The sequence below is a fragment of the Streptomyces sp. NPDC087440 genome (assembly GCF_044744005.1).
GTDB lineage: Bacteria > Actinomycetota > Actinomycetes > Streptomycetales > Streptomycetaceae > Streptomyces.
In genome coordinates, this window is record NZ_JBIUXN010000019.1 from 56536 (window position 1) to 171878 (window position 115343).

Annotated in this window: 89 protein-coding genes and 1 pseudogene (2 of these 90 only partly in view); 46 read left to right on the top strand and 44 right to left on the bottom strand. The window is 72.5% G+C overall.

Annotated features, from left to right (window positions below; translation table 11 throughout):
* From ACIO3O_RS31015 to ACIO3O_RS31025, 3 genes are all read left to right on the top strand, one after another.
* Positions 1-774, top strand: the 3' portion of a protein-coding gene (locus tag ACIO3O_RS31015; protein WP_401751622.1) for a glycosyltransferase. 498 nt of this gene lie to the left of the window's left edge; 774 of the gene's 1272 nt are visible here — the last part of the coding sequence; the start codon falls outside the window, past its left edge; the stop codon is at positions 772-774.
* Positions 771-1631 (top strand): hypothetical protein, encoded by an 861-nt coding sequence (locus tag ACIO3O_RS31020; RefSeq protein ID WP_401751624.1) that lies wholly within the window; start codon positions 771-773, stop codon positions 1629-1631. Before ACIO3O_RS31015 ends, ACIO3O_RS31020 begins: the two co-directional genes overlap by 4 nt.
* Positions 1632-1709: 78 nt before the next feature.
* Positions 1710-2768 carry a helix-turn-helix transcriptional regulator gene (locus ACIO3O_RS31025; RefSeq protein ID WP_401751626.1) on the top strand — a complete coding sequence of 353 codons (1059 nt, stop codon included), beginning with the start codon at positions 1710-1712 and terminating at the stop codon, positions 2766-2768.
* On the opposite strand, the pseudogene ctaD reads toward ACIO3O_RS31025, so the two are convergent.
* Positions 2671-4344, bottom strand: a pseudogene (gene ctaD, locus ACIO3O_RS31030) (cytochrome c oxidase subunit I); the annotation flags it as partial. The gene ACIO3O_RS31025 and the pseudogene ctaD sit on opposite strands and share 98 nt — an antisense overlap.
* A gap of 372 nt (positions 4345-4716) precedes the next feature.
* On the opposite strand from ctaD, the gene ACIO3O_RS31035 reads away from it, so the two are divergent.
* On the top strand, positions 4717-4932 hold the full coding sequence (locus ACIO3O_RS31035) for an I78 family peptidase inhibitor (protein ID WP_401751628.1): 216 nt from the start codon (positions 4717-4719) through the stop codon (positions 4930-4932).
* Between the two features lie 131 nt (positions 4933-5063).
* Here the strand turns inward: ACIO3O_RS31035 and ACIO3O_RS31040 are convergent, their stop codons facing one another.
* Complete coding sequence (locus tag ACIO3O_RS31040) at positions 5064-6086, bottom strand: phosphatase PAP2 family protein (RefSeq protein WP_401751630.1); 1023 nt, start codon at positions 6084-6086, stop codon at positions 5064-5066.
* A gap of 480 nt (positions 6087-6566) precedes the next feature.
* Here ACIO3O_RS31040 and ACIO3O_RS31045 point away from each other — a divergent pair, with 480 nt between their 5' ends.
* The gene (locus ACIO3O_RS31045) at positions 6567-8264 is read left to right on the top strand and encodes an MFS transporter (RefSeq protein ID WP_401751632.1); all 1698 of its coding nucleotides are present in this window, start codon (positions 6567-6569) and stop codon (positions 8262-8264) included.
* Between the two features lie 120 nt (positions 8265-8384).
* The gene (locus ACIO3O_RS31050; protein ID WP_401751634.1) at positions 8385-9578 is read left to right on the top strand and encodes an acyl-CoA dehydrogenase family protein; all 1194 of its coding nucleotides are present in this window, start codon (positions 8385-8387) and stop codon (positions 9576-9578) included.
* A gap of 31 nt (positions 9579-9609) precedes the next feature.
* Here ACIO3O_RS31050 and ACIO3O_RS31055 read toward each other — a convergent pair whose 3' ends face one another.
* Positions 9610-10050 (bottom strand): cell division protein SepF, encoded by a 441-nt coding sequence (locus ACIO3O_RS31055; RefSeq protein WP_401751635.1) that lies wholly within the window; start codon positions 10048-10050, stop codon positions 9610-9612.
* A gap of 312 nt (positions 10051-10362) precedes the next feature.
* Here ACIO3O_RS31055 and ACIO3O_RS31060 point away from each other — a divergent pair, with 312 nt between their 5' ends.
* From ACIO3O_RS31060 to ACIO3O_RS31110, 11 genes are all read left to right on the top strand, one after another.
* The gene (locus tag ACIO3O_RS31060) at positions 10363-11586 is read left to right on the top strand and encodes a DUF5685 family protein (RefSeq protein WP_401751637.1); all 1224 of its coding nucleotides are present in this window, start codon (positions 10363-10365) and stop codon (positions 11584-11586) included.
* A 424-nt stretch (positions 11587-12010) separates the two neighbouring features.
* Positions 12011-14014, top strand: a complete 2004-nt coding sequence (locus tag ACIO3O_RS31065; RefSeq protein ID WP_401751639.1) for an FAD/NAD(P)-binding protein — start codon at positions 12011-12013, stop codon at positions 14012-14014.
* Positions 14015-14016: 2 nt separating this feature from the next.
* Positions 14017-14904, top strand: a complete 888-nt coding sequence (locus ACIO3O_RS31070; RefSeq protein WP_401751641.1) for an FMNH2-dependent monooxygenase — start codon at positions 14017-14019, stop codon at positions 14902-14904.
* Between the two features lie 44 nt (positions 14905-14948).
* Positions 14949-15767, top strand: coding sequence for a DUF1684 domain-containing protein (locus tag ACIO3O_RS31075; RefSeq protein WP_401751643.1), 819 nt, complete (start codon positions 14949-14951; stop codon positions 15765-15767).
* A 271-nt stretch (positions 15768-16038) separates the two neighbouring features.
* On the top strand, positions 16039-16950 hold the full coding sequence (locus ACIO3O_RS31080; RefSeq protein WP_401751644.1) for a S1 family peptidase: 912 nt from the start codon (positions 16039-16041) through the stop codon (positions 16948-16950).
* Between the two features lie 150 nt (positions 16951-17100).
* Positions 17101-18105, top strand: coding sequence for a slipin family protein (locus ACIO3O_RS31085; protein WP_401751834.1), 1005 nt, complete (start codon positions 17101-17103; stop codon positions 18103-18105).
* A 229-nt stretch (positions 18106-18334) separates the two neighbouring features.
* Positions 18335-19423 (top strand): S1 family peptidase, encoded by a 1089-nt coding sequence (locus tag ACIO3O_RS31090; protein ID WP_401751646.1) that lies wholly within the window; start codon positions 18335-18337, stop codon positions 19421-19423.
* A gap of 353 nt (positions 19424-19776) precedes the next feature.
* Positions 19777-20733, top strand: a complete 957-nt coding sequence (locus ACIO3O_RS31095; protein WP_401751648.1) for an ABC transporter permease — start codon at positions 19777-19779, stop codon at positions 20731-20733.
* 41 nt (positions 20734-20774) lie between these two features.
* The gene (locus ACIO3O_RS31100) at positions 20775-22547 is read left to right on the top strand and encodes an ABC transporter substrate-binding protein (RefSeq protein WP_401751650.1); all 1773 of its coding nucleotides are present in this window, start codon (positions 20775-20777) and stop codon (positions 22545-22547) included.
* Positions 22548-22575: 28 nt separating this feature from the next.
* Positions 22576-23568: an ABC transporter permease gene (locus ACIO3O_RS31105; RefSeq protein ID WP_401751652.1), complete on the top strand. Its 993-nt coding sequence runs from the start codon at positions 22576-22578 to the stop codon at positions 23566-23568.
* Positions 23565-25208: a dipeptide ABC transporter ATP-binding protein gene (locus ACIO3O_RS31110; RefSeq protein ID WP_401751654.1), complete on the top strand. Its 1644-nt coding sequence runs from the start codon at positions 23565-23567 to the stop codon at positions 25206-25208. Before ACIO3O_RS31105 ends, ACIO3O_RS31110 begins: the two co-directional genes overlap by 4 nt.
* Before the next feature lie 319 nt (positions 25209-25527).
* Here the strand turns inward: ACIO3O_RS31110 and ACIO3O_RS31115 are convergent, their stop codons facing one another.
* A complete protein-coding gene (locus ACIO3O_RS31115; RefSeq protein WP_401751656.1) occupies positions 25528-28290 on the bottom strand; it encodes a M4 family metallopeptidase in 2763 nt (920 codons plus the stop codon).
* 343 nt (positions 28291-28633) lie between these two features.
* Between ACIO3O_RS31115 and adhE the strand changes: the two genes are divergently transcribed.
* Complete coding sequence (adhE, locus tag ACIO3O_RS31120) at positions 28634-31228, top strand: bifunctional acetaldehyde-CoA/alcohol dehydrogenase (RefSeq protein ID WP_401751658.1); 2595 nt, start codon at positions 28634-28636, stop codon at positions 31226-31228.
* A 123-nt stretch (positions 31229-31351) separates the two neighbouring features.
* Here the strand turns inward: adhE and ACIO3O_RS31125 are convergent, their stop codons facing one another.
* The 3 genes from ACIO3O_RS31125 to ACIO3O_RS31135 are packed head-to-tail and all read right to left on the bottom strand — an operon-like array spanning position 31352 to position 34297.
* A complete protein-coding gene (locus ACIO3O_RS31125) occupies positions 31352-32536 on the bottom strand; it encodes an AAA family ATPase (RefSeq protein ID WP_401751659.1) in 1185 nt (394 codons plus the stop codon).
* Between the two features lie 22 nt (positions 32537-32558).
* Positions 32559-33218 (bottom strand): acetate uptake transporter, encoded by a 660-nt coding sequence (locus ACIO3O_RS31130; RefSeq protein WP_401751661.1) that lies wholly within the window; start codon positions 33216-33218, stop codon positions 32559-32561.
* Positions 33215-34297 (bottom strand): DUF3533 domain-containing protein, encoded by a 1083-nt coding sequence (locus ACIO3O_RS31135; protein WP_401751663.1) that lies wholly within the window; start codon positions 34295-34297, stop codon positions 33215-33217. The genes ACIO3O_RS31130 and ACIO3O_RS31135 overlap by 4 nt, the downstream gene beginning before the upstream one ends.
* Before the next feature lie 193 nt (positions 34298-34490).
* On the opposite strand from ACIO3O_RS31135, the gene ACIO3O_RS31140 reads away from it, so the two are divergent.
* Entirely contained in the window at positions 34491-35540 is a 1050-nt protein-coding gene (locus ACIO3O_RS31140) for an LLM class flavin-dependent oxidoreductase (RefSeq protein WP_401751665.1), read from the top strand.
* A gap of 86 nt (positions 35541-35626) precedes the next feature.
* Here the strand turns inward: ACIO3O_RS31140 and ACIO3O_RS31145 are convergent, their stop codons facing one another.
* Both ACIO3O_RS31145 and ACIO3O_RS31150 read right to left on the bottom strand, forming a co-directional pair.
* On the bottom strand, positions 35627-36667 hold the full coding sequence (locus ACIO3O_RS31145) for a lytic polysaccharide monooxygenase (RefSeq protein ID WP_401751666.1): 1041 nt from the start codon (positions 36665-36667) through the stop codon (positions 35627-35629).
* A gap of 631 nt (positions 36668-37298) precedes the next feature.
* Positions 37299-37994 (bottom strand): response regulator, encoded by a 696-nt coding sequence (locus ACIO3O_RS31150; protein ID WP_401751668.1) that lies wholly within the window; start codon positions 37992-37994, stop codon positions 37299-37301.
* A gap of 144 nt (positions 37995-38138) precedes the next feature.
* Between ACIO3O_RS31150 and ACIO3O_RS31155 the strand changes: the two genes are divergently transcribed.
* The 6 genes from ACIO3O_RS31155 (at position 38139) to ACIO3O_RS31180 (ending at position 44557) form a co-directional block, all read left to right on the top strand.
* Positions 38139-39122: a Bug family tripartite tricarboxylate transporter substrate binding protein gene (locus ACIO3O_RS31155; protein WP_401751670.1), complete on the top strand. Its 984-nt coding sequence runs from the start codon at positions 38139-38141 to the stop codon at positions 39120-39122.
* A 44-nt stretch (positions 39123-39166) separates the two neighbouring features.
* Positions 39167-39673: a tripartite tricarboxylate transporter TctB family protein gene (locus ACIO3O_RS31160; RefSeq protein ID WP_401751835.1), complete on the top strand. Its 507-nt coding sequence runs from the start codon at positions 39167-39169 to the stop codon at positions 39671-39673.
* A gap of 5 nt (positions 39674-39678) precedes the next feature.
* A complete protein-coding gene (locus ACIO3O_RS31165; RefSeq protein WP_401751672.1) occupies positions 39679-41175 on the top strand; it encodes a tripartite tricarboxylate transporter permease in 1497 nt (498 codons plus the stop codon).
* A 566-nt stretch (positions 41176-41741) separates the two neighbouring features.
* Entirely contained in the window at positions 41742-42341 is a 600-nt protein-coding gene (locus ACIO3O_RS31170) for a TetR/AcrR family transcriptional regulator (RefSeq protein WP_401751673.1), read from the top strand.
* A gap of 96 nt (positions 42342-42437) precedes the next feature.
* Entirely contained in the window at positions 42438-43634 is a 1197-nt protein-coding gene (locus ACIO3O_RS31175) for an MFS transporter (RefSeq protein ID WP_401751675.1), read from the top strand.
* A complete protein-coding gene (locus ACIO3O_RS31180) occupies positions 43631-44557 on the top strand; it encodes an NUDIX domain-containing protein (protein ID WP_401751677.1) in 927 nt (308 codons plus the stop codon). Before ACIO3O_RS31175 ends, ACIO3O_RS31180 begins: the two co-directional genes overlap by 4 nt.
* 3 nt (positions 44558-44560) lie before the next feature.
* Here ACIO3O_RS31180 and ACIO3O_RS31185 read toward each other — a convergent pair whose 3' ends face one another.
* Together ACIO3O_RS31185 and ACIO3O_RS31190 are read right to left on the bottom strand one after the other, a co-directional pair.
* A complete protein-coding gene (locus ACIO3O_RS31185; protein ID WP_401751678.1) occupies positions 44561-45070 on the bottom strand; it encodes a DUF402 domain-containing protein in 510 nt (169 codons plus the stop codon).
* Positions 45051-45986, bottom strand: coding sequence for a GNAT family N-acetyltransferase (locus ACIO3O_RS31190; RefSeq protein WP_401751680.1), 936 nt, complete (start codon positions 45984-45986; stop codon positions 45051-45053). Before ACIO3O_RS31190 ends, ACIO3O_RS31185 begins: the two co-directional genes overlap by 20 nt.
* Before the next feature lie 45 nt (positions 45987-46031).
* Here ACIO3O_RS31190 and ACIO3O_RS31195 point away from each other — a divergent pair, with 45 nt between their 5' ends.
* Positions 46032-46406 carry a GntR family transcriptional regulator gene (locus tag ACIO3O_RS31195; protein ID WP_401751682.1) on the top strand — a complete coding sequence of 125 codons (375 nt, stop codon included), beginning with the start codon at positions 46032-46034 and terminating at the stop codon, positions 46404-46406.
* Between the two features lie 79 nt (positions 46407-46485).
* Here the strand turns inward: ACIO3O_RS31195 and ACIO3O_RS31200 are convergent, their stop codons facing one another.
* Positions 46486-47622 (bottom strand): DUF5925 domain-containing protein, encoded by a 1137-nt coding sequence (locus ACIO3O_RS31200; RefSeq protein WP_401751684.1) that lies wholly within the window; start codon positions 47620-47622, stop codon positions 46486-46488.
* A gap of 132 nt (positions 47623-47754) precedes the next feature.
* On the opposite strand from ACIO3O_RS31200, the gene ACIO3O_RS31205 reads away from it, so the two are divergent.
* A complete protein-coding gene (locus tag ACIO3O_RS31205) occupies positions 47755-49182 on the top strand; it encodes a xylan 1,4-beta-xylosidase (RefSeq protein ID WP_401751686.1) in 1428 nt (475 codons plus the stop codon).
* A gap of 28 nt (positions 49183-49210) precedes the next feature.
* Here the strand turns inward: ACIO3O_RS31205 and ACIO3O_RS31210 are convergent, their stop codons facing one another.
* The 6 genes from ACIO3O_RS31210 to ACIO3O_RS31235 form a co-directional block, all read right to left on the bottom strand.
* Positions 49211-53341, bottom strand: coding sequence for a lipopolysaccharide biosynthesis protein (locus ACIO3O_RS31210; protein ID WP_401751688.1), 4131 nt, complete (start codon positions 53339-53341; stop codon positions 49211-49213).
* Entirely contained in the window at positions 53334-54176 is an 843-nt protein-coding gene (locus ACIO3O_RS31215; protein ID WP_401751689.1) for a polysaccharide deacetylase family protein, read from the bottom strand. Before ACIO3O_RS31215 ends, ACIO3O_RS31210 begins: the two co-directional genes overlap by 8 nt.
* Entirely contained in the window at positions 54173-55228 is a 1056-nt protein-coding gene (locus ACIO3O_RS31220; RefSeq protein WP_401751691.1) for a glycosyltransferase family 2 protein, read from the bottom strand. Before ACIO3O_RS31220 ends, ACIO3O_RS31215 begins: the two co-directional genes overlap by 4 nt.
* The gene (locus tag ACIO3O_RS31225; protein ID WP_401751693.1) at positions 55225-56097 is read right to left on the bottom strand and encodes a glycosyltransferase family 2 protein; all 873 of its coding nucleotides are present in this window, start codon (positions 56095-56097) and stop codon (positions 55225-55227) included. Before ACIO3O_RS31225 ends, ACIO3O_RS31220 begins: the two co-directional genes overlap by 4 nt.
* Before the next feature lie 393 nt (positions 56098-56490).
* Positions 56491-57645, bottom strand: a complete 1155-nt coding sequence (locus tag ACIO3O_RS31230) for a GNAT family N-acetyltransferase (RefSeq protein WP_401751695.1) — start codon at positions 57643-57645, stop codon at positions 56491-56493.
* A gap of 1 nt (position 57646) precedes the next feature.
* A complete protein-coding gene (locus ACIO3O_RS31235) occupies positions 57647-58066 on the bottom strand; it encodes a hypothetical protein (protein ID WP_401751697.1) in 420 nt (139 codons plus the stop codon).
* A gap of 217 nt (positions 58067-58283) precedes the next feature.
* On the opposite strand from ACIO3O_RS31235, the gene ACIO3O_RS31240 reads away from it, so the two are divergent.
* Entirely contained in the window at positions 58284-59087 is an 804-nt protein-coding gene (locus ACIO3O_RS31240) for an SGNH/GDSL hydrolase family protein (protein WP_401751699.1), read from the top strand.
* Here the strand turns inward: ACIO3O_RS31240 and ACIO3O_RS31245 are convergent.
* Positions 59084-60829, bottom strand: coding sequence for a serine/threonine-protein kinase (locus ACIO3O_RS31245; RefSeq protein WP_401751701.1), 1746 nt, complete (start codon positions 60827-60829; stop codon positions 59084-59086). The genes ACIO3O_RS31240 and ACIO3O_RS31245 overlap by 4 nt on opposite strands.
* Positions 60830-61036: 207 nt before the next feature.
* Here ACIO3O_RS31245 and ACIO3O_RS31250 point away from each other — a divergent pair, with 207 nt between their 5' ends.
* Positions 61037-61312 (top strand): hypothetical protein, encoded by a 276-nt coding sequence (locus ACIO3O_RS31250; protein ID WP_189827253.1) that lies wholly within the window; start codon positions 61037-61039, stop codon positions 61310-61312.
* Between the two features lie 130 nt (positions 61313-61442).
* Here ACIO3O_RS31250 and ACIO3O_RS31255 read toward each other — a convergent pair whose 3' ends face one another.
* The 3 genes from ACIO3O_RS31255 to hmgA are packed head-to-tail and all read right to left on the bottom strand — an operon-like array spanning position 61443 to position 64806.
* Positions 61443-62666, bottom strand: coding sequence for a type ISP restriction/modification enzyme (locus ACIO3O_RS31255; protein WP_401751703.1), 1224 nt, complete (start codon positions 62664-62666; stop codon positions 61443-61445).
* A gap of 24 nt (positions 62667-62690) precedes the next feature.
* Complete coding sequence (locus ACIO3O_RS31260) at positions 62691-63446, bottom strand: GntR family transcriptional regulator (RefSeq protein WP_401751705.1); 756 nt, start codon at positions 63444-63446, stop codon at positions 62691-62693.
* A gap of 22 nt (positions 63447-63468) precedes the next feature.
* Positions 63469-64806 carry a homogentisate 1,2-dioxygenase gene (gene hmgA / locus ACIO3O_RS31265; RefSeq protein ID WP_401751707.1) on the bottom strand — a complete coding sequence of 446 codons (1338 nt, stop codon included), beginning with the start codon at positions 64804-64806 and terminating at the stop codon, positions 63469-63471.
* A 200-nt stretch (positions 64807-65006) separates the two neighbouring features.
* On the opposite strand from hmgA, the gene ACIO3O_RS31270 reads away from it, so the two are divergent.
* From ACIO3O_RS31270 to ACIO3O_RS31285, 4 genes are all read left to right on the top strand, one after another.
* Positions 65007-65651 (top strand): TetR family transcriptional regulator, encoded by a 645-nt coding sequence (locus tag ACIO3O_RS31270; RefSeq protein WP_401751837.1) that lies wholly within the window; start codon positions 65007-65009, stop codon positions 65649-65651.
* Positions 65652-65814: 163 nt separating this feature from the next.
* The gene (locus ACIO3O_RS31275; protein ID WP_401751709.1) at positions 65815-66687 is read left to right on the top strand and encodes an alpha/beta fold hydrolase; all 873 of its coding nucleotides are present in this window, start codon (positions 65815-65817) and stop codon (positions 66685-66687) included.
* Positions 66668-72898, top strand: coding sequence for a peptidase C14 caspase catalytic subunit p20 (locus ACIO3O_RS31280; protein ID WP_401751711.1), 6231 nt, complete (start codon positions 66668-66670; stop codon positions 72896-72898). Before ACIO3O_RS31275 ends, ACIO3O_RS31280 begins: the two co-directional genes overlap by 20 nt.
* Positions 72899-73205: 307 nt before the next feature.
* Complete coding sequence (locus tag ACIO3O_RS31285) at positions 73206-75395, top strand: molybdopterin-dependent oxidoreductase (protein ID WP_401751713.1); 2190 nt, start codon at positions 73206-73208, stop codon at positions 75393-75395.
* Here ACIO3O_RS31285 and ACIO3O_RS31290 read toward each other — a convergent pair.
* From ACIO3O_RS31290 to ACIO3O_RS31300, 3 genes are all read right to left on the bottom strand, one after another.
* Positions 75367-77400 (bottom strand): BTAD domain-containing putative transcriptional regulator, encoded by a 2034-nt coding sequence (locus ACIO3O_RS31290; protein ID WP_401751715.1) that lies wholly within the window; start codon positions 77398-77400, stop codon positions 75367-75369. The genes ACIO3O_RS31285 and ACIO3O_RS31290 overlap by 29 nt on opposite strands.
* 67 nt (positions 77401-77467) lie before the next feature.
* Positions 77468-80380 carry an FG-GAP repeat domain-containing protein gene (locus tag ACIO3O_RS31295; RefSeq protein ID WP_401751717.1) on the bottom strand — a complete coding sequence of 971 codons (2913 nt, stop codon included), beginning with the start codon at positions 80378-80380 and terminating at the stop codon, positions 77468-77470.
* Positions 80377-82977: a S8 family serine peptidase gene (locus ACIO3O_RS31300; protein ID WP_401751719.1), complete on the bottom strand. Its 2601-nt coding sequence runs from the start codon at positions 82975-82977 to the stop codon at positions 80377-80379. Before ACIO3O_RS31300 ends, ACIO3O_RS31295 begins: the two co-directional genes overlap by 4 nt.
* A gap of 226 nt (positions 82978-83203) precedes the next feature.
* Here ACIO3O_RS31300 and ACIO3O_RS31305 point away from each other — a divergent pair, with 226 nt between their 5' ends.
* Positions 83204-84598, top strand: a complete 1395-nt coding sequence (locus tag ACIO3O_RS31305; protein ID WP_401751838.1) for an aldehyde dehydrogenase family protein — start codon at positions 83204-83206, stop codon at positions 84596-84598.
* Between the two features lie 296 nt (positions 84599-84894).
* The gene (locus ACIO3O_RS31310; RefSeq protein WP_401751720.1) at positions 84895-85977 is read left to right on the top strand and encodes a Zn-dependent alcohol dehydrogenase; all 1083 of its coding nucleotides are present in this window, start codon (positions 84895-84897) and stop codon (positions 85975-85977) included.
* Here the strand turns inward: ACIO3O_RS31310 and ACIO3O_RS31315 are convergent.
* From ACIO3O_RS31315 to ACIO3O_RS31325, 3 genes are all read right to left on the bottom strand, one after another.
* Complete coding sequence (locus ACIO3O_RS31315) at positions 85974-86990, bottom strand: DMT family transporter (RefSeq protein ID WP_401751722.1); 1017 nt, start codon at positions 86988-86990, stop codon at positions 85974-85976. The genes ACIO3O_RS31310 and ACIO3O_RS31315 overlap by 4 nt on opposite strands.
* A 66-nt stretch (positions 86991-87056) precedes the next feature.
* A complete protein-coding gene (locus tag ACIO3O_RS31320) occupies positions 87057-87785 on the bottom strand; it encodes an ArsR/SmtB family transcription factor (RefSeq protein WP_401751724.1) in 729 nt (242 codons plus the stop codon).
* Positions 87786-87799: 14 nt separating this feature from the next.
* Positions 87800-88507, bottom strand: coding sequence for a TetR/AcrR family transcriptional regulator (locus ACIO3O_RS31325; protein WP_401751726.1), 708 nt, complete (start codon positions 88505-88507; stop codon positions 87800-87802).
* A gap of 72 nt (positions 88508-88579) precedes the next feature.
* Here ACIO3O_RS31325 and ACIO3O_RS31330 point away from each other — a divergent pair, with 72 nt between their 5' ends.
* From ACIO3O_RS31330 to ACIO3O_RS31340, 3 genes are all read left to right on the top strand, one after another.
* The gene (locus ACIO3O_RS31330) at positions 88580-89731 is read left to right on the top strand and encodes an acyl-CoA dehydrogenase family protein (RefSeq protein ID WP_401751728.1); all 1152 of its coding nucleotides are present in this window, start codon (positions 88580-88582) and stop codon (positions 89729-89731) included.
* Positions 89732-89811: 80 nt separating this feature from the next.
* The gene (locus tag ACIO3O_RS31335) at positions 89812-90099 is read left to right on the top strand and encodes a YiaA/YiaB family inner membrane protein (RefSeq protein WP_401751729.1); all 288 of its coding nucleotides are present in this window, start codon (positions 89812-89814) and stop codon (positions 90097-90099) included.
* A gap of 105 nt (positions 90100-90204) precedes the next feature.
* Positions 90205-90849, top strand: a complete 645-nt coding sequence (locus ACIO3O_RS31340) for a TetR/AcrR family transcriptional regulator (RefSeq protein WP_401751730.1) — start codon at positions 90205-90207, stop codon at positions 90847-90849.
* Positions 90850-90888: 39 nt separating this feature from the next.
* On the opposite strand, the gene ACIO3O_RS31345 is transcribed toward ACIO3O_RS31340, so the two are convergent.
* Positions 90889-91350: a MaoC family dehydratase gene (locus ACIO3O_RS31345; RefSeq protein ID WP_401751732.1), complete on the bottom strand. Its 462-nt coding sequence runs from the start codon at positions 91348-91350 to the stop codon at positions 90889-90891.
* A gap of 99 nt (positions 91351-91449) precedes the next feature.
* Here ACIO3O_RS31345 and soxR point away from each other — a divergent pair, with 99 nt between their 5' ends.
* Together soxR and ACIO3O_RS31355 are read left to right on the top strand one after the other, a co-directional pair.
* On the top strand, positions 91450-91911 hold the full coding sequence (soxR, locus tag ACIO3O_RS31350) for a redox-sensitive transcriptional activator SoxR (RefSeq protein WP_401751733.1): 462 nt from the start codon (positions 91450-91452) through the stop codon (positions 91909-91911).
* A gap of 130 nt (positions 91912-92041) precedes the next feature.
* Complete coding sequence (locus ACIO3O_RS31355; RefSeq protein WP_401751735.1) at positions 92042-92938, top strand: phytanoyl-CoA dioxygenase family protein; 897 nt, start codon at positions 92042-92044, stop codon at positions 92936-92938.
* A gap of 19 nt (positions 92939-92957) precedes the next feature.
* Here the strand turns inward: ACIO3O_RS31355 and ACIO3O_RS31360 are convergent, their stop codons facing one another.
* From ACIO3O_RS31360 to ACIO3O_RS31370, 3 genes are all read right to left on the bottom strand, one after another.
* A complete protein-coding gene (locus ACIO3O_RS31360) occupies positions 92958-94034 on the bottom strand; it encodes an RNA ligase (ATP) (RefSeq protein ID WP_401751737.1) in 1077 nt (358 codons plus the stop codon).
* 55 nt (positions 94035-94089) lie between these two features.
* On the bottom strand, positions 94090-94842 hold the full coding sequence (locus ACIO3O_RS31365; protein WP_401751840.1) for a 3-keto-5-aminohexanoate cleavage protein: 753 nt from the start codon (positions 94840-94842) through the stop codon (positions 94090-94092).
* Between the two features lie 261 nt (positions 94843-95103).
* On the bottom strand, positions 95104-95715 hold the full coding sequence (locus tag ACIO3O_RS31370; RefSeq protein ID WP_401751738.1) for a hypothetical protein: 612 nt from the start codon (positions 95713-95715) through the stop codon (positions 95104-95106).
* Positions 95716-96012: 297 nt separating this feature from the next.
* On the opposite strand from ACIO3O_RS31370, the gene ACIO3O_RS31375 reads away from it, so the two are divergent.
* Complete coding sequence (locus ACIO3O_RS31375; RefSeq protein ID WP_401751740.1) at positions 96013-98871, top strand: penicillin acylase family protein; 2859 nt, start codon at positions 96013-96015, stop codon at positions 98869-98871.
* 63 nt (positions 98872-98934) lie between these two features.
* On the opposite strand, the gene ACIO3O_RS31380 is transcribed toward ACIO3O_RS31375, so the two are convergent.
* Both ACIO3O_RS31380 and ACIO3O_RS31385 read right to left on the bottom strand, forming a co-directional pair.
* On the bottom strand, positions 98935-100287 hold the full coding sequence (locus ACIO3O_RS31380) for an MFS transporter (protein ID WP_401751741.1): 1353 nt from the start codon (positions 100285-100287) through the stop codon (positions 98935-98937).
* A gap of 77 nt (positions 100288-100364) precedes the next feature.
* Positions 100365-101618 (bottom strand): exo-beta-N-acetylmuramidase NamZ domain-containing protein, encoded by a 1254-nt coding sequence (locus ACIO3O_RS31385; protein WP_401751743.1) that lies wholly within the window; start codon positions 101616-101618, stop codon positions 100365-100367.
* 217 nt (positions 101619-101835) lie between these two features.
* Here ACIO3O_RS31385 and ACIO3O_RS31390 point away from each other — a divergent pair, with 217 nt between their 5' ends.
* From ACIO3O_RS31390 to ACIO3O_RS31400, 3 genes are read left to right on the top strand one after another with little or no spacing between them, the layout of a single operon-like run.
* The gene (locus tag ACIO3O_RS31390; protein ID WP_401751745.1) at positions 101836-102597 is read left to right on the top strand and encodes an SDR family oxidoreductase; all 762 of its coding nucleotides are present in this window, start codon (positions 101836-101838) and stop codon (positions 102595-102597) included.
* Positions 102594-104294 carry a class I adenylate-forming enzyme family protein gene (locus tag ACIO3O_RS31395; protein WP_401751747.1) on the top strand — a complete coding sequence of 567 codons (1701 nt, stop codon included), beginning with the start codon at positions 102594-102596 and terminating at the stop codon, positions 104292-104294. The genes ACIO3O_RS31390 and ACIO3O_RS31395 overlap by 4 nt, the downstream gene beginning before the upstream one ends.
* A gap of 42 nt (positions 104295-104336) precedes the next feature.
* Positions 104337-104930 carry a TetR/AcrR family transcriptional regulator gene (locus ACIO3O_RS31400; RefSeq protein ID WP_401751749.1) on the top strand — a complete coding sequence of 198 codons (594 nt, stop codon included), beginning with the start codon at positions 104337-104339 and terminating at the stop codon, positions 104928-104930.
* A 44-nt stretch (positions 104931-104974) separates the two neighbouring features.
* Here ACIO3O_RS31400 and ACIO3O_RS31405 read toward each other — a convergent pair whose 3' ends face one another.
* From ACIO3O_RS31405 to ACIO3O_RS31445, 9 genes are all read right to left on the bottom strand, one after another.
* Positions 104975-105571, bottom strand: coding sequence for an acetate uptake transporter (locus tag ACIO3O_RS31405; protein WP_401751750.1), 597 nt, complete (start codon positions 105569-105571; stop codon positions 104975-104977).
* Between the two features lie 179 nt (positions 105572-105750).
* Positions 105751-106965, bottom strand: coding sequence for an acyl-CoA dehydrogenase family protein (locus ACIO3O_RS31410; RefSeq protein WP_401751752.1), 1215 nt, complete (start codon positions 106963-106965; stop codon positions 105751-105753).
* Positions 106966-106971: 6 nt separating this feature from the next.
* Positions 106972-108024 (bottom strand): phosphotransferase family protein, encoded by a 1053-nt coding sequence (locus tag ACIO3O_RS31415; RefSeq protein WP_401751754.1) that lies wholly within the window; start codon positions 108022-108024, stop codon positions 106972-106974.
* Between the two features lie 311 nt (positions 108025-108335).
* On the bottom strand, positions 108336-108680 hold the full coding sequence (locus ACIO3O_RS31420; protein WP_401751756.1) for a DUF202 domain-containing protein: 345 nt from the start codon (positions 108678-108680) through the stop codon (positions 108336-108338).
* Positions 108668-109060: a YidH family protein gene (locus ACIO3O_RS31425; protein ID WP_401751757.1), complete on the bottom strand. Its 393-nt coding sequence runs from the start codon at positions 109058-109060 to the stop codon at positions 108668-108670. Before ACIO3O_RS31425 ends, ACIO3O_RS31420 begins: the two co-directional genes overlap by 13 nt.
* Entirely contained in the window at positions 109057-109584 is a 528-nt protein-coding gene (locus tag ACIO3O_RS31430; protein WP_401751759.1) for an NUDIX hydrolase, read from the bottom strand. The genes ACIO3O_RS31425 and ACIO3O_RS31430 overlap by 4 nt, the downstream gene beginning before the upstream one ends.
* Before the next feature lie 27 nt (positions 109585-109611).
* Positions 109612-110382, bottom strand: coding sequence for a glucose 1-dehydrogenase (locus tag ACIO3O_RS31435; RefSeq protein WP_401751760.1), 771 nt, complete (start codon positions 110380-110382; stop codon positions 109612-109614).
* A 29-nt stretch (positions 110383-110411) separates the two neighbouring features.
* Complete coding sequence (locus ACIO3O_RS31440; protein ID WP_401751762.1) at positions 110412-111071, bottom strand: TetR/AcrR family transcriptional regulator; 660 nt, start codon at positions 111069-111071, stop codon at positions 110412-110414.
* A 111-nt stretch (positions 111072-111182) separates the two neighbouring features.
* Positions 111183-112097 (bottom strand): DMT family transporter, encoded by a 915-nt coding sequence (locus ACIO3O_RS31445; protein ID WP_401751764.1) that lies wholly within the window; start codon positions 112095-112097, stop codon positions 111183-111185.
* A gap of 251 nt (positions 112098-112348) precedes the next feature.
* Here ACIO3O_RS31445 and ACIO3O_RS31450 point away from each other — a divergent pair, with 251 nt between their 5' ends.
* The gene (locus ACIO3O_RS31450; RefSeq protein WP_401751842.1) at positions 112349-114031 is read left to right on the top strand and encodes an FAD-binding dehydrogenase; all 1683 of its coding nucleotides are present in this window, start codon (positions 112349-112351) and stop codon (positions 114029-114031) included.
* A gap of 448 nt (positions 114032-114479) precedes the next feature.
* Here ACIO3O_RS31450 and ACIO3O_RS31455 read toward each other — a convergent pair whose 3' ends face one another.
* Positions 114480-114932 (bottom strand): ASCH domain-containing protein, encoded by a 453-nt coding sequence (locus ACIO3O_RS31455; protein ID WP_401751766.1) that lies wholly within the window; start codon positions 114930-114932, stop codon positions 114480-114482.
* A 188-nt stretch (positions 114933-115120) separates the two neighbouring features.
* On the opposite strand from ACIO3O_RS31455, the gene ACIO3O_RS31460 reads away from it, so the two are divergent.
* Positions 115121-115343 carry the start of a hypothetical protein gene (locus ACIO3O_RS31460; RefSeq protein ID WP_401751768.1) on the top strand. 722 nt of this gene lie beyond the right edge of the window, so the window shows 223 of its 945 coding nt (coding positions 1-223); it begins with the start codon at positions 115121-115123; the stop codon falls past the right edge of the window.

The window sequence follows — 115343 nt, forward strand, 5'->3', positions numbered from 1 at the left end:
CAGGCCGACGCCCGCTCCTACCGGGAACGGCTGAAGCTGCCCGGAGTGCGCATCGAGGCGCTGGGCAACAGCGTCCCGGCCGCCCGGCTGGCACCCTCCGACGGCACCGGCAAGTGGGTCGTCGCCGCCGGACGCATCACACCCGGCAAACGCTACGACCTCCTAGTGCGCGCGTTCGCCCAGGTCGTCGCCGTCCGCCCGGACTGGCGGCTGCGCATCTACGGCGGCGGCGAGGCCGTCGTGCCCCTGCGCGCCCTGGTGCACGAACTGCGCCTGCACAACCATGTGTTCCTGATGGGCATCGCCGACCCCCTGGAGGCGGAGTGGCCCAAGGGCTCCGTCGCCGCCGTCACCTCCGACCTCGAAGCGTTCGGCATGACGATCGTCGAGGCGATGCGCTCGGGGCTGCCCGTCGTCTCCACGGACTGCCCGCACGGCCCCCGCGAGATCATCCGCGACGGCGTCGACGGCCGTCTGGTCCCCGTGGGCGACGCGGACGCCGTGGCCCGCGCCCTCCTCGGCCTGATCGAGGACGACGGACTGCGCCGCCGCATGGGCCGCGCCGCCCTCGACGGCGCGGCCCGCTTCGACCCCGACCGGATCGCCGAGGGGCACGCCGCGCTCTACGCCGACCTCGTCGCCCGGGGTCCCAACTCCCGCTCCCGCGGCCCGCTGCGGGACACCGCGCACCGCCTGCCGGGCATGCTGGTCGACGAGGCCTTCGCCCTGCGCCGCACGGTCCTCTCCACGCTCCGGAAAGGGCGTACCGCATGAGCAGCTCCCCCTCCTCCCGGTCCGCCACCGCGCGGCCCACCGGGTCCGCGGCACCGGCCGGTGCCGGCTCGCCGTGCGCCGACTGCACCGCGGACTCCGCGGGCGGCCTCACCTTCGACGTGAGCGCCGCCGCGGCCCCCGACGCCGCCCTGGTGCTGCACCGCACCGGCGGGGCCGCACGCGACGACGTACGGCTTCCGCTCACCCCCGTCTCCGAGGGCCGGCTGCGCGCCGTGCTGCCCAGCACCGTCGACCTCCCCGAGGGCCGCTGGGAGACCCGGGTGCACGGCGGGGGCGCCCCGGCGACGGTGCGGCCGGGCCTGCGGGACCTGCGCGCCCTGGTGGACCGCACGCCCGACCCGCACACCGAGGCCGTCGCCGTACGCATCCCGTACGCCACCTCCGACGGCCGTCTGGCGGTGCGCAGTTGGCGGCGCGCACCTCACGCCGAGGCCGGTGACATCGTTTTCGCGGACGACGGCAGGGAGATCACCTTCATGGGCCGGCTGTACGGTGCGCAGCTCGGCCCGGGCGCGTTCGTCGAGGCACGGCTGCGCGGCGAGGAGGGCGTGCACCGCGAGCCCGTGTCGGGCCAGGGGCACGACTTCGCCTGCACGCTGCCCTGCGCGCCGCTGGCCGAGGGGCGCGACGGGGCCGCCTCCCGGGTGTGGGACCTGTGGCTGGTGGCGGCGGAGGGCACCGCGCCGATACGCGTCGCGCGGCTGCTGGACGACATCGCCGAGAAGCAGCGCGTGTTCACCTACCCGGCGCTGCCCGTCGGCGACGACCCCAAGACCGTCGCGTTCCCGTACTACACGCTCGACAACGACCTCGCGGTCAAGGTCAGCACGCCCTGACCCCCGCCCCGGCGCCGCCCCGGCCCGCCCAGGAGTCGCGGACCGTACCTGTCCGCGACTCCTGGCAGACTCCACCGCATGTTGGAGACCTCGGCCCGGCTGCTGCGTCTGCTCTCGCTGCTCCAGGCCCACCGCGAATGGACCGGACCCGACCTGGCCGACCGGCTCGGCGTCACCCCGCGCACCGTGCGGCGCGACGTCGACCGGCTGCGTGAGCTGGGCTACCCCGTCAACGCCAGCCCCGGCACCGGCGGCGGCTACCAGCTGGGCGTGGGCGCCCAGTTGCCGCCGCTGCTGCTCGACGACGACGAGGCGGTCGCCGTCGCGGTCGGCCTGCGCACGTCCGCCGGGCAGGGCGTCGAGGGCATCGGCGAGAGCTCGGTGCGTGCCCTGACCAAGCTGGAGCAGGTCCTCCCGGACCGGCTGCGCCGCCGGGTGGGCGCGCTCAACGCGTTCACCGTGCCGCTGCTGCGCGGCAGCGGCGGCGCCGCCGTCGACCCCGGCGTCCTCACCGAACTCGCCACCGCCTGCCGGGACTCCGAGCGCCTGCGCTTCGAGTACCGCGACCACTCCGGCACCGCCACCCGCCGCGTGGCCGAGCCGCACCGCCTGGTGTGCACCGAGCGCCGCTGGTACCTCGTGGCCTGGGACGTGGACCGCGCCGACTGGCGTACGTTCCGGGCCGACCGGATCACCCCCAGGCCGCCGCACGGACCCCGCTTCGAGCCCCGCGAGGCCCCGGCCGAGGACCTCGCCGCGTACGTCTCGAAGGGGATCTCCACGAGGGCGTACACGGCGACCGCCGTCGTGCGCCTGCTGGTGCCCATCGAGACGGCACGGGAGGTCGTCGGGCCGGACGACGGCGTGCTGGAGAGCGACGGTCCGGACAGCTGCCTGCTGCGCACCGGGGCGCAGTCCATGGACGTCCTGGTGATCCATGTGCTGTTGCTGGGGCTGGAGTTCCAGGTGGTGGAGCCGGTGGAGCTGACCGGCCGGATCACTGCGGCCCGTGATCTCCTCGCAAACGCTCTGGGTCGAGGGGAGCGGGCTCCGTCTGCGACTGCTGCTGGAGTTCCGCGATCTCCGGATGGTGCAGGTCGAACGCCGGGGACTCCGAGCGGATCTTCGGCAGGGTGACGAAGTTGTGCCGGGGCGGCGGGCAGGACGTCGCCCACTCCAGGGAGCGCCCGAACCCCCAGGGGTCGTCCCGGTCCACCTTCACCCCGTACTTGGCGGTCTTCCAGACGTTGTAGAAGAACGGCAGCGTGGACAGGCCCAGCAGGAAGGCCCCCATGGACGAGATGGTGTTCAGCACGGTGAAGCCGTCGGCGGCTAGGTAGTCGGCGACCCGGCGCGGCATCCCCTCCACGCCCAGCCAGTGCTGCACCAGGAACGTGGCGTGGAAGCCCACGAACAGCGTCCAGAAGTGGATCTTCCCGAGCCGTTCGTCGAGCATCTTGCCGGTGAACTTCGGCCACCAGAAGTAGAAGCCCGCGAACGTCGCGAACACCACCGTCCCGAACACCACATAGTGGAAGTGCGCCACCACGAAGTACGAGTCGGAGACGTGGAAGTCCAGCGGCGGCGACGCGAGGAGCACTCCGGTGAGCCCGCCGAACAGGAAGCTCACCAGGAAGCCGACCGACCACAGCATCGGTGTCTCGAAGGACAGCGAGCCCTTGAGCATCGTGCCCGTCCAGTTGAAGAACTTCACCCCGGTCGGCACGGCGATCAGGAACGACATGAACGAGAAGAACGGCAGCAGCACCGCGCCGGTGACGAACATGTGGTGCGCCCACACCACCAGCGACAGACCGGTGATGGCCATCGTCGCGCCGATCAGCATCACGTAACCGAAGATCGGCTTCCGGGAGAAGACCGGGATGATCTCCGTGATGATGCCGAAGAACGGCAACGCGATGATGTAGACCTCGGGATGACCGAAGAACCAGAAGAGGTGCTGCCACAGCAGCGCACCTCCCCACTCGGCCTCGAAGACCATCGACCCGAACCGCCGGTCCGCCTCCAGCACCAGCAGCGCCGCCGCGAGCACCGGGAACGCGACCAGCACCAGGATCGACGTGAACAGCACGTTCCACGTGAAGATGGGCATCCGGAACATCGTCATGCCGGGTGCGCGCATCCCGATGATGGTGGTGAGGAAGTTCACCGCGCCGAGGATCGTGCCGAAGCCCGCCAGCGCCAGCCCCATGATCCACAGGTCGGCGCCGATGCCGGGGGAGCGGGTCAGGCTGTTGAGCGGCGCGTAGGCGAACCAGCCGAAGTTCGCCGGGCCGCCGGGCACGATCAGCGAGCCCAGCACGATCAGCCCGCCGAACAGGAACAGCCAGTACGAGAACATGTTCAGCCTCGGGAACGCCACATCGGGCGAGCCGATCTGCAACGGCATGATCTCGTTGGCGAACCCCGCGAAGGTCGGCGTCGCGAACAGCAGCAGCATGATCGTGCCGTGCATCGTGAACGCCTGGTTGAACTCGTTGTTGGTCATCAGCTGAAGTCCGGGCCTGGCCAGCTCGGCCCGCATCATCAGCGCCATCAGCCCGGCGACCAGGAAGAACCCGAACGACGTGATCAGGTAGAGGTGCCCGATCTTCTTGTGGTCGGTGGTGGTCAGCCAGTCCACGACCACCCGCCCCGGCCGCCGGTCTGGTGCAGGTGGAGCGGCAGGTGCCTCCACGGTCTCCGTACCCATCGTGCCCCCTCGCGTCCGTGGACCGGGCCCCAACCCGACACATGATGCGCGCGCGGGCCCCCGCTCCGACAGGGGGCGTACGCGATCGGATCACCGGAGAGGGCGGCGAGTTGATGCGGAATCAAGAATTCCGCAGGAAGTGGGGTGCCGCGTTTATCCCCGGCCTACTCCGCGGAATAGCCCTGGCCTGTGGTTCGATTCCCTTCGGGCGGAAATCGAAGAAGGCGTCGAACGTGCCCATTCCCCGGTGAATGCACGGTATTCGCACACAAGTAATGTGCCCCATCGAGTGAAAGCACCACGGGCAAACTTTTGTCGTGATCTTGTGACACAAGCGTGACCGGGAGGGTATCGGGCCCTACGGTGGCCCCCATGGCACCTGTACCGACACCTCCCGCCCAGCCCGACGACAACACCGACACCTATGTGGGCCTCGCCCCCGAGGACGCCGAGCGCGCTGCGAGGGAACGCGGCTGGAGCACCGTCAGGACGCTTCCGCCGGGCTCCATCATCACCATGGAGTACGTCCAGGGGCGGCTCAACTTCGAGGCCAAGGACGGCCGGGTGACCCGCTGCTGGGTCGGCTGAGCCCCCTTCCGCCCGCCGCATTCCGGCGCACGGCGAAGACGGCGAAGGCCCCGTACCGCGCGCTGCGGTACGGGGCCTTCCCTGTGCGTACGAAGAGGAGTCGGGCGAAGAGGGGTCGGGCGGCGGCGCCCTCAGCGCGCCGGGTGCGGGGCGTGCGCCCCGTTGCCGCCGCGCGCCTGCGGGGGCCGCCGGCTGCCCGCCGGAGTGACCGGCGCGCGCTCCGAGCGGACCGCGTGCGGCCGGGGCGCGAGGTGCGCCGCCGGGGCGGGCAGATGCTGGGCGGGGCGGGTGCTCGCGTACCGCCCGCCGCCCGAACCCACCGGCTCGCGGGCCGGAGAGGCGTCGGAACCGGGCCGTATCGAGGGAACGACCACCGGGGCGACCGGCTCCACCGCGCCGGGCGCGGCCGGGGCGAACGGCCTGCGGGAGCGCCAGCGGTCGCGGAGTTCGAAGATGTACGCCTCGGCGCGGCCGATGGTCGGCTCCACCCAGGGCAGCGCCAGCAGGATCAGCAGGCCCGCGGCCCAGCCGAGGAGCACGTCGCTCAGCCAGTGCGTGCCCAGATACACCGTGGTCGCCCCGACACTCAGGGCGACCGTCGCCGAGATCACCGAAAGCCAGCGCCTGGCCCGTGGGGTGGTCGCCAGATACGCCAGGATGCCCCAGGTCACGACCGCGTTCGCGGTGTGCCCCGAGGGAAATATGTCGCCGCCCAGGAACAGCTCGGCGGAGCCGATCTCGGTCGCGTAGTGCGGGCCCAGACGGCCGAGGCCGACCTTCACCGCGCCGACCGTGATGTTCAGCAGCAGCAGGGACGCGGCCATCACCAGCAGCGGGCGCAGTGTGTGCTGCCGCCAGGAGCGCCAGCCCAGCCAGGCCGCGATCATCACGGCGGTGGGACCGCGCTGGCCGAGCACCACGAAGTAGTCGAGGAACTCGTGCACCTCGGGCCACTGCTCGTACGGCCGGAAGAGCATGACCTTCCAGTCGAGCAGCACGAGCCAGGAGGAGGCCAGGACCAGCCAGACGATGGCGATGTAGAACGCCACCGTCGACCCCAGGAGAACCTTGCGGGTCCGGCTCATGCCGGGCACCACAATCTCCGGGGGCTCCGGTTCCCGGTCCAGCCGGGCAAAGATTCTGTCGATACGCACCCAATCGACATTACAGCGGGTGAGTGTGGGGCCCGCCCGGTCCTGTCTCTTTGTGATGACCATGTGATGTGGGGTGTGTCTCACGACGGGGTTTATTCCCGGCGGTTCGGGAAAGACCCGGGACCTTGTGCCCTATTTCCCCGGGCCCGTTCCTGGGAGTCTCCGAGAATCCGGTGAATTCCTCCGGGTGATCATTCCGGCGGGAAATCCGCTCCCGGTGCGGGATCGGCATGCGTACGGAGGCGCTCCGGCGGGAACCAGCCACAGGACACCGAGCGTGTCCCTGCGTGGCGTGTCCGCGTGGCGCACGCCACACCGGCTGGGACGTTTCCGTGAGAGATGGGCCACGCGCCCCGGGGGTGAACTCGCGTACGCTGACGGCTCACTCGCCCGTCGATGCCGGGCCCACCAGGACGTATCACTTCAGATAGGTCCCCGGCGGCCCACCGAGCGCGAGGGATTCACTGGGAGGTTACGTACATGGCAAGGGCAACCACGGCCGGCAAAGAGCTGACTGCGGGAGGTCCTTGGCGACGGCTCCTTTCCGGTGACGGGGCCAATCGCTGGGTCGTGCTCGTCGTCCTCCTGCTGAGCCTCATCCTGGTCGCCCTCGACTCGACGATCCTGCACATCGCGGTCCCCTCGGTCACCGAGGACCTGCGTCCCGGCTCGGTCCAGCTCCTGTGGATCGTCGACTCCTATCCGCTCGTCTGCGCCTCGCTGCTGATCCTCTTCGGCACGCTGGGCGACCGCGTCGGACGACGGCGCGTCCTGATGATCGGCTACGCGCTGTTCACCGTCGCCTCCGCCATGGCGGCCCTCGCCAAGACCCCGGAGCTGCTCATCACGGCCCGCGTCCTGCTGGGCGTCGGCGGCGCGATGATCATGCCCGCGACGCTCTCCATCGTCCGCGCGGTCTTCCCCGACCGGCGCGAGCGCTCCATGGCGATCGGCATCTGGTCCGCGGTCACCGGCATCGGCGCCGCCGCCGGGCCCGTCCTCGGCGGCTTCCTGGTCGAGAACTACTGGTGGGGATCGGTCTTCCTGATCAACATCCCGCTGATGCTCGTGATCATCCCGCTCGGCCGTCTGCTGCTGCCCGAGTCCAAGGGCAGCGGCGAGGGCCCGTGGGACGTGGTCGGCGCGCTGATGGCCTCGGCCGGAGTGCTCGGCGTGATCTACGGGGTCAAGCGGGCGGGCAGCGGCGAGCCGACGCTCGACGTCCTCACGCTCGGCCCGCTGGTGGCCGGAGCGGTCCTGCTGGTGCTCTTCGTGCGCCGCCAGCGGCGCCGGACGCACCCGCTCATCGACATGAAGCTCTTCTCCCGGGCGCCCTTCACCACCTCGGTGGGCTGCATCGTGCTGGGCATGCTGGCACTGGTCGGCCTGGAGCTGATCGCGGTTCAGTACCTCCAGCTGGTGCTGCACCTCAGCCCGCTGGAGACCGGCATGCGGCTGCTGCCGCTGACCTTCGCCGCGATGGTGGCGGGCGGTCTCGGCTCCTACGTCCTCCAGCGGGTCGGCCCCCGGGCGATGGTCGCCTTCGGCTTCACGCTCACCGCGGCCGCGGTCTCGCTGCTGACGATGATGGGCCAGGAGGACCGGCCCTGGCTGCTCGCGGGCGGGTTCATCCTGCTCGGCTTCGGCCTCCAGGCCACGCTGTTCGGATCGTACGAGTCGATGCTCAGCGAGGCTCCGGTCGACGCGGCGGGCGGTGCCGCGGCCATCGGCGAGACCGCCTACCAGCTCGGCGCGGGCATGGGCATCGCCCTGCTCGGCAGTGTGATGAACGCGGCGTACGCCCCCGGCCTCAAGCACGTCGAGGGCGTCGCGGCGGGCGCCTCGAAGCACGCGTCGAACTCGCTCGGCGAGGCCTACGAGGTGGCCAAGGAGCTCGGCGGCGCCGCGGGCAAGGCCCTGTACGACGCGGCCCGCACCGCCTTCGTCCACGGCCTCCACGTCACCCTGCTGACCAGCGCGGGCCTGCTGCTCGTCGGCGCGGTCGCCGCACTGAAGCTGCCGCGCGGCATGGACCAGGCGGAGAAGGGCCAGGAGGCGGACGCCGACGACGCGGCCGAGGCTCCCGCCGGGCAGGTCACCCACTCGCTCAAGAAGCCCGAGACGCGCACGCTGCCCGCGACCCGCGAGCCCGCCGAGGTCACGGTGGGCCGGGACTGACCCGGAGCCGGGGCCACCCGTGCGGGTGGCGGCTCTGGACGGGGCGGGCCCGGGAGCCGTACCGTCTCCCGGGAGCTTTAACTAACACTGCTAGTTAAGAGAGCCGTCGGAGGGCCCCCGATGTCCGCACATCCCGCGAAGCTTCCGCCGTTCGACCCCGCCGACCCGCTCGGCATCGACGACCTGCTCGGCCCCGAGGACCTCGCGATCCGCGACACCGTCCGCAGCTGGGCCGCCGACCGGGTCCTACCGCACATCGCCGACTGGTACGAGCGCGGCGAACTGCCCGGCATCCGCGACCTCGCCCGCGAACTCGGCTCGATCGGCGCGCTCGGCATGTCCCTGACCGGCTACGGCTGCGCGGGCGCCACCGCCGTCCAGTACGGCCTGGCCTGCCTGGAGCTGGAGGCCGCCGACTCCGGCATCCGCTCCCTGGTCTCCGTGCAGGGCTCGCTGGCCATGTACGCGATCTGGCGCTTCGGCTCCGAGGAGCAGAAGCAGCGGTGGCTCCCCTCCATGGCCTCCGGCGAGACCATCGGCTGCTTCGGACTCACCGAGCCCGACCACGGCTCCGACCCGGCGGGCATGCGCACGTATGCGAAGAAGGACGGCACCGACTGGGTGCTGACGGGCCGCAAGATGTGGATCACCAACGGCTCGGTCGCCGGAGTCGCCGTCGTCTGGGCGCAGACCGACGAGGGCATCCGCGGCTTCGTGGTCCCCACCGACGCCCCCGGCTTCTCGGCGCCCGAGATCCACCACAAGTGGTCGCTGCGGGCCTCCGTCACCAGCGAACTGGTCATGGACGAGGTCCGGCTGCCCGCCGACGCGGTCCTCCCCGACGTCACCGGTCTCAAGGGCCCGCTGAGCTGCCTGAGCCACGCGCGGTACGGCATCGTCTGGGGCTCCATGGGAGCGGCGCGCGCCAGCTTCGAGGCGGCGGTCGCGTACGCGAAGACCCGCGAGCAGTTCGGCAGGCCCATCGGCGGCTTCCAGCTCACCCAGGCCAAGCTCGCCGACATGGCGGTCGAACTCCACAAGGGGATCCTGCTCGCCCACCACCTGGGCCTGCGCATGGACGCCGGGAAACTGCGCCCGGAGCAGGTCAGCTTCGGCAAGCTCAACAACGTACGGGAGGCGATCGAGATCTGCCGGACCAGCCGGACGATCCTCGGCGCCAACGGGATCTCCCTCGAATACCCCGTGATGCGGCACGCCACCAACCTGGAATCGGTGCTCACCTACGAGGGCACCGTGGAGATGCACCAGCTGGTGCTGGGCAAGGCGCTCACCGGGCTCGACGCGTTCCGGTAGGCCGGACCGGGGTGCCGGTGAGTGCCTTGGCTCAGCTCTGGTTGAAGAAGCCGCCGGTCTGACGGCCGGCGGCCTCGCCGCTCACGATGGACGTGTCGGCGGGGGTCAGCAGGAAGACCCGGGTGGCCACGCGCTCGATGGAGCCGCGCAGGCCGAAGGTCAGGCCCGCCGCGAAGTCCACGACGCGCTTGGCGTCGCCGGGCTCCATGGCGGTCAGGTTCACGATCACCGGGATGCCGTCCCGGAACAGCTCGCCGATGCCCCGGGCGTCACGGAAGCCGTCCGGGGAGACGGTCGCGATGCGGCGGCCGGTGTCCTCGGCCTTCTCGGAGACGACGCGGACCCGCGGGTCCGTGACCCAGGGCTCGGGTGTCTCGTTGTTCCCCTCGGCGTACTCGTCGTCGTAGTAGCGGTCGTCGTCGCTGTCCTCGACGAGTCCGAGCCAGGCACTCGCCTTGCGCACCGATCCCATGAACGCCTCCTTTCACCGCGGTCTGCTTGTGTTCCGCTCCCCCTATGGTCGTCCATCATGCGGATTGCGCGCCAAGTGGATAGGCGGCGCGCAGGGTTTTCGTGACGGTACTGGTGCAGAAGTTGTGGTGATTTACCGGGGTTCCGTCGTTGCGGGGGCCGCCGGGAGAGTGTAAATCCCACCATCGGGCCAGATGGGTGAGCGGGGGGACGGTCGGGTGAACATACGCCGTCGGTACGATCCCTGACGGACAGTTCAGTAGGTGTTCGGCGGCCCGACGGCGGCGGCCGGACGGCACAACGGGGGCGCGGGATGTTCGGCATCGTCAGGCCATGCACGCATCGGCTCAGCGAGGGGCTCAAGACGGAGTGGATGGCGCATCTGTGCGGCCTGTGTCTGGCGCTGCGCAGTGACCACGGCCAGTTCTCACGGATCGTCACCAACTACGACGGCCTGATCGTCTCGGTTCTGACGGAGGCTCAGTCGATACGTTCCACGGGCTGGCGGCGCACCGCCGGGCCCTGTCCGCTGCGGGCGATGCGCACCGCTCCGGTCGCGCAGGGCGAGGGTGCGCGGCTCGCCGCCGCCGTGTCGCTGGTGCTGGCGTCGGCGAAGGTACGGGACCACGTGGCCGACCGGGACGGGCTGTTGGGCCGCCGCCCGGTCGCGCTGGCCGCCCGCCGGGTGGCCCGGGGCTGGGACCGGGCGGGCGCGCGGATCGGCGGCTCGCTCGGCTTCGACACGGCGGTCCTGGTCGACGCCGTCGACCGGCAGACCGGCATCGAGGCCGTCGCCGGGATCGGCACCCCGCTGCTCTTCGTCACCGAGCCCACCGAGACCGCGACCGCCGCCGCCTTCGCGCACACGGCGGTGCTCGCCGGACGCCCGTCGAACGCGGCGCCGCTCGCCGAGGCCGGACGGCTCTTCGGTCGGCTCGCGCACCTGCTGGACGCCGTGGAGGACAAGGCGGCTGACGACGCGTCGGGTGCCTGGAACCCGCTCACCGCCACCGGCACCTCGCTCGCCGAGGCGCGACGGCTGTGCGACGACGCGGTGCACGGTGTACGGCTCGCGCTGCGCGAGGCCGAGTTCGTCGACGGCAAACTGGTGCACGTCCTGCTGGCGCACGAACTCCAGCAGGCGGTGCACCGGGCGTTCGGCACGAACGCGTGCGGGCACGCCGGACACGCCGGGCCGGATGCCGGACACGGGCCCGCGCTGCTCGACGCGCACGGCAATCCGTACGCCCCGCCGGGCGGCCCCTACGCGCCGACCCCGCCGGGGGAGCCCGGCGGGCCGACCCCGCCGCCGCCCCCGCCCCGCAACCCGCGCGGGCTGCTGGCCGGATGCATGGTGGCGATCGGGCTGTTCTGCACCTGCCAGGTGTGCTGTGCGAACGAGTACGAAGGACCGTGGTCGCGGCAGAAGCGCGACGGCTGGTGCGACGACTGCGACTGCGACTGCGGGAGCTGCTGCGACGGTTGCGACTGCTGTGGGAACTGCTGCGACTGCGGGGGCTGCGACTGCAGCTGCTGACGCCGGAGTACGAGGGGGGCGTGCAGCAGTGGTGCGGGTACGGATGCGTGTGCGCCCGGGCGCGGCGACGGCCGGTGGGCAGCGGACAGTGGCGGGTGGAGTCGGACGCTCAACAGGACGCGGACCACACGCGACCGAAGTCGATGTGGGAGCGCGTGACCAGCCACTGCTGCGGATGCATGGGTGTCATGGAACAGGTGTTTCCGTGAGGCGTCAACCGAGGTGAGACGGGCTGCCCACAGTGTGGACATGCTTGACAGGTCACGGATCGGCAGTCGTACTCTCGCCCCAGGACCGTGCCCGAGGTGCGGTCCAGGACCGTGCTGAGGGGCTCGGGCCGCCGTGTGTGCCCGCTCGCGTGCCGTAGTTGTGCCCGGTGGGGTGTGGACTCCCTTGTCCGGACCCTGCGTTCACGGAGCCCCGCATGCCTGCCTCAGCCCTTCTGTCCTCCCCGGATTCCCTTCCGCGCACCGCCGTGCCGAGCCTCGTGCTCATCGGCGCGGGACCGCGCGGCACCGGACTGCTCGAACGCATCGCCGCCAACGCGCCGTCGTTGTGGGGGAGTTCGGGACTGGACGTGCATCTCGTCGACCCGTACCCGCCCGGCGGCGGGCGGATCTGGAGGCGCGACCAGTCGCCGCTGCTGTGGATGAACTCCCGTGCGCAGGACACCACCCTCTTCACCGACGACAGCGTCCGCATGGCCGGACCGGTCCGGCCGGGGCCGACCCTCGACGAGTGGATCGCGCTGGTGCGGGAGGGCGCGCTGCCGGGGGCGGCCGATCCCGACGTGCGCGCGGAGGCGGCGGAGCTGGGGCCGCGCGACTTCGTCGGACGCCGGGTGCAGAGCGCCTACCTGGCCTGGGCGTACGCCCAGGCGGTCGCCGCGCTGCCCGAAGGGATACGGGTCCACGAGCACCGCACCCGGGCGCTGCGGGTCACCGGGCCGCGCGACGGGCGCCAGCGCGTCTGGCTGGAGGGCCGCGAGGCACCCCTGCACGCGGACGCGGTGGTCTTCGCGCTCGGCCACCTGGAGTCCGAAGAGGACGCGGTGCGCGACGCTCTGGCCGACTTCGCGCGGCGGCGCGGGCTGACGCACGTGCCGCCCGCCTTCACCGCCGACGCCGACCTCTCCGGGCTGCGGGCCGGGGAGCCCGTGCTCGTACGGGGCTTCGGGCTGGCGTTCGTGGACCTCATGGTGCTGCTCACCGAGGGGCGCGGCGGGCGCTACGAGGTCGATGGGGCGGGGGAGTTGAGGTACCTGCCGTCCGGGCGGGAGCCGGTGCTGCACGTGGGGTCGCGGCGGGGCGTTCCGTACCGCTCCAAGATCGGGTACGCCTGGCCGGGGGGCGAACAGCCCCCGCTGCCGCGCTTCTTCGGGCCCGAGCAGGTGGCCGAACTGCGGGCGCGCCCTGAGGGGATCGACTTCCGGCGGGACGTCTGGCCGCTGATCAGGAAGGAGCTTGGGCACGCCCACTACCACCGGCTCTTCACCGCCCACCCCGAGCGCACCGCGCTCTCCCGCGCCGACTTCGAGACGCGGTACGCCGTCGTGGCGTCCGGCAGTGCGGAGGAGCAGGCGCTGCTCGCCGTGGCCGTGCCCGATCCGGCGGACCGGCTCGACCTCGACGCGCTGGACCGGCCGCTGGAGGGGCGGCGCTTCGCGTCGTACGACGCGCTCCAGGACGCTCTGCGCTCCCATGTGCGCGACGATCTGACGCGACGTCACGATCCGCTGCACAGTCCCGACTTGGCTGTCTTCGGCGCGCTGCTCTCCATCTACGGACAGGTCGTCGGGCTCGGCGACACCGGGGCGGGCGGCGAGTGGTGGCACGGCATGTTCAGCTACCTGGGCTCGGGCCCGCCCGGACCGAGGCTGCGGCAACTGCTGGCGCTGTCCCGGGCCGGAGTCGTCCGGTTCCTCGGCGCGGACGTGCGGGTGGAGGCCGACGAGGAGCGCGGCGTCTTCCGGGCCGGGAGCGCGAGCGTGCCCGGGCAGTGGGTGGAGGCGCGGGCCCTGGTCGAGGCCAGGGTGCCGGGCGCCACGCGGCCGTCGAGCCCGCTGCTGAGGGGGCTGTACGAGGACGGGGCCGAGGCCGCCGCCGGGAGCGGGCTGCTCCGGGTGGACCCGCAGGACGGGCGGGTCCGGGTACGGGCCGGGGGCGGGGCGGGCGCGGGGACGCACCGGCGGAGGTTCGCCCTAGGCCCGTTCACCACCGACCGCACCGGCGGGGCGTTCAGCCGACCGCGCACGAACGCTCCGGCCTTCCGGCAGAACGACGCGGCGGCGCGCGCACTGCTGCGGCTGCTGGGCGAGGTGCGGGACGCGCGGGGCGGAGCGCGGGCGCGCGGCTCGGAGCCGGTGCCCGTGGGAGCGCCGGCCGGGCCCTTATTCGTACCGGAAACGCACCATCTGGAGGGGGAGTGACCATGGGGTCGGCAGTCAGCAGGCCGCTGCATCTGGGGGCGGAGATCGGTGGCGGGGGAGGCGTGGCCGCACGGGTGCGGCTGGCGGAGAACGGGGCGCTGGACTTCGTGACCCTCGCCGGGGCGCAGCTGCTCGCCCGCGCAGGGGCGGAGCCGCTCGACGGGCTGGTGCGGGGTGCGGCGGACACCTGCCGGGTCGGGCTGGTCCCCACCGTGACCGCCCCGGCCGCCGCACCCGCCCCGACCCGGGAGGCCCTGCGCACGCTCTTCCGGGAGGGCCGCGGACGCGTGGGCCGCGGAGTCGACGCGGCCGCACAGGACGCGGAGGCCGCACTGCTGGAGGGAGAGACGCCCGGGGCGGGCCCGGAGCGGCCCGTGGTCGTCGTGGACGTGACCGCGTGCGGGGCGGACGGGCTCGCCGTGGCCGCGTACGGGGCCGACGTCGTCCTGGTGCGGGCCTACAGCCCCGGCGAGGCCGGGGTCATGCGGGCTGATCTGCGCAGGCGGGCGGCGGCCGCCGGGCGGGACCCCGACGACGTGCGGGTGCTCGCGGCGCTCACGGTGGGCCTCGCGGGGGAGCCCCACCTCGACGGGCCGCCCGCCCTGGACCCGGAGGCCGTACGCATCGGGCAGGACGGGGCCGCCCGCTACACCGGAGGGCCCGTCGGGCTCGCCCAGGTGCTCACCCGGTGGCACGCGGCGGACGTCGTGGACGGGTTCCACGTGACGCCGCTGGAGCCCGACCGGGACCTGGAGCGGCTGGTCAACGGCACCGTCACACTGCTCCAACACCGGTGTCTGCTGCGGCACTTCTACTCCGGGGCCACCCTCCGCGAGCACCTCGGGCTGCCGGACCCCGCCCGCAGACACACCGCAGGGAGCCGGGCGTGAGCGCGCCCGGGCACGACTTCGTACCGTATGGAAAGGTTGCACGCATGAGCAGCAGTGATCGCACGCCGGAGGCTCCGGAGAACCCGCAGGCCGCCGCGCAGGACTGGCAGCGCTGGCACGAGCAGCGCGTCGAGACCGTCTCGTCCCCCTACGGCCCCCTGTCGCTGACGGGCACCCACTGGCTGGCCGACCACCCGGACGGCCGTATCGACGGGGTGCCCGGGCGGTGGAAGGACGCGGGCACGGAGGTCGTGCTGAGCGCCGGGGAGGCCGACGGGATCAGCGTCGACGGGGAGCCCTTCGTGGGCGAGGTCGCGCTCGGCCCCGACCGGGGGCCGATCCCCGCCTCCCGCGTCTTTGTGGGGGAGCGGCGGCTCGTCGTCCTCACCCGGGAGGGCCTGTGGGCGGTGCGCGACTTCGACCCCGCCTCCGCGGCGCGGCGCGCCTTCGCGGGCATCGAGGCCGGGGCGTACGACCCGGCGTGGGTGCTGGCGGGCCGGTTCGTCCCGTACGAGGAGAGCCGGACCGTACAGGTGGAGAACGCCGACGGGCGCGCCCGGGGGCTCGGGCTGGCGGGGCAGGTCTTCTTCACGCACGAGGGGGCCGAGCATGCCCTGCACGTCGCCGTCGAGGAGGACGGGTCGCTGTGGGCCGTCCTCGCCGACGCGGGCAGCGGGAAGAGCAGCTACCGGTTCCGCTTCCTGCGGCCGGCCGCACCGGAGGCCGACGGGAGCGTGACGGTCGACTTCAACCGGACGCTGCTGCCGCCGTGCGCGTTCGCCGACCACTTCATCTGCCCGTTCCCGCCGCCGGGCAACACGCTGCCGTTCACGGTGCCGGTCGGGGAGCTCAACAAGCGCTGACCGTACGGTAGTTGATTCACTCCAGCCCCGGTCGCCCCAGCGGTACCGGGGCTGGAGCACGTCGCACTCCCGTACGCCCGCGCGCGGCCGAAACGCGCCCTTGCGCGCCCCGACAGGCGCCCGAATACTCCCGAGACAGCGCTTGTCAGGGGCATTGCGGGACCTTCCGTGGCCACGGGACCCGCCGAACCGCCCCCGGCTGCGCCTCACGGGCCCCGGGAGATTCCCCACACCGCACCGGGCCCCCGATTCCCCTCGGGAGGAACGACAAGTGAGGAAAGAGCGCACCACCACACCCCGCAGCGGAATGGCGAGACGCTTCCGCTTCCTGGCCGTGGCGGCAGGACTCGCCGCCACCGCCGCCATCGCCGTACCGAACGCACAGGCCCAACCGGCCGCCGAGGCCGCCTCGTTGAGCGCCGCCCAGCTCGTCACCGCCCAGGCGGCCGTCCTGCGCGCCGACGTCGCGGGCACCGCCTGGCACGTCGACACAGCGACGAACACCCTCGTCGTCACCGCCGACAGCACCGTCTCCCGCGCCGAGCTCGCGCGGATCACGGCGGCCCTCGGCGACCAGGCCCGCGCCCTGCGCATCGAGCGCACCCCCGGCAGGTTCTCCAAGCTGCTGTCCGGCGGCGACGCCATCTACGCGCCCTCCTGGCGCTGCTCACTGGGCTTCAACGTCCGCAAGGGCAACACGTACTACGCGCTGACCGCCGGGCACTGCACCGACGGCAACCCGACCTGGTACACCAACTCCGCCCACACGACGCTGATCGGCCCGACCACCGGGTCCAGCTTCCCGGTCAACGACTACGGCATCCTGCGCTACGACAACACCGCCGTCCCGCACCCGGGCACCGTCGGCAACGTCGACATCACCGGCGCGGGCAACGCCACCGTCGGCATGAACGTCACCCGGCGCGGCTCCACCACCGGCATCCACAGCGGCCGGGTCACCGGCCTCAACGCCACGGTCAACTACGGCGGCGGCGACGTCGTCTACGGCATGATCCGCACCAACGTGTGCGCCGAGCCCGGCGACAGCGGCGGCCCGCTGTACTCCGGCACCACGGCGATCGGTCTGACCTCCGGCGGCAGCGGCAACTGCTCGTCGGGCGGCACGACCTTCTTCCAGCCCGTCACCGAGGCGCTCAGCGCGTACGGGGTCACGATCTTCTGACCCACTCCTTGTGAACTGCAGCCAGCAGCGGGCAGGCCTTCGTTCCGGACTCCTCCGGGCGGGGGCCTGTCGACTGTCGTCCCTGGGGGTTACCTTCTTCTCAGGACAAGTCAGGACACAATGGGGCTAGTGGGACTCCAGGGGGCCGTGATGGTCGAGGAGTTGGTGTTGGCGGGGGCTGCTGCCGTGGGCGCCGGGGCGGTCTATCTGATGGCGGCGGCCCGGGTGGTCAAGCAGTACGAGCGCGGGGTGGTGTTCCGGCTCGGGCGGCTCCGGGATTCCGTGCGCGGGCCGGGGTTCACGCTGGTGGTGCCGTTCCTGGACCGGCTCACCAAGGTGAACATGCAGATCGTGACGATGCCGGTGCCCGCGCAGGACGGCATCACCCGGGACAACGTGACGGTGCGGGTCGACGCCGTCATCTACTTCAAGGTGATCGACGCGGCGGACGCGCTGGTGCGGGTGGAGGACTACCGGTTCGCCGTCGCGCAGATGGCGCAGACCTCGCTGCGGTCCATCATCGGCAAGAGCGAGCTGGACGATCTGCTGTCCAACCGTGAACAGCTCAACCAGGGGCTGGAGTTGATGATCGACAGCCCGGCCGTCGGGTGGGGCGTGCAGATCGACCGGGTCGAGATCAAGGACGTGTCGCTGCCCGAGACCATGAAGCGGTCGATGGCCCGGCAGGCGGAGGCCGACCGCGAGCGCCGGGCGCGCGTGATCAACGCGGACGCCGAGCTCCAGGCCTCGAAGAAGCTGGCGGAGGCGGCGGGCGTCATGTCCGACCAGCCCGCGGCCCTCCAACTCCGGCTGCTCCAGACGGTGGTGGCGGTGGCGGCCGAGAAGAACTCGACGCTGGTGCTGCCGTTCCCGGTGGAGCTGCTGAGGTTCCTGGAGCGGGCGGCTCCGACGCCGCCCGCTCCAGGCGCGGTGCCGGGTGCGCCTCCGGCTGCGGTCGGAGAGGCCGGGCCCGTACCCGTGCGGGACGAGCCGGCGTCCGTACCGGACGAGGTGGTGCCCGTACCGGACGAGGAGGCGGCCGTGCTGGAGCGGGAGGTGCCGGTGCGGGGGTCCCGGGCGCCCTCCGAAGTGCCGGGTCCCGTGTCGGGGCAGCCGGAAACCGGCCCGCGAACGCCCGGTACCGGACAGGCGTAGACCTCACCCAGGGGCGGCCGTTGATCGCACGCGGTGTTCGCAACTGTGACCGGTGGGTCGCAAAACGGGCACCGCGACGGCATGTCAAGAGAACGGGGGCGTGACGTGGTTGTCGTGTGCGCGTCCGGAAGTCGACCTTGTGTGCTCCCTGTGAGCCTGTGAATAGTGGGGCCTCACCCGGGCCCACCCCCACATTTCCGGGCTCGGGACCCCCCACAGGAGGTCACTTGTGAAGCACCGACGCATACCCAAGCGGCGTGCGGCAGCGGTAGGCACCGCGGTCGTCGCCCTGGTCGCCACGGGCATCACCTTCCAGACCGCGAACGCCAGCGAAGGCGCGGCCCCCACGCCGACGCTGAAGACCCTCTCCGTGGCGAGTGCCAACCAGCTCGCGACCTCGCTCACCAAGAAGCTCGGCGCGGACGCCGCCGGGTCGTTCTACGACGCGAAGGCCCAGGCCCTCGTCGTCAACGTCACCGACAAGGCGGCGGCGGAGACCGTGAAGGCGGCGGGCGGGCAGGCCAGAATCGTCCAGCACACCCTGGCCGAGCTGAAGTCGGCGCGCACGGCACTCGCGGGCAAGGCGTCGATCCCGGGCACGTCCTGGGCGACGGACCCGGTCAGCAACACGATCGTCGTCACCGCCGACCGCACGGTGAAGGGCGCTAACCTCACCCAGCTCAACAAGGCGGTCAAGGAGCTGGGCTCCAAGGCCCGGCTCAAGCACTCCAAGGGGGAGTTCAAGCCCCTCATCGCGGGCGGCGACGCCATCTGGGGCGCCGGTGCGCGCTGCTCGCTCGGCTTCAACGTGACCAAGGGCGGCGAGCCGTACTTCCTCACGGCGGGCCACTGCACGGCCGAGATCCAGAGCTGGTCGGACACGCAGGGCGGCTCGGCCATCGGCACCACGGCCGACTCCAAGTTCCCCGGCAACGACTACGGGCTCGTCAAGTACACGGGCGACACCGCGCACCCCAGCGAGGTCAACCTGTACAACGGCAGCACGCAGGCCATCACCAAGGCCGGAGAGGCCACCGTCGGCCAGAAGGTGACCCGCTCCGGGTCCACCACCCAGGTCCACGACGGTGAGGTCACCGGCCTCGACGCCACCGTGAACTACGGCAACGGCCAGGTCGTCAACGGGCTCATCCAGACCACGGTCTGCGCCGAGCCCGGCGACAGCGGCGGCGCGCTCTTCGCGGGCGACACCGCGCTCGGCCTCACCTCGGGCGGCAGCGGCGACTGCTCCTCGGGCGGCGAGACCTTCTTCCAGCCGGTGCCTGCGGCGCTGGCGGCGACGGGTACCGAGATCGGCTGATCCCGGCGCTTGCGGAGGAGCCCCGGTCCACCTCGCGGTGGGCCGGGGCTCCTCGCTGTGCCGCGTCCGAGGTGCCGGGGCCGCTCCCCGGCGTCCGAGTGGCCGAGATCTCACCGGGACGCGCAACGCCCGCCCCGGCCGGTCGGCTTGACCGGATTCGTACCGGAAAGGCTGTCCGGAACATTGCGGGCGCATGGCCGCCCGCAGCACCCCCGCAACACTCCCTTCGCAATCCACGCACCTCGCCCATTTCCGATTTGCCGGGCCGGATTCCGCTTGTTCTGATGGCTGCCGACCCACGGCGGAGACCCCGACCGGTGGGCCCCTCCCCGCACTTCAGGAGTACGGCAGCCATGCCCGAAGCCCGTATGCCACCACCCCGTGGCCCCTTCGCCACCGCCGTCCGCGCCTTCCGGCGCGACCGCACCGGCATGGTCGCCCTCGGCGTGGTCGGCGTCTGTGTGCTGCTGGCCGTGCTCGCGCCGCTGCTCACCGCCTGGTACGGCAAGAACCCCACCGAGCACTACGGGCAGAACACCCCCGGACTGCTCAGCGCGGAGGGCCTGCCGATGCAGCCCAACGGGGGCATCTCCGGAGAGTTCTGGTTCGGCCTCGAACCCGGGCTCGGGCGTGACGTCCTGGCCCAACTCCTGTACGGCATGCGGACCTCGCTCCTGGTCGCCGGGGCCTCCACCCTCGTCATCGCCGTCCTCGGCATCGTGCTGGGGGTGAGCGTCGGGTACCTCGGCGGGCTCGCCGACCGCGCCTTCACCTTCCTGTGCGACGTCCTCCTCGCCTTCCCGACGCTGCTCCTGCTCCTTGCGCTCGGCCCGGTGATCCAGACCCGGTTCGTGGACCCCGGCGAGAACGAGCCGGTGTGGATGCAGTTCACCGTCCTGATCCTGGTGTTCGCCGCGTTCGGCTGGGTGCCGCTGGCGATGGTGCTCCGTACGACCGTGAAGTCCCTGCGGGAGCGGGAGTTCGTGGAGGCCGCCCGTGCGCTCGGCGTCAGCCGCCGCCACATCGTGCTGCGCGAACTGCTGCCCAACGTCTGGGCCCCCGTCCTCGTGCACATCAGCCTCGCGCTGCCCGCCGTCGTCACCGCCGAGGCCGCCCTGTCCTTCCTGGGCGTCGGCATCAGCGAACCCGTCCCCGACTGGGGGCGGATGATCTCGCGCGGCGCCGAGGTCTTCTACGACGACCCGACCTACATGGTCTTCCCCGGCGTGGCGATCCTCGTCTTCGTCCTCGCCTTCAACCTCTTCGGCGACGCGGTACGGGACGCACTCGACCCGCGCACCGCTCGCTGAGCCCCCCACCCCGACCCTTCTCGTACGTACCGGAGTTCGCCATGCCCAGAATCAGCGCCCGCACCGCAGCCGCGCCCGTCGCCGCCACCGTCGCCGCCCTGCTGCTCTGCTCCTGCTCGGCCGGAGCGGGCGCGGGCCAGCAGGCGAAGACCGACGGCACGGCGAAGACCGAGTCCAAGCTCGCCGCCATCATCGGCACGGCCAAGGAGAGCGCGGGCCCCGCCCCCGAGGTCCCCGGCGCCCGCAAGGGCGGCACCCTCAAGGTCCTCAACGCCAACGACTACGCCCACCTCGACCCGCAGAAGATCTACAGCGGCGAGACCTACAACACCTCGCTCCTCTGGGGCCGCCAGCTCACCCAGTACCAGGTGGTCGACGGCAAGCCCAAGCTGGTCGGCGACCTCGCCACCGACCTCGGCCGCCCCTCCGACGGCGGCAGGACCTGGACCTTCACCCTGAAGGACGGCGTCGCCTGGGAGGACGGGCAGCCGATCACCTCGCAGCACGTCAAGTACGGCATCCAGCGCACCTTCGCCCCCGGCTTCGAGGCGGGCCCCTCCTACTGGCCCACCTGGCTCACCGGCACCACCAACCTCACCGAGGCCCGCAAGGTCTACGGCGGCCCGAAGGACGGCGACCTCAAAGCCATCGAGACGCCGGACGACAAGACCATCGTCTTCCGCTTCCCGCAGCCGCAGGCCGACGTGTCCTTCATGGCCACCCAGTCCTCGTCCTCGCCGGTCCGCCCCGACAAGGACACCGGCTCCGGCTACGACATCAAGCCCTTCGCCTCGGGCCCGTACAAGATCGTGGAGCACAAGAAGAACCAGTCGCTCACCCTGGAGCGCAACCCGCACTGGAAGCCGGAGACCGACCCGATCCGCCACCAGTACCTCGACGGCTACGCCTTCACCTTCGGCAAGAAGGCCGTCAACTCCGGGCAGGAGATCCTCTCCGGCAACGGCGACGGCGCCCGTACCGCCTCCACCGACCGCGACGGCACCGCCCCCGAGCTCTTCAGCGCCATCGACCGCGACCCGAAGAAGAAGGAACTGCTCGTCGAGGGCCGCCGGGGCGCGTACACCGCCTCCCTCGCCATCAAGAACAGCCGGGTCGCCGACCCCGAGGTCCGCAAGGCCATCCACTACCTCTTCCCGCGCGAGCAGGCCCGCCAGGTGATGGGCGGCCCGCGCCTCGGCGAGATCGCCACCACCCTCTCCTCGCCCGCCGTCGCCGGCTGGGAGAAGTACGACACCTACCCGGTCGCCCCGCAGGGCGACATCGCCAAGGCCAAGGAACACCTGGCCAAGGCGAAGACGAAGGTCACGACCCTCACGTACGCCTACGAGACCAGTCCGGTGGGAGACCGCGTCGCGCAGGTCCTCGTCGAGGCCTTCGGCAAGGCGGGCATCAAGCTGGTCACCAAGCCGATGAGCGACGCCGCCTTCACCGACCAGGTCTTCCGCGGCCCGGCCCCCTACGACCTGTGGCTCCAGACCAACTCGGTGAACTGGCCCACCCTCTCCACGCTCCTCCCGGAGACCTACTACGGGAAGCTCGACGCCCTGGAGAACTCCATCCGCTACCAGAACCCGGAGGTCGACAAGGAGATCGAGCGGGTCAAGGCGATCCCCGGCATCGAGGAGAAGACCAAGGCGCTCGTCGCCCTGGAGAAGACGGTCATGAAGGACGTCCCGGTCGTCCCCTTCCTCAACTCCGCCACCACCCAGGTGCACGGCAGGGACGTCGGCGGCGCGGCCATCCACCCGATCTACGGCACGGTCTCCCCGGCCTGGCTGTTCCTCAAGAAGTGACCTGCGACTCTTCCGAAGAAGCGACTCCATGACCGGCTACGTCCTGCGGCGGGCCCTCCAGGCGGCGGCGGTGCTCCTCGTGATCACCGCCGTCACCTTCGGGCTCTTCTACGCAGCCCCCTCCGACCCCGCCCTCACCGCCTGCGGACCGCAGTGCGACAGCGCCCAGGTCGCCGAACTCCGCATCTCGATGGGCCTCGACCAGCCGATCCTGGCCCAGTTCGCGGACTACCTGCGCGGTCTCGTCGCAGGACGCACCGTCCGCGACCTCGACGGCACGGTCCTGCACTGTGCCGCACCCTGCCTCGGCTACTCGTACGTCCTCCAACAGCCGGTCCTGGACGCCGTGTTGGAACACCTCCCGGCCACCCTCTCGCTGGCCGCCGGGGCGCTCGTCGTCATCGTCGTGCTCGGCATCGGCGTCGGCTTCACGGCCGCGCTGCGCCGGGGCACCGCCACCGACCGCCTGCTCTCCGCCTTCACCCTCATCGGCGCGAGTGTGCAGATCTACTTCCTCGGCTACGCGCTCCAGTACCTCCTCGTCTACACGACCGGCCTGCTCCCCGTCCCCGGCTACACCCCGCTCGGCGAGGACCCGGCCGCCTGGCTGGCCGGACTCCTGCTGCCCTGGCTGGTCCTGGGCTTCGTCAACGCGGCCGTCTTCGCCCGGCTGTCCCGCTCGCAGCTCCTGGAGACCATGCACGAGGGGTATGTCAGGACCGCGCGGGCCAAGGGGATGAGCACGGTCCGCGCCCACCTGAAGTACACGGCACGCGGCGCGGCCGGACCGCTGGTCCAGCTGCTGGGTCTGGAGGTGGGCGCGCTGTTCGGCGGTGCGTTCATCACCGAGACCGTCTTCGGGATCAGCGGGGTCGGGCGGCTCGCCGTCGACTCCGTCCTCCAGAACGACCTGCCGACCGTCGTCGGCACCGTCCTGCTCGCCGCGTTCTTCGTGGTGGTGTTCGTCGCCGTCGCCGACCTGGTGGTGGCCCGTCTCGACCCGAGGGTGAGGCTCGCATGACCGCCGTACTGGCAGCCCGGGACCTGTCCGTGACCTTCACCGGGAGGCAGGGGGAGGTGGCCGCGGTGAAGGGAGTCTCCTTCGACCTGATGCCCGGTCAAGTGCTGGGCCTGGTCGGGGAGTCGGGCTCCGGCAAGTCCACCGTCGGGCTGGCGGCGCTGGGTCTCCACGATCCCGTACGCACCCGGATCGACGGAAGTCTCCGTGTCTGCGGCACGGAGGTCGTCGGAGCCCCCGAGCCGCGGCTGCGCGCCCTGCGCGGGGATCGCATCGCGATGGTCTTCCAGGACGCCCTCGCCGCCCTGTCCCCCTTCCACACGGTGGGGGAGCAGGTGGCGGAGGCGTACCGGCTGCACCACCCGGAGGTGTCGCGGGCCGGGGCGCGGGAGCGGGCGGTCGCGATGCTGGAGCGGGTCGGCATCCCGGCCGCCCGGACGCGGGACCACCCGCACCTCTTCTCCGGGGGGATGCGGCAGCGCGTGATGATCGCGACGGCGCTGGTCAACGACCCGGCGGTGGTCGTCGCCGACGAACCCACGACGGCGCTGGACGTGCGGGTGCAGCGCCAAGTGATGGACCTGCTGGGCGAGTTGGTGGCGGGGAGCTCCACCGGGGTCCTCCTGGTCACCCACGACGTGGGCGTCGTCGCGGAACGGGCCGACCGGATGCTGGTCATGCGGGGCGGGGAACTCCTGGAGGAGGGCCCGACCGCGAAGCTCCTCGCCGACGCGGAGCACCCGTACACGAGGGCGCTGATCGGGGCGGCGCCGACGCTGGAGACGGTGCCGGGGACACGGCTGCCGACGGTGGAGGACCCGGCGCCGGTGTCGCGTCCCCGCTCGGTCGCTCCCTCTACGGGTGCCGCGCTCGCGGACATCGCGGGCCTGCGCGTCGCCTTCCCCTCCCCGCGACGCCTCTTCGGCCGTCGGCCCGAACCCCGGGTCGCCGTGCGTGACGTCACGCTGCGGATCGCGGAGGGGGAGACGCTGGGGCTGGTGGGGGAGTCCGGCTCGGGCAAGTCCACGACCGCCCGGGTGCTGGCGGGGCTGCAACGGCCCACGGCGGGCACGGTGCGGTTCGCGGGGCGGGACATCTCGGGGGCGGCGACGGACGCGGCGCTGCGGCGGGAGCTGAGCCGGGACGTACAGCTGGTGTTCCAGGACCCGTACGCGTCGCTCAACCCGAGGCGGACGGTGGAGCAGATCGTCACCACCCCGCTGCGGGTGCATACGTCCCTGGACGCGGGGGAGCGACGGGAGCGGGCGGCGGAGCTGCTGCGGCAGGTCGGGCTCGCCCCCGAGCATCTGCCTCGGTACCCGCACGAGTTCAGCGGCGGGCAGCGGCAGCGGATCGGGATCGCACGGGCGCTGGCGGTGCGGCCCCGGCTGATCGTGGCGGACGAGCCGGTGTCGGCGCTGGATGTGTCGGTGCAGGCGCAGGTGCTGAATCTGCTGATGGACTTGAGGGAGGAGTTCGGGCTGTCGCTGCTGTTCGTGTCGCACGACTTGGCGGTGGTCCGGCACTTCTGTGACCGGGTGGCGGTGATGCATCGGGGGGAGGTGGTGGAGTGCGGGACGCGGGAGGAGGTGTTCGGGGGACCGCGGGCCGCGTACACGCGGGAGTTGCTGGCGGGCCGCTAGGGGGCGGGCCGCTGGGGCGCGGGGCGGGGCGGGGTCGGGTCGGCACCCGGTGCGGGGGCTTGCGGTTCTGTGCGGGTGCGTCGTGGCTGGTCGCGCAGTTCCCCGCGCCCCTGATATGCCTGCCCTTCGGGCGGCATTCAGGGGCGCACCAGCACCTCAGCCCCGGCCAGGCACTTCAGCCCGTCCGGCGTTTGAGGACGCGCGGCGGAGCCGGGCAGGGGGCGAGGGGCGTAGCCCCATCAGGAACGGCAGCCCGGTGCCGGGGGGAGGTTGCTCGGCCCCCCGGCACCGGGATCAGTACTGCCCACCGCTCAAGGTGTCAGCAGCGGCCCGCCGGACGGTCCCGCGTCACCAGGTTCGTGTGGCCCGTCGTGCCGTCGCCCCAGACCACCCGCTTCCCGGTGTCGGCGGCGACCCCGTACTGCTCACCGCGCGAGCACGAGACGCGCTGCTGGTTCTTGCCGTCGGGGTCCGCCTGGACCAGCTTCTGCAGGCTGGTGTTGACCAGGTCCTGGCCCGGCTTGAAGTAGGTGTACGTGACGGCCGAGTCCGTGGCGTCCAGGCTCCAGATGTACGCCCGCTCGTCCGTCTCCTCGATCAGGTCGGTCATCCCGGAGCCGTCGACGTTCGCCCGCCGCAGGATCTGCCGGTTGTCGTCCATGATGTTGTCGACCAGCCAGTACAGGTGCTTGCCGGTGAGGACCGGGTTCGCGATCCCGATGTGGCCGCCCTTCGCGGGGAGCAGCACCTTCTTGCCGGTGTCCAGGTCGAGGATCTCGGTGGAGATCTCCGAGTAGCCGTCCGGCGTCGGGTAGACCTTGCCGTAGGCCAGCTTCGTACCGCTCAGCGTCGGCAGCGCCGTGGTGATCGCCGCGTCGTCGCCGTCCGCGTAGTGCACCTTCGGGTCGTTGCCCCGCACCCACGCCACGCGCGGCTTGCGGTCCGCGTCCTCCTCCTGCCAGGTGACGACGTCGCCGGAGACGTGTGCCGCGCCCGCCAGCGACGGCAGGGTGCGCACCTTCCGGATCGGGCCGCCCTTGAGGGAGCGGGACAGCACCTCGGAGCCGTTCGGGCCGACCGCGACCCAGACCACCGTCGTGCCGTCCGTGTCCGGGCTGGTGTGGTACCGGCCGTCGTTGGGGCTGATCAGCTTGGGCGCGCCGCCCTTGCCGTCGGTGCGTCCGGCCCAGACCGAGTACGCCTCCTCGCCCTCCGCGTCGGACTTCGCGACGGCCCACCAGCCGCCGCCCGCACCCGGCTCGGTGCCCCGCGTGTTGAGGTCGCCCAGCAGCGTGTCGGTGTCGACGCCGATGGCCTGCTCCCAGCCGGGCACGATGCCGTGCGCGGCGAAGGCGCGGGTGACCTTCTTCAGCTTGTCGCCCTTGACCCCGAGGTCCTTCGCGGCGGCCAGGACGGCGGCGCGGGCCTCGGTGAAGCCGTCCAACGGGGTGAGGTACTCGGTGAGCGCCTTGTAGACGATCCGGTCGGCCTGCTTGCCGCCGAGGTCCTCGCGGATGTCCCACAACGCGCCCGAGAAGATGGTCGAGTTGAGGTGCACACCGCCCCGGTCGTACCCGAAGGCGACACCGAGGAAGTCCTTGGACGTCGTCCGCCCGTCGTTGAGGTCGCGCAGCGCGCAGTCGCGCGGCGACTTCGTACGGCACAGGTCCTCGCCGATCAGACCGGCGTCCGGCGACTTCTCGTTGCCGGTCACCGTGACGTCGATGGCGTTGCCGAAGTAGTCGGCGACGGCCTCGTTGAGCGCGCCCGACTGGCCGGTGTAGACGAGGCCCGCGGTGTGCTCGACGACGCCGTGCGTCATCTCGTGGCCCACCACGTCCAGGTCGGCGGCGAGGCTCTTGAACTCCTCGTCACCGCTGCCGTAGACCATCTTGTCGCCGTCCCAGAAGGCGTTGACGTACGGGAAGCCGTACTCCGTGATGCCCACGAGGGAGTTGATGGCCATGCCGCGGCCGTCCAGGCTGTCGCGGTGGTGCTGCTTCTTGTAGTAGTCGTAGACCTGCCCGGCCGCCCAGTGGGCGTCAACCGCGCCGCTCTCGGTGACCTTCGCGTCGAACTTCTTCGACGGGGAGGCGACCTCCTTGATCCCGGCCGGCCACGTGCCGGACGCGTCACCGACGTCGACGCCCGCCGCGTCCCAGGTGGTGATGGGGTTCTTGCTGGTCTTCCAGGTGCGGGAGTTGTCGATCAGCAGGTACGAGGACCCCCGCTTCTCGACCTCCAGCGTCACCTTCCTGCCGTCCAGCTTGACGCCCTTGCCGGTCGTGCCGGGCTGCTTGGGCTTCTTCGCCCTGCTCTCGGCGGGGTCCACGGCGTTCTGGATGCCGGAGTACGACAGCACCGGGAACCCGGCGTGCGCGTCGACGTACACCTCCTGCTTGACCGGCGCCTTGGCGACCGGGTCGTAGCCGGTGACGGTGATGTGGTGGGTGAGGACGCCCGTGCCCTGCGGCAGGACGACGAGCCCGTGCGAGGCGGCGCTCAGCTGCGGGGCGCCGCCCTTGCCCTGCTTCGCGGGCAGGCGCAGTTGGCCGCCCGTGAGCTGCGTGCGTACGGAGGACAGGGCGCGCTCGCTCGCGGTCGCGGCCGGGACGGACGCCGTGGCGTCGACGTCGAGGCCGGTGAAGTACTTGCCGGAGGTGCCGGTGACGAGGCGCTCGCCGTCCTTGGCCTGCATCCGCACCAGGTACTGGCCGCCGAGGACCTTCACCCCGCGGTGCTTCTGCTGGAAGCGGACCGTCTCGTCCGCGCCGTCCCGGACGGTGTCGGCGGCGGCGAGGTCGCGCTGCGGGTTGTCGATCCGGTACCGGCTCTTCTTCGCGGCGAGGTGGTCCCGGGCCGCGTCCGCCGGGGCGGCGGAGGCGGGGGCCTGCTCGGCGATGTTGTCGACGAGGGCGGGGGTGGCCGTGCCCTCGCCGGGGACGACGTCGGCCGGGGGAGCGGCGGGGGCGGCGTGCGCGGGGAGGGCTCCGGTCAGGAGGGCCGCCGCGCCGAGCAGCGCGGCGACGCCGGCGGCCCGGGATGTCCGGCCGGGTATCGCCGTGGGTCTGGTCTTGCTCAAGGTGTTCCCAACTTCCGTGGTCGCTTGCGCTGTTCATCGTTCATGCAAGGTGTTGCAGGGATGTTGATCAAGGAATAAGTCCTGCCCACAAGTGAGGGGTGCGAGGGGCTGGACGGCGGGGCGGGGGGTGTGCAGCGAAAAACTTGTGAAAGTTTTCACAAGCTCTCAAGGGTCTTAAGTCCCGGCCCGTATGTGCAGGTCAGCGGGGGTTGAGCGCGAGAAGCCCGGAATTCGAAGGGACCTATGGCCCCCGGGTTCGGGGCATTCGTCGATCATTTCCGGCCCCCGGCAGGAGTGGAATGGAGGCATCAGCGAAGAAGGCCGCAGCGAAGGAGCACCTGTCATGCAGGCCCAGGAGATGGTCGACGGACTCGTCCAGGGAGCGCTGGAAGCGCTCACCGCGTTCGAGGAGCTCGACCAGGAGCAGGTCGACCACATCGTCAAGAAGGCGTCGCTCGCCGCGCTCGCCGCCCACGGAGACCTCGCCCAGCAGGCGGTCGAGGAGACCGGCCGGGGAGTCTTCGAGGACAAGGCGGTCAAGAACCTCTTCGCCTGTGAGCACGTCACGAACTCCATGGCTGGTCTCAAGACCGTCGGCGTCGTCAGCCGCGACGAACTCAACGGCATCATCGAGATCGCCGAACCGGTCGGTGTGGTCTGCGCGATGACCCCCGTCACCAACCCCACCTCGACCACGATCTTCAAGGCGCTCATCGCCCTGAAGACCCGCAACCCCATCGTCTTCGCCTTCCACCCGTCCGCGCAGAAGTGCTCGGCCGAGGCCGCCCGGATCGTCCGCGACGCCGCCGTCGCCGCCGGGGCGCCCGCCGACTGCGTGCAGTGGATCGACGCCCCCTCCATGGAGGCCACCGGCCTCCTGATGAACCACGAGGGCGTCTCCACCATCCTCGCCACCGGCGGCAACGCCATGGTCAAGTCGGCCTACTCCTGCGGCAAGCCCGCCCTCGGCGTCGGCGCGGGCAACGTCCCCGCGTACATCCCCAAGAGCGGCAAGCTCCAGCGCGCCGTGCACGACATCGTGCTCTCCAAGGCCTTCGACAACGGCATGATCTGCGCCTCCGAGCAGGCCGTCATCCTCGACCAGGAGGTGTACGAGGCAGGCATCGCCGAGTTCGAGCGCCTCCACGCACACGTCCTGACGGCGGCCGAGAAGACCAAGGTCGAGGAGTTCGTCTTCGGCACCACGGCCTACGCCACCACCTGCTCCGGCGCGAAGCTGAACGCGGCCGTCGTCGGCAAGTCCCCCCAGTGGATCGCCGAACAGGCCGGCTTCGAGGTCCCCGAGGACACCTCGATCCTCATCGCCGAGTGCGCCGAGGTCGGCCCCGCCGAGCCGCTCACCCGCGAGAAGCTGTCCCCGATCCTCGCCGCCCTCAAGGCGAAGGACACCGAGCACGGCCTCGAACTCTCCGCGCAGATGGTCGAGTTCGACGGCCTCGGGCACAGCGCCGCCATCCACACCGAGGACGAGGAACTGGCCGAGGAGTTCGGCAAGCGCGTCAAGGCGATCCGCGTCATCGTCAACGCGCCCTCCACCTTCGGCGGCATCGGCGACGTCTACAACGCCTTCCTGCCCTCGCTCACCCTCGGCTGCGGCAGCTACGGCCACAACTCGGTCTCCAACAACGTGACCGCGGTCAACCTCCTCAACATCAAGCGGATCGGACGGCGCAACACCAACATGCAGTGGTTCAAGGTCCCGCCGAAGATCTACTTCGAGCGCAACTCCCTGCGCTACCTCGGCGAGATGGCCGGGCTCAAGCGGGTCACGATCGTCACCGACAAGACCATGAGCACGCTGGGCTTCGTCCAGAGGGTCACCGACATCCTCAACAACCGTGCGGACCGGATCGTCCTCCAGGTCATCGACACCGTCGAGCCCAACCCCGAGCTGGAGACCGTCCGGGCCGGTGCGGCGATGATGCGGGACTTCCAGCCGGACACGATCATCGCGCTGGGCGGCGGCTCACCGATGGACGCGGCGAAGATCATGTGGCTGATGTACGAGCACCCCGAGGTCGAGTTCGCGGACACCAAGGAGAAGTTCTTCGACGTCCGCAAGCGGGCCTACAAGTTCCCGGCGCTCGGCGAGAAGGCCCAGCTGGTCGCCATCCCGACCACCTCGGGCACCGGCTCCGAGGTCACCCCCTTCGCGGTGATCTCCGACCCGAAGGCCGCCCAGAAGTACCCGCTCGCCGACTACGCCCTCACCCCGAACGTCGCGATCGTGGACCCCACCCTCCCGATGCGCCTGCCGGCCACCGTCACCGCCGACTCCGGCTTCGACGCCCTCACCCACGCCACCGAGGCGTACGTCTCGGTCTACGCCAACGACTACACCGACGGCCTCTGCCTCCAGGCCATCAAGCTCATCTTCGAGAACCTGGAGCGCTGCGTCGTCGACGGGGCCAACGACCCCGAGGCCCGCGAGAAGATGCACAACGCCTCGACCGTCGCCGGGATGGCCTTCGCCAACGCCTTCCTCGGCCTGGTCCACGCCATGGCGCACACCCTGGGCAACACTTTCCACGTCGCCCACGGCCGCACCAACGCCCTGCTCCTCCCGCACGTGATCCGGCACAACGGCCAGGTCGCCGCCAAGGCCACCCCGTGGCCGAAGGCCGAGGTCTACCGCGCCCCGGAGCGCTTCCAGGCCATCGCCCAGGCCCTCGGCCTCCCGGCCGCCACCCCCGAGGAGGGCGTCGAGTCCTACGCCCGCGCCGTCGAGGAGCTGCGCGCCAAGTGCGGCATCCCCGCCGGCTTCCGGGAGGAGGGCGTCGACGAGAAGGCCTTCCTGGCGGCCCTCCCGCAGCAGGCCCTCAACGCCTACGCCGACCAGTGCGCACCCGCCAACCCGCGGATGCCGATGATCGCCGACATGAAGCAGCTCATGCGCCGGGCGTACTACGGCAAGTAGCCCCCGGCCCGCCGCGGGAAGCAGCCCCGGGCCCGCCGCGTGAAGCGACCGCCCGTCGACAAGTCGACCGACTTGCCGACGGGCGGTCGTCGTACGTTCCCCCGACGTCCCGGAGGCGGAGCGCTAGCGCTTCGGCCAGTACCAGAGCGGCTCGTCCAGCGGACCCTCGCGGCCCGCGACCGTCGTCTCGCCGAAGTCCTTGAGGAGTTCGATGGTGGTGATGTCGATCCGGGCCCGCCGGGTGCCCTCCGCCAGCGCGTCCGCGAGGGGGCGGGCGTGGGTGACCACCACCAGTTGGACGGTGCGGCCCGCGTGCAGGATCAGGTCGGCCAGAGGGCGCAGCAGGTCCGGGTGGAGGCTGGTCTCCGGCTCGTTGAGGACCATCAGGGAGGGCGGGCGCGGGGTGAGGAGCGCCGCGACCCACAGCAGGTAGCGCAGGGTGCCGTCGGAGAGTTCGGCCGCGCCGAGCGGGCGCAGGAGGCCCTTCTGGTGGAGTTGCAGGGCGAAGCCGCCGCCGTGGGAGGTGACGGAGACCCGGCTGCCGGGGAAGGCGGCGTCGACGGCCTCGTCCATGGCGGTGTGGTCGCCGATCTCGCGGATCGTCTGGAGGGCGGCGGCCAGGTCGGAGCCGTCGGCGCTCAGTACGGGGGTGCGGGTGCCGATCTGGGCGGCGCGGGCCGGGGCGTGGGCGTCGGTGCGCACATGGTCGTAGAAGCGCCAGTTGCGGATGCGTTCGCGCAGCAGCAGCAGATCGGGGGCGAGCTGCGGGTCCGCGAGCTCGCTGAGCATGCTGTCGTACGGGCGGACCTGGCCCTGCGAGCGGTGCCAGGCGCCGGAGGCGGTCCGTACCCGCACGGCGGGGCCCGCGCGGTCGCTGAGCAGGGCGGCGGGGCGCAGGACCGGGCCCGCCCAGGTGCACTCGCGCTTGATCTCCGGGTCGCCGCCGAACATCGACTCCGGGTCGGGCGGCGGCAGGCCGAAGTCGATCGCGTACCCGAACTCGTCGCCCGCGAAGCCCAGCCGCAGCCCGACGGGCGCGGTGCGGCGGGTGCCCTGGAGCGGGGCCAGGCCCGCGCGGACGTCGCGGCTGATGGACTCCGGGCCCGCCCAGAGCGTCGAGTCGAGGCCGCCCTCGCGGGCCAGGGCCGCGACCGCCCCGTTGCGGGAGGAGTCGGCGAGCAGGCGCAGGGCGCGGTAGAGGCTGGACTTGCCGGTGCCGTTCGCGCCGGTGACCACGTTGACCTGGCCGAGTTCCACGATCAGCTTGCGCAGGGAGCGGTAGTTCTCGACCGCGAGGGTGGTGATCACACGCTGCCTTCCGACGGGCCGGTCAGGACTCCGGGTGTTCCTCCGGGGCCAGGAAGCGGCCCATCGGGAGGACCGGGCGGCCCCAGGTGCTGGCGAGGACCTGTCCCGCGAGGAGGTACGTCGCCCCGGCCGCCGCGCACAGGCCCGCCCAGCCCGCCACCCGGTTCCAGCCGACGATCCCCGTGAAGCCGAAGCAGGTCATCGCGACGAACACCACCAGGACGCAGGTGAAGGTGATCAGCAGCGCCAGGTGGATGCGGAAGCAGGCCAGCCACAGGACGAACACGACGAACACCCAGGGGAGGGTGAACAGGCCGTTGACGTCACCGCGCAGCGCCGGGTCCGTGGCGGGCAGCACCCACTGGATCAGCACCGCCTTCGCGCACCAGAACAGCCCGAACCCGCCGAAGACGGTGGCGTGCCAGGTGTCGCCGCGCTGGGCCTGGAAGAGCCCGGCCAGCAACTGCGCCAGGCCGCCGACGAAGAAGCCGACCACCGGGAGCACCGAGTGGGCCAGCTTCTCCGGGAAGACACCCGCGTCGATACCGGTGGCGATGATCGTGACGACGATGAACCCGGTCAGGCCCAGCGGACCGAGCTGGGCCTGCGCGGTGGGCTCCATCCGCTTGACGGAGACCGCCTGCGCGGCCGGACCCGACCGGTGCGGCAGCCCCAGGTTCACGCACGGCTCCCGGTGTCCAGGGTCGCCCCGCCGGTGCCGTCGGCCCGGTCGTCGGGGGCGGTGTCCAGCAGGACCTCCTCCGGGGACGGCCTGCGCAGCGACGCCGCGATCATCGTCACGGCCGCGCCCGCGACCGCCCAGGCGGAGAGGACCAGCAGCGGGCCGGTGATGTTGTTGCCCTTGAAGTACGCGATCGAGCGCGCCACCCAGGTCGCCGCACCCGGCGGCAGCGCGGGCCCGATCGTGCGCCAGAAGCCCGGCAGCATCGGGCCGGGGAACGCGCCGCCCGCACTCGGGTTGCCGCCGATCACGATGATCAGGATGGCCAGGCCGATGCCGACCACGCCGACGATGCCCTGGAGGGCGAGGGTGAGAGCACCGACCGCGAACACCGTGAGTGCGCCCAGACCCCACAGGCCCCACATACTGCCCGGCAGCGCGCCCAGGATCGGACCGGCGATCACCGCTCCGAGGAGCCCGGAGACGATCGCGTACAGCGCCATCATCCCGAGGCGGATCACGGCCCGCTTGCGGTTCGCCGGGCGGGCGCCCGCGCTGATCGCCAGGATCGCCGCGCACAGGTAGCCGCCGACGCACCAGCCGACCACCAGGTAGAAGGAGCTCAGCCCGTTGGCGTCCTGCGCCGAGGCCGGGGCGATGTCCCGGAAGGCGACCGTCCGCTGCTGCTTCGCGGCGACCTCGGTGAAGATCTGCTCCAGCACCCGGGTCTCCGAGCCGCCCTGCCCGGAGGCGACGAGGAGGGTGTCGTCCTTGCCGCCGCGCGGGTTCACCAGGAGCGTCGCGTCGATGTCGCGGTTCAGCATCTCCGCACGGGCCGCCGCCTCGGAGGCCAGCGGGCGGGCGTCCAGCGGGGAGCCGGGCAGCTTGTTCAACTGGCCGGTGAACTGCTCCGCCGCCCCGCCCGGCGCGACCACGGCCACCTTGATGTCCCGGGGCTTGGGGTGGTGCAGGGCCCCCACGTACGACGTGATGAACAGCAGTTGCAGGGCCAGGCAGCCGATGACGAGCAGTGCGGCTCGCGGGGTCACGGCGTGCTTCAACTCATCGGCGAATCTCATGTCCCCACGCTCCGGGGACAGGTCGCTTCCCGCAGGTGGGGTGGGCCGTACGGGTGAACGCGGAGGGCGGGTTCCGCTTGTGCGGAGTACGTGCCGGTGTGCAGCGCTCCGGCCCCTCCCGCAGGCCGACCCAGCACCGTAAAGCGGGACATGGACCTGTCAGCAAACCTGCCAGCTCAGGGGAAGGCCACCCATGAAGTTCAGCTATGTGATGCTGCCCGACTACCCGCTCCAGGACTCCCTCGCCTCGATCAGGCTCGCCGACGAGCTGGGCTTCCACGCCTGTTACGCGGCCGACGAGACCTGGCACAAGGACATGTGGTTACTGTTCGCGGCGGCCGCCGGGCAGACCCGGAACATCCGCTTCGGGCCGAGCCTGTCGTCGGTGGTGCTGCGCGAGCCGACCCTCATCGCGCAGGCCCTCGCCACCCTCGACGAACTGTCCGGCGGACGCGCCGAGGGCGTGCTGTCCTGCGGGAACTTCGGGCTGCTCGCCCAGTACCGCATCGACTGGGCGCGCACCAAACCGCTGTCGCGCACCAAGGAGGCGCTGCACGTCGTGCGGACCCTGCTGGACGAGGGGGCCATCTCGTACGACGGGGAGTTCTTCTCGTACGACGGACTCTTCACCTTCGCGCGCCCCGTCCAGGAGCGGCTTCCGGTGAAGCTCGGCGCGATGCGCGGCCCGAAGTCGTTCGAGGCGGCGGGGGAGCTGTCGGACGGCGTCCACCACGCGCTGAGTTACACGCGCGAGGCGTACGACTACGCGGTGAAGCACCTGAAGATCGGTGCGGAGCGGGCCGGGAAGGACTGGCGGAGCCTGGACGTCGGGGCCTGGGTGGTCTTCGCGACCGACCGCGACGGGGCGAAGGCGAAGGAGGCGGCCCGCTCGATGGTCGGCATCTACGCCTCGTCCATGCCCGAGGAGCAGCTGCGGCGCAACGGCGTCGACCCCGCCGAGCTGAAGCCGGTCATCGAGGCGATCGCGGCCGGTGATCTGGCCAGGGGCATCGAGCTGACGTCGCCGGAGGTCGCCGAGAAGCTGTCGGTGTCGGGGACGCCGGAGGAGTGCCTGGAGAAGATCCGCACCGAGATCGAGCCCGCCGGGGTCAACCACATGATCTGCGCGATCACCGACAGCGGGCTGGTGAAGGCGTTCACCGGGCGGGAGCTGGAGGGGGTCGCGGACGTGGACGCCCAACTGCGGCTGATCCACGAGGAGATCATGCCGTACTGGAAGTGAGGGCGGGCCGGGCGATCCGGACGGTCCTGGCATGGGTGTGCCGTCCGTTCCCCCGGAACGGACGGCACACCCGGCTCACGTGGCCTCTAGCGGCCGTGACGCCCACCCGTGGCGGACTTGCGGCGGACCGAGCCGAACAGCACGGCCGCACCCAGTGCCAGCACCGCCGCACCGCCGACGGCGATGTACGGGGTGGCGGAGTCGCCGCCGGTCTCGGCGAGGTTGTCACCGGCCGGGGCCGCGACCGGGGTGGCCGAACCGCCCTGCGGGGCGGGGGTGTTGGCGTCCGGGGCGGCCGGGGTAGCGGGCTTCGGGGCGGCGGTCTGCGCGCCCGCGCCCGTCTTGTGGTCGTTGTCGCCGTGGCCCTTGTGCTCGACCGTCGACTTGTCGGCACCTGCGGCTATGTCCTTGTCGGACGGGGCGGACGCGGTGGGGGCCGGGGGAGCGCCCGCGTCCGTGCCCTTGCCGCCGGTGTCCTTGCCGAAGACCACGTCGGAGCAGGTGTAGAAGGCCTCCGGGCTGTCCGAGCGCTGCCAGATGCTGTAGACGAGGTGCCGGCCGGACTTGTCGGGCAGGGTGCCGTCGAAGACGTAGTCGCCGCCCTGCATCTGCGGGTCGGTGACCTTCGCGAAGGGCTTGGCCTCCAGGTCCGACCACTTCAGCGGCTTCGTCGGGTCGTAGCCGTCCTTGGTGACGTACAGCTCGAAGGAGCCCTTGTGCGGGGCGGTGCCCTTGTAGCGGAAGGTGTGCTTGCCCGCCGAGAGCTTCGAGGACGGCCAGTCGGCGCGCGGCAGGTCCAGGCCCTTGTACTTGTCGTTGCCCGCCGAGCACAGCTTGCCGTCGGGGATGAGGGCCTTGTGGTTGCCCGCGGCGTTGGCGATGTTCACCGCGTTCCAGTCGTAGAACGCCTGGACGCCGCTGGCGGCGACGGCCGCCTTGCAGGCCGCCGAGTCCGGGCTCTCCGGGCCCTCCGCGTAACAGGCGGAGACCCGGCTGACCGGGTCCGTCATGGAGCCGTGCGCGGCGGCCGGGGAGGCGGCCAGGCCGGTCAGCGCGAGCGGCGCGAGGCCGAGGGCGGCGACGGTGGCGGCCTTGCGGCGGGCGGCGGTCCGACGAGCTGCGGTCATGGTGCGGAACTCCTTGGCAGGGGACGTGTGCGTGGCCGGGGGAGAGGGGGGAGATCTCCCCCGGCAAGGCAGCACGCTAGACCCCGGAAACGGCGAAATTCCTTGCCGGGAGCGGTAGGTGGCGATCTTTATGGCCCGCTTAAGGAAGCGCTCAGTGGCGGTTAAGAAGCTGCCTGGAATGGGCGATTCCGGCCTCGTCGGCGGCCGTGCGCCGTGCTTCGTCGGCCGCCGTGTGCCGGGCTGCCCTGCGCCGCGCCTGGTTGGTCGTCGCGTGTCGGGCTCCGTCGGCCGCCACGTGCCGCGGCTGGTTGGTCGCCGTGTGCCGGCCTCCGTCGGCCGCCCTGCGCCGCGCCTGGTTGGTCGCCGTGTGCCGGCCTCCGTCGGCTGCCCTGCGCCGCGCCTGGTTGGTCGTCGCATGCCGTGCCTCGTCGGCCACCGTGCGCCGTGCCTCGTCGGTCTCCGTGTGCCGTGCCACGCCTGCCGTCCTGTGCCGTGCCACGCCTGCTGCCGCGTGGCGTGCCTCGTCGGTCTCCGTGTGCCGTGCCACGCCTGCCGTCCTGTGCCGTGCCACGCCTGCTGCCGCGTGCCGTGCCTCGTCAGCCGCCGTGTGCCGTGCCCCGCGCGGCCGGGCTCACACCACCCACCGGTACCGCCGCTCCGGCCGCCCCGTCCCGCCGTACCGCAGCGTCACCTCGGCCCGCCCGGTCGCGGCGAAGAACTCCAGGTACCGGCGCGCGCTCACCCGCGACAGGGCCCCGGCCTCCGCGCACTCCGTCGCCGACAGGCCCTCCGGGTGCGCCCGCACCGTACGCTCCACCAACTCCGCCGTGTGCGCGGCCAGCCCCTTCGGCAGCTCCCGCGAGCCCGGCGGGCGTGTCCCGAAGAGCTGGTCCACGTCCTCCTGCCGGGCCTGCCCGTGCACGGCGAGGGCGTCGAAGCGGGTGCGCAGGGACGCCACGTGCCGCAACTGCTCGCGCAGCGCCGCCTGGTGGAACGGCTTGATCAGGTAGTGCAGCGCCCCCGCCCGCAGCGCCGCCCGTACGACACCGGCGTCCCGGGCCGCCGTGATGAACAGGGCGTCCGCCGTCGGCCGGTCCGCGTCCAGCGCCTCCGCCGCCCGCAGCTCGCGCAGCACGTCGAGGCCGTCCATGTCGGGCAGGTACACGTCCAGGAGGACCAGATCGGGGCGCAGCCGCTCGGCCGCACGCAGGGCGTCGGCACCACTGTGGGCCACCCCGACCACCGTAAAACCGTCCATCGCGGACACGCAGCGGCTGTGGACCTTCGCCACCATGAAGTCGTCGTCCACGACCAGCACATTCGTCACCCGGCCACGCTAGGGCGCGACCACAAGGACCACAACGTCCGTTGGTTCCGGAACGGCGACAGCTCCTTAACGCACCGGCAACATGAGCCCACCTCCCCCTGCATGACAGAACCCGTGTCACAGAACTGAAGAAAGGCGGCGCCCGTGCGATTGCGCACCCCCCTCGCCCTTGCCGGGGCGGCACTCCTGGTGCTCGTGGGGCCTCCGCTGCTCACCACGGGCAGCGGCTCCGACACCGGCACCCAGATCCCCGGCCTGCGCTTCATGGTCCCCAACACCCCCGGCGGCGGGTACGACATCACCGCGCGCACCGCCGCCAAGAACGCCGAGGAAGCCTCCCTCACCGGCGGCATCGAGGTGTTCAACCTGCCCGGCGCGGGCGGCACCGTGGGCCTGGCCCGGCTCGCCGCCGACCACGGCAACGGCAAGGTCGCCATGTCGATGGGCCTCGGTGTCGTGGGCGCCGTCCACACCAACAAGGCCCCCAAGACCCTCGCCGACACCACCCCCATCGCCCGGCTCACCGAGGAGCAGGACATCGTGGTGGTCGGCAAGGACTCCCCGTACAAGACGATCCAGGACCTCCTGGCCGCCTGGAAGGCGAACCCGGCGAAGGTCCCCGTCGGCGGCGGTTCCTCGCCCGGCGGGCCCGACCACCTCGCGCCGATGCTGATGGCGCGCGCCGCCGGGATCAAGCCGAAGGACGTCAACTACGTGCCCTTCGACGGCGGCGGCGAACTCCTCGCCTCCATCCTCGGCGACAAGGTCGCCTTCGGCGTCTCGGGCGTCGGCGAGTACCTGGACCAGATCAAGGCCGGTGAACTGCGCCTGCTCGCCGTCACCGGCCCGAAGCGGGTCCCGGGCCTCGACGCGCCCACCCTGCGCGAGTCCGGTCTCGACACCGAGTTCACCAACTGGCGCGGCATCGTCGCCCCGCCCGGCCTCACCGACGCCGAACGCACCAAGCTGATCACCCTCTTCGAGAAGCTGCACGCCTCGCAGCAGTGGAAGGACTCGATGAAGAAGAACGGCTGGGACGACGCCTTCCTCACCGGCGAGAAGTTCGGCGACTTCCTCGACAAGGAAGACAAGCGCGTCGACTCCGTCCTGAAGGAGCTGGGGCTGTGATGAACTCCCTGGAGAAATCGCCCAGTTCGACCGATGAGTCCGCCATGTCGGGCGGCCGCGGCGCCTGGCTGCGTGAGCACTCCGAGCTCGGCGTCAGCGTCCTGCTCTTCGTCATCGGCATCCTCGTCCTCACCGACGCCCTCACCCTGCACGTCGAGATCGCCCAGCGCGGTCCCGTCGGCCCCACCACCGTGCCGATCGTCGTCGGCGCCGCCCTGCTGCTCGTCGCCGTACTCCTGGCCGTCGACGTCCTGCGCGGCGGCCGCGGCGAGGCCGAGGGCGGCGAGGACGTCGACCTGTCCGAGCCCGCCGACTGGCGCACCGTCCTGCTCCTCGCCGGAGTCTTCCTCGGCAACGCCGTCCTGATCGGCCCGCTCGGCTTCCCGATCTCGGGGGCCCTGCTCTTCTGGGGCTCCGCGTACGCCCTCGGCAGCCGCCACTTCGGCCGCGACCCGCTGATCGCGGCGGGCCTCTCCCTCTTCACCTACGTCGTCTTCAACAACCTGCTGGGCGTCCCGCTCCCGGGCGGCCCGCTGATGGGAGTGCTGTAAAAGTCATGGACTCCCTGAATTCACTGATGGACGGTTTCGGAACCGCCCTCACCCCGATCAACCTCCTGTGGGCCGCCCTCGGCGTCCTCCTCGGCACCGCCATCGGCGTGCTCCCCGGCATCGGCCCGGCGATGGCCGTCGCGCTGCTGCTCCCCGTGACGTACGGACTCGAACCCACCGGCGCGTTCATCATGTTCGCCGGTATCTACTACGGCGCGATGTTCGGCGGCTCGACCACCTCGATCCTGCTCAACACCCCCGGCGAGAGCGCCGCCGTGGTCGCCGCCATGGAGGGCCACCCGATGGCCAAAGCGGGACGCGGCGCGCAAGCCCTCGCGGCCGCCGCCATCGGCCACTTCGCGGGCGGCATGATCGGCACGATCCTGCTGGTCGCGCTGGCTCCGGCGGTCGCGGCCCTCGCCGTGGACATCGGTGCGCCCGACTACTTCGCCATCATGGTGCTGGCCTTCATCGCGGTGACGTCCGTGCTCGGTTCCTCACGGATCCGGGGCCTCGCCTCGCTCCTCATCGGCCTGACCATCGGCCTCGTCGGCCTCGACCAGATGACCGGGCAGTCCCGCCTCACCTTCGGCTCGCTCGAACTCGCCGACGGCGTGGACGTCGTCATCGTCGCCGTCGGCCTCTTCGCCATCGGCGAGGCCCTGTGGGTCGCCGCCCACCTGCGGCGCGGCGGCGCGGACGCGATTCCGGTCGGCCGTCCCTGGCTGGGGAAGGCGGACGTGAAGCGCACCTGGAAGTCCTGGCTGCGCGGCCCGCTGATCGGCTTCCCGTTCGGCGCGATCCCGGCGGGCGGCGCCGAGATCCCCACCTTCCTGTCGTACGTCACCGAGAAGCGCCTCTCCAAACACAAGGACGAGTTCGGCAAGGGCGCCATCGAGGGCGTCGCGGGCCCGGAGTCGGCGGCCTCCGCCTCGGCGGCCGGAACCCTGGTCTCCATGCTCACCCTCGGGCTGCCGACCACCGCCGTCGCCGCCGTGATGCTGGCCGCCTTCCAGCAGTACGGAATCCAGCCCGGCCCGCTCCTCTTCGAGCGCGAACCCGAACTGGTCTGGGGCCTCATCGCGTCCCTCTTCGTCGGCATGATCCTGCTGCTCGCGCTGAACCTCCCCCTCGCCCCCCTCTGGGCGAAGCTGCTGCGCATCCCGCGCCCGTACCTCTACGCGGGCATCCTCTTCTTCGCCTCGGTCGGCGCGTACGCGGTCGGGGGCGAGGCGCTGGACCTGGTGGTGCTGCTGATCATCGGGCTGATCGGGTTCGGGATGCGGCGGTACGGGCTGCCCGTGCTGCCGGCCGTGATCGGTGTGATCCTCGGCCCGGCCGCCGAACAGCAGTTGCGGCGTGCGCTCCAGATCAGTGACGGGAGCGTGGCGGGGCTGGTCAACACGCCGTTCTCGATCGTCGTGTACGTGATCGTGGTGCTGCTCCTGACCTGGCCGCTCCTGCGCAGGCTCCCCTTCCTCCACCGCAACCCAACCTCCTGACCCGCCTCCCCCCGGAGGGCCCCTCCCAGGGCCCTCCGGCCCACCCCTCTTGGCTGCGCCCCGCGTTCCCCTTAGCTCCCTTGGGCGGCGGGCTGCCCTCCCCGTCCCTTCCTCCCCAGCCCCCTGGACGGCAAGGCCGCCCTTCCCCTCTCCCCAGCCCCCTTGGGCGGCGGGGCCGCCCCCCGGGGGCGGGACGGGCGGGCAAGGGGGCGGCCCGCCCGATTCGGGCCCGCCCGGATCCTGGCCCCCGCGCGCACTTTGGACGCCGGACGCGCTCCACGCCGGGGCCCGGGGGGCGCCTCCCGGTGCCGGGTCGCTTCAGCCCCGGCCCGCCGGGCCGAGGGAGTCCCCAGCCCCGCCCCTTCACCTAAAGCGCTCGCCGCGCGGCTGGGTGGGTGGTTGCTCGCGCCCACGCGGCGGAGCCGCACATCGAAACAGCCCCGCGCCCCTGAAGGGGCACGGCCTCAAGCGGCCCGGTACGGGAAGGGTGCGCCCGTGCGGCCACAGCCCCGCGCCCCCGGCGGTATTGGACCGGATGGTTCATAACCTGTGCTAGCGTCCTCCACATGGCGCGACCGCGGACATTCGACGAAAGCCGAGCCCTCGAAGCCGCCATGCGCGCCTTCTGGGCCAAGGGCTACGAGGCCACCTCCACCCAGGACCTCTGCGAAGCCACCGGCCTCGGCCGGAGCAGCATCTACAACACCTTCGCCAGCAAGCGCGACCTCTTCCGCCGCGCCCTGGAGCGCTACACGGAGGTCATGAACGCCCGGCAGGCCGCCCTCCTGGAGGACGGGTCCCGGTCCGGGGCCGATCGCATCCAGGCCCTGTTCGCCCTGATCATCGACGGGGAGTTCGAGGTCAGGGAGCGGGGGCGGAGCATCGGGTGTCTGACCGTCAACACCACGGTGGAGCTGGCGCGTTACGATGATCCCGAGGTCGCCGCGCTCCTGGAGCGCGACCTGGCCCGCCGCCTCGGCACGTTCCGGACCGCCGTGGAGGCCGGTCGCCGGGACGGGTCCATCACCTCCGAGCGGGGTGCGGACTCGCTCGCCCGGTACCTCAACGCCGTCATCGGCGGCATGCGGGTCTCCGCCCAGGGGGGCGCGGACCGGGCGACCCTGGAGGTGGTCGCCGCATCGGCGCTGGATGCTCTGACGCGCTGATTCTTCTTCTTTCACGCCGTGTTCTCTGCGGCGTTTTCTCTTGCCTCCATTCTGAAACGATCTGTCTAAAACTGTAATGTGAAGGGGTAACCTGCCGTGCCACTTGCCATATACGTCCTCGCCGTGGGCGTCTTCGCCATGGTGACCAGTGAGTTCGTCGTCGCCGGACTGATGCCGCAGATGGCGGAGGGGCTGGACGTCACCATTCCGCAGATCGGCTATCTGATCACCGCGTTCGCGGTGGCGATGGCCGTCGGCGGGCCCGTCCTGACCATGACCGTCGTCAAACTCCCGCAGAAGAAGGCGCTGATGCTCCTCTTCGGGATCTTCCTGCTCGGCAACGCCGCCGCGGCCACCGCCGTCGACTACACCGTGATGCTGCTCGCACGCCTGGTCACCGGCACCGCGTCCGCCGCCTTCTTCGGCGTCGCGCTGTCCCTGTGCGCGGAGCTGGTACGTCCCGAACAGCGGGGCCGGGCCGCCTCGGTGGCCCTCAACGGGCTGATGCTCGGCACGCTCCTCGGGCTGCCCATGGCCACCCTCGTCGGCGAACACCTCGGCTGGCGGGCCGCGTTCTGGGTCATCACCGGGCTGACCGTGCTCGCCGCCGCGGCCACCGCCGTCGGCGTTCCGACGCTCGGCCGGGCCGAGAGCGGCGGCGACCTGCGCCAGGAACTCGCCGTGTTCCGCAACCGCCGCTTCTGGCTCGCGGTCTCCACCAGCACCCTCATCATCGGCGCCACCTTCTCCGCCTTCTCCTACTTCAACCCGATCCTCACCGAGATCACCGGCTTCGCCACCGGCACCGTCCCGTTGCTCCTCGTCGCGTACGGAGCGGCCACCGTCGTCGGCAACATGGTCGTCGGCCGGCTCGCCGACCGGTACACCCTGCCCGTCCTGGCCACCGGCCTCGCCCTGAACCTCGTCTTCCTCACCGGCTTCGCCCTGCTCGCCGAACTCCCGCTCCCGGCCGTGGTGTTCATGCTGGGCATCGGGCTGGTCGGCGTGACGATGAACCCCGCGATGATCACCCGCGTGCAGCGCGTCGCGAACGCCCGGCCCTTCGTCAACACCGTCCACGCGTCCTTCATCACCCTCGGCGTCGTCATCGGCTCCTCGGGCGGCGGCCTGGCGATCGACGCGTGGGGGCTGCGGTCTCCGCTGTGGCTGGGCGCGGCGCTGGCGGTGCTCGGTCTGCTGACGCTCGTACCGGAACTCGCGAAGCGGCGGCGGACGGCCGACGCGCCCGCCCAGGACCGGTTGTCAGTGCCGGATGCCACCATCGGTGCATGAAGCTCGAAAAGCCGCAATCCGCGTCCCGGCACACCGAGGTGGTCGACGTCCACCTGATCCTGCGCCGGGGCGCGGACGTGCTCCTCGCCCGCCGCGCCAACACGGGATACGCGGACGGGCTGTTGCACGCCCCGTCCGGACACGTCGAGGACGGCGAGGACGTGCGGGCGGCGATGATCCGCGAGGCGGCCGAGGAGGTCGGGATCACGCTCGCCGACGACGACCTGTCCGTCGCCCTGGTCATGCAGCACCGGGGCCCCGGCGGACGGCCGCGCACCGGCTGGTTCTTCGAGGCGCGGTACGACCCCGCCGACCCGCCCGCCAACCGCGAGCCCGACAAGTGCTCCGGCCTGTCCTGGCACCCTCTCGCCGCGCTGCCGGACGGCATGGTGGCGTACTGCCGGGCCGGCCTGGACGCCTACTGCCGGGGCGAGCGGTTCGTCCTGCACTGGCACGAGGACGACGACCCGATCGCGTACGACGGCACGGCACCCGACCGCAAGGTGCCGCTCCGCACGTCCGGGACCTCCGGCTCGGTGCACCACATCGGGCTCCGGGTGCCCGATCTCGCGCAGGCGCAGGACAGTTGGGGCTGGCTGCTCGGCGAACTGGGGTACGTGCCGGACCGGCGCTGGGAGCAGGGCCGAAGCTGGCGGCTCGGGGGAGCGTACGTCGTCCTGGAGCAGTCGCCCGCCCTCCTCGGCGACCGGCACGAGCGCCGAGACCCCGGCCTCGACCACCTCGCCCTGCGCGCCCGGGACGCGGCGGCCCTGGACGCCCTCGTGGCCGCCGCCCCCGGGCACGGCTGGACCCTCCTCCTCCCCGACCGGCACCCGCACGTGGGCGGTACGGGGCACCGGGCGGCCCACCTGGAGGACCGCCACGGACACGAGGTGGAGGTGGTCGCCGACGACGAGCCGTAGCCGTCAGCGGTCGGTGAGCAGGTCCGTGAACGCGGCTGTGCGGGCTGCCTGTTCGAGTGCGTCGAGCGTGCGGGAGGCCTCGGCCGCCGCCTCGGGGTCGCGGCCGGCGAGCCCGCTCTCGGCGAACTCGTCCTCGTCCAGCCGCAGGACGTCCGTGCCGTCTGCCGAGCGCCACAGGTCGAGGTCCAGGTCCTCGACCTCCACCGTCCCGTCGGCGTGCACCACGGCGGGCCGGGCCACGTCGCAGTACCAGCCCTTCAGGACGCCGCCCGCAGACCTGACCTCCTTGACCGCATACCAGCGGTCCCGCCAGTAGTGCTCCACGAACACGTCACCGGGCTCGAACCGCACGAAGCCGAAGTCCTTGACGGTGTCCCGCGCCCAGGCGGCCCGGACCACCAGATGGGTGCCGTCGTCGGAGAGCAGCTCCGCCGGGTAGCGGATCTTCAGCTGCCCCGCTTTGGTCAGCGCAATGTGGGTGGCGCGTGCGGGGTCAGCCGAGGGGGCGGACATATTCGACCTCCGTGATGCCGTGTTCGTACCCGAACCAGGTGTTGACGGCCCGCATCGGCGCGTTCGCGTCGTCGTTGCTGGTGACGGCCAGCCGGTGGCCGGCCGCCCGCGCCTTGTGCAGGGAGTGGGACTTCACGGCCTTCGCCAGCCCCAGCCCCCGGAAGTCCCGGCGGACACCCGTCATCCCGGACCTGTAGCGGTCCCCGCCGTCCGAGTGGGCCGTGGCGAAGGCGGCGATCCGCCCGTCGGGGGCGATCACGATGCTGGAGAGGGCGCGGTCGTGCAGCGGGTCGTGCCAGTCGTGGGCCAGCCAGTCCTCGTAGTCGTCCAGGACCCACCCCACCGAGCCCGGCTCGTCCAGTACGACCTCGGCGTCCGCGTCGAACAGGGCGCGCGGGTCGTCGCCCAGGGACGCGGTGTCGCGCAGTACGAAGCCCGCCGGGAGCGGCGGCGGCTCGGGCAGCACCGCACGCGCAAGATCGAGGCCCAGCATGTGCAGCGTGTGCCCGGTGGTCGCCCACCCCCGCTGCTCGGCGAAGGCCCGCCCCGGCGCGTCCAGCGCCCAGACCCCCAGGACGTTCGCCCCGGCGGCAGCCGTCTGCTCCTCGGCCGCCCGCAGCAGCGCCGAGCCGATGCCCTGCCCCCGGTGGTCGGGGTGCACCAGCACCACGGCGAAGCCCTGCCCGGGCTCCTTGGCCTGATGGTCGATGCCGGCCCGCAGCACGCCGACGACCCGGCCGTCCGTGCTGTCCTCGGCGAGTGTGAGCCGGTAGTGGGAGTCCGGGTGGGCGTCCGTCACCCCGGTCTCGACGGACTGGGCGGTCGAGAGGTTGAAGGGGAGCAGGAGGCGCCGGAGGTGCAGGACGGCCTCGGCGTCGTCGGTGCGGGGGCGGTAGTCGCGAAGATTCACAGTCATCGGCGCTGAGGCTATGCGCGGGGCCCATGGGTCACAATTCCTTTTGTGACCTTGAAGATTGTCGTGGACTTCGAAGACGCCGTCGCTCCCTACGAGCAGGTGCGCGCCCAGATCTCGCAGCAGGCCCGTGCCGGAACCCTGCCGGTCGGCCACAAGCTGCCGACGGTACGGGGGCTGGCCGCCGACCTGGGCCTCGCCGCGAACACGGTGGCGAAGGCCTACCGGGCGCTGGAGGCGGACGGGGTGATCGAGACCCGGGGCCGCAACGGAACCTTCGTCGCGGCGGCGGGGGACGCGGCCGAACGGGAGGCCGCCCTGGCGGCGGCGGAGTTCGCGGAGCGGGCGCACCGGCTCGGACTGAGCCGGGAGGCGGCCCTCAGGGCGGTGGAGCAGGCCCTGCGGGCGGCGTACGGGAAGTAGCCGCCCGCACGGGAGGGGCCGCCCGGACCGAGCCGCCGGCGGGACGCGGCCGCGCCGTCGCCGGTCCCCGGCAGTGCCGTCAGAGGTAGAGGCCCGCCTCCGGTGAGGCGTGTGCGCCCAGGACGCCCGCCGCCGTCACCCCGCGGCGCAGCGCGTACAGCTCCGCCAGCGTGGCGCCCTCCCGGCCCACCCCCTCGTCCGTGCCGAGCCAGGACACCGACTCCGCCCGGGTCAGCGGGCCGACCTCGATGCGGGCCAGACAGCGGCCGGGGCGGACGACCGCCGGGTGGAGGCGTTCCAGGTCCTCGTTGGTGGTGACGCCCACCAGGACGTTCCGGCCCTGGCCCAGCAGCCCGTCGGTCAGGTTCAGCAGGCGGGACAGCGCCTGGCCCGCCGTGTGCTTGGCCTCCCCGCGGATCAGCTCGTCGCAGTCCTCCAGGAGGAGCAGCCGCCAGCGGGACTTGCCCGTGACCCCGTCGTCCTCACCGATGGCGATGTCCATCAGGTAGCCGACGTCGTTGAACAGCCGCTCCGGGTCCAGTACGCAGTCCACCTGGCACCAGTCCCGCCACGACCGGGCCAGCGTCCGCAGCGCCGACGTCTTGCCCGTGCCCGGCGGGCCGTGCAGCAGCAGGAGCCGTCCCGCGATGTCGTCGGGCGTCACCTTCATCAGCCGGTCCATCGCGTCGGCCACCGGCGCCGTGTAGTTGGGCCGCACCTCCTCCCACGTCCCGGCCGAGATCTGCCGGGTCGTGCGGTGCGGGCCGCGCCGGGGGGACACGTACCAGAAGCCCATCGTGACGGCCTCCGGCTGCGGTTCGGGTTCGTCCTGCGCGCCGTCGGCGGTCTCGTCGAGGACCTTGGCGGCCAGCTCGGGGGAGGTGGCCGTCACCGTGACGTCCGCGCCCCGGTTCCACCGGGACACCAGCAGCGTCCACCCGTCGCCCTCCGCGAGGGTCGCGCTGCGGTCGTCGTCGCGGGCCGCACGCAGCACCCGCGCACCGGACGGGAGGAGCGCGGCCCCGGACCGTACGCGATCGATGGACCGACTGTGCGCGTACGGCTGCTCGCCCGTCGCGAACCGCCCCAGGAACAAGGCGTCCACCACGTCCGAGGGCGAGTCCGAGTCGTCGACGTTCAGCCGGATGGGCAGCGCGGACTCCGGAGCCACCGGCACGGCGTCGCCGGACTCCTCGTGTGCACGGTTCGCAGACATGCCGCACATGATCCGGCACCCGCCCGCCCCGCGCACGGACTTTTTGCCCTTCGCGCCCCGTCTCCCGTACGACCCCGGACGTACCCGCATACGCCCCCGCAATGTCAACTCCCTGCCCTACTCTGGAAGGTGATGGGACGTCATGGGTGGAATCCGGGGGCACGGCGGTGGCGGCTCACCGCGCTGATCGGCGTCGCCATGGCCGCGCTCGCACTCGTCCTGACCATGTGCACGGCCTGGCCGGGCGACTCCGGCCGGGGCGACACGGGCGGCACGACCAGCGACGGCGCCAAGGTGCACGGCACCCCCGCACCCCGCCCCGGCGCCCCGAACCCCGAGCTGGGCTGGGGCTTCACCCACACCCAGTACAGCGCCGACGCGGGTGACGCCGGTGCCCGCGAGCGCGCCGAGAAGCTCCTGGCCACGTACCGGCTCCCGCAGATCCAGCACCTGATGGGCTGGGGGGCGAACAACCCTGAACCCACCCCCGGCCGCTACCAGTTCGGCGAGATGGACAGCCGCATCGACCTCGTCCGCAGGACCGGCGGCACACCCGTCGTCACCCTGTGCTGCGCCCCCGACTGGATGAAGGGCGGACGTCAGGGGGCGGCCAACACCGACTGGTCGCAGGCGGCCCTGGAGACCGCGCCCAGCCCCGAGCACTACGCCGACTTCGCCAAGCTGGCCGGAGTCGTCGCCCGCCGCTACCCGGACGTGAAGCACTTCATCGTCTGGAACGAGTTCAAGGGCTTCTTCGACGACAACGCCAAACGCTGGAACTACGAGGGCTACACCCAGCTCTACAACCTGGTCTACGCCGAGCTGAAGAAGGTCGACAAGGACATCCTCGTCGGCGGCCCCTACCTGGTGATGGACAGCCTTGACCCCCGCGCCACCGACAACGCCTCCGCCGTCAAGGGCCCCTGGGGCAGCATCGACCAGCGCTCCCTGGACGCCTTCACGTACTGGAACCAGCACAAGAAGGGCGCGGACTTCGCCGTCGTGGACGGCTCCAGCTACTCCAAGGACGACGAACTGCTGCCGAACGAGGTCGCCGCCACCGACAAGTTCACCGCCGTCAGCCGCTGGGTGCGGCAGCAGACCGGCGGGAAGCTGCCGCTGTGGTGGGCGGAGTACTACGTCGAACCGGGCGACGCCCGCGACGAGCGCGACGGCTGGAGCGAGCCCCGCCGGGACGCCGTCCAGGCCGCCGGAATGATCGCCCTCGCCCGGGGCGGCACCACCACGGCCTTCTACTGGAACCCCCAGAAGGAGGGCGAGAAGTGCGCGGGCTGCCTCTGGACCTCCACCCAACGCGCCGACGGAGGGCAGGAGTTGACCATGCTGAAGCTCATCTCGCGGTTCGCGAAGGAGTTCCCGCCGGGCACCCGCTACGACGACACGGTCAAGGTCGCCCCCGATGACGTGCCGAACGTCCGCGTCCTCGCCAGTGACAAGGCCGTCCTCGTCGTCAACACCCTCGACCGCGCCATCAAGGCCGAGGTCGACGGCAAGAGCTTCGACATGAAGCCGTACGAGATCCGCTGGCTCACCCGCTGACCTCCCTGCCCGACCCCTCGGCGACCTTTCAGTTCCACACTCCCGACAGCGTCAGCAGCCGGGTCACCAGCGACGCCAGCAGCACCGCCATCAGCGGCAGCGCGAACCAGTACGTCGACTGCATCCACTGGAGCTTGCGCACGCTCTCGCGCCGCCCGACCCGCACCACCTCCCGCACCGACAGCAGCAGGATCAGCGCCAGCGCCGCCAGCGCGCCCACCACCGACCACGGCGTCCACGTCACCTGCGGCCCGACCGGACCGGGATCGGCCTTCTCGACCGGGCCCTCCGGCCGCTCCTTGAGCGTGTACAGCGTGGCGTCCGGGTTCGACAGCACCCGCGACAGCTCCGGGCGGGCGTCCAGGTTCGCGAGCAGCCGCCGCTCCCAGCTCGTGGAGTACCCCGAGTCCATCTGGAGGTAGATGGTCTGACTGCGGTTGATCATGAGGTACGCATTGGGTCCCGCGTCCTTCAGTGCCTTGACCAGCGACGCCACCAGCACCGGGTCGCGCGGCGCCTCCGTGGGCCGGTACTGGACCTTCTCCATGTCCCGGGCGCCCCACGGCATGGCGGGGGTGACGTTCTCCTCGACGTCGTTGCTCATCCACAGCAGCCGCACCGTCGGATCGTCGTGCGCGTACACGTACTCCATGGCCGTGACCTCGCCCGCCCGCACCTGCTCGAACGCCTCGTTGCCCCAGCGCGCCACCAGGAAGCCGCCGATCATCAGCAGGCCCGCCACCAGCGCGGCGAGCGGCGCCAGGCTGGTGCGGTCGGCGTCCCGCTCCTCCCGGGTGGTTCCGGTACGGGGGAAGAAGCCGAGCCCGGCGAGCAGGGCCGCGCCGGGCAGCGCGAACATGAAGACGCGCAGGGCCATCTCGCCGCCGTACGACTGCATGGCCAGCATGACGAAGGGGACGAACGCGAGCACGACCAGCGACCGTTCGGCGTACCCCGCGAAGCGCCGCCGGGAGATGCCCCAGCAGGCCAGCGCCATCACGCCACCGGCCAGCGCCACCCGGACGTACAGCACCAGCTTGTGCGTGGAGCTGCCGCCCTCGATGCGGCCCGCGACGGACGAGGTCACGTTGTCGCCCAACCCGCCGATCCCGCCGAAGAGTTCGGCGAAGTGCCCCGACCAGTACGGCTCGGCGAAGAACCCGATCCACACCGCCACCAGCACCGTGAACAGGATCGGCAGCCCGCGCAGCGTGGACCGGCGGACCATCACCAGCACCATCAGCACGCCCAGCATCACGAACGGCGTGAGCTGGTGGGAGGGGACCGTCCCCGCGAAGACGGCGATCAGGACGACCAGCATCGTCGCCTTCTCGCGCCGCCCCGCCGGTACCACCTCCGCCTCACCGGGCCGCCGCTTCGTCCAGATGACGCGCGGCTCGCGGAACCAGACCAGCAGGATCGCCACGAAGGCCAGGTAGAGGAGGTACGTGTAGCCCTGCGGCGAGAAGTAGTCCTGGCCGACCCAGCCGCTCAGCACAAAGAACCAGGCGCCCGCCCACTTCGCCTTCCAGCCCGCCCGCAGCGACTTCAGCAGGAGGAACAGCGGGGCGAGGTAGAGGAGTTGCATGGCGAGCGGCCACCAGCGGATGACCTCCGACATGTCGGAGATCCCGCAGGCCTGGGCCACGAAGGTCGCCGCCGCGAAGAACCCGGGCCAGCTCCAGCGGGCGTCCAGGTCGGGGACGGCCGTGCCGGTGCGGTCGATGTAGTCCATGAACCCGAGGTGCTGCCAGGCCGTCGGGAAGCGGGGTGCGGCTTCCAGCACGGCGGGCAGTGCGTGCAGGGACACCACCGTCGCGAGCAGGCCCGCCGCGAGCAGGACGGTCTTCGGCCGCTCGAACCACAGCAGCGACGCGAACGACACCGCGAGGAGGGCCGCCCCGATCAGCGTGGCGAGCGGCAGCACGGAGATCAGCCCGAGCCCGCCGACCCGGTCCAGGTCCGCGTCGGTGACCCCCCGCACGGGAAGCCAGTACAGCAGCAGCGCCGCCAGCAGCAGGCCGCCGAGCACGAGTTCGGCCACATGGCCACGCAGGACGCGCAGCACGGGCTGCGCCGCAGGGATCTCGGGCTTCTCGCTCGCGTCGGGGGAGGGGGAGGCGACAGGGGTGGAGGCGGTGGACGCGGGGGAGTGGGCGGGGGCGGGTGAGGCGGCCCCGGCCGGGGTGGACGTGGGGGTATCCGGGGTGGACCTGGGCGTCTCGGGGGTGGACCTGGGGGGCTCCGGGGCGGCCGGTGTGGCGGTCCGCGCCGGGGCGGGTGCCTGGGAGGCGGCCGAGGCGGCGGCGGTGGCTTCGGGCGCGCTCTCCTCGGCCGGGGCGGTGCCCGCTTCTGCCGGGGCGGCTCCTGCCCACTGCGGGGCGGTGCCCGCTTCCGCCGGGGTGGTCCCCGTCTCTGCCGGGGCGGTCCCCGCCTTCGCGGGATCGGTCCCCGCCTTCTCCGGGGCGGCCCCCGGCCTCTCGCTCCCCTTGACCGCCGCCGGGGGCGAGTCGGCCGTCAGCCGTCCTTCCGCCGGGCCCTCCGCAGGGCCTTGCGCCGATGCCGCCGGGGGCTTCCGGGCCCATGTCGGGCTGGGGATGAAGAGGCCGCCCGCAGGGGTCTCCGGGCCGATCCGTACATCCGGCCTGCGTTCCGCGTGGTCGAAGTCCGCGCTGATGCCCAACGGCAGCGTCGTCGCGTCGCCGAGCGCGGAGCGCAGCGTCCGGCGCGGTGCTTCCTCGGACCCGGACCCGGACCCCGAGCGGGCGGGCGCTTCGTCCGGCACCGGTCCGGCCTCCGCGGGGGCGCGTACGACCCCGTACAGCTTGACGGCGGCGATCGTCGCGATCACCGCGAGGCTCGACACCTCGGCGACGCCCGCGCCCGTCAGCCCCATCCGGGGCAGCAGGAGCAGCGTCAGGCCCAGGACGAGGACGCACAACGCGCCCTGAAGGTAGGCGAGTCCACTGGTCCGGCTCTGCGCGCGCAAGACCGCGAAGTAGACCTCGATGACGACCCGCAGCAGCGCGCCCACCGCGAACCAGCGCAGCAGCGGGGTGGCCGCCTCCGCGTACCCCGCGCCGAAGACGTGCAGGATGTACGGCGCGCCGAAGAACAGCACCGCCGCCACCGGCAGCATCAGCTTCACCATCTTGAGCAGCGAGGCCCGGCAGTTGCGGGCCAGGGAAGCGGGGTCGTGCGCCCCCTCGACGGTCAGCGAGGCGCCCATGTTGATGGCGAGCAGGTTGACGGTGCCGCCGATGGTGGTCGTGATGTAGAAGTACGCGTTGTCCGCCGAGCTGACCTGCGAAGCCACGATCACCGGCACCAGGTAGACCACGGCCAGCGAGAAGAGCGAGCCCGTGTAGTCACCGGCCAGGAAGCGCCCCATCTGCCGCATCGTCGGCGGCTCCGCGAGCCCCTCCGTGGCGGCCACATGGCGCGGCACCAGCTTCCGGAACACCAGGATCCCCAGCGGGATCACCGACACCGAGATCGCCGCGACCCACGACACGAAGACGCCCGCGGTCGGCACGGACGTGGCGATCAGCACGAGCAGCAGCAGCTTCACCGCCGAGAAGACGGTGTTGCCGACCGGCACCCACAGCGCGCTGCGCAGCCCCGTCAGCACCCCGTCCTGGAGGGTCAGCAGCGACCACAGCACCACCGCGAGGACGAACCCGAGCCCGTTCAGCGGCCCGTGCAGGAACCGGTACGAGGGCCCCCAGAAGTCCAGTGTGAGCAGGAAGATCCCGGCCGCCACCGCGACGACCAGCGAACTTCCCGCGTACGTACGGAGGACCAGCCGGCCGGTGCGTCTGCCGGACACCGGGATGAACCGGGCCATCGCCCCGGTGAGGGTGAGCGCGGTCAGCCCGGCGAGCAGCTTCATCGCGGCGATCGCCGCCGACCCCTGACCGACCGCCTCGGGGGAGTAGTACCGCGCGGCGGCCAGCCAGAAGCTCAGGCCGAGGAGCGCGCTGACACCCGTGTTGAGCATCAGCGCGTAGGCGTTGCGGAAGAGCGGGCTGCCGTTCCCGGTGCCCCTGTCCCGCAGGGGGAGCCGGAGACGACGCGCCGTCGCCGCCGACGACGGTGCGCGCACCGTCTCGTTCTCCCCGGTGCCGCTGTCGGCCTGCGTGGTGGTCGTGTCAGACACCGCGGGTTCCCGCCCCCCGTGCGATCCGGACCGCCGACCGGGATCTGCGCACCACCGCGTACCCCCGGGTCAGCGCCCGCTCCCTGGCGAAGTCCCGGAAGGTGCCCGCGTCCTCCACCATCCGCTCGAACCGGTCCAGCGGTGTGCTGCGCTGCACCGTGATCCTGCGCAGTGCGAACGGCCCCTGCGCGCGCTGTGCCAGGTCGTTGTTGACCGCGAGGGCCTGCGCGAACCCGGCGTCGCGGACGGCCGTGCGCACCCGGCGGCTGGAGTAGCCGTACGGGTAGGCGAGCGACACCGGTGTCTCGCCCAATTCGTCGGCGACCAGCTCCCGGCAGCGCAGCAGCTCGAACCGCAGTCTCTCGTCGGGGAGTTGGTCGAGCTGGGGGTGGGTGTGGCTGTGCCCGCCGATCTCCGCCCCCGCGTCCCGCAGGGCCCGCACCTGGCCCCAGTCGAGCATGGTGTCCAGGGCGCCCCCTTCGTCGTAACGGCCCTTCAGCCAGCCCGTGGTGACGAACAGGCTGCTGCGGAAGCCGTGTTTGACCAGGGACGGCAGGGCGTGCCGGTGCACGCCCTCGTAGCCGTCGTCGAAGGTGATCAGGACCGGTTTCGGCGGCAGCGCGACGCGCCCCGACCGCCAGGAGTCCCCCAACTCCCGGGTGGTGATGGGGGTGAAGCCGTTCGCGTCGAGCACGCCCAGCTGCTCGGCGAAGGACTCCGGCGAGACCGAGAGCCCGTACGCGGCCTCCGCGGGCCGGTGCCCGACCGCGTGGTACATCAGGACCGGCACCCGCTGAGCCCGTGCCGCGCCCGCCGTGGTTCTGCTTCCGCTCATTCCCGCGTCGCCCCCTCGCGTCCCTCGCTCTCCTGGCCCGCGCCGTTCTCCCGCGTCCCGGACGGGGCCGCGATCGGCGCGACCGTGAAGCTCCCGCCTCCCCTACGGGCCCGGACGCTGCCGAGTACGTACCCTCCTGCCGCCGCCGCCACTCCGGTCACGATGGCGCCCGCCCGGCCCGCGCCGCCCGGACGCCACAGCGCCGCGTCACGCAGACCGCGCAGGACGCCGCCGGGGAGCACCCGGGTGGTGTACCGGCGTTCGGACTCAAGTCCCTTGCCCGCACCCACACTTCGCGCCACGAGCGCTTTCGACAAGCCCTCCGCGTACGTCCGGGTGCGGAAATAGCCGAACCCTTCCCGCACGGTGGGCACCTTGTGGTGGATCACCGCCCGGTCGTCGATGAGCAGCACCGCCTCCGGCAGGGCCTTCGCCAGGCGGATGCACAGCTCCGTCTCCTCGCAGCCCAGCGGCCGTTTGTCGCCGTCCCGGCCGATGCCGGTGGCGAAGCCGCCCGCCGCGTCGAAGGCCTCCCGGCGGAAGGAGGCATTGCCCCCGAGCACGTTGCGCACCCGCACCTTCCCCTCGGGCAGGCCCTTGTACGTACAGCCGACGACCCAGTCGAACTCCTCGGGGAACCAGGCCGGGCGGCCGCCCGACGCCCACGCGGGCATGGTGCGGCCGCCGACCGCCATCACGCGGGGGTCCGCGTACCCGGCGGCGAAGTGGTGCAGCCAGTCGCGCTCGGCGACCGCGTCGTCGTCCAGGAAGGCGAGCAGGCCGCCGCGGGCGGCGGCGATCCCCGTGTTGCGGCCCGCGGACAGGCCGCGGGGGCCCGCGTTGGCGAGCACCCGCACCGCCTGCACGCTCTCCTTGTACTCCCTGGCCAGGCGCTCCAGGAGCGTGGGGTTGTGGTCCACGACCAGCAGCGTCTCCAGCGCCGGCAGGGACTGCGCGTGCACCGAGGAGACCGCCGCGAGGATGTCCTCCCAGCGGTCCTCGGTGTACACGCAGATCACCACGGAGAAGCCGTGGGAGACCTCTGCGCTCAAGACACCTCTCCCCGGCCGATGATCCGGCGCGGCGCCACCACGGGCAGCGGGGCGCGACGGCGCTCGTGCCGCTTGCCGCGCTCCTTGAGGATCACCTTGAGGACGCGCAGCCCGTCGCGGACCGCGCTGAGGTTGCTCATGCCGTGGATGCGCTCGAACTCGTGGCTGGGAATCTCCTGCACGCGCAGGCCGGCCTTGACGACCCGGATGTTCATCAGGGTCTCCACCTCGAAGCCGGTGCAGTCGAGGTCGATCTTGTCGAGGCAGTGCCGCCAGAAGGCGTTGTAGCCGTAGCACAGGTCGGTGTAGCGGGCGCCGAACTTCTTGTTGACGACCGTGCACAGCACCCAGTTGCCGAGCTTGCGCACCGGCGTCATGTCGTCGGTGCCGCCGCCGTTCGCGAAGCGCGAGCCCTTCGCGAAGTCCGCGCCGGAGACCAGCGCGGAGACGTAGGAGACGATTTCGTGGCCGTCGGCGCTGCCGTCCGCGTCGACCATCACGATGATGTCGCCCGTCGCCGCGGCGAATCCCGCGATGAGGGCGTCGCCCTTGCCCTTTCCGGTCTGCTTGACGACGACGACGTCCGGACGGAGTTCCCGGGCGACGGCCACCGTGTTGTCGGTGGAATTCCCGTCGACGAGGACGACTTCGTGAATCCATTCCGGCAGCGTCTTGAAGACGTACGGAAGGTTTTCCGCCTCGTTCATGGCGGGGATCACCACGCTGACCGGCGGGGTGATGGCGAGATGCGAAGAGATGGGCCGGTACTTCAGACTTTTCTTGATCGCGCTCGTGCGGCTGTTTCCGTTTGTCGACGGTTCGCCGAGCGGATCTTGCCCCGGTACCGCGGGTCGGAGAAATGAGCTCATGAGTCTTTTCCCTCTCCACCGGTGGACCGCCCGCCCCCGGGCGGTCCGGATGAGTTTCCGGTTCGAAAGGGGGGTTTCACCCCGGGCCGTGACGGAATCGAGCCGACGGATTCCCACTCCGTGCGCGTGCGTTGGTGCTTTCCGTACCGACCGGGTGAGCTGGCTGTTGCTCTGCGCGGAACGTGCCACGGCACTACACGTGCTTACCGAGCACGGCACCCCCCTACCGCGCTCCCGCTGCCGGCCGTGCTCGCGACGCCTGAGCCCTCCCCTGGAGCCGCTGCACTCGATGGTCGGTTGCGGGTGATGTACGACGGTATTGATGATGAGGACCTTATGGCAAGACCTGGAACGTAGCCTCGCTTTTTTGTTACTTTGGCCGTTCTTCGACGGTCACATCCGGAACCGTCCCGATCGGATTTCGCCGATCCGTTTCAGCAATCTGTCCGCCGGTGCGAACAGTTCCGGCCGTTCCACCACCGTATTCCGCAAGGCGCGCACCGGTGCGCGATGTGCGCGGTGGCCGAATGCCACCGGGTGACGGCGCATCACCCATCCCTCGGCGACCGTGATCTCCCTGGTCTTGAGGGAATCCTTGTACTCTTTCTGGCCGCGCCCCAGATCGACGTAGGCGATGCCCTCCGAGGCCGCCGATTCCGCGATCTTGAGCTGCATCAGCAGACCCGGTGAATACTTTGCGAACTCCGGGTCGTAGGCCGGGAACCAATTCGCGATGATCCGCTCCGAGCGCGGACCGAAATGCGCGGCGACGGGCCGCCCGCCCGCGTACAGCACCGACAGCAGTCCCGTGAAGGAGTCGCTGCGGGTGTGGAAGAGCTGCTCGACCAGGCGGGTGATCCAGTCCTGTGCGAAGCGGTCGGAGCGGCCCGTCCTGCGGTACTGCGCGGACTTCCACCGCATCAGCGTGGCCAGCATCGCGGGGTCCCGCTCGTCGTGCACGTACCGCACCTCGCCGACCTGACGTCCGAGCCTGCGCCCCTTGGCGAGCGTCGTCTTCAGGAACTTCGGCGCGTTCGCCCGCAGATGGGCCTGGTACGCGTCGTACCCGTCCAGGGTGTCGATCACCGGCGAGGCGAACCTGCCCGTCGCCCCGCCCTCGAACCCCGCCTGCCCCTGGGCGAGGTGGTCGAACTCGTACACCGCGAGCCCGCACGCCCGCAGCAACTCCCGTGCGTCCCAGGTGAACCCGGGTCTGTGCACGAGGCCCTGGCTGTCGGAGACACCCAGGCCCAGTGCCCGGCCCACGCCGGCCGCGGATCTCTGGTACGCGAAGAACGCGGCCGGTTCGCCCCCCTCGCGCACCACGGCGATCCGTACGCCGCGCCGGCATCTGCCCAGCGCCAGTGCGAACTCGGGGGAGAGGAAAGGGTTCGCCAGCTCGGGCGAGCCGTGCAGATGCGCCTTGGCCTGCAGGGCCGTCCAGGCCGCCCGGTCCGCCGAGGTGAGTTCGCCGGGGCGGTGGACGGTGATGACGCGCGCGTCCCGGTGAACGGTCTGCGGGTGCGTGTGCGGGTGAGGGTTGTCCACGTCAGGGTGCCTGCCTTCTGGTCGTGCGGCCGCCTCGGCGACGCAGAAGTGTGAGCAGGAACAGCAGGACGCTGATCCCGGCCACGGCCGCGATCCCGCCCCTGGTCGACCACAGGCGCAGGGCCAGCATCGCCTGGGCGACGAGCAGGTTGAGCGCGAGTGCCGCTGTTGTCGACGCGACCAGACGCCCCAGCGGTTCCAGCCCGCGCAGCCAGAGCGCCACGGCGAGGGCGGGCGCCAGCACCATGAACACGACCGTGCAGGGCGCGCGCAGCGGGGACGGCAGGTCGGCGAACGCCAGCACGGCGCCCGCGACGGCCACCGCCAGCCCCGCCCCCGCCGCCAGCGGCAGGGCGTCGCGCACCGCCGCAGGAAGGGCCGCGCGGCCCGCTCCGCCGTCCTCTGACACCTCGTCATTCATGTTCCGGATGGCCTGCATTGGCGACTTTGCCCCCCGACGCGCCGGATGCCGGGCTTCAATGTCGCGCAGGCCGCCGAGAGTCGTCAAGGATGCGTAGGCGATGTGAAGAAGATCCGTGCCCAATGTTCTTGGCATGAACACTACCGGCGGGTCACAAGGGCTGGTACGACATGTGTGGCGGCTGCTCACTGTGAGGCGGCCCGCTCAGGGAGGTTCCATGAAACTGACCCGTTTCGCGGCATACTCGACCTCGCTCGCCCTCGCCGGAGTCCTCGCCCTCACCGGGGCGGGCGCGGCGGGAGCGGCCCAGCAGACCCAGGGCGTCGACTACGTGGCGCTCGGCGACTCCTACTCCTCCGGAGTCGGCGCCGGAAGCTACGACGGCTCCAGCTGCAAGCGCAGCTCCAAGGCCTACCCCGCCCTCTGGGCGGCGAAGAACACCCCCACCACCTTCGCCTTCGCCGCGTGCAGCGGCGCCCGCACCGGCGACGTCACCTCCGGCCAGCTCGGCTCCCTCAGCTCGGCCACCGACCTCGTCAGCATCACCGTCGGCGGCAACGACGCAGGCTTCTCGGACGTGATGACGACCTGTGTCCTCCAGGGCGAGGCCGCCTGCGTCAGACGCGTCAACCAGGCCCGCGCCTACGTCGACGCCACCCTCCCCGGTCAACTCGACTCCGTCTACAACGGCATCAGGGCCAAGGCCCCCGCCGCCCGCGTCGTCGTCCTCGGCTACCCCCGCTTCTACAAGATCAACGGCACCTGTTCGGTCGGCCTCAGCGAGAAGTCCCGCACCGCCATCAACGGCGCCGCCGACTACCTCAACACCGCCACCGCCAAGCGCGCCGCCGACCACGGCTTCACCTTCGCCGGGGTCGCCGCCGCCTTCTCCGGCCACGAGATCTGCACCCCCACCCCGTGGCTGCACAGCCTCAACTGGGGCAACATCGGTGAGTCCTACCACCCCACCGCCGCCGGACAGTCCGGCGGCTACCTCCCCGTCATGAACTCAGCGGCCTAACCCTGCGTCCCGTACGTCGCACCGCCGTCGGTCGTCGTGGCCGGCGGCGGTGTCGTCGTGCCGCCCGACCCGTTCTGCCCGTCGGTGGTGGTCGGGGTCTCCTTCTCGCAGGTCACCGTGAACGCCACGGAGTCCGACGCCACCGTCTTGGGACTGCGCACCTTCACCTGGACCGTGTCCTTCCAGACCTCGTCCTTCTTGTACGTCCCCTCCGTGTGCTGCACCTGCTGCGACAGCGTCCCGGCGTCGAAGTGCGCCTTGAGCCACGCGCCGCCGCTGGTCTCCCCGCTGCCGGTCGTCCACTGGTACTCCACGTCGGCCGGTGCGCGCCCCACCGTGATCGTCGCCGTGAACGTCGGCAGCGCGCCCGAGGGTGGCGGGCACTTCCCCGTGTAGCTGTCGCGCACCGCGTGCACGGACACCCGGACGGTCTGCTCCGGGGGAGGTGTGGTCTTGCCGCCACTGGCGCCGTTCGTGGTGGTGCTGCCGCCGTTCGTGGTGCTGCTCGAGGTGGCGTCGCTGCCACCGGTGCTGGTGCTGCCCTTGGTCGGGTCACCACTGGTTCCGGTACTGCCGGTGGACCCGGTGCTGGTGTCCGTGCCACCACTGCCGGTCTGCCCGTTCGAGGTGCCGGCGACGGTGCCCGGATCGTCCTTCTTGGTCAGCGCGTACACCAGCCCCGCGACCGCGAGCAGCAGCACCGCGATGCCGAGCGCCAGCACGGCCACCGAACGCCGGGGCTGGCCCTGGGGGGTCGTCGCCGTCTGCCCGGTCGCGGGGCCGTACGTACCTCCCGAAGGAACCGGCACCGGCACCGGCCGTGGCGGCGGCGTCGGCTCCGGGCGGTAGGGCGTGGACCCGGTGACGGTCGGGCGGCTGTGCACCCCGCCGGTGACCGTCGCCGTCCCGCCCGCCGCCACGATGCGCAGCATCCGCTCGGCCTCCGCGCCCGACATCCGCTCCGCCGGGTCCTTGCGCAGCAGCCCCTCGATCACCGGCCGCAGCGCCCCGGCCCGGGTCGGCGGCGGCAGCTCCTCGTCCACCACCGCCCGCAGCGTGGACAGCGGCGTGTCCAGCCGGAACGGCGAATTGCCCTCCACCGCCGCGTACAGCAGCACCCCGAGCGACCACAGGTCCGACTCCGGCCCCGGAGTGCGCCCCAGCGCCCGCTCCGGCGCCAGGAACTCCGGCGAGCCGATCAGCTCGCCCGTCATCGTCAGCGCGGAGGTCCCCTCGACCATCGCGATGCCGAAGTCGGTCAGCACGATCCGCCCGTCGTTGCCCACGAGTACGTTGCCGGGCTTGACGTCCCGGTGCAGCACCCCCGCCTCGTGCGCCGCCCGGAGCGCGGCGAGCACCTCCGCCCCGATGTGCGCGGCCCGCTGCGGGGTCAGCGTGCCCTCCGCGTCCAGCACGTCCGACAGACTCAGCCCCCGGACCAGCTCCATCACGATCCACGGTCTGCCGTCCTCGGTGGCCACGTCGTACACCGTCACGACATTGCGGTGCGAGATGCGGGCCGCCGCCCACGCCTCGCGCTCCAGCCTCTGGTAGAGCCGGGTCTGGTCGGTGCCGCCGAGCCCGGCCGGGGCCCGCACCTCCTTCACGGCGACCTCGCGCCCCAGCACCTCGTCGCGGGCCCGCCAGACGACGCCCATCCCGCCCTGCCCCAAGGGGGCCAGAAGGCGGTATCGGCCCGTCACCACCCTGTTCTCGCCCGGCACTTCTGTCACAGGACGCATCCCCCGATCCGCAGCAGAGCGGCATCATGGTCGAAACCACTCCAAGCTAGCTCAACTCCGCCCTCGTGCAGCCCCCTTGAACAATTACGGTCCGTCAACATCGGTACCCCTGTGATGAATCCTGTGGGCGGGATACACGTGTGTCATGACGGGGAGATAGGGTTAACCTGCCCGGTGACGGGTGCCCTCGTACGGGTGGGGAGTGACATGGAACAGATAACGGTGCGCAGCAGGCCCCGGGTGCCTGCCATCACATGCGGGAGCAGTGCGACCAGCACGCGGCTCGACCGCCACCTCGCGGTGCTCGGCGGCCCTGCCGTCCCGCAGCGCGAGACGGCCGAGGCGACGATGCTGATGCGGGAGCTGACCTCGCGCGAGGTGCCGCGCACACGCAACACCAGCAGGGGGACGCGGATCTCTCGCGTCTCGCTGTTCGCGCCGCTCAAGCGGCTCCGCCGGTCCTTGTTCGGCAACCGCGGCTGACGCGGCGGCCGACCGGTCCCGGCACCACACGCGGGTTCGTCCCGCGCCACACGAGAGCCGCCCCACGTGCCCGACCCCGTCATTCCCGGGGCAGTGGGGCGGCTTTGTGCTGCCCGCGTCCGGAGGCCGGTCAGAGCAGCGCGAACTGTCCGCCGGGACCCTCCTCGTGGTGGTCCAGCACCGACGCGGGCCGCCGCGCCGCCGCCGGTACGGGCAGCACGCCCGCCCCGGTCAGCTCCTCGCGCGAGATCTCCTCGGCCGGGCCGAACTCCGGCTTCGCGTCCGCCAGTTCCGCGTACAGCCCCAGCACCGTCACCAGTTCCAGCAGCTCCGAGGACCACTCCTTGGGCCACTCCCCGGGCCGTACGGCCTCCAGCGAGCCCGGCGCCGCCTCGGCGGTGCGCACCTCGAACCACCGCTCCAGCACCCGCACCCCGCCCACCTCGAAGGTCCAGGCGGCCTCCGGCACCGGCGAGATCCGGCCCGTACCGCCGACGACCAGGGCCGATTCCTCGTGGTCGTACGCGATCGCGTCCGGCCGTGCCGGGACGGCCGCCCGCACATAGGGCCTGCGTCCGCCGGGGAGGCGCGGGCGCTCGCCGCCCCGCGCCCCGCGCAGCAGCAGGGCGCGCAGCCGGTGGCCCCGCTCCAGCCCGTGCCGCCATGCCTCCGGATCCCGGGGGAGCGGCACGACGGCGCCCCGGGGTGACGGGCGGGCGTAGGCCAGCGCCCAGGCCGGAAGGTCCTCGGGGGCGACCTCGCACCCGTACCGCCGGGAGAGGAAGTCCGTGAGGCCCGGTGTCAGGTTCGGCTCCAGGCCGCCGGGCCTGCGGTACAGGGGCCGGATGCGGCCGGGGCGCCCGGCGGGGGAGTACCCGTCGGGGAGCAGCGCGGTGGCCAGCACGGCGGGGCCCGCCGCCCCGGGAACGTAACCCTGTTCGACGGTGAAGAGTTGATGCGTGGTGTCCAGGACGCGCCACAGTTCGGGGCGTGCGGCGTCGATGAGGCGGTGGTCGGGGATCAGCCACTGCTCGTCGAAGGGGCCGTGCAGGACGCGCACCGGCTCCGGGCAGCGGCCCGACTCGGCGGCGAACCGGGTGGTGGCGGTGCGCTGGCCGGGCAGGGCGGCCACGGAGGTCTGCGGGGTGCGCACCCGGGTGGGCGCGAAGAGCGCGTCCCGGGCCGCGGGCGAATCGGCCCGTATCACCGCGTCCCAACGGGCCCGCAGGGACGCGGCGTCGGGTCCGCGCACCCAGCCCCGGCCGGGCCGCAGCGGGGGGACGGACCAGGGCATGAGGTCGTCGAGCAGCAGGGGGTTCTGCGGGGTTCCGGCAACATCGCTCACGCCCCGCATCGTAGGCACAGACTTCGCGGGTGCTTATGCGCTCGGCGACTCCACCGTCACCGAGAACGAGAACCGGTCGCCCCGATAGCGGATCCGCGCCACGTCCACCACCCGCCCGTCCGTGTCGTACGTGACGCCCGTGTAGTGCAGGATCGGCGAGCACAGCGGCACCTTCAGCAGCTCCGCCGTCTCCGGGTCGGCGAGGCGGGCCTCGATGGTGTCGGTGATGCGGCTGATGCGCACGCCCACGATGTCGCGCAGCACCTTCGTCATCGGCCAGCGCTCCAGGTCGTCGGCCCTCAGCCGGTCGGCGAACTCCGGACGCACCGCGTTCTCCGCCCAGTTGGTGGGCTCGCCGCTCTGTGCGTCGTGGCGCAGTCGGCGGTACGTCAGGACCTCGGCGACGTCGGGGAAGTGCTCGGCGAGATCCCCGGGCACCGGCACCGGGCCGTGGCCGAGCAGCGTCGTCGGCTCGCCCGACTGCTGGGCCACGACCGCGTCGATCGAGCCGAGGAGGCGGCGCGGGGCACCCCGCCTGGCCCCCGGCTCGATGAACGTGCCCCGCCTGCGGTGCCTGCTGATCAGGCCCTCCGACTCCAGCTCCTTGAGCGCCTGGCGCATGGTCAGCACGCTCACCCCGTAGTGCGCGGCGAGCTGCTCCTCGGTGGGCAGCCGCAGCGAGGCGTCGGGGGTGCGGCCCAGTATCGAGGCGCGCAGCGACTGGGAGACCTGGTACCAGAGCGGCAGCTTCCGGTTCAGGACGAGGGAGTCGGGGGCGAAGGCGGTCACCTGGAGGGTCTCCGGTCAGCGGTTACGGGCGGAAGTGTCGCTGAAGACCCTGCCACACGTCGTCGTACGAGGACTGGCGGTGATCGGCGTTCGCCGCCTGCTCGGTGGCGGTCACCGGCCAGCGGGTCTCGAACATGAACGCAAGACCGTCCTCGATCTTCTGCGGCTTCAGCTCGGCGGCGCTCGCCCGGTCGAAGGTCTCCCGGTCGGGGCCGTGCGCCGACATCATGTTGTGCAGCGAGCCGCCGCCGGGCACGAAGCCTTCCGCCTTGGCGTCGTACGCGCCCTCGATGAGGCCCATGTACTCGCTCATCACGTTCCGGTGGAAGTACGGCGGGCGGAAGGTGTCCTCGCCCACCAGCCAGCGCGGCGCGAAGACCACGAAGTCCACGCCCGCGAGGCCGGGGGTGTCGGACGGTGAGGTGAGCACCGTGAAGATCGACGGGTCCGGGTGGTCGTAGGAGATCGACCCGATGACGTTGAAGCGGTGCAGGTCGTAGACGTACGGGACGTGGTTGCCGTGCCAGGCGACGACGTCGAGCGGGGAGTGGTCGTACGTCGCGGACCACAGGTTGCCGCAGAACTTGTTGACCACCTCGACCGGGCCCTCGGTCTCCTCGTACGCGGCCACCGGCGCCCGGAAGTCGCGGGCGTTGGCCAGGCCGTTGGCGCCGATCGGGCCGAGGTCGGGGAGCTGGAAGGGCGCCCCGTAGTTCTCGCAGACGTAACCGCGGGCGGTGGCGTCCAGCAGCTCCACGCGGAAGCGCACGCCGCGCGGGATCAGCGCGACCTCGCCCGGCTCGGCGCGCAGCAGGCCGAACTCGGTGCGCAGCAGCAGCCCGCCCTGCTCGGGGACGATCAGCAGCTCGCCGTCGGAGTCGCTGAACACCCGTTCCAGCATGGGGGAGTTGGCGTGGTAGAGGTGGATCGCCATGCCCGCGCGCTGGGTGGCGTCGCCGTTGCCGCCGAGCGTCCACAGGCCGGCCAGGAAGTCGGTGCCGGGGGCCGGGTCGGGGAGCGGGTTCCAGCGCAGCCGGTTGGGGTCGGGGACGGTCTCGGTGAAGGGGGCGCTGCGCAGGCTGCCGTTGTCGACGCGGACGAACGCGGGGTGCGCGGCGGAGGGGCGGACGCGGTACAGCCAGGAGCGGCGGTTGTGCGCGCGGGGCTCGGTGAAGGCGCTGCCGCTGAGCTGCTCGGCGTAGAGGCCGAGGGGGGCGCGCTGGGGCGAGTTCCGGCCATCGGGCAGCGCGCCGGGAACGGCTTCCGAGCTGTGTTCGTTGCCGAAGCCCGAGGAGTACGCCAGGCCCTCCGCGGCCTTGCGCGCCGCTTCGACGTGTCGGTCCGTGCCGTTGCCGCTCATCGTCCGCTCCTGGGAAGAGGTAAGGCTCGAAAGGGGAAGGTGGGACGCGTAAAGCAATCCTATGCCTGACAGTAGGATTGCGCGCGGGGAACGTCAACGGTGGGCAAAGGGAAGGGCCGAAAGCGGAGGGGCCTCGCGGGGGCCTTCGAGGGGAGATTCGTGGGGCGGGCTTCGTGGAGTGCGCCGGGGTGGGCGGCATGATGGGGGCCGTGAACCACGGATTCGAGCCCGACGTCCCCCCGGCCGCCGCCGCGCTGCGTCGCGCCCCCGTCCAGCAGCGCAGCGCCGAGCGGCTGACCCGCATACTCGACGCCTGCGCGGCCCTCCTCGACGAGGTCGGCTACGAGGAGCTGAGCACCCGCGCGGTCGCCGCCCGCGCCGGAGTGCCCATCGGTTCCGTCTACCGCTTCTTCGGCAACAAGCGCGCCATGGCCGACGCCCTCGCCCTGCGTAACCTCGACCGCTACGCGGAACGCATCGGCGCGGGTGTCGCGGACCTCGCCGACGCGGACTGGCGCGGCGCGATCGACGTCGTCCTGGACGAGTACCTCGCCATGCGGCGCACCGTACCCGGCTTCACCCTGGTCGACTTCGGCATGCAGATCCCGGTCGGCGGACCGGTCGACGACCCCAACCACCGGGTCGCCGACCGCCTCACCCACCTCCTCGCCGCCCAGATCGGCCGCACCCCCGACGCCTCGCTGCGCCGCACCTTCCTGGTCGCGGTGGAGGCCGCGGACGCGGTCCTCCAACTCGCCTTCCGTACGGACCCGTTGGGCGACCCTGGAGTGGTGCGGGAGGCGCGGGAACTGCTACGGGCCTATCTGGCGCGGGTACTGGACTGAGCCGGGGCGGGTGCTGGACTGAGCCGGGGCGGGTCCGGGGGCGGACCCCGGTGACGCGCCCGGCGCAAGAAGTCGGCGCCAACTCGTTCCGACAGGGCCCCCGTTGGGTACCTTCATCGCCCCGGACCGGTGCACCGGTCGCGGTGCGAAGAGGAGCGGGGCGATGGCGCGGATCATCTGCGTGCACGGCATAGGCCAGCAGTACGGCGGGGAGCGCGAGCAGCACGACCGCTGGCTGCCCGCCCTGGAGGACGGCCTCAGCCGTGCCCTGGGACCGCCCCCGGCGGGGACGACCCGGCTCGCGCCCGGCGACGTCGACTGCGTGTTCTACGGCGACCTGTTCCGCCCGCCCGGACGCCTCCTCGCCGGACACGAGCCGCCCTGGGACGCGGGCGACGTCGGTACCGGCTTCGAGGCCGAACTCCTCGCCCTGTACTGGGCGGAGGCCGCCCGCGTCGACCCCGGCGTGATGCCCCCGGACGCCCGCACCCTGGCCCGCACCCCACGCTCGGTGCAGGCCGCGCTGAACGCCCTCGCGAAGTCCCGGTTCTTCTCCGGCATCGCCCTGCGCGCCATGGTCGCCGACCTCCGGCAGGTCCGCCGCTACCTGTGCGAACCGGGCGTCCGGGACGCCGTCCAGGAGCGCGTCGCGGCCCGCGTCACCGACGACACCCGCCTGCTCGTCGGCCACTCCCTGGGCAGCGTCGTCGCGTACGAGGCACTGGCCGCGCACCCCGGGTGGCCGGTCCGCGCCCTGCTCACCCTCGGCTCGCCGCTGGGCATCCGGCACCTCGTGCGCGACCGCCTCAGCGTGCCCGGGGGCACCCCCGGCGACCGCCCGGGACCCGTGTCGGCCTGGACCAACATCGCCGACGAGGGCGACGTGGTGGCCCTGGTCAAGGACCTGCGCCCGCTGTACGGGCCCGGCATCACCAGCCACCTGGTCCACAACGGGCCGCACGCGCACGACGCCGCGACCTACCTCCGCTCCGACGCGGCGGGACGGGCGATCGCCGATGCCTGCGAGATCTCCTGACGCCGCCGCGGCCGGACCCTCGCCGCCGCCCGCCCCGCGCCGCTACCTGTTCGCCGCCGCCGTCACCCACGTCGCCGGGCACACCGAACTCGACGTGCCCGAACTCGCCGACGACGTACGGCGGATGGAGGAGCTGTTCCTGGGGACGGCGGACGACGAGGGACTCGGCTACCGACGCCTCGTACGGGCCGACGGGGCCCGGTCCGGGGAGGGGGGCCGGGCTGCGGGTGCGGCCCGCTTTGCGGAGGGGGCTCGGGGTGCGGAGGAGGCTCGGCCTCGGGATGGGGCCCGGTCTGTGGGCGGGCACCGGTTTGCGGAGGGGGCTCGGTCTGCGGGCGGCACTCGGTTTGCGGGCGTGGCCCGGTCGGTGGACGGTCTCCACCCCGCCGACCGCCACCCCGCCGACCGTCACACCCTGACCGCCACGCTGCGCGCCTTCGCCCGCGCGCCCGACCGGCGTCCCGACGACTACCTGGTCTGCTACCTCGCCGCACACGGCGTCGTAGGACCCGACGGCACGCACTACCTGCTGGCCGCCGACAGCGACCCCGACGACCCCCGCCACACCGGCATCGACACGGCCGGCCTCGTCGCCCTGCTCTGGGAGGAGACCCGCCTCGAACGGGTCCTGGTGATCCTGGACGCCTGCCACGCCGAGGCGGGCGCGGACGCCGCCCTCAAGGGCGCGTTCCGGCTGCGCGAACCGCGCGACACCGCGCAGCGGCCCGGCTCCGGACTCGCCGTGATCGCCTCCAGCCGCCGCAAGGAGTACACCGCGCCGGGCGCGCTCACCACCGCGTTCTGCGGCGCGGTGCGCAGCCCGGCCACCGCGGGCCACGTCCCCTCGACGGTGCGGCTGCCGCTGGTGATGGGCGCGGTCGCCGCCGACGCGGGGCTGCCCGGCTGGCAGCGGATCGTGTGGGGCATGGTCGAACTCTCGGCGGGGATACCGGACTTCCTGCCCAACCCGAAGCACCTCGAAGGCGTCGAGGGCCACCTCCTGGAGGAGATCGCGGAGGTCGCGGAACTCGACCGCAGGATCGCCCTGGGCGCACGCGAACGCGGGGCACGCGCCCAGGAGTTCCACGGCCACTTCCTGCCCCGGGCCAAGGGCACCGACGTGTCCACCGAGGACGTCTGGAACTTCACCGGCCGCCACGAGGCCCTGCGCGCGGTCACAGCCTGGCTGCATGCGCCGCAACCGGGCCCGGAAGGTCCCGCACCGGGCGGGGCCCGACCCGACGGGAGCACACCGGGCCGGGGCAGCGCACCCGGCCGGGACACGTCCGCCGGGGGGACGTCGGGCGAGGGGCTGTCGGGCGGGGGTGCATCCCGTGCGGGAACCTCCGGTGGGGGTGCGTCCCGTGCGGGGACGTCGGGTGGGGGTGTGTCCCGTGCGGGAGCGTCGGGCGAGGGTGCATCCCGTGCGGGAACGTCCGGTGGGGGTGCGTCCCATGCGGGAACGTCCGGTGAGGGCGCGCCGAACAGGGTTGCTCCCCTCGGGGGCGCCCCCGCCGCTCACGTGCCCGGCAGAGGCGCGCCGGGCGGGAACGCAGGCGCCCCGGACTGGACCCCCGGGCGGCTCTGCGTCGTCACCGGTGACCCCGGGTCCGGCAAGTCCTCGCTGCTCGGCCTCCTCGCCACCCTCGCCGTCGCCGACCACCGCGCCGCCCGGCCCCGGCTCGCCCTGCCCGCCGACGGCACGCCCCGCCCCGGCGTCCTGCACGAGGCCGTGCACGCCGGGCACAAGACCCCCGGCCAGCTCCTCGACGCACTGGCCGCCGCCGCCCGCTGCGGGGCCCGTACCGTCGGGGAACTGGTGGTGGCCCTCCAGGCGCGGCGCACCCCGCTGGTGGTGCTGATCGACTCGCTGGACGAGGCCCTCGAACCGCTGCACGTCGTGGACGACCTGCTGCGCCCCCTCCTCGACCCCGAACTCGACCTCCCCCTGCGCCTGTTGGTCGGCACCCGCCGCCGCGCCGCCGAACGGCTCCCGCCGCCCGACCTGCTGGTCGACCTCGACGACGAGGCGTACGCGGACCCCGACGCCGTCCGCGCCTACGTCCGTACGCTCCTGACCGCACCCGGCTCCGAACTCGCGGGCCACACACCCCGCCTGACCGGCGCCGTCGCCGCGGCCGTCGCCGAGGCCGCCGGGCGCTCCTTCCTCGTCGCCCGCATCACCGCCCGCACCCTGGCCCGCGACAAGACCGTCCCCGACCCGGCCGACCCGGCCTGGCGGGCCGCCCTGCCCCGGCTGCCCGGCGAGGCCATGGAACGCGACCTCGCCCAGCGCCACGGCGACCAGGCCGCCCGCGCCCGCGACCTCCTCCGCCCGCTCGCCTACGCCCAGGGCGCGGGCCTGCCCTGGTCGGGCGTGTGGCCCCGGCTCGCGGCGGCGGTCGCCGGGAAGCCGTACACGGACGCCGACCTGAACTGGCTGTGGGACGCGGCGGGTTCGTACGTCGTGGAGAGCGCCGAAGAGGGCGAGTCCGTGTACCGCATCTACCACCGGGCGCTGATCGAATACCTCCGCGAGGGCCACGACACCCGCGCCGTGCAGCGGGCGATCACCGCCGAGCTGCGGGCGGTCACGGCCGCCTCCGGGGGCTGGCCGGGCTGTCTGCCGTACGTACGCCGCTACCTGGCCCGGCACGCGGGCGAGGCCGGAGTCCTGGACGAGCTGGTCGTCGACGCCGGGTACGTACTGGCCGCCGAACCGGGCCCGCTGATCGCCGCCCTGCCCGCGCTGCGCACCCGGGTCGGCCGCCGGGCGGGCGAGGCAGTGCGGGACATGGAGCTGGAGCTGGCGGAGCAACCCCGTTCCCCCGACGCCACGCTGCGGGCCGAACTGCGGCTCGCGGCCCTGTGCCGGGGCGCGCACGAACTCGCCGCCTCCTGCGACGAGGCCCCGGACGGCGAGCCGCCGCCGTGGCGGGCGCGCTGGGCGGTGTGGAACCCGCACGACGGGAACAGGGCGTACGCAGGCATGCGGACGTTCGGGGTGGTCGTCGGGGAGGACCACGACCCCCAGTTCGTCTGCGTGGGCCGCACCACGGAGGCGAGCGGCCGCGAAGAGTCCAGGGCCGAGTTCTGGGGCCTGGACGCCGGGATGTACCACGCGGTGCCCGGCCTGCCGCCGTACATCTGGCAGCGCACCTGGACCCGGGTCGGCGGTGACGGGGACGCCCACGCCCAGGCCGCGGCGGTGCTGGCGCAGGACGCGATACGGCCCGACCACCCCCTCGGCATCACCGCGTGCAAGCTGCTCGCCCTGACCGACGCCGGCCAGGATCACACCACCGTCTGGCGCATCCCGCTGCTGCCCGGCGAACGGGACCAGCGCGGCACCCTGCTGCCCGTGGAGGGCCTGGCGGTGAGCGTCCCCGTCGCCGGCCGGCCCCGTGCCGCGCTCTGGCACCGGCGGGAGCCGACGACGGTACGCAGATACCTGCTGGGCCAGACCCGGGCGCTGACCCCGCCGACCCGCGCCCAGCGCCGCGACGTCTACTCCGCGGACCTCGCCGACCACGCGGCGCGCCGGGACCAGCTCGCCGCACTGGAGGCGGGGGAGACCCGCCTGCCGTCCCCCGTCACCCGCTGCGTCGCGCCCGTCGGGCTGCCCGGGTTCCTCGTCGGCTGCGAGGACGGCTCCCTGCACTGGCTGGACGGCACGGAAGGGACCGGCCCGTGGCGTCCCGCCACGGCGGCGGTCACGGCGGTCACCGTGGTCCGCCCGCACCGCCTGGGCACCCTGCTGCTCTCCGGCCACCGCGACGGCAGGGTGCACGTCGTCCCGCTGCGCGGCGGCCCGCCCCACGAGGTGTGCCGGACGGGCCCGGTGAGCTCCCTCGCGGCCACCAGGGTGGAGGGCCAGTGGCTGGTGGCGATCGGCACCGAGGACGGCTTCCTGCACCGGGTGGACCTCGACAGCGGCCGCCCGGTGGGCCGCCCGCTGCGGGTCGGCCCCGGCGGGCGGCTCGACGTCGCCGTGTTCCGGCTCGGCAGCACCGTCTGCGTGTCCGTCCAGCGGGTGGGCCACGGACTCCAGGTGTACGGGCTGCTCACCGGCGAACGGGTCGCGGGACACGCCCCGCCGCACGCCACCACCGCTCTCGCGCGCGTGGACGGCACGCTCTGCCTGGGCGGCTCCGACGGCGGCATCCGGCTGTGGCCCACCCCGGAACCCACCGACATGCGCGGCTTCGTCGCCCACGGAGCACCGGTGCTGGCCCTCGGCGGCGCGGGCGGCCCCGGCGGCGGCCTGCTCAGCGTCGGCGGCGACCACGTCCTGCGCTGCTGGAACCCCGACGACGGCGCCGAACGCTGGCAGCACCCGCTGCCCCCGCCCCGCCCCTGGGAGACCCATCTGCCCGCCACCGCGACGATCGTCAGGACCGCCGCCGGACACCCCCTGGTGGTGGCCGCGCTGCACTCCAGCACGGTCCGCATGCTGGAGCTGCGGGACGGAATCCCCCTCCGCGCAACGGAGTTCGACGCGGGCTCGCCCGTGCTCGCGGTGTGCGCCGGACGGGTGCGCGGCCGGGACGCGGTGGTCGCCGCGACCCTCGACGGCCGCCTGCGCTGCTGGGACGTCACCCACGGCCGCTGGTACGCCACCGGACCGCCCGGCCTCGACACCGGCTGGATCACCGCCCTGGCGCTGGCTCCCGACGGCTCGGGCCTGCTGGCCGCCGGGACCGACGACGGCCGGGTGCGCCAGTGGTCGCTGCCGACGTTCCGGCCCGCCGCCGGGCCACTGCGGGCCCACACGCGCGGTGTGGCCGCGCTCTGTTTCGTACCGGAAGCGCCGGAAGCACCAGAAGTACTGGACGTACCGGGGCCCTCGTCCGGAGTCGGCGGCCCGCTGCGGCTGGTGACCGCGGGGGACGACCACGCGGTACGGGCGTGGCGGCCCGGCGGCACCGGCGGCCCGGAACGGCATCCGGGGCCCGGCGGCGTGCCGGGGCTGTGCGCGGAACGGCGGTGCACGGACGCGGTCGGCGCGCTGTTGCCCGAGGGCACGGGCGTGTGGTGCGGGGACGACGGCGGGACGGTGCGCCACTGGACGCCCGGCGGGACAACCGGACCCGCGGTGGGGCTGACTCCGGACTGGGTACGGGTGGCCTCCGGCCCGGGGCGAGCGGGGCCGGTCGTGGCGCTGGCCGACGCGGGCGTCCTGGAGGTGCGCGACCTGGCCGACGGACGGCTGCTGCGCCGCCCGGAGCCCGTGGAGCCGTATGTGGCCGCCCTGGCCGTCGCCGACGTGCCCCGGCCCACGCTGTACGTACGCGGCGAACAGGGCGTCGTCGAGTCCTGGGACCTGTGCCAGGAACGACCCGGCCCGGCCCCGACCGACCCCGGTCGGCGCACGCTGCTGCCACAGATGGGGGATGCCGCGACCCGGCTGCGGGCCGTGCCCGGCACGGCGGGGGTGCCGGACCGGATGCTCTGCACGGTTGCGGGCGGCATCACGTTCGCGGTGCACGACCTGGACCGGGGCGAACTGCTGGCGGTCCGGGCGTGGCAGCCGTACCGGGGTTTCGAGAACCGGAAGTACGGCTGGCAGGAGACCGGCGGGCGGGGCTGGAACCCGCTGTGGGTGGAGGCCGCGTGGCCGGTGCCGGGCGACCTCGCCCTGGTCCGCCCCGAGGGGGACCGGCGGCTGCACGTGGTCGACGTGGCCACCGGCCGGTGGGCGACCGACACGGTCCTGGGCGCGGGCGCGGCCGACGTCCTGCCGATACGGCTGGGCGGCGAGCCGGGAGTCTTGGTGGTGCACGGCCTGGTCGCGGACTTCTACACCGACAGCAGCCTGCGGGAGGCGCTGGCCCGGCCCGACCCGCCGCGCGAAGGACGCCGGGCGCCCTGTCCACAACGCCGGGCCTGGTGGCTGCGACCGCTGCCCGCCCGGTGGCGGCGGAGAGTGCCCGAGGGGTCGCGGCTCTCCGGGCTCCGCGTCGTGCGGCACACCCGCCGGTACTGGGCGGGGGTCTCCGCCCGGCACGCGGTGGTGCTCCGGGGCGGAGCCCAGTACGCGGTGGCAACCACCAGGTCGGTGCGGGTGATCGACACGGACAGCGGCGCGGCCGTCGTCTGGCTTCACCTGCCCGCGATGATCACCAGCCTCGCAGCGGGCCCGGACGGCGCCCTGGTCGTCGGCACGAGCAACGGGGCGGTGGTCTTCGACCCGTTCGAGCCGCAGGACTGAGGACACGAGCGGGAGAGCGGCGTCCCCCCGGTCCGTCCCACGGTCCGCCCCCCCTCGGTCCGTCCCACGGTCCGCCCCCCTCGGTCCGTCCGACGGTTCGGCCCCCCTCGGTCCGTCCGACGGTTCGGCCCCCCCGGGTCCGTCCCACGGTTCGGCACCCGTTCCGTCCCGCAGATCGGCCCCAGGTTCGGCCCCCGGATCGGCCCCAGGTTCGTCCCCCGGATCGGCCCCCGCAGTCCATTCCCCCCGTCCCTACCGGTCGGTATGCTCACGGTGCCCGCACGTCGTCGTGCCTTCGGAGGACCCCGTGTCCCGCACCGCCCTGCGCATCTGCCCGCTCTGCGAAGCCACGTGCGGACTGACCCTCACCCTGGACGGCCCCCGTGTCACCGGCGCCCGCGGCGACGCCGACGACGTGTTCAGCCGGGGCTTCCTCTGCCCCAAGGGCGCCGCCTTCGGCGAACTCGACGGCGACCCCGACCGGCTGACCACCCCCCTGATCCGTACGAACGGACAGCTCAGGGAGGCCAGTTGGAGCGAGGCCTTCGACCTGATCGCCGCCCGCATCCGCCCCCTGATCGAGGAGTACGGACCCCACGCCGTCGGCGTCGTCCTCGGCAACCCCAACGTGCACACCATGGCCGGCGCCCTCTACCCGCCGGTGCTGCTCGGCGCGCTCGGCACCCGCAGCCTGTTCACCGCGTCCACCGTCGACCAGATGCCCAAGCACGTCTCCAGCGGCCTCCTCTTCGGCGACCCCTTCGCCATCCCCGTCCCCGACCTGGACCGCACCGACCACCTCCTCCTCATCGGCGCCAACCCCCTGGACTCCAACGGGAGTCTGTGCACCGCCCCCGACTTCCCCGGCAGGCTCAAGGCCCTCAAGGCGCGCGGCGGCACCCTCACCGTCATCGACCCGCGCCGCACCCGCACGGCCAAGCTGGCCGACCGGCACGTCGCGATCCGGCCGGGCGCGGACGCCGCCCTGCTGGCCGCGCTCGCCCACGTACTGTTCGCGGAGAAACTCGCCGCACCGGGCCCGCACCTGGCCGACCGCCTCGACGGTCTCGCCGAAGTGGAGGAAGCGGTACGGGAGTTCACGCCGGAGGCCGTCGCCGAGGTGTGCGACGTACCGGCGGAGGTGATCCGCGAGGTCGCCCGCGAGCTCGCCGCGGCACCCACGGCCGCCGTCTACGTCCGCGTCGGCGGCTCCACCGTCGCCTTCGGCACGCTGGCCAACTGGCTCGTCGACGTACTCAACACGCTGACCGGGAACCTGGACCGCCCCGGCGGCGCGCTCTTCCCTCTCTCCGCGACCTCCGTCGCAGGAACCCCCTCCCGCAAGGGCTTCGCCCTCGGCCGGTGGCGCAGCCGCGTCGGCGGCCACCCGGAGGCCAAGGGCGAACTCCCGCTCGCCGCACTCGCCGAGGAGATCGCGACGCCCGGCGAGGGCCGTGTCCGCGCCCTGATCACCATCGCCGCCAACCCGGTGCTGTCCGCCCCCGACGGCGACCGCCTCGACAACGCCCTCGCGGACGACCTGGACCTGATGATCTGCGTCGACCCCTACCTCAACGAGACCTCCCGGCACGCGGACGTGATCCTGCCGCCCCCGCCGCCCTCCCGCAGCGCCCACTTCGACTTCGCGTTCAACGGCTTCGCCGTGCGCAACCAGGTCCGCTACACGCCCGCCCCCGTCCCGCTCGACGCGGGCGCCCTCGACGAGTGCGAGATCCACGCCCGGCTGGTCCTCGCCGTCAGCGGCCTGCACGGGGCCGAACCGTCGGCCGTCGACGACCTGATCGTCGACCGCGTCCTGCACAAGGCGGGCGCCCCCCGGGAGGCCGCCGCGGACCTCACCGGCGACACCGGCCCCGAACGCATCCTCGACCTCATGCTGCGCCTGGGCCCCTACCAGGGCCTCACCCTGGCCGCCCTGCGCGCCGCCCCGCACGGCATCGACCTGGGCCCCCTGGAACCCCGCCTCGACCAGGTCCTGCGCACCCGCACGGGCCGCGTCGAACTCCTCCCGGACCCGATCGCCGCCGACCTGCCCCGCCTGCGGGCATCCCTGGACGCCCGCAGGCCGGACGGCACGCTCCTCCTGGTGGGCCGCAGGCACCTGCGCTCCAACAACAGCTGGATGCACAACCTCCCCGCCCTGAACGGCGGCTCCAACCGCTGCACCCTCCACATCCATCCGCTGGACGCCGAACGCCTGGCGGTCACGGACGGCTCTCTCGTACGGGTCCGGGGCGCGGGCGGCGAGATCCCGGCACACGCGGAGGTCACGCCGTCGGTGCGGGCCGGTGTGGTGAGCCTGCCCCACGGCTGGGGCCACGACCGGCCCGGCACCCGCCTGACGGTGGCCTCCGCCCGCCCGGGCGCGAACGTCAACCAACTCCTGGACGGCTCCCGGCTCGACCCCCTCTCGGGCACGGCCGTCCTGAACGGCTTCGAGGTGACCGTCACCCCGGCCGGGAGGAGCACTCCGTAGGCGCGGGCAGGGCTGCCGCCGCCCGCAGGACGGCCCGCGCCTCCGCCTCCGTCCAGGCCTCACCGCTGCGCCCCGCACGGGACATCTCCGCCTCCGCCAGCCGTGCGGCCACAACGGGCCGCCCCGCGCCCAGGTGGGCCCGGGCGGCCAGGACGCCCGACCCCGGAGCGCCCTCCTCCGCGAGGACGAGGAGAGCGCCCTCGAAGTCCCGTACCGACAGGGCGAGTTCCGCCCGGGCCAGGCGCACCTCGTGCCGGGCCTGGCGGTCGCCCCCATCCCCCGCCGCACCCTCGGCCCGTACGAGAAGCGCACCCGCCGCATCGGCGTCCCCGGCCCCCGTCCGTACCCGCGCCAACGCCACCAGCGCGTACGGCAGCGACCACTCCCCGTCCGTCTCCGCGCCCCGCACGGCCGCCGCCGCCAGGGCCTGCGCCTCGTCGGCCTCGCCCAACAGCAGGCAGATCTCCGCCAGGTTGGCCCGCTCGAAGGCGGCCGCCGTCGGGTCCCCGCACTGCTCGGCGAGGACCAGCGCGCGCCGCCCGGCCGCCGCGGCCTCCCGCAGCCGCCCGCCGCGCCGCGCGTTCTCCCGCCGTACGGAGACCACTCCGGCCAGCACCGTCGGATCGCCGTACGCCTCCGCCGGGGCCAGCGCCCGGTCCGCCGCCTCCTTCGCCTCGGCGAACCGCCCCGCCAGCCCCAGCGAACTCGCCCGCATCGCCAGCGCCCGCGCCACCAGGCCGAGCCCGGGAACACCCGCCACCGCCCCCGCGACCCGGTGGGCGTGGTCCGCCGCCGCGCACGCCTCCTCGTACCGCCCGAGCACGAAGAAGATCACCGACCGGGCCAGATGGTGCGCGGCGGCGGGCTCACTGGCGGTGGTGTCGGACGGCGGGTAGGCGGCGAGGACGTCGAGGGCGGCCTGCGGCGACCGCGTCTTGACCAGCGCCTCGGCGAGCTGGGCGGCCGCCAGCACCTCGTCGTCGCGCATCCCGCGCTGCCCGAACTCGGCGAGCGCCTCGCGCAGGACGTCGGCGGCCTGCGCGAAGTGCCCCATGCGCCGCAGCACATGGCTGTGCGCGAGCCGGGCGCGGGCGGCGTCGAGGTCGAGGCGGGCCACGAGGTCGCGGTAGTAGCGGTCGGCGGTGTCGTTGGCGTAGAGGCCCACGGGGGCGGTGGGGGCGGTGGGGCCGCCGGGAGTGGCCGTTGTGCCGGGTCCGGTCCCCTCGCCCAGCGCCGCCCGGTGCAGTTCCTCCGTCCGTGCCCCCGGCCGTACGCCCAGCTCCGCGTCCAGGGCCTCCCGGCACAGGTGGTACTGGCGGACCGCCTTGCGGTGCAGCCCCAGCCGGGAGTACGCGGCGATCACCACCTGGTGGGCCCGCTCCTCGGCGGGCGACGCGGCCAGCACCGGACCCACGGCGGCCAGGGCCGCCTCCGCGTCGCCCTCCGCCAACCGGCCCTCGGCGAGCGCCAGCCGGACCCACTCGTGCAGCGCGGCGAGCCGTTCGCGGCGGGCGAAGGACCACGGCGCGTACCGGTCCTCCGGCAGCAGCTCCCCGGCGAACGCCTCCAGCGCGGCGGCCAGTTCACTCGCCCCGCCCCCGGCGAGCGCACCCTCCGCCACCGCCTCCGCGTGGTCCGCGTCGATCCACACCGCCCGGGGATCGAGCCGCAGCAGCGCGCCGTCGCCCACCAGGTAGGACGACGCGGCACGCGGGGCCAACTCCGGCTCCAGCGCCCGCCGGGCGGCGTGCAGGGCGACCCGCAGGCTGCCCGTCGCGGAGTGCTGGTCGGCGTCGGGCCAGCAGATCGCCATGGCCTGCTCGCGGTGCAGGCTGTGCCCGGGGGAGAGGGCGAGGAGCTTGACCAGGGTGCGGGCGCCGGGGCGCGGCCAGCGCTCGGGGAGGGGCGGGCCGCCGTCCCGTACCGCGCGGAAACCGTCGAAAAGGTGCAGCCGCAGCAGTGGCGGGGGAGCACTCGTGCCCGCGTCCGTGTGTGCTGTGCCCATGGGGCAGCCACTGTAGTCCTCGGCGAGGAGGGCCACAGTGGCCGCCCGGTACTCCTCCTGGGCCCCTCTACTGGGCGGCCCCCAGGGAGAAGACCGCCAGGCCGCGCGTGTTGTCCTTCTGCTGGAGGTAGCGGCCCCCCGCCAGCTCGACCGTGCGGTCGTAGCCCGTCTCGTCCAGTTCGAGCCCGACCAGTTCGTCCACCCCGTCGCCCGTCAGATCGGCGATCAGGGTGTGCTCGGTGGCGTACTTCGTCCCGGACGTCAGGGAGTCGGGGTACTGGCGTCCGGCGGTCAGCACCGCCGGGTCCCAGACCTGGACGCCGCCCTGGACGCCGCCGACCAGCAGCCGCTGCCCGCCGGGCCCGGTGGCGAAGCCGCCCGTGGTGAGGACCGGCAGGGTGAGGATGCGGTACTCCTTGTCGCCGCCCGCGAAGGTCTGGAAGGTGACGGTGCTCGCCAGCACCAGACCCTCCGGGCCGGTGAACCAGTTGCCGACCGTCCAGGCGCCGCCGCCCTTGGAGGTGTGCACCACCTTTCCGGTGCGGGTGTCGCGGAACTCGATCAGCGTGGTGAGGTACGTGCCTTCCTGCACCAGGTAGGTGTGCACCACGGCGTGGCCGTCGGCGTAGGGGATCTGCGTCGACGCGTAGACGCCGTGGTCGAGCTGCGCCGCGCGGATGCGGGTGTCCGGGTCGCCCGTCCAGGTCGGCGCGGCCGTCCATGCCAGGCGGCCGGTCCGGGCGTCGAGCGCCATCCCGCCGACGACGGGCTGCTTCTGCTCCAGCGCCCCCTTCGTGGCGTACGAGCCGAACACCTTGCCCTCGCTGACCGAGACGTCCGAGAAGATGAGGCCCGTGCCCTTGTCGTGGGCGTCGTACGTCCAGACCTGCCGCCCGCGCCCGTCGTAGGCGCGCACGGCGTCGGTCGGCACCAGCACCTCGTCGTCGCCGTCCCGGTCGAGGTCGGCGACCTCCACCGAGCGCACGAACCGGCCCCGCCCGTCGATGGTCCGCAGCGTCCGGCCACTCCGGGCGTCGAGGATCACGGTCGCGGTGTCGGCCGCCACGACCAGCTCGTCCTTGCGTCCGTCGCCGTCCGTGTCGGCGCGCCGGATCTCCCCGTGCACCGCCCCGGGCAGCGTCGCCCGCCACCGCACCGTCGGCCGGCCCGCCGCCAGCGACGGCCCGTCGAAGGCCCACAGCCCGTTGGACTGGCCACCGGCCACCACGTCCTGCTTGTGGTCGCCGTCGACGTCCACGGCCACGGCGGACGTCAACGCGCCCATCAGCGGCGTCAGTTCCGTCTGCCGCCCGCTGCCGAGCCGGTAGCTGCGGACGTTCTGCGCACTGTCGACCGTACGGACGCGCCACTCACCGCCGAAGCCGCCCCGGCCTCCCGCACGGTACGGCTGGGCGTACATCGGTGACGCCGTGACACCCGTCTTCTCCCAATCGGCCTCCCCGTTACGACCGTTGAGCGCACTGAGCACCGCGAAGCGCTGCCCCGACGGGTTGACCGCCTCCTCCTTCCGGTCCATCGAGATGTACGAGGCGAGCACCCGGCCGTCGGCGATCTTCAGGCCGAGCGCGGACTCCCCGTCCTTCAGGTTGCCCTCGGAACGCTTAACGGTCCGTGACCAGAGTTCGTTCCCGCCGTCACTTTCCGTGGTCCTGTCGCCGTCGAGGGCGCGCACGGTGGAGGAGTTCACGTACAGGTACGCGTCGAGGGAGTCCTCGCTGACGGCGTACTCGGGACGGGAGCTGCCGCGCAGGTCGCCGATCCGCAGTCCCAGCCCCAGCGCGTTGATCCGGCTGTCGAGCAGGACGCGGGCGCCGCTCGTCCTGTCGTACGCCGCGAGTTCGTAGCGCACCCCGTCGCGCGGGTCGGCCTGCTCCAGCGCCACCACCCGCTTGCGCGTGGCGTCGTACGCCAACTCCCGTGCGTACAGCGTCCCGTCGGCCTGCCACCGCACGGCGCCGTCCGCCGTGTCCAGCACCAGGGTGCGGTTGGCGGCCGGTGCGGTGTTCGTCTTGCGGGTGTACCAGGACACCGCGACCAGCCCGCCGCCCAGGTCCTGCGTCGCCCCCCACCGGCCGTCGCGCTGCCCCGTGTCGTACGTCCAGGGGGCGGACGCGGTCAGCCGGCCGTCGGCATACGCGAAGCGGAACGCCTGGAGCGTGGCCCTGGCCGCCTTCTCGGAGTTCATGTTCGTCGCGGGCTGGTCGCCGACCAGCAGCGTCCTGCCGATCAGCGTGACCTGCTGGGCGTCGGCGAACAGCCTGCTCCACAGGGTGTGCCCGGTCTTCCCGTCCAGGACGGTGACGAAGGTGCCGGTGGTCAGCGTCGAGCCCGGCGAGGTGAACGGCCGGTAGGGGGCGGTGCCCACGTCGGCGGTGAAGACGACGTCCGCGACGCCGTCACCGGTCAGGTCGCCCGTCGCGTATCCCCGGTCGGCGGTGTAGCTCGTCGGCGCGACGACGTGGAAACCGGTGGTGATCCGCGCCGGGTACGCCTCCTTCTGGTACGGGCGCACCGGCTTGACCTGCCAGTCCGCGTACAGCGAGGCGTTGTCCCGCTTCCACACGGTCTTCCCGTCCTCGGTCAGCCGGGTGACGGTGCCCAGGCTGTGCACCGCGAGGTAGTCGCTGCGGGTGCCGCCGAGCTGGGTGGTGTCGGCCTGGCCCAGGTAGGTCTCCAGGGCGGACTTGTCGGCGAGGGCGAGCTTGCCGGGTGCTGCGTTCTCCGGGGCGGCCTTCGGCTGCTGCTGCCGCTGTTGTTGTTGCTGGTGCTGCTGGGGTACGACGCTCAGGGCGCCGTTGTCGCCGAGGCGTTTCTCCAGCGCGTCGGCCTGCGCGTCGGTCAGCACCCTGGCTCCGGCCGGGTCATCGGCGTAGGAGACCGGAGCCAGGGCGGTCAGGGTGAGCCCGGCGGCCACCAGGGCACTGGCCAGGCGGACGGTGTGCACGGTGCGGTTTCTCATCGGACGCCCTCGGGGGAGGTGGTGGGCCGGGGGGATGCGGCGGACCGGGGCGAGGCGACGGTCCGGGGGGAGATGCGGATCGCGGACCGCTCGCTCAGCACGGACTCGTCGAAGGAGTACGCGAGGGCGTCGGTGCCCGCCTGGTTCTCGATGCCGACGGTCGCCTTCGCGCCCTTCCCGGCGGCCGACGTGCCCAGCGACCGGTACTGGAGGACCACCGCTCCGGTCGCCTCCTCGAAGACGGCCTCGAAGGTCAGCCGGGTCGAGGGGGCCGCGGACAGGGCCGCGTTCTCCCAGACGACCGCGAACCGCCGCTTGCCCTCGGGGCCGCTGAGCCCGGTCCGTACGGCCGACTGCTTGTCGAGCACGAGGTCGTCCCAGAAGGCGGCGACGACACCGTTGGGCTTGCCGGGGGACGGGAGCGCGGTGTTGGCGTAGTCGCCCAGCCGCGGCTCCAGGAAGTTGATCAGCCCGTTGCTGGTGACGTGCGCGGCGGTGTACTGCACGCCGTACAGCGACACCGGGAACGGCAGCTGCACCGTCCGGGCGTTCTCGTCACCGGTCAGGGCGACCTTGGTGGTTCCCGCCAGCCAGTCGTACACCACCGGGGTGCACGTGTTGCCCGACGCGTCCGTGCGCGGCGGCAGTTGGGCCCGTACGCTCTCCTGCCCGTCGACCACGACCGTCGTCGCGTACGAACCGTTGCACCGCACCGGCGCCGGCGGCGTCGCCGCAAGGGTGAAGGAACCCTCCGCCACGGACGCGAACCGGAACGCCCCCCGGGCGTCGGTGACGACCGCCGTCACCGGTGCGTCCCGGAACGCCACCGTGGCGCCCGGCAGCGGCTTCCCGGCGACGTCCAGCACGGTGCCCGTCACGGCGTGCACCGGGACCGGCTCCAACGCGGTGTCCCGCTGCACCTGTTGTCCCGAGGTGACGGTGACACCGGTGCCGGTGACCGTGCGGTAGCCGTAGACGCCGGTGGAGAGGGTGTACGTGCCCGGGGTGAGCGTCAGCCGGTACGTGCCGTCGGCGCCGGTGGTCACCGTGCGCCGCGCCTCGCCCGCCTGTGCGCGCACGGTGACGCCCGACAGCGGCTTCGCGGTCGCCCTGTCGGTGACCGTTCCCGTCACCGTCGCGGCGTCACGGGGAGCCGCCGCGACGGTGGCCAGGACGTCCAGCTTGCCCTCGCCCCAGACGTTGTTGGCGTCGGCGGTGCCGCCGCAGTGGGTGTCGTCGACGTCCCGCGCACTGTTGTTCAGGAGCGCCCGGGTCGCCTCGATGTTGCCGATCAGCGACGGGGAGGAAGCCCACAGCAGGGCGACCGCGCCCGCGACGTGCGGGGAGGCCATCGACGTACCGGACATCAGTTGGTACTGGCTGCCGGGGGCGGCGGAGCGGACGTCGACGCCGGGAGCGGCGATGTTCGGCTTCATCGAACCGTCGACCCGGGACGGGCCGAAGCCGGAGAAGCCGGCGATCCTCCCACTCGCGTCGTACGCGCCGACGCCGTACGCGGGCGCCTGCGTGCCCGGGGCCTCGGCGGTGGAACAGGTCTTCCCGTCACCCCTGTTGCCCGCCGAGAACGCCTCGAAGATCCCGGCGGCGTTCCAGGCCTCGACGATGTCCTGGTAGAAGGTGGTGTGGCCGCCGCCCCAGGAGTTGTTCACGATGTCCGGGGCCAGGTCCGGGCGCGGGTTCTGCCCGTTGTGGTCGGTCGGCGCGAGAATCCACTGCCCGGCCTTCAGCAGCGAGGAGTCCGAGCACTGCCGTGCCTCGCACCCCTTGACGGCGATCCACTTCGCGCCGGGGGCGACACCGATGCCGCCCGCACCGGCCATGGTGCCCATGGTGTGCGTGCCGTGCCCGTTGTTGTCGCACGGGGCGCCGCCGGTGCACTGGCCGGTGGGGTCGTACCAGTTGTAGTCGTGGCTGACGCTGCCGTCACCGAGGCTGCCGCGGTAGTTGGCCTTCAGCGCCGGGTGGTCGAACTGCACACCGGAGTCGACGTTCGCGACGACGATGCCCTCGCCCCGGTCGTCGTACGCCGACCACACCTGGTCCGCCTTGATGTCCTTGACGCCCCACTCGGGGCCCTCGGCCTCGGCCGAGGCGGGTTCCACCGGCTCGTCCACCGCGTAGTGGCGCTCGGCGCGCACCGCCGCCACGTCGTCGCGCTGCGACAGCTCCTCCACCAGGGCGGCGTCACCGCTCACCTTCAGCGCGTTGGCTATCCAGTACGCCTCGTAGCCGACCTTCGCCCGGTCCAGGTGCGCCCGCAGCGACGCCTGCGCCGTCGTGGCCTGCTTGCGCAGAGTGGTGAACGCCCGCTGGGCACGCGCCTCGTGGGTGCGCGGCGCGGGAGCGGCCGCAAGGTCCGCCCGCTGCTTCAGTACGACGAAGAAGGTCGACTCCTTCCCCGCCCCGACGGCGTCGAGGACGGCGGAGTCGACCTTCGCCCGGGCGGCCGCGGACGGACCGGGCTCCGGCTGCGCGGCGGCGGGCGACATGCCGGTCAGGACGGTCAGCGCGGTGGCGGCGGCCGTCGCCGTGGCCCACACGGCGCGTCTGCGCCGGGGCGAGCGGGACAGGGTCATGGGGTTCGTGCCTCCAGGGGGGTGCCGGGGATGCCGGTGGGGCGGTCGGGCTGGCCGTGACCGTAGGAGGCGGGCGTTACTGGGGAATTACAGAGGCGGCCGAGCGGCGTGCGCGTCGGGGCGTGTGTCCCGGAACCGCCCCTGGCGCCACAAAACTAACGCCGCTAGTTTGGGGCGTGCACGAGCAGGACCGACGGACCGGACCCGTGGAGGAACTTCGATGACGGTGCAGGCGCAGAGCGGCATGTACATCGGCGGCGCATGGCGTCCCGCTCTCGGCGAGGAGACCATCGCTGTCGTGAACCCCGCCGACGAGCAGATCATCGGCCACGTCCCGGCGGGCACCCCCGCCGACGTGGACGCGGCCGTGCGCGCCGCCCGGGAGGCCTTCCCCGGCTGGGCCGCCACCCCGCCCGCCGAACGGGCCGCGCTGATCGGCGCGGTGCGCGACGGGCTCGCCGCCCGCAAGGACGAGATCGCGGCGACCGTCACGGCGGAGCTGGGCGCGCCGCCCGCCCTCGCCGAGGCCGTCCACGCCGGGCTGCCGATCGTGGTCGCGGGCTCGTACGCCGAACTGGCCGCCACGTACCCCTTCGAGGAGAAGCTCGGCAACTCCACGGTGTACGCGGAGCCGGTGGGCGTCGTCGGGGCGATCACGCCGTGGAACTATCCGCTGCACCAGATCGTCGCCAAGGTGTCTCCCGCCTTGGCGGCGGGCTGCACGGTCGTCCTCAAGCCTGCCGAGGACACCCCGCTCACCGCGCAGCTCTTCGCCCAGGTGGTGCACGAAGCAGGTCTGCCCGCCGGGGTGTTCAACCTGGTCACGGGTCTGGGCCCGGTCGCCGGACAGGCGCTCGCCGGGCACGAGGACGTCGACCTGGTGTCCTTCACCGGCTCCACGGCCGTCGGGCGGCAGATCGGCGCGGTCGCGGGCGCGGCGGTCAAGCGCGTCGCGCTGGAGCTGGGCGGCAAGTCGGCGAACGTGATCCTGCCGGGGGCCGATCTGGCCAAGGCCGTCAACGTCGGGGTGGCCAACGTCATGGCCAACTCCGGTCAGACGTGCAGTGCGTGGACACGGATGCTGGTGCACACGGACGTGTACGAGGAGGCCGTCTCGCTGGCCGCCGACGCGGTGGCGAAGTACGCGCCGGGCGAGCGGGTGGGACCGCTGGTCAACGCCAAGCAGCGGGAGCGGGTGCGGGGGTACATCGCGAAGGGCGTCGAGGAGGGCGCACGGGTCGTCGCGGGCGGGGCGGACGCGCCCCTGGACAAGGGGTACTACGTCGCACCGACCGTGTTCGCCGACGTCACCCCCGAGATGACCATCGCGCAGGAGGAGATCTTCGGGCCGGTGATCTCGATCCTGCGGTACGAGGACGAGGACGACGCGCTGCGGATCGCGAACGGGACGGTGTACGGGCTGGCGGGGGCGGTGTGGGCGGCGGACCCCGAGACGGCGACGGCGTTCGCCCGGCGGATGGACACCGGGCAGGTGGACATCAACGGGGGCCGGTTCAACCCCCTTGCCCCCTTCGGCGGTTACAAGCAGTCGGGCGTGGGCCGCGAACTGGGCCCCCACGGCCTCTCCGAATACCTCCAGACGAAGTCCCTCCAGTTCTGAGAGGGGTTCAGAGGTGCGGGCGCGTCGTGGCTGGTCGCGCAGTTCCCCGCGCCCCTGAAGGGGCTGCTTCGCAGCCGCCTTCTCCCTTCCCCCTAGCCCCCTTGGGCGGCAGGCCGGCCCGCCCTCCCTTCCTTCCTCCCTAGCTCCCTTGGGCGGCGGGGCCGCCCCCCGGGGGCGGGACGGGCGGGCAAGGGGGCGGCCCCTCCCGCTCCCGGCCCACCCCGGTAGCCCCCGCCCAGCACCCGCGCCCCGCACACCCCACCACCCCGCCCCCGTACCCCCCAGGAGCCCCCTCCATGACCCGCGCCGCCGTCATCCGCGCCCCCCACACCCCCCTCCACCTCACCGACATCACCCTCCCCACCCCCGCCCCCCACCAGGTCCGCATCAAGCTCGCCGCCGCCGGTGTCTGCCACTCCGACCTCTCCCTCACCAACGGCACCATGCGCGTCCCCCTCCCCGCCGTCCTCGGCCACGAGGGCGCCGGTACCGTCACCGAGGTCGGCGACGCCGTCACCCACCTCGCCCCCGGCGACCGCGTCGTCCTCAACTGGGCGCCCTCCTGCGGCTCCTGCCACGCCTGCTCACTCGGCGAGGTGTGGCTGTGCGCCGACGCCCTCACCGGCGCCGGTGACGTCTACGCCCGTACCACCGACGACGGCACCGACCTCCACCCCGGCCTCAACGTCGCCGCCTTCGCCGAGGAGACCGTCGTCGCCGCGAAGTGCGTCCTGCCCGCCCCGGACGGCATCCCGCTCACCGACGCCGCCCTGCTCGGCTGCGCGGTCCTCACCGGGTACGGGGCCGTGCACCACAGCGCCCGCGTGCGCGAGGGCGAGACCGTCGTCGTGTACGGAGTCGGCGGCGTCGGGCTCGCCGCGATCCAGTCCGCCCGCATCGCCGGAGCGGGCCAGGTCGTCGCCGTCGACGTCTCGCAGGAGAAGGAGGAACTGGCCCGGCGGGCCGGTGCCACCGACTACCTCGTCGCCTCCGACACCACCGCCAAGGACGTCCGCCGCCTCACCGGCGGGCACGGCGCCGACGTCGCCGTCGAGTGCGTGGGGCGGGCCGCCACCATCCGTACCGCATGGGAGTCCACCCGCAGGGGCGGCCGGACCACCGTGGTCGGCATCGGCGGCAAGGACCAGCAGGTCTCCTTCAACGCCCTGGAGATCTTCCACTGGGGACGCACCCTGTCCGGCTGCGTGTACGGCAACAGCGACCCGGCCCGCGACCTGCCCGTCCTCGCCGAACACATCCGGGCGGGCCGCCTCGACCTCGCGTCCATGGTCACCGAGCGCATCACCCTCGACGGCATCCCGGCCGCCTTCGACAACATGCTCGCGGGCAAGGGCGGCCGGGCGCTGGTGGTGTTCTAGCGGGCCTTCTCCGCGTCGGTGGTGTCAGCCGTGTCGGCGGTGTCAGACGTGTCGGTGGTGTCAGCCGTGTCGGTGGTGTCAGCCGTGTCGGCGGGACCGGCCTCGGCCAGCGGCACCTCCGCCTTCCGCGAGCGCGAGCGCGACACCGCCACGCCCGCCAGGCACACCGCCCCGCCGAGCAGCGTGATCCACCCCGGCACCTCGTCCAGCAGCAGCCACGACATCAGGACGACGATCGCGGGGACCGCGTAGGTCGTCGCGCCCATCTTCCCGGCCGTGGTGCGCTTCAGCGCGTACGCCCACGTCGTGAAGGCCAGCGCGCTCGGGAAGATGCCCAGGTAGACCATGTTGAGCGTCGCCGACAGCGGCGCGTGCGCCAGCCCGTCCACGAGCTGCCCGCTGAACGGCAGGCAGGCGACCGCGCCGATCACGCAGCCGTACGTGGTGGCCTGGAGCGGCGTGGCATGCGTCAGCGCGGGCTTCTGGGCGATCACCCCGATCGCGTACGTCACGGCGGCCACCAGGCACAGGACCACACCCAGCAGCGACGTCCCCCCGCCGCCCGACATCGAGACGCCCACGATCGCCGCCCCCGCGAACGACACGATCATCCCCGCGAGCAGCCGGGGCGGCAGCCCCTCGCCCAGGAACCGGCTGGCCAGCAGCGCCATCAGGATCGGCGCCACGTTCACCACGAGCGACGCCGTGCCCGCGTCGACCAGCTGCTCGCCCCAGTTGAGCGCCACCGCGTACGCGCCGAACCAGAGCACCCCCGACACGACGATGCCCGGCCAGGCGGCCTTCGGGGGCAGCCCCTCGCGCCGTATCAGCAGGATCACGACGAGGACGAGCGAGCCGGACAGCAGCCGGCCCAGCGCCAGCGCGCCCGGCTCGTACGACTCGCCCGCACTGCGGATGGACACGAAGGCCGAGGCCCACAGCACGACGGTCACGGCGGCCGCGACCAGCGCGAGCGGCTCGGAACGGGTCGTGGGGGAGGAGGAGTTGCTCATGCCGCGATGCTAGGGCACGGACACTTCGGCTGTCACCGAAGTATTGGCGTCGTCCGTGGGGTGCGGTCACCGCAGCGTCGCCGCGTCGATGCCGAGCAGGCCGAGGAGGGCGTGTTCACCCTCCGGCGTCACCTTCACCGCGCGCTCGGTCCCGATCCGTACGCACCACTTCTCCGCCAGCGCGTGGCGGCACAGCTCCGCCCCCGCGACGCCCGCCAGATGGCGTTTGCGCTCGGTCCAGTCCAGGCATGAACTTACCCTCGGGCGGCGGGATGTGACCGCCGTGAGGTGGATGCCCAGGTCGTCGAACCAGGCCAGCCCCGCGTCGGTGAGTGCGAAGCCGTTGCCCATCAACAGCAGGCCGCGCCCCTCCATCGCCTCCGTGATCGCGATGCCCAGGCGGCCCGCCAGATGGTCGTAGCAGGTGCGGCCGCGGGCCATCGCGGCTCCCGCGCTCGCCGCCCGCAGCGTGTGCGGGGTGTCGCGGCCCGGAATCGCGTACGCGGCGACCGCCTCCACCAGCTGCGCCGCGTCCGCGTCCGCGAGGCGCACGTACCGGTGGCGGCCCTGCCGCTCCTCCGCGAGCAGCCCGGACGCGACCAGCCGCCCCAGGTGCTCGCTGGCGGTGGAGGCGGCGACGCCCGCCTGCCTGGCGAGCTCGCTCGCGGTCCAGGCCCGCCCGTCCAGGAGTGAGAGCAGGAACACCGCCCGGGTCTCGTCGGACAGCAGGCAGGCGAGTGCGGCGAGCCGCGCGGCGGGGGTCCCGGTGGTGTCGGACGCGGAGGATTTCGGCATTCCTCCAGGGTGCCCTACGGACGCTTCGGCCCCGGCCGAACCGTGGCCAGGTCCCCGGCGTCGCTCCCGGCGAGGTCCTTCGCGTACCGCCCCGCCTCGTACTGGACCCCCAGCCCGTCCAGCAGCGCCCGCAGGCCCGTCTCGAAGGCCCCCTCGTCCACCTTCTCCTGGTGGTCCGCGAGCAGGTGTGCCTGCCCGAGGTGCGGGTAGTCGGCCGGGTCGTACGCCGTCTCGTCGTCCACGAAGCCGCGCGCGAAGGAGCCCAGCGCCGAGCCCGTCACGAAGTACCGCATGAGTGCGCCGATGTACGTCGCCTGGGCGGGCGGCCACCCGGCCCGCACCATCGCCCCGAACACCGCGTCGGCCACCCGCAGTCCGGCCGGGCGGCGGCCCGGGCCGCGTGCCAGCACCGGGACGATGTGCGGGTGCTCGGTGAGCGCGGCGCGGTAGGAGAGCGCCCAGTCGTGCAGCGCCGCCCGCCAGTCCCGGCCGTCGCCCGCGTCGAACATCGACAGGTCGACCTTGGCCGACACCGCGTCCGCGACGGCCTCCAGGATCTCGTCCTTGGTGCGGAAGTGGTTGTAGAGGGAGGGGCCGCTGACCCCCAGTTCCGCCGCGAGCCGCCGGGTGGAGACCGCTTCGAGGCCCTCGGCGTCCACGAGCAGCCGCGCCGTCTCCACGATGCGGTCTCTGCTCAACAGGGGCTTGCGCGGTCGGGCCATGCGGCACATAGTAGGCCCGTCAGCCAGAAACTAGCAGTGCTAATTAATGCGTCGACGAATGAGGTGGGTGCCGTGAACCTGGAGCTCAGCGAGGAGCAGGAGGCCGTCCAGCGGCTCGCCCGGGACTTCGTGGCGCGCGAGATCACCCCGCACGTCGTGGAGTGGGACCGCGCCGAGAACGTCGACAAGTCGATCGTGAAGAAGCTCGGCGCCCTCGGCTTCCTCGGTCTGACGGTCCCCGAGGAGTACGGCGGCTCCGGCGGCGACCACCTCGCCTACTGCCTCGTCACCGAGGAGCTCGGCCGGGGCGACTCCTCGGTGCGCGGCATCGTCTCCGTGTCCCTCGGCCTGGTCGCCAAGACGATCGCCGCGTGGGGGAGCGAGGAGCAGAAGCACGAGTGGCTGCCGCGCCTCACCTCGGGCGACGCCATCGGCTGCTTCGGCCTCACCGAGCCCGGCACCGGCTCCGACGCGGGAAACCTCATCACGAAGGCCGTGCGCCACGGCGACGACTACGTCATCAACGGCACCAAGATGTTCATCACCAACGGCACCTGGGCCGACGTCGTCCTCCTCTTCGCCCGCTCCACCGACGCCCCCGGCCACCGGGGCGTCTCCGCCTTCCTCGTCCCCACGGACACCCCCGGCCTCACCCGCCGCACCATCCACGGCAAGCTCGGCCTGCGCGGCCAGGCCACCGCCGAACTCGTCCTCGACGACGTCCGGGTGCCCGCCTCCGCGATGCTCGCCCCCGAGGGCAAGGGCTTCTCCGTCGCCATGTCGGCGCTCGCCAAGGGGCGCATGTCGGTCGCCGCGGGCTGCGTCGGGATAGCCCAGGCGGCACTGGACGCGGCCCTGTCGTACGCGGGGGAGCGCGAGCAGTTCGGCAAGACGATCGCGCACCACCAGCTCGTCCAGGAGCTGATCACCGACATCGCGGTCGACGTCGACGCCGCCCGCCTGCTCACCTGGCGGGTCGCCGACCTGATCGACCGGGGCCGGCCCTTCGTCACCGCCGCCTCCCAGGCCAAGCTCTTCGCCTCCGAGGCCGCCGTGCGCGCGGCGAACAACGCGCTCCAGGTGTACGGCGGTTACGGCTACATCGACGAGTACCCGGCGGGCAAGCTGCTGCGCGACGCCCGTGTGATGACCCTCTACGAAGGCACCAGCCAGATCCAGAAACTGGTCATCGGCCGCGCGCTGACGGGGGTTTCGGCCTTCTGACGAGACCCCCGGCCTTCTGAGTACGTTTCTGAGTACGCGTACGGATGGGCGTCCGGCGTGACGCGGGTCACTCTGGCCGCATGAGCGATCCACAGGTCAAGCAGCAGAACACCGGGGCCTACTACGGCCAGGCCATCGCCTCTTTCGTCGTGGCCATCTCCGCGACCGCCATCGGCATCTTCTACATCGAGGCCAGCGGCTGGGTGCGGGCCTTCCTCGCCATCGCCGTCCTCTACCTCACCACCTCCTGCTTCACCCTCGCCAAGGTGATCCGCGACAAGCAGGAGGCCGGGCAGATCGTCAGCCGGGTCGACCAGGCCCGGCTGGAGAAGATCCTCGCCGAGCACGACCCCTTCCAGAAGCTCTGACGCATCCGGACGCTCTGGCGCACCTTCCGGCCCCGCACGCTAAGCGCTTGCTCAGCGCTGCGGGGTATGGTGTGCGTCCTGCTGTACGGACGGAAGAGGTGCGCGATGAGCACGGCGCGGGACGCGGAGGGCACCGCCGAGGGCGGGACGAACGAGGCATCCTCCTGGGACGAGGTCGCTCCGGAGGCGGCCAGGAGACTGCTTGTCGCCGCCGTCGGAGCCTTCGCCGAGCGCGGCTACCACGCCACCACCACCCGTGACATCGCGGGCCGCGCGGGCATGAGCCCGGCCGCGCTCTACATCCACTACAAGACCAAGGAAGAGCTGCTCCACCGGATCAGCCGCATCGGCCACGACAAGGCCCTGCGCATCCTGGAGACCGCCGCCGACGGCGACGGCACCGCCGCCGAACGCCTCGCGGACGCCGTCGTCACCTTCGTACGCTGGCACGCGGCGCACCACACCACCGCACGCGTCGTGCAGTACGAACTGGACGCGCTCGGCGAGGAGCACCGTGCGGAGATCGTGGAACTGCGCCGCCGCAGCGACGCGGCGGTGCGGCGCATCATCAACGACGGGGTGAAGTCGGGGGAGTTCGACGTCCCCGACGTGCCGGGCACCACGCTGGCCGTGCTGTCGCTGTGCATCGACGTGGCCCGCTGGTTCAACGCGGAGGGGCGGCGCACCCCCGACGAGGTCGGCGCGCTCTACGCCGACCTCGTGCTGCGGATGGTGACGGCCGCCCCGTAGCGGAATCGGACCCGTGGCGGGTTCGTCTCCGTAGCGGGATCAGAAGTAGTAGCGCGAGATCGACTCCGCCACGCACGCCGGCTTCGCGCCGCCCTCGATCTCGATTGTCACCTTCGCCGTCACCTGCACGCCCCCGCCCGCCTCGGTCACCTCGGTCAGCACCGCCGTGCCGCGCAGCCGCGAGCCCACCGGCACCGGCGACGGGAAACGCACCTTGCCGGTGCCGTAGTTGATGCCCATCTTCATGCCCTCGACCCGCAGCACCTGCGGTACGAACAGCGGCAGCAGCGACAGCGTCAGATAGCCGTGCGCGATCGTCTTCCCGAACGGGCCGTCGGCCGCGCGCGCGGGGGCCACGTGGATCCACTGGTGGTCGCCGGTCGCGTCGGCGAACAGGTCGATCCGCTTCTGGTCGATCTCCAGCCACTCGCTGTACCCCAGCTGCTCACCGACCCCGGCGCTCAGTTCCTCGGCGGACGTGAAGATCCTCGGCTCGGTCATCCCTGTGCTCCCTCGCTGTTCACGCACTTGATTAAGCGTTTGCTCAGCATGATTGGGCCCCTGTGTCCCTGTCAACGGAAGTCCATTAGGGTTCGCGGAGTGCCGCAGATTCCAGTGAAGATCCACGAGCTCACCGTCGGCCAGCTGTCCGCACGCAGCGGCGCCGCCGTGTCCGCCCTGCACTTCTACGAGTCCAAGGGCCTGATCAGCAGCCGCCGCACCTCGGGCAACCAACGCCGGTACGAGCGCGACACGTTGCGCCGAGTGGCCTTCGTGCGCGCTGCCCAGCGCGTCGGCATCCCGCTCGCCACCATCCGCGACGCACTGGCCTCCCTCCCCGAGGAGCGCACGCCCACCCGCGAGGACTGGGCCCGCCTCTCGGAGAACTGGCGATCGGAACTGGACGCCCGCATCAAGCAGTTGGGCAGGCTGCGCGACCACCTCACCGACTGCATCGGCTGCGGCTGTCTCTCGCTGGAGACCTGTGTGCTGTCCAACCCGGACGACGTCATCGGCGAACAGATCTCGGGCTCGCGCCTGATGGGGGAGAAGAAGGGCTGAACGCGCGCCCTCCCGAACGCAGTCGGCCGCCCCTGCGTACGGAGTCCAACCCGCCCCTGCGTACGGAGTCCAAGCAGCGGCCCCTTTCGTCCATGTACGACGGGGGCCGCCCGCCGCGAGCATGGCCCCCATGGCGCACCTTCCGGCCGTGACCGCGCCGGCCCACCAGAACCTGACCTCCAACGGCTACCCCCTCGACCCGGCCCCGCACCGGCTCGGCCGCCTCGCACCGGTGCCGGAAGCGGAGCGCGGCGACGTGGCCGCCCTGCGCGCCCGGTTCGCCCGCGAGGGCTACCTCTACCTCCCGGGCTTCTTCCGGCCGGGCGTGGTGCGGGAGTTCCGCCGCCACTACTTCACCGCGACCGCCCACACCGGTCTCCTGCGCCGGGGAACCGACCCCGGCGCCGGCATCGCAGCCCCCGACACCACCGGCTTCGACCGGGCGGCCTTCCGCACCGCCCTCTTCCGGGACGTCGTACCGGGACCGGAGTACGAGGCCCTGTGCCGCCGCCCCGAACTGGTGGCGTTCTACCGGTGGTTCCTCGGCGCCCCCGAGGTCCACCTGCACCGCCGCAAGATCATCCGGCACGCTCTGCCCGGCGAGTCCGGCATCGGCACCGCCACCCAGGCCCACTACGACCTGGTCTACCTCCGCGAAGGCACCGAACGCGTCCTCTCCAGCTGGATACCGCTCGGCGACTGCCCGCTCGCCCGGGGCGGCCTGGTCTACCTGGAGCGCAGCCACCACCGGGTGCGGGCGCAGGAGGAGGCGGGGCTGCTGCGCCGCCCCGCCTCCCTCACCGCCGACCTGCCCTCGCTCGCCGAGGAGCACGACACCCGGTGGCTGGTCACCGACTACGCGGCGGGCGACATGGTCGTCCACTCGCCGTACCTGGTGCACGCCTCCCTCGACAACAGGGACCCGGACGGGGTGATGCGGCTGTCCACCGACATCCGCTACCAGTCGGCCGCCGACCCCGTCGACGCCCGCTGGCAGAACCACTGGCACCTCGACGACGGGCTGTAGCAGCCACTCCGCCGGTCCCTCACTCGAACTCGGTGCCGCCCTTGCGCGTCAGGTACGCCGGGCTGACCGCCTTCGCGACGGCCCGGCCGCCCACCACAGGGCTGTGCCGCTCGACCGCGGGGCGGATCACCACGCCCTCGCGCAGGTGCAGCTCCCGCCCGGAGACGGTCTCCCGGCCGGTCGCCAGCTCCAGCACCTTCGAGACGTCGTACGGACCCTCGTACAGCCTCGGGACCATCGGCAGCCGGCCCTCCAGCAGTTCCGTGAACTCGGCCGCGTCCAGCCACCTGACCTGCCCGTCCACGTCCACCGACACGTCGAACGCGGCGTAACCCAGGCTCAGCGAGCGGCCGTCGGCGCCGTACCCCAGGTCCTGCACGCCCGCCCCGTACACCTCGCCGAAGATCCCCACCCGGCGCGCGCCCAGCTGCTCGGCGATGCCCGCGGCGACGGCCGCCACACGGTGCCCGGTCACCGCGCGCCAGTACAGATTGCGGTCGGCCTCCTTCAGCGCCAGGTTCCGCGAGCCGAACCCCTTGGAGGACACGTGCACCCGCTCCCCGTCGGCGACGTACGTCAGCAGGCAGGCGGTGCCGTGCAGCTTCTCGGTGAGGACGACCTCCTCGCCGGGCTCGAAGATCTGCGGGTACCGGTGCAGGTTCTCGATGTCGGTCCAGGGCAGCAGGTCGGGGGCGTGCTCCACCTCGCCGTTCATGGTCGGCGGGATCGGCGGCACCCACTTGGAGATGCCCAGCAGCTCCGCGAAGTCGGTGCCCTCGTCGGCGGCGGCGGTCAGATCCACGCCCTCCAGGGCGCGCGGCCTGCACACCAGGCCCTGCGACACCTCGCCCCGCAGCCGCACCGCCTTGACCCGGTTCGACGCCTTGCCCGCGAGCCTGCCGGTCAGGCCCAGCTCCTCGACCAGGGCGTCCGGGAGCACGGACTGCTCCGGTATGTAGAGGGCGGCCTCGCCGCTGCGGTACGCGCCCTTGGCGACGACGGCGCGGTAGAGCCCGACCTGGGCCAGCTCCAGCGCGTCGGCGTTCGGGTGCTCGTGGACGGTCAGCACCTCGGCGGTCACTCGCAGCGTCGACATGTCGGCGCCCCCCTCTGAAAACCTGAGAACTCGTTGGACGAGCCCCACTGTGCGGTCAGCCCACCTCCACCGGCCACTGAATATCGCGGGCGGCGCTGACCAGTTGGGCGTTGGACTTCGCGTGTCTGCCGTCGGGCAGCAGCAGCGTGTCCTCCAGGCCGATGCGGGTGGCCAGCCCCAGGCGTCTCGCGAGGGCGAGCACCGGCCACGCCCCGCCGTCCTCGCCGTGCAACAGCATCGGGGCCCCGCACACCTCGCCCCGGTCGCCGACCGCGCCCCGGCGCGAGAGGTCGGCCAGGAAGTTCAGCGCGGAGTCCTCCGCGGTGAGCGGATCGGGGTCGGTCACCTCCACCAGCACCCGCAGCGACCGCTTCGCCAGCGGGGAGTCCAGGAAGCGCTCCATGCCGTCCGTGCCGGACCACAGCCCGGACTCGACGGCCACGCCGCGCGCGAGCAGCGCCTCGGCGACCTCCTCCGCCCCCGGCTCGTGCCAGTTCACCGAGGCGTGGTCGGGCAGCACCGTCCAGGACGCGATGCGCTCGATGCGGCGCCGCGGCTCGGGCTCCGTCCAGGCACCGGTCGTCACGCCGACGGGGACGTCCACCGCGTCCCGGATCGCCGTCAGGGTGGTCGCAAGGACGCGGGGCGACAGCGTGTCGTCGCCGCACGGCGTCTTCGGGTGCACATGCACCTCGCAGGCCCCGGCAGCCACCGCGGCGGCGGCCGACCGGGCCATGGCGTCCGGCGACACGGGAACGGCGGCTCCGTCGCCGGGACCGCGCTGACCGTTCACACAGACCTGAATCAAGGGCTCGACCATGCATTCGATGGTGACACCCGCCACTGACATTCAGCCATGCACTGAGCATTCGCACGGTTGTCGCGCGGAAACCTTCAGAACCGGCACGGCGGAAACCTTCGGGACGACCGCAGGGAAACCGTCGGCCCGGACGCCGAGAATCCTTCGGCCCGGACACCGGGAAACCGTCGCTCCGGGCGCGGGGAATCCGTCAACCCGGACACGGGGGACGCGGCGCCCCAGGGAACACCTCCGCCGCGCCCCGCGCGCTCACGCCACCGACGCCAGTTCCTTGCGCCGCACCCTCTTGGCCCGTGCCAGTGCCTCGGGAGTCAGGACGGGCTGCGGCACCAGAATTCCGCATCCCGTGCAGACCGGCCCGAACCACGGCTCGTGGACCAGGTCCTGCTTCCAGACGATCCGGCTCGACGCGCACACCGGACAGTGCTCGCCGGGTTCCGACTCCAGGGCGGAGATCAGCCCGCGCAGCACCTCCGCCAAGGACGCCGCCGGATGGGCCGCCGGATCGTCGCACCACGCGACCCCGAAACCGCCCCAGGTCCGCCGGTGCCAGTCGTCGAAGGAGCCCGGCCGCCGCAGCCCGTCGTGCTTCTCGCGCTTGCGCCGCTCGGCGAACTCCACCTCGTACGCGAGCCAGACCGCCCGCGCCTCCTCCAGTTCCTCCAGTGCGGCCACCAGCCGCACCGGGTCCGGCGCCCTGTCCTCCGGACCGAACCCGTGCCTGCTGCACAGGTGGTCCCAGGTCGCCCTGTGCCCGTAAGGGGCAAACCGCTCCAGACACTTGCGCAGCGAATAGCGCCGCAACGCAAGATCACACCTCGGGTCACGGACCTGTCTCGCGAGACTCCGAAAACCGGCCATCGCACTGCCACCTCCGTCGCTGGTACTTCGGCGTCGATGAATGGACGTACGGGTGCCCGTTTCGGCTCCATCGAAAATCCGATGGGCCCCATCAGGGATCAATTGGTCCCGGTTCGCACGGATCTCTCCCGTCTCTGTCCACTCCTCCGTCACGCAAGGTCCACGCCTTCTTGCTCGAACGCATCACTCGAAGGGGTGGAGAACGAGAAAAAGTGAGGGGTGTTCACCTTCTTCGGGGGTTAACCGCCAGTAACCTCCGGCGCACCGGTCCCCCCGAGGAGTTCCCGAGGAGCACGCATGCCCGCACGCCCCCCACGCCTCGCACGTCACCAACGTCCCACCCGCCCCGGCGGACTGCGGACGACCGGCACCGTCGCCGCAGCCGCCCTCGCGCTCGGGGCGGGCCTGCTCGGCCCGCTGAAGGCCCCCGTCGCCCGGGCCGCCCAGCCGCCCGCCGAGGACCACTGCCGGTCCCAGTGCGCCGACATCCTGCCGCCCGGCCAGAACGGCAACGCGACCCTCGCCGAGATCCTCGCCCACCGCGTCCTCGGTACCCGCCCGCCGCACGCCTCCGACCAGATCGAGAAGTACGACGCCCTGGTCGCCGGTCGCGGCGCCCTCACCGACGAGAAGCTCACCGACTTCTTCAACGACGCCTCCTTCGGCGTCCCCGAGGGGCAGCGGGCCTCCGTCGAGGCGCCGCGCGCCGACGTCACGATCACCCGCGACAAGAAGACCGGCGTCCCGCACATCAAGGGCACCACCCGCTACGGCACCGAGTACGGCGCCGGATATGCGGCCGGACAGGACCGCCTGTGGCTGATGGACCTCTTCCGGCACATCGGACGGGGCGAACTGACCTCCTTCGCCGGCGGTGCGCTCGCCAACCAGGGCCTGGAGCAGCAGTTCTGGCCGCAGGCCCCGTACACCGAGGCCGACCTCCAGGCGCAGGTCGACTGGATCGCCACGCAGAAGGGCCCGCGCGGCAAGCAGGCCATGCAGGACGCCCAGGCGTACGTCGACGGCATCAACGCCTACCGCACGAAGGCCAAGAACGGCCGCTACTTCCCCGGCGAGTACGTCCTCACCGGCAAGATCGACGCGATCACCAATGCCGGTGAGATCCAGCCCTTCAAGGTGACCGACCTGATCGCCCTGGCCTCCGTGGTCGGCGGCCTCTTCGGCAACGGCGGAGGCGGCGAGGTCCAGTCCGCCCTGTCCCTGCTCGCCGCACAGCAGAAGTACGGCGTCGCCGAGGGCACCGAGGTCTGGGAGTCCTTCCGCCAGCGCAACGACCCCGAGGCCGCCCTCACCCTGCACGACGGCCGGCGCTTCCCGTACGCGGGAAAGCCCGCGCAGGCACGCGCCGTCGCCCTCCCCGACAAGGGCTCTGTCACCGCCGAACAGCTCGTGTACGACCGCACCGGAGCCGCACAGCAGAACCGGGCGGGAGCGAAGGACCCGGTCGAGGCCCCCCGGAAGCTCAAGCCCGCCCAGGGCATGTACGACCGGGGCGTCCTGCCCGGCGCGGACTTCGCCACCCGGCGCGGCATGTCGAACGCCCTCCTGGTGTCCGGCAAGCACACCGCGAGCGGCAACCCGGTCGCCGTCTTCGGCCCGCAGACCGGCTACTTCGCCCCGCAACTGCTGATGCTCCAGGAACTCCAGGGCCCCGGCATCAGCGCCCGGGGAGCCTCCTTCGCCGGTGTCGGCATGTACGTCCAGCTCGGCCGGGGCCAGGACTACGCCTGGTCCGCCACCTCCGCCGGACAGGACATCACCGACACCTACGCCGTCGACCTGTGCGAACCCGGCGGCGGCACCCCGACGAAGAACTCCACGCACTACCTCTTCCGGGGCGCCTGCACGCCCATGGAGAAGCTGGAGAAGAAGAACGCCTGGCGGCCGACCGTCGCCGACTCCACGGCGGCCGGCTCGTACCGCATGCAGGTCTGGCGCACCAAGCTGGGCACGGTCACCCACCGTGCCACCGTCGGCGGCAGGCCCGTGGCGTACACCCTGCTGCGCTCCACCTACCGGCACGAGGCCGACTCGATCATCGGTTTCCAATTGTTCAACGATCCGACGTTCGTGACGGACGCCGCGAGCTTCCAGAAGGCCGCCGAGAGCGTCGACTACGCCTTCAACTGGTTCTACGCGGATGCGAAAACAGCCGCCTACTACAACAGTGGCCTCAACCCGCAGCGCGCCTCCGGCGTCGACCCCGCCCTCCCGATCAGGGCCGACCGGTCGACCGAGTGGCCCGGCTTCGACCCGGCGGACAACACCGCGTCGTACACCCCGCCCGCCCAGCACCCGCACTCCACGGACCAGGACTACTACGTCTCCTGGAACAACAAGCAGGCCGCCGACTACTCCTCGGCGGGCTTCGGCAACGGCTCCGTGCACCGCGGCGACCTCCTCGACGACCGCGTGGAGAAGCTCGTCGCCCGCGGCGGCGTCACCCGCGCCTCCCTCACCCGGACGATGGCGGAGGCCGCCGTCACCGACCTGCGCGGCGAGGACGTCCTCCCGGAACTCCTGAAGGTGCTGCGCTCCCGGCCGGTCACCGACCCGGAACTCGGCCGCGCGGTCGAGCAGTTGGCGGCCTGGCACGCGGCGGGCTCACAGCGCCGCGAGAACGCCCGGGGGTCGCGGGAGTACACCCACCCCGATGCGGTGCGCCTGATGGACGCCTGGTGGCCCCTGCTGGTCGAGGAAACCTTCGAGCCCGGCCTGGGCGAGGACCTGTACCGGGCGCTCACCGCCAACCTCGGCATCGACGAAGCCCCCTCCTCCGCCCACGGCCCGACCGGCGGGCACGCCGGTTCCGCCTTCCAGTACGGCTGGTGGAGCTACGTCGACAAGGACCTCCGCAGGGTGCTCGGCGAGCCGGTGAAGGGCGCACTCGCCAGGCCGTACTGCGGCAACGGCGACCTGAACGCCTGCCGCGACACCCTCCTCGCCACCCTCAGGACGGCGGCCGCCAAGCCCGCCACCGAGGTCTACCCCGGTGACGACACCTGCTCGCCGGGCGACCAGTGGTGCGCGGACAGCATCCAGCACCGGGCGCTGGGCGGACTGACCCAGCCGACGATGAACTGGCAGAACCGGCCCACGTACCAGATGGTCATGGAGTTCCCGCAGCACCGCTGACACTCCTGCGACAGAGGCCGTGAGGATCGTTGAACGATCCTCACGGCCTCTGTGTCGTCCGCCTCAGCCCAACTCCCGCTCCCGTGTCTCCGGCAGCGCCAGCACGCACAGCAGCGACACCACCGCCATGGCGCTCACGTACCACCCCACCGACGCCGACCCGAGCCCCGCCTGGAGCCTGGTCGCCACCAGCGGCGCCACCGCACCACCGAGCACACCGCCCAGGTTGTACGCCAGGGACGCACCGGAGTAGCGCACCCGCGCCCCGAACAGCTCCGGCAGGTACGCGCCCATCGGCCCGTACACCACACCCATGCAGAACAGCGCCCCGCCGAGCGCCAGCGCGATCAGCACCGGCTGCTCGGTGTCCAGCAGCGGGAACAGGACCAGCCCCCACACCACGGCCAGCCCGCAGCCGCCCAGGATCAGCTTCCTGCGCCCACCGCCGTCGGAGCGCGTCGCCGCGAGCCAGGTGCCCGCCGCCAGGAACAGACAGGCCACCATGGACAGCCCCAGCATCGTGTCCCGCGCCACCCCGAGCGTCTTCGTCGCGTACGACAGGCAGTAGGTCGTCGCCGTGTAGAACAGCCCGTACGCGACGATCATGCCGCCCGCGCCGAGCAGCAGCTCCTTCGGGAACCTCCGGAACACCTCCAGCGTCGGGACGCGGCTGGCCTCCTGCCGCTCCATCACCCGCTGGAACACCGGGGTCTCGCTGATCTTCAGCCGTACGAACAACCCGACGGCGACCAGCAGGAACGACAGCAGGAACGGAATCCGCCACCCCCAGCTCCTGAACGCCGCGTCGTCGAGGGCCGCCGACAGCAGCCAGAAGATGCCGGTCGCCGCGAAGAACCCGATGGACGGGCCGAGTTGCGGGAACGCGGCGTACAGCCCCCGCCGCCCCTTCGGCGCGTGCTCCACGGCGAGCAGCGCCGCCCCGCCCCACTCGCCGCCGAGCCCGATGCCCTGGAGGAAGCGCAGCAGCACCAGCGTCAGCGGCGCCCAGACGCCCCAACTCCCGTATCCGGGAAGCAGGCCCACCAGCGCCGTCGAGAGCCCCATCAGCAGCAGCGAGGCCACCAGGACGGACTTGCGGCCCACCCGGTCGCCGAAGTGCCCGAAGATCACCGAGCCCAGCGGGCGGGCTGCGAACGCGACGGCGTACGTCGAGAACGACGCCAGTGTGGCGTTCAGGGGCGTCAGGTTCGGGAAGAACGCCTCGTTGAGGACGAGGGCGGCGGCCGTCCCGTAGATGTAGAAGTCGTAGAACTCGATGGCGGTGCCGATGAAACTGGCCACCGCCACCCGGCGCAGCTTCTCCGGACTCTCCGGACCCTGCGAACTGCCGGAGGAGGCACCGGGATCGGCGGCGGCCGGTGGCGCTGTCTTCGTGGTGCGTGGTTCGTCGTTCACGACCCGCAGGGTCTCGGTCGGTGTATGGGGCAGTCAATAGGTGGGACGGTGGGTCCCACCATCTGGGACGGGCGGGGTCACCGGTAGAGCAGGTGCTCCCGCCTGACCTTGCGGAACGCCGCCAGGTCCGCCTGCCAGGCGGCCACCACCTCGGCCGTCCCCGCCCCCGCGTCGATCATGGTGCGGACGCGGGTGTTCCCCGTCAGCCTGTCGATCCAGTTGTCCGGCCGCCACGCGAAACCGCTCCAGGACTTCTTCGCCGTCACCAGCAGGGCGATCCCGGTGCGCACCGGGTCGAAGGACTCCCGGTCGTGGACGTGCAGTTGGACCCCGCCGACCGTCTTGCCCTGGAACTTCGAGAAGGTCGGCGCGAAGTACGCCTCCCGGAAGCGCACTCCCGGCAGCCCCTCCGCGTTCGCCGCCTGCGCCCAGCGCCGGTCGATGCCCTCCGCGCCCAGCAGCTCGAACGGACGGGTCGTACCGCGCCCCTCCGACAGGTTCGTCCCCTCGAAGAGACAGGTGCCGGAGTACACCAACGCGGTGTCCGCCGTCGGCATGTTGGGGCTCGGCGGCACCCACGGCAGCCCCGTCTCGTCGAAGAAGTCGCCCCGCCGCCACCCCGACATCCGCACCACCTCAAGAGGTGCCGGTTTCTTCAGGAACTCCGCGTTGAACAACAGCGCCAGTTCCGCCACCGTCATCCCGTGCGCCTGCGCGATCGGCTCGCGCCCCACGAACGTCGCGAACGCCCGGTCCAGCACCGGCCCCAGCGCCGCCCGCCCCGTCACCGGATTCGGCCGGTCCAGCACCACGAAACGCTTCCCCGCGAGCACGGCGGCCACCATGCAGTCGTACAGCGTCCAGATGTACGTGTAGAACCGCGCCCCCGCGTCCTGGATGTCGAAGACGACGGTGTCCACCCCGGACGCCGTGAAGACGTCGGCGAGGGGCTGCCCGCTCTTCAGGTACGTGTCGTACACCGGCAGCCCGGTCGCCGGATCGTCGTAACGCCCCTCCGAGCCGCCCGCCTGCGCGGTGCCCCGGAAACCGTGCTCGGGGCCGAACACGGCGGTGAGGTTCACGCGTCCGTCGGCGTGCATGACGTCGACGATGTGCCGGACGTCGGAGGTGACGCCCGTGGGATTGGTGACGACGCCGACCTTGCGCCCGCGCAGCAGCCGGTAGCCGTCGGCGGCCAGCCGGTCGAATCCGGTACGCACCCGGGGCCCGCCCCCGTGCCGCGGCTCCGCCTGCGCCGGGGACGCACCGGCGGCCAGCGCGCCCACCGTGCCGCCGCCCGCCGCCAGCAGCCCTCTCCTGGACAAGCTCATCCGTGCCACCTCCGCACTCGGACGCCCGGCTCGGCACCGGCCGTCACCCCGACTGTCCCGCGCACCGCCATGCCCGGCGGCACGCCCCGGCACGCTAGCCCCTGTGCTCGCGTCGCGGAACGCAGCGCGCCCCGGATCTCCCGCGTACACCCCTTTCCCCACTCCATACCGACTGGTTAGTCTGCGGTGGCAGTCGGCATGGAGAGGCAGGCCCCGGATGGATGCGGTGCAGGGTGCGACGGTCGTGGTCACGGGCGCGGGAGGCGGCATCGGAGCCGCCCTGGCCCGGCGGTTCACGGCCGAGGGAGCCCGGGTCGTGGTCAACGACCTGGACGCGGGCAAGGCCAAGGCGGTCGCCGAGGAGATCGGCGCCCTCGCCGTCCCCGGGGACGCCTCCGGGATCGTCGAGGAGGCCCGTGCGGCGCTCGGCGGCAGGATCGACGTCTACTGCGCCAACGCGGGCGTCGGCTGCGGCGGCGACCCGTTCGGCGAGGACCAGTGGGAACTGGCCTGGGACGTCAACGTGATGGCCCACGTGCGCGCCGCCCGCGCGCTGATCCCGGAGTGGGTGGAACGGGGGAGCGGCCGGTTCGTGTCGACGGTGTCGGCGGCCGGGCTGCTCACCATGATCGGCGCGGCACCGTACAGCGTCAGCAAGCACAGCGCGCTCGCCTTCGCGGAGTGGCTGTCGCTCACCTACCGGCACAAGGGGCTCAAGGTCCACGCGATCTGCCCGCAGGGAGTGCGCACCGACCTCATGGCCTCCGCCGGATCGGCGGGCGACCTGGTGCTCGCGCCCACCGCCATCGAGCCGGAGGACGTCGCGGACGCGCTCTTCGAGGGCATCGAGGCCGACCGCTTCCTGATCCTGCCGCACCCCGAGGTCGCGGACTACTACCGGGCGCGCGCGGGCGACACCGACCGCTGGCTCTCCGGGATGAACCAACTCCAGCAGAAGTGGGAAGGGGCGGGTCAGTGACGGACACCAACCAAGAGGCCCGAGGAGCCCGAGAGGCGCAAGGGGCATCGATCTACGCCGCCCAGCCGTGGCTGGCCCAGCTCAGCGAGGCCCAGCGCCGCCCCGTGCACCCGGCGCCCACCCTGGTGCACGCCTTCCGCGACAGCGTCCGCCGCGCCCCCGGCACCACCGCGCTCGCCTACTTCGACGGGCGGCTGAGCTACCGCGAGACGGAGTCCCTGTCCGACTCGGTGGCGGGCCATCTCGCCGCGCGCGGCATCGCCCGCGGCGACCGGGTCGCGATCATGCTCCAGAACTCCCCGCAGTTCGTCCTCGCCCTGCTCGGCGCGTGGAAGGCGGGGGCCGTGGTCGTCCCGCTCAACCCGATGTACAAGTCGGCGGAAGTGGGCCACGTCCTCGCGGACGCCGAGGTCAGCGCCCTGATCTGCGCCGACCGCGCCTGGGAGGCGTACCTGCGGGACACCGCCGCCGCGGCCCCGTCCGTACGCACCGTCCTCACGGCCTGCGAACACGACCTCCAGAGCACGGACGACGAGCGCGTCCTGAACTTCGAGCGTCTGCCGAAGCCCGCCGACGCCGACGACCTGGTCGAGGTCGCCCGGGCCGGACTGGATTCACCCCCGGACCGGGAACTCGGGCCCACCGACACGGCGTTGATCAGTTACACGTCCGGCACCAGCGGCACACCGAAGGGGGCGATGAATTCCCACGGCAACATCATGGTCAACGCGGAGCGGCAGCGCACCGGGCACCCCGTCGCCGAGGGGTCGTCCTACTTCGCCCTGGCCCCGCTCTTCCACATCACCGGCATGGTCTGCCAACTGGCCGCCTGCCTGACCAACGCGGGCACCCTCGTCCTCGCCCACCGCTTCCACCCGCAGGTGGTCCTGGACGCCTTCGCCGAGCACAAACCCGCGTACACGGTCGGCCCCTCCACGGCCTTCATGGCGCTGGCCGCCACGCCGGGCGTCACCCGTGAGCACTTCGCCTCCTTCGAGGTGATCTCCTCGGGCGGCGCACCGCTGCCCCCGGCCCTGGTGGAGAAGTTCCGGGCGGGCTTCGGCCCGTACATCCGCAACGGCTACGGGCTCACCGAGTGCACCGCCCCGTGCGCCTCCGTGCCGCCGGAGAAGGAGGCCCCGGTCGACCCGGTCTCCGGCACGCTCTCGGTCGGCGTGCCGGGACCCGACACGGTCGTGCGCATCATCGACGACCAGGGCCGGGACGTCCCCTTCGGCGAGCAGGGCGAGATCGCGGTGCGCGGCCCCCAGGTCGTCTCCGGCTACTGGCGGCTGCCCGAGGCCACCGCCGAGGCCTTCCCCGACGGCGAACTGCGCACGGGCGACATCGGGTTCATGGACTCCGAGGGCTGGCTGTACGTCGTCGACCGCAAGAAGGACATGATCAACGCGTCCGGGTTCAAGGTGTGGCCCCGCGAGGTCGAGGACGTCCTCTACACCCACCCCTCGGTCCGCGAGGCGGCCGTCGTCGGCGTCCCCGACCCCTACCGGGGCGAGAGCGTCAAGGCGTACGTGAGCCTGCGCCCCGGCGCCGACACGACCGGGGACGACCTGATCGCGTACTGCAAGGAACGCCTCGCGGCCTACAAGTACCCGCGCGAGGTGGCGGTCCTGCCGGAGCTTCCCAAGACGACGAGTGGGAAGATCCTCCGACGGGAACTGCGTTCCACGCACTAGGCACGACACTCTTCACGCAGACAGCAAGGCAGGTAGCGGCACATGGCCAGAACGACCGAATCCGGCGGCACTCCCGTTCCGCAGCGACTGCTGGCCGCCGCCACCCGGCTCTTCGCCGAACGCGGCTACGACCGGACCTCGGTGCAGGAGATCGTCGAGGCGGCGGGCGTCACCAAGGGCGCCCTCTACCACTACTTCGGCTCCAAGGACGACCTGCTGCACGAGGTGTACGGCCGGGTCCTGCGCCTCCAGCAGGAGCGCCTGGACGCGTTCGCCGACGCGGACGCACCCGTCGAGCGGCGGCTGCACGACGCGGCGGCGGACGTCGTCGTCACCACCATCGAGAACCTCGACGACGCGTCGATCTTCTTCCGCTCGATGCACCACCTGAGCCCGGAGAAGGACAAGCAGGTCCGCGCCGAACGCCGCCGCTACCACGAGCGCTTCCGGGCCCTGGTGGAGGAGGGGCAGCGCACCGGCGTCTTCTCCACCGCCACCCCCGCCGACCTGGTGGTCGACTACCACTTCGGCTCGATCCACCACCTGTCGACGTGGTACCGCCCCGACGGCCCCCTCACCCCGCAGGAGGTCGCCGACCACCTGGCCGACCTGCTGCTGAGGGCCCTGCGCCCCTAGAGCGGGGGAGCAGGGCCCTCGGCGGGAACGGGGCGTACGGGGTGTCAGCCGAGCGGAAGGACCTTGCGGCCCCACGTCTCGTTCGTGACCGTCGCGAACGACGTGTACCAGGCGCACACCGCACACACCAGGCCCAGCCAGCCGCCGACGTGCCCCAGCGTCACGTTCTGCGCCAGGTCGCCGAGCGCCAGGAACAGGAACGTCAGGGTCAGCGTGATGAAGATTGCCCGGTGCGCGAGGTCCAGCTTCAGCGCGGCCACGGTCATGTACAGGGTGAAGACGAACCACGCGATCAGGAACAGCCCCGTCGCCAGGTGCGCGTCCTCCTTCGGCAGCCCGGGCACCACGAACTTCACGTAGCCCGCGAACGCCATCCAGAAGGCGCCGTACGACACGAACGCCGTCGCCCCGAAGGTGTTGCCCCGCCGGAACTCGAACAGCCCGGCCGCGAACTGCGCCAGACCGCCGTAGAACAGCGCCAGCGGCAGCACGACCGCGCTCAGCGCCGCGTTCGCGACCAGGCCCGAGTTGAACATGCTGAGCACGAAGGTGGTCAGCGCGAACGCGGCCAGCCCGAGCGGACCGGGGTTGGCGATCGTGACGGCCGCAGGGGCGGCAGGAGCTGCGGGGGCGTGAGACATGGGGTGGAACCTTCGCGTGGACGGCCTCGCACGCGGCTTCGAATGCAAGGCCGAACGAGGAATGACCCATCGAATTTACCGGGCGATTCGGGCGGAACCTGACGAAAATCGGCCCCTGTGGTCGGGATCTCAGTCCCGACCACAGGGGCCGCCCGGCCCTGGCGGTGTGCCGAAAGGCCCTACAGGTACTTCTTCAGCTCCCGCCGCGCCAGCGACCGCTGGTGCACCTCGTCCGGCCCGTCCGCCAGCCGCAGCGTCCGCGCCCCCGCCCACAGCTCCGCGAGCGGGAAGTCCTGGCTGACGCCCCCGGCCCCGTACAGCTGCACCGCGTTGTCGATGATGTCGATCACCGCACGCGGTGTCGCGATCTTGATCGCCTGGATCTCGGTGTGCGCACCCCGGTTGCCGACCGTGTCCATCAGCCAGGCCGTCTTCAGCACCAGCAGCCGCAGCTGCTCGACGGTCACCCGCGCGTCCGCGATCCAGTTCTGCACGACGCCCTGCTGGGCCAGCGACTTCCCGAAGGCGGTGCGGGCCACCGCCCGCCGGCACATCAGCTCGATGGCCCGCTCGGCCATGCCGATCAGGCGCATGCAGTGGTGGATGCGCCCCGGGCCCAGCCGCGCCTGCGCGATCGCGAAGCCGCCGCCCTCCTCGCCGACCAGGTTCGCGGCGGGCACCCGTACGCCGTCGAAGACGACCTCCGCGTGCCCCCCGTGGTAGTGGTCCTCGTACCCGTACACCTGCATCGCCCGGCGGACCTCCACACCGGGGGTGTCGCGCGGCACCAGGATCATCGACTGCTGACGGCGGACGTCCGCGCCGTCCGGGTCGGTCTTGCCCATCACGATGAAGACCTTGCAGTCGGGGTTCATCGCCCCCGAGATGTACCACTTGCGCCCGGTGACAACGTATTCATCCCCGTCCCGCTCGATCCGGGTCTCGATGTTCGTCGCGTCCGACGACGCCACCTCGGGCTCCGTCATCGCGAACGCGGACCGGATCTCCCCGGCCAGCAGCGGCTCCAGCCACTGCTTCTTCTGCTGCTCGGTGGCGAACTGGAACAGCAGCTCCATGTTCCCGGTGTCCGGTGCGGCACAGTTCAGCGCGGTCGGCGCCAACTGCGGCGAACGGCCGGTGATTTCGGCGAGCGGCGCGTACTGGAGATTGGTCAGCCCCGCCCCGTACTCGGCATCGGGAAGGAAGAGGTTCCACAATCCCTGCCGCCGCGCCTCCGCCTTCAACTCCTCCACCACGGCCGGGGTGTCCCACGGCGAGTCGAGCCGGGCGCGCTGCTCGTGCGCCACCGCCTCCGCCGGGTGGACGTGCTCGTCCATGAAGGCCAGCAGCTTGCCGCGCAGCTCTTCGGTGCGTGCGTCGTACGCGAAGTCCATGAGGAATCAGCCCTTCTGAAGGGTCGTCAGACCGTGCTGGATGAAGACCGGGACGAGCTCGCCGATCCGGTCGAACCCGGCGCCGACCGTCTGCCCGAGCGTGTAGCGGTAGTGGATGCCTTCGAGGATGACCGCGAGCTTGAACCAGGCGAACGCCGTGTACCAGTGCACCGCCGACACGTCCCGCCCGGACGCGGCCGCGTACCGCGCGACGATCTCGTCCGCCGTCGGGTGGCCCGCCGCCGAAGCGGTCGTGGTGATGGGGGAGTCGGGCAGATCCAGCTCGGTTCCGTACATCACGAGCAGCCCGAGGTCCGTCAGCGGATCGCCCAGGGTCGACATCTCCCAGTCGAGGACCGCCCGGATCTCGTCGCCCTCGCCGCCGATCAGTACGTTGTCGAGACGGTAGTCGCCGTGCACGACGGTCGGCGCGGGGGAGTCGGGCAGCGCGCGCCCGAGCGCGGCGTGCAGCTCGTCGATGCCGGGCAGGTCACGGTTGCGGGACGCGTCCAACTGCTTGCCCCAGCGCCGCAGTTGACGGTCCAGGAAACCCTCCGGCCGCCCGAAGTCACCGAGCCCGACCGCCTCGGGGTCCACCGCGTGCAGCTCCACCAGGGTGTCCACCAGCCCGAGCACGGCAGCGTGCGTACGCTCCGGCCCGAGGGGCGCCAGCTCCTGCGAGGTCCGGTACGGCTTCCCCTCCACGAACTCCATCACGTAGAACGGCGCCCCCAGCACCTCCACGTCCTCGCACAGCAGCACCGGCGTCGGCACCGGCACCCGCGTCGGATGCAGGCCGCTGATCACGCGGAACTCGCGCTTCATGTCGTGCGCCGTCGCCAGTACGTGGCCGAGCGGCGGCCTGCGCACGACCCACCGGGCGCGTCCGTCCGTGACGTCGTACGTCAGGTTGGACCGCCCGCCCTCGATCAGCCGCACGGTCAACGGGCCACCGACCAGCCCCGGCCGCTCCCGGTCCAGGTAGGCACGCAACCGCTCCGGGTCGAGGCCCGGGGGCGCGGAGCCGGCCGGGGGGCCGACGGGGGGGACGGTGCTCATGGGGTACCTCCAACGCTTGCGCCAAACGACTCCGCCCATGATGCCGACCAGTCGGTATGCCGTCTAGCCCCCGCCCCCCAGCCCCCTTGGGCGGCGGGGCCGCCCCTCCCCACCTTCCCCCTAGCCGCCTTGGGCGGCGGGGCCGCCCCCCGGGGGCGGGACGGGCGGGCAAGGGGGCGGCCCCTCCCGCTCCCGGCCCACCCGGATGCCGCCCCCTGGCCCAGCCCCCGTACCGGACGCACGTCCAAAGAGCCCCCGGCCCACCCCGACAGCCCCGGCCCAGCCCCCCGCCCGCCCGGCCCCAGGGCCCTTCACCACACCACCGCCACCCCAAACCCCGCCAGCGCGACCCCACACCCCACCACAGCCCACGCCCGCCCCACCCCCAACGCCCCCGGCCGCCCCACCCCACCCAACTCCCGCATCCGCCCATGCGCCACAACCAGAAACCCCACCCACACCAACGCACTCAGCGCCGCCCCCAGCACCCCCACCCCCGTCACCCCGTCATGCACCGCCTGTTTCCCCGCCAGCACCGCCACCACCGTCGCCGACAGCGTCGTCCGCCGCCACGCCAGCCGCGTCCGCTCCGGCTGAAGCCCCGGATCCCGAGCCGACTCCCCGGCGGGCCCACCCGCCCCACTCACCCCGCCCACCCGAACACCACGACCACCACCATCGCCACCGCGACCACCCCCACCACCAGACTCAGCACCGTCGGGAACCGCGTCACCGGCAGGTCCTCCCCCCGCCGCATCGCCCGCTCGCACCGCACCCAGTGGTTCACCGCCCGCAGCGCACACAGCGCCCCCGCCCCCAGCAGCGCCAGGGCGAGCCCGACCCGTACCCCCCACCGCAGCTCCGGCAGGAACTGGTCCACCGCGAACCCGGCCCCCACCAGCGCCAGAGCCGTCCGCACCCAGGCAAGGAAGGTCCGCTCGTTGGCCAGCGAGAACCGGTAGTCCGGCGTCTCGCCCTCCTCCTGCACCCGCCGCGGCGCCACCCACAGCCGCAGCCCGTCCCGCAGCCCGCTCACCGGCGTGCCAGCAGCTCGTACGCGGCCAGCCCGTCCGGCACCCACTCCCAGCCGTCCCCGTCCCCGTCCCCGCCCCCGCCGGTCCGCCGCGCCAGCTCCTCGTCCGTCAGGAAGGCGTGCCAGGCGACCTCCTCCGCCTGCGGGTCGACCGGCACCGTGCACCGCACCTCGTACACGGCGCTCCACCAGCTCTGCCCGTCCGCGCCCTCGTACAGGAACTTCGTCAGGAACTCCGGCTGCGGCAGCCCGGACACCCCCAGCTCCTCCTGCGCCTCGCGCAGCGCCGCCGCGTCGTAGGACTCGCCCGCGCCGACCACGCCACCCACGAACATGTCGTACAGCGACGGGTAGACCAGCTTCGTCGCCGTCCTGCGGTGCACGAAGATCCGGCCCCCGGCGTCCCGCACCCGGACGAAGGTGCAGCGATGGCGAAGACCCCGCGCGTACACCTCACCGCGCGGGGCCTGCCCGACGACGTCGTCGTGTTCGTCGACGACGTCCAAGATCTCTTCACTGGGGTTCATGCACCCCATCCAACAACAACCCGCTGATCACTGACCCATGACGTACTTCACCGTCGGACCGGTGGTCCAGCCGCCGTCCACCGCCAGCTCCGCTCCCGTGACGTACGACGCCGAGTCCGACAGCAGGAAGACGACCGCACCGGCGATCTCGTCGGCCTCGCCGACCCGGCCCATCGGCGTGTTCGGGTAGTTGCCGTCGCCCTGCTGGATGCCGACGGCCGCCGTCATCGGGGTGTACGTCATGCCCGGGTGCACCGAGTTCACGCGGATCTTCTGGGTGCCCAGCTCGACGGCGCCGATCTTCGTCAGACCGCGCACGCCCCACTTCGACGCGCCGTAACCGGCGGTCAGCGCCAGGCCCATCAGACCGGCCGCCGAGGAGATGTTGACGATCGAGCCGCCGCCGTTCTCCCGCATCGCCGGGATGACGGCCTTCATGCCGATGAAGACGCCGGTCAGGTTGATGTCCAGGACCTTGCGGAAGTGCTCGACCGACTCGTCCGCGAGGAACTGGCCGGTGGATATGCCCGCGTTGTTCACCAGGCCGTCGATGCCGCCGAACTCGGCCACCGCGTACGCCGCGACCCGCGCCCAGTCCTCCTCCGAGGTCACGTCGTGGTGCTGGAACCGGGCCCGCTCGCCCAGCTCCGCCGCCGTGGCCTGCCCCTCTTCGTCGAGCACGTCGGTGATCACGACGTTCGCGCCCGCGGCGACCGCCTGCCGGGCGGCCTCCGCGCCCAGACCCCGGGCGCCGCCGGTGATGATGACGGTCTTGCCGGTGAGGTCGTTGTTGCTCATGGTGCGTTCTTCTCTCACGAGTGTGCGGTTCACGAGTGTGTGGTGCACGAGTGTTCTGGTACGTGGGTGTGGGGCGCCCCGAGCAGGGCCGACGTCGTTTCCACCAGGTCGGCGAGGAACACGTTCGCCGAGGTCAGCGGCGTTTCCCCGGCCAGCAGCTGGCGGGCCCGGTCGGCGAGGGCGGCCCCGATCAGGGTGAGTGCCAGATCCAGGCGCTCCAGCCGCAGCGGCTCGGGCAGCCCCTCGCGTACGAGTGCGTCCTCGACCCGTTCGATCAGCCGCCAGTACGCGGTGCCCGCCAGCGTCGGGTGCGGGGTCCTGGACCGGACGCCGCTCTCGTGGCTGAGCTGCGCCGAGATCCGCAGGCAGCGCAGCCCGCGCTCGTCGGCCAGCTCGGAGGCCTCCGCCGCGACGAGCGCGGTCAGCAGGTCTCGTACGGGAGCGGCTTCGGGCACCTGGGCCAGCAGCGGGGCGAGCACCAGCTCGGTGCGCGCCTGGCGGCCCGCCATGACGGCGTCGAGGAGCCCGGTGCGCGAGCCGAAGTGGTACTGCACGGCCGACGGATTCGCCTGCCCGGCCCGCTTCACCACGTCCCGCAGCTGAGCGCCGTCGACACCTTGCGCGGCGAAGATCTCCTCGGCCGCGCGGATCAGCTTCTCCCGGGTCTCGGGCCCTGACGTCCTTGCCATGCCAACACTCTAATACTGGCCATTATTAAATGGCAATGCCGGGCAGGAATGGACCAATGCCCGGCATTAAGAGGAGAGGGGGAGGGGACGCGGGCCGACGGCCCGGCCCGGTCAGCGCCCGGCCAGCACCTTGTCCGCCACCTGCGCCACCGCCACCTCTCCCGTCCGGCCCACTCCGCCCGGCATCGCCGGATGGCGGCTCAGCAGCACGATGCCCGCCACGATCGCCACCAGCCCCGCCGCCTCCCCGGCCAGCGCCTCCGGTGTCGTCCGGAGCTGGTCGCCCAGGAAGCCGATCCCGCACGCCACCCCGGAGAGCGGCTGCGCCGCCGTCAGCGCGGGCAGCGAACTGCGCAGCGTGCCCGTCTCGAACGCGCTCTGCACCAGGACGAGCCCGGCGACGCCGAGCGCCAGCACCCCGTACACCTGCCAGCTCCCGAGGAGCGCGTCCAGGCCGCCCGCGTCGACGTTCTGCCCGACGGTGCGCGTCAGGGCGTCCTGCAACCCGTACAGCAGCCCGGCCGCGAGCGCGAGGAGCGCGGGACCCGAGCTCATCCGGTACCGCTTGGCGTGTGCCGTCAGCAGCAGGGCGAGGCCCACGACGACGCCGACCACCAGCCAGTGCCGCAGCGGGTCGACCTCGGCCCGCCCGCCGTGCGGCCGTCCCGCCACCAGGAAGGCGGCCACCCCGCCCGCCAGCAGCCACAGCCCGGCCCAGCCCCGGCGGCCGAGCCTGCGCCCGGTGAGCCGCCGCGAGAGTGCCATCGCGAACAGGAGGTTGGTCGCCAGCAGCGGTTCGACCACCGACACCTCGCCGTACGACAGGGCCAGTGCGCCCAGCACCATGCCCGCGACCATGCAGCCGATCCCGGTCAGCCAGCGCGGCACCCGCACCAGGTCGAGCAGCAGTCGCAGCGACAGGAAGTCGCCGAGCGGCGCCTGTCGGGCGGCATCCTGCTGGAGGACAAAGCCGAAGCCGATGCAGCATGCGGCGCTCAAAGCCAGAACAAGAACGGTCAGCGACACCGTGAAACCTCAAGTGAGGGGGGAATCAGGGGACTTGGCCGACCATAGCGGCACAGGGGCTGTGATCGCTGCGGCGGCGGAGAAGGGCGTCTTGCGATCCGGGTACCCCCGCGGGGTCCCCGGAAGCAGCCGGTCGAACGGTTGACTAGTTACTCCCGCGTACCGAAGATCGGGCCATGGATGCCAAGGGGAACGACGCCACCGGCCAGGACGTCACGGAGCACTCCGGTGACACGAGTCGCTCCAACGACATGAGTCGCCCCGGCGACGCGGGACGCACCGGCTACGACGCGGACGTCATCGTCGTCGGCGCGGGCCTCGCCGGTCTCGTCGCCACCGCCGAGCTGGTGGACGCCGGCCGCACGGTGATCCTCCTCGACCAGGAGCCCGAGCAGTCGATCGGCGGCCAGGCGCACTGGTCCTTCGGCGGCCTCTTCCTCGTCGACTCGCCCGAACAGCGCCGGATGCGCGTCAAGGACAGCCGCGACCTCGCCCTCCAGGACTGGCTGGGCACCGCCGGGTTCGACCGCGACGAAGACGCCTGGCCGCGCAAGTGGGCCGAGGCGTACGTCGACTTCGCGGCGGGGGAGAAGCGCTCCTGGCTGCACCAGCAGGGCGTCCGCTTCTTCCCGGTCGTCGGCTGGGCGGAGCGCGGCGGCTACGACGCGAACGGCCACGGCAACTCCGTACCCCGCTTCCACATCACCTGGGGCACCGGCCCCGGCCTCGTCGCCCCCTTCGAGCGCAAGGTCCGCGAGGGTGTCGCCCGGGGCCTGGTGACCTTCCGCTTCCGGCACCGGGTGATCGGCCTGGACCGTACCGGGGGAGCGGTCGACACGGTCACCGGCGAGATCCTTGAGTCCTCCTCCGTCGAACGCGGCACGGCCAGCTCCCGCACGGTCACCGGCGACTTCTCGCTCCGCGCCCAGGCGGTGATCGTCACCTCCGGCGGCATCGGCGGCAACCACGACCTGGTCCGCGCCCAGTGGCCCGAGCGCCTGGGCACCCCGCCGGCGCACCTGCTCTCCGGTGTCCCCGCGCACGTCGACGGCCTGATGCTCGGCATCGCGGAGGCGGCCGGGGCCAGCCACATCAACCGCGACCGCATGTGGCACTACACCGAGGGCATCCAGAACTGGAACCCCATCTGGGCCAAGCACGGCATCCGCATCCTGCCGGGCCCGTCCTCCCTGTGGCTGGACGCCCGGGGCAAGCGCCTGCCCGTCCCCCTCTTCCCCGGCTTCGACACGCTCGGCACTCTCGACCACATCATGAAGACCGGCTTCGACTACACGTGGTTCGTACTCGACCAGCAGATCATCGGCAAGGAGTTCGCGCTCTCGGGCTCCGAGCAGAACCCCGACCTCACGGGGAAGTCCGTCCGCGGCGTCTTCGACCGGGCCAGGGCCGCCGTGCCCGCCCCGGTCAAGGCCTTCATGGACCACGGCGCGGACTTCGTCGTCGAGAAGGACCTGACCTCCCTCGTGCGGGGCATGAACGCCCTCACCAAGGAACCCCTCATCGACGAGGCGGACCTGCGCCGCCAACTCGTCGCCCGTGACCGGGAGATGGCGAACCCCTTCACCAAGGACCTCCAGGTCACAGCGATCCACGGGGCCCGCAAGTACCTCGGCGACAAGCTGATCCGCACCGCCACCCCGCACCGCATCCTCGACCCGAAGGCCGGGCCGCTGATCGCCGTACGGCTGCACATCCTCACCCGCAAGTCACTGGGCGGCCTGGAGACCGACCTCTCCTCGCGCGTCCTCACCCCGGACGGCACCCCGCTGCCCGGGGTCTACGCGGCGGGCGAGGCGGCGGGCTTCGGCGGCGGAGGCGTCCACGGCTACCGCTCGCTGGAGGGTACGTTCCTGGGCGGCTGCATCTTCTCCGGCCGGGCGGCAGGCCGCGCGGCGGCCCGCGAGGTGTCCTAGGCGGAGGGGGCGACCGGCCCCGCGGACCCCAGCACCTCGGCCCCAAGCACCCGGGGCCCAGCGCACAGGCCCCGGAGGCCGGACCCCGGTCGTGCAGGGCCCAGGACCCGGGCTCCAGCGCACAGGCCCCGGAGGCCGGACCCCGGTCGTGCAGGGCCCCGGACCCGGGCTCCAGCGCGCAGGCCCCGGAGGCCGGACCCCAGCCGCGCAGGCCCCAGGACCCGGGCTCCAGCACCGGAGCCCCGGCATCGGGGCCCCGGCACCTCGGTCGCGCAGGCCCCAGTGCCCCGGTGCCCCAGCACCCGGACCCCGGCACCCCGGTCGCGCAGGCCTCAGCATCCCGGCACCCCGGCACCCCGGCACTCAGGGCCCTGCCCTCTGCACCGGGGCCCCTGGCCCCAACGCCCCCGCCGTCCCCGGCCCCGCACCTCCCGGTCGCCCCCACCCCCTACAGCACCTCCACCACCCTGAACCTCTCCGCCACCACCATCGTCTCGTCGTCCACGACGAACCCCGGGTCCCCCAGGGCCTCCCGCATCTCCTCCCCGTGCCAGAACGCCTCGTGCCCCGCCCGCCACTCAGCCACCGACCCGTACCCCTCGCCCTCGTCCAGCGCGTGTTGCAGGTCCACGTCCCCCAGCCGCAGCACCCGTACCTCCGTGATCTCCAGGACCGCCACCTCCCGCCCCGCCGAGTCGATCAGCGCCGAGCGTTCGCCCACCGGCGGCAGCTCCTCGTCCTCCGCCTCGTACTCGCACAGCAGGCCCGTCGTCGACACCTTCCGCCCGGCGAGCACCGCCGCCACCAACTGGTCCCGCAGCGGCCCCGGATAGGCCAGCAGGTACGGCGGGAGCGGGGCACGGGCCTCGACGGCTCCGGCGGAATTCTGGTGGTCGTCCATATGCCCAGATTAGCCACGACGCGCCCCCTGCCTGGCCCGATGTCACCACCACCCACCCCAACCGCCCGACCGTCGCCGTCAGTTGGACGCCGCGCCGACATGATCCGGCTTGACGTGGAGCCACCCCTACCGCTTTGCTGTGCGTGATCAAAAGCCTGCTCGTCGCGCGTCGTGGAGGTACCCCGCGGATGGCCCCTCCTCCGCCCCTTCTCCGCCGCCGTCGCGGCGAACAGCCGCCCGACCCTGCCCTCGACGACGTCGAACTCGTCGAAGTGCGCGAACAGTTGGGCCAGGGCAGGTGGACCAAGGTCCGCGCCCTCCTGACCCGTACCGGCGACGACTGGGACCGCCGCGGCCACCGCCTCCTGGTCCTCGCCGCTCCCAAGGGCACCCTCGCCTGGGCCAAGGACT

Excerpts from the sequence above, each read along its gene's own strand:
- ACIO3O_RS31355 (WP_401751735.1), top strand. The coding sequence starts at position 92,042 with ATGGCGCACCTTCCGGCCGTGACCGCGCCGGCCCACCAGAACCTGACC.
- ACIO3O_RS31430 (WP_401751759.1), bottom strand. The coding sequence starts at position 109,584 with ATGAACCCCAGTGAAGAGATCTTGGACGTCGTCGACGAACACGACGAC.
- ACIO3O_RS31180 (WP_401751677.1), top strand. The coding sequence starts at position 43,631 with ATGAAGCTCGAAAAGCCGCAATCCGCGTCCCGGCACACCGAGGTGGTC.
- ACIO3O_RS31290 (WP_401751715.1), bottom strand. The coding sequence starts at position 77,400 with ATGGGCACAGCACACACGGACGCGGGCACGAGTGCTCCCCCGCCACTG.
- ACIO3O_RS31340 (WP_401751730.1), top strand. The coding sequence starts at position 90,205 with ATGAGCACGGCGCGGGACGCGGAGGGCACCGCCGAGGGCGGGACGAAC.
- ACIO3O_RS31410 (WP_401751752.1), bottom strand. The coding sequence starts at position 106,965 with ATGGACTTCGCGTACGACGCACGCACCGAAGAGCTGCGCGGCAAGCTG.
- ACIO3O_RS31225 (WP_401751693.1), bottom strand. The coding sequence starts at position 56,097 with ATGAGCTCATTTCTCCGACCCGCGGTACCGGGGCAAGATCCGCTCGGC.
- ACIO3O_RS31400 (WP_401751749.1), top strand. The coding sequence starts at position 104,337 with ATGGCCAGAACGACCGAATCCGGCGGCACTCCCGTTCCGCAGCGACTG.
- ACIO3O_RS31455 (WP_401751766.1), bottom strand. The coding sequence starts at position 114,932 with ATGGACGACCACCAGAATTCCGCCGGAGCCGTCGAGGCCCGTGCCCCG.
- ACIO3O_RS31385 (WP_401751743.1), bottom strand. The coding sequence starts at position 101,618 with ATGAGCTTGTCCAGGAGAGGGCTGCTGGCGGCGGGCGGCGGCACGGTG.
- ACIO3O_RS31160 (WP_401751835.1), top strand. The coding sequence starts at position 39,167 with ATGTCGGGCGGCCGCGGCGCCTGGCTGCGTGAGCACTCCGAGCTCGGC.
- ACIO3O_RS31390 (WP_401751745.1), top strand. The coding sequence starts at position 101,836 with ATGGATGCGGTGCAGGGTGCGACGGTCGTGGTCACGGGCGCGGGAGGC.
- ACIO3O_RS31310 (WP_401751720.1), top strand. The coding sequence starts at position 84,895 with ATGACCCGCGCCGCCGTCATCCGCGCCCCCCACACCCCCCTCCACCTC.
- ACIO3O_RS31070 (WP_401751641.1), top strand. The coding sequence starts at position 14,017 with ATGGGGTCGGCAGTCAGCAGGCCGCTGCATCTGGGGGCGGAGATCGGT.
- ACIO3O_RS31110 (WP_401751654.1), top strand. The coding sequence starts at position 23,565 with ATGACCGCCGTACTGGCAGCCCGGGACCTGTCCGTGACCTTCACCGGG.
- ACIO3O_RS31205 (WP_401751686.1), top strand. The coding sequence starts at position 47,755 with ATGGGACGTCATGGGTGGAATCCGGGGGCACGGCGGTGGCGGCTCACC.
- ACIO3O_RS31105 (WP_401751652.1), top strand. The coding sequence starts at position 22,576 with ATGACCGGCTACGTCCTGCGGCGGGCCCTCCAGGCGGCGGCGGTGCTC.
- ACIO3O_RS31450 (WP_401751842.1), top strand. The coding sequence starts at position 112,349 with ATGAGTCGCCCCGGCGACGCGGGACGCACCGGCTACGACGCGGACGTC.
- ACIO3O_RS31325 (WP_401751726.1), bottom strand. The coding sequence starts at position 88,507 with ATGGCCCGACCGCGCAAGCCCCTGTTGAGCAGAGACCGCATCGTGGAG.
- ACIO3O_RS31360 (WP_401751737.1), bottom strand. The coding sequence starts at position 94,034 with ATGTCGACGCTGCGAGTGACCGCCGAGGTGCTGACCGTCCACGAGCAC.
- ACIO3O_RS31295 (WP_401751717.1), bottom strand. The coding sequence starts at position 80,380 with ATGAGAAACCGCACCGTGCACACCGTCCGCCTGGCCAGTGCCCTGGTG.
- ACIO3O_RS31170 (WP_401751673.1), top strand. The coding sequence starts at position 41,742 with ATGGCGCGACCGCGGACATTCGACGAAAGCCGAGCCCTCGAAGCCGCC.
- ACIO3O_RS31190 (WP_401751680.1), bottom strand. The coding sequence starts at position 45,986 with ATGACTGTGAATCTTCGCGACTACCGCCCCCGCACCGACGACGCCGAG.
- ACIO3O_RS31370 (WP_401751738.1), bottom strand. The coding sequence starts at position 95,715 with ATGGCCGGTTTTCGGAGTCTCGCGAGACAGGTCCGTGACCCGAGGTGT.
- ACIO3O_RS31020 (WP_401751624.1), top strand. The coding sequence starts at position 771 with ATGAGCAGCTCCCCCTCCTCCCGGTCCGCCACCGCGCGGCCCACCGGG.
- ACIO3O_RS31300 (WP_401751719.1), bottom strand. The coding sequence starts at position 82,977 with ATGACCCTGTCCCGCTCGCCCCGGCGCAGACGCGCCGTGTGGGCCACG.
- ACIO3O_RS31250 (WP_189827253.1), top strand. The coding sequence starts at position 61,037 with ATGGAACAGATAACGGTGCGCAGCAGGCCCCGGGTGCCTGCCATCACA.
- ACIO3O_RS31185 (WP_401751678.1), bottom strand. The coding sequence starts at position 45,070 with ATGTCCGCCCCCTCGGCTGACCCCGCACGCGCCACCCACATTGCGCTG.
- ACIO3O_RS31145 (WP_401751666.1), bottom strand. The coding sequence starts at position 36,667 with ATGACCGCAGCTCGTCGGACCGCCGCCCGCCGCAAGGCCGCCACCGTC.
- ACIO3O_RS31085 (WP_401751834.1), top strand. The coding sequence starts at position 17,101 with ATGGTCGAGGAGTTGGTGTTGGCGGGGGCTGCTGCCGTGGGCGCCGGG.
- ACIO3O_RS31045 (WP_401751632.1), top strand. The coding sequence starts at position 6,567 with ATGGCAAGGGCAACCACGGCCGGCAAAGAGCTGACTGCGGGAGGTCCT.
- ACIO3O_RS31100 (WP_401751650.1), top strand. The coding sequence starts at position 20,775 with ATGCCCAGAATCAGCGCCCGCACCGCAGCCGCGCCCGTCGCCGCCACC.
- ACIO3O_RS31405 (WP_401751750.1), bottom strand. The coding sequence starts at position 105,571 with ATGTCTCACGCCCCCGCAGCTCCTGCCGCCCCTGCGGCCGTCACGATC.
- ACIO3O_RS31025 (WP_401751626.1), top strand. The coding sequence starts at position 1,710 with ATGTTGGAGACCTCGGCCCGGCTGCTGCGTCTGCTCTCGCTGCTCCAG.
- hmgA (WP_401751707.1), bottom strand. The coding sequence starts at position 64,806 with ATGAGCGGCAACGGCACGGACCGACACGTCGAAGCGGCGCGCAAGGCC.
- ACIO3O_RS31235 (WP_401751697.1), bottom strand. The coding sequence starts at position 58,066 with ATGAATGACGAGGTGTCAGAGGACGGCGGAGCGGGCCGCGCGGCCCTT.
- ACIO3O_RS31140 (WP_401751665.1), top strand. The coding sequence starts at position 34,491 with ATGAAGTTCAGCTATGTGATGCTGCCCGACTACCCGCTCCAGGACTCC.
- ACIO3O_RS31165 (WP_401751672.1), top strand. The coding sequence starts at position 39,679 with ATGGACTCCCTGAATTCACTGATGGACGGTTTCGGAACCGCCCTCACC.
- ACIO3O_RS31095 (WP_401751648.1), top strand. The coding sequence starts at position 19,777 with ATGCCCGAAGCCCGTATGCCACCACCCCGTGGCCCCTTCGCCACCGCC.
- ACIO3O_RS31060 (WP_401751637.1), top strand. The coding sequence starts at position 10,363 with ATGTTCGGCATCGTCAGGCCATGCACGCATCGGCTCAGCGAGGGGCTC.
- ACIO3O_RS31280 (WP_401751711.1), top strand. The coding sequence starts at position 66,668 with ATGCCTGCGAGATCTCCTGACGCCGCCGCGGCCGGACCCTCGCCGCCG.
- adhE (WP_401751658.1), top strand. The coding sequence starts at position 28,634 with ATGCAGGCCCAGGAGATGGTCGACGGACTCGTCCAGGGAGCGCTGGAA.
- ACIO3O_RS31435 (WP_401751760.1), bottom strand. The coding sequence starts at position 110,382 with ATGAGCAACAACGACCTCACCGGCAAGACCGTCATCATCACCGGCGGC.
- ACIO3O_RS31215 (WP_401751689.1), bottom strand. The coding sequence starts at position 54,176 with ATGAGCGGAAGCAGAACCACGGCGGGCGCGGCACGGGCTCAGCGGGTG.
- ACIO3O_RS31335 (WP_401751729.1), top strand. The coding sequence starts at position 89,812 with ATGAGCGATCCACAGGTCAAGCAGCAGAACACCGGGGCCTACTACGGC.
- ACIO3O_RS31270 (WP_401751837.1), top strand. The coding sequence starts at position 65,007 with ATGGGGGCCGTGAACCACGGATTCGAGCCCGACGTCCCCCCGGCCGCC.
- ACIO3O_RS31055 (WP_401751635.1), bottom strand. The coding sequence starts at position 10,050 with ATGGGATCGGTGCGCAAGGCGAGTGCCTGGCTCGGACTCGTCGAGGAC.
- ACIO3O_RS31035 (WP_401751628.1), top strand. The coding sequence starts at position 4,717 with ATGGCACCTGTACCGACACCTCCCGCCCAGCCCGACGACAACACCGAC.
- ACIO3O_RS31200 (WP_401751684.1), bottom strand. The coding sequence starts at position 47,622 with ATGTCTGCGAACCGTGCACACGAGGAGTCCGGCGACGCCGTGCCGGTG.
- ACIO3O_RS31255 (WP_401751703.1), bottom strand. The coding sequence starts at position 62,666 with ATGCGGGGCGTGAGCGATGTTGCCGGAACCCCGCAGAACCCCCTGCTG.
- ACIO3O_RS31320 (WP_401751724.1), bottom strand. The coding sequence starts at position 87,785 with ATGCCGAAATCCTCCGCGTCCGACACCACCGGGACCCCCGCCGCGCGG.
- ACIO3O_RS31065 (WP_401751639.1), top strand. The coding sequence starts at position 12,011 with ATGCCTGCCTCAGCCCTTCTGTCCTCCCCGGATTCCCTTCCGCGCACC.
- ACIO3O_RS31240 (WP_401751699.1), top strand. The coding sequence starts at position 58,284 with ATGAAACTGACCCGTTTCGCGGCATACTCGACCTCGCTCGCCCTCGCC.
- ACIO3O_RS31135 (WP_401751663.1), bottom strand. The coding sequence starts at position 34,297 with ATGAGATTCGCCGATGAGTTGAAGCACGCCGTGACCCCGCGAGCCGCA.
- ACIO3O_RS31275 (WP_401751709.1), top strand. The coding sequence starts at position 65,815 with ATGGCGCGGATCATCTGCGTGCACGGCATAGGCCAGCAGTACGGCGGG.
- ACIO3O_RS31440 (WP_401751762.1), bottom strand. The coding sequence starts at position 111,071 with ATGGCAAGGACGTCAGGGCCCGAGACCCGGGAGAAGCTGATCCGCGCG.
- ACIO3O_RS31315 (WP_401751722.1), bottom strand. The coding sequence starts at position 86,990 with ATGAGCAACTCCTCCTCCCCCACGACCCGTTCCGAGCCGCTCGCGCTG.
- ACIO3O_RS31245 (WP_401751701.1), bottom strand. The coding sequence starts at position 60,829 with ATGCGTCCTGTGACAGAAGTGCCGGGCGAGAACAGGGTGGTGACGGGC.
- ACIO3O_RS31050 (WP_401751634.1), top strand. The coding sequence starts at position 8,385 with ATGTCCGCACATCCCGCGAAGCTTCCGCCGTTCGACCCCGCCGACCCG.
- ACIO3O_RS31415 (WP_401751754.1), bottom strand. The coding sequence starts at position 108,024 with ATGAGCACCGTCCCCCCCGTCGGCCCCCCGGCCGGCTCCGCGCCCCCG.
- ACIO3O_RS31345 (WP_401751732.1), bottom strand. The coding sequence starts at position 91,350 with ATGACCGAGCCGAGGATCTTCACGTCCGCCGAGGAACTGAGCGCCGGG.
- ACIO3O_RS31375 (WP_401751740.1), top strand. The coding sequence starts at position 96,013 with ATGCCCGCACGCCCCCCACGCCTCGCACGTCACCAACGTCCCACCCGC.
- ACIO3O_RS31075 (WP_401751643.1), top strand. The coding sequence starts at position 14,949 with ATGAGCAGCAGTGATCGCACGCCGGAGGCTCCGGAGAACCCGCAGGCC.